The 94,001-nt window shown below is 68.9% G+C and carries 91 protein-coding genes; 20 read left to right on the top strand and 71 right to left on the bottom strand.

Annotated elements, in window-relative coordinates:
- Window positions 1–361 (top strand): hypothetical protein (locus AC1C2U_RS15955; RefSeq protein ID WP_495362738.1); only part of this gene is annotated, 361 nt, incomplete at its 5' end.
- Window positions 362–433: 72 nt separating this feature from the next.
- On the opposite strand, the gene tyrS is transcribed toward AC1C2U_RS15955, so the two are convergent.
- Window positions 434–1,735, bottom strand: coding sequence for a tyrosine--tRNA ligase (tyrS, locus tag AC1C2U_RS15950; RefSeq protein ID WP_495362737.1), 1,302 nt, complete (start codon window positions 1,733–1,735; stop codon window positions 434–436).
- Between the two features lie 234 nt (window positions 1,736–1,969).
- Between tyrS and AC1C2U_RS15945 the strand changes: the two genes are divergently transcribed.
- Window positions 1,970–2,575 (top strand): DNA-binding protein, encoded by a 606-nt coding sequence (locus AC1C2U_RS15945; RefSeq protein ID WP_495362736.1) that lies wholly within the window; start codon window positions 1,970–1,972, stop codon window positions 2,573–2,575.
- Window positions 2,572–3,177, top strand: coding sequence for a hypothetical protein (locus AC1C2U_RS15940; protein ID WP_495362735.1), 606 nt, complete (start codon window positions 2,572–2,574; stop codon window positions 3,175–3,177). Before AC1C2U_RS15945 ends, AC1C2U_RS15940 begins: the two co-directional genes overlap by 4 nt.
- A gap of 93 nt (window positions 3,178–3,270) precedes the next feature.
- On the opposite strand, the gene AC1C2U_RS15935 is transcribed toward AC1C2U_RS15940, so the two are convergent.
- From AC1C2U_RS15935 to AC1C2U_RS15895, 9 genes are all read right to left on the bottom strand, one after another.
- On the bottom strand, window positions 3,271–3,888 hold the full coding sequence (locus tag AC1C2U_RS15935) for a DNA-3-methyladenine glycosylase (RefSeq protein WP_495362762.1): 618 nt from the start codon (window positions 3,886–3,888) through the stop codon (window positions 3,271–3,273).
- Window positions 3,885–5,348: an argininosuccinate lyase gene (gene argH / locus AC1C2U_RS15930; protein ID WP_495362734.1), complete on the bottom strand. Its 1,464-nt coding sequence runs from the start codon at window positions 5,346–5,348 to the stop codon at window positions 3,885–3,887. The genes AC1C2U_RS15935 and argH overlap by 4 nt, the downstream gene beginning before the upstream one ends.
- Window positions 5,348–6,277, bottom strand: coding sequence for an ornithine carbamoyltransferase (argF, locus tag AC1C2U_RS15925; protein WP_495362733.1), 930 nt, complete (start codon window positions 6,275–6,277; stop codon window positions 5,348–5,350). The genes argH and argF overlap by 1 nt, the downstream gene beginning before the upstream one ends.
- 39 nt (window positions 6,278–6,316) lie before the next feature.
- On the bottom strand, window positions 6,317–7,516 hold the full coding sequence (locus tag AC1C2U_RS15920) for an acetylornithine transaminase (RefSeq protein ID WP_495362732.1): 1,200 nt from the start codon (window positions 7,514–7,516) through the stop codon (window positions 6,317–6,319).
- Window positions 7,513–8,415 carry an acetylglutamate kinase gene (gene argB / locus AC1C2U_RS15915; RefSeq protein ID WP_495362731.1) on the bottom strand — a complete coding sequence of 301 codons (903 nt, stop codon included), beginning with the start codon at window positions 8,413–8,415 and terminating at the stop codon, window positions 7,513–7,515. Before argB ends, AC1C2U_RS15920 begins: the two co-directional genes overlap by 4 nt.
- A gap of 2 nt (window positions 8,416–8,417) precedes the next feature.
- Complete coding sequence (gene argJ, locus AC1C2U_RS15910; RefSeq protein WP_495362730.1) at window positions 8,418–9,569, bottom strand: bifunctional glutamate N-acetyltransferase/amino-acid acetyltransferase ArgJ; 1,152 nt, start codon at window positions 9,567–9,569, stop codon at window positions 8,418–8,420.
- Window positions 9,566–10,609 carry an N-acetyl-gamma-glutamyl-phosphate reductase gene (argC, locus tag AC1C2U_RS15905; protein ID WP_495362729.1) on the bottom strand — a complete coding sequence of 348 codons (1,044 nt, stop codon included), beginning with the start codon at window positions 10,607–10,609 and terminating at the stop codon, window positions 9,566–9,568. The genes argJ and argC overlap by 4 nt, the downstream gene beginning before the upstream one ends.
- 178 nt (window positions 10,610–10,787) lie before the next feature.
- Window positions 10,788–11,483 carry a response regulator gene (locus AC1C2U_RS15900; protein ID WP_495362728.1) on the bottom strand — a complete coding sequence of 232 codons (696 nt, stop codon included), beginning with the start codon at window positions 11,481–11,483 and terminating at the stop codon, window positions 10,788–10,790.
- The gene (locus tag AC1C2U_RS15895; RefSeq protein WP_495362727.1) at window positions 11,480–12,724 is read right to left on the bottom strand and encodes a sensor histidine kinase; all 1,245 of its coding nucleotides are present in this window, start codon (window positions 12,722–12,724) and stop codon (window positions 11,480–11,482) included. The genes AC1C2U_RS15900 and AC1C2U_RS15895 overlap by 4 nt, the downstream gene beginning before the upstream one ends.
- 150 nt (window positions 12,725–12,874) lie before the next feature.
- On the opposite strand from AC1C2U_RS15895, the gene AC1C2U_RS15890 reads away from it, so the two are divergent.
- Together AC1C2U_RS15890 and AC1C2U_RS15885 are read left to right on the top strand one after the other, a co-directional pair.
- Window positions 12,875–13,534 carry a hypothetical protein gene (locus tag AC1C2U_RS15890; RefSeq protein WP_495362726.1) on the top strand — a complete coding sequence of 220 codons (660 nt, stop codon included), beginning with the start codon at window positions 12,875–12,877 and terminating at the stop codon, window positions 13,532–13,534.
- Between the two features lie 93 nt (window positions 13,535–13,627).
- Window positions 13,628–14,620: an NAD-dependent epimerase/dehydratase family protein gene (locus AC1C2U_RS15885; protein ID WP_495362725.1), complete on the top strand. Its 993-nt coding sequence runs from the start codon at window positions 13,628–13,630 to the stop codon at window positions 14,618–14,620.
- Here the strand turns inward: AC1C2U_RS15885 and AC1C2U_RS15880 are convergent.
- From AC1C2U_RS15880 to infC, 11 genes are all read right to left on the bottom strand, one after another.
- Entirely contained in the window at window positions 14,608–15,231 is a 624-nt protein-coding gene (locus AC1C2U_RS15880) for a uridine kinase family protein (RefSeq protein ID WP_495362724.1), read from the bottom strand. The genes AC1C2U_RS15885 and AC1C2U_RS15880 overlap by 13 nt on opposite strands.
- Window positions 15,228–17,753 carry a phenylalanine--tRNA ligase subunit beta gene (gene pheT, locus AC1C2U_RS15875; RefSeq protein ID WP_495362723.1) on the bottom strand — a complete coding sequence of 842 codons (2,526 nt, stop codon included), beginning with the start codon at window positions 17,751–17,753 and terminating at the stop codon, window positions 15,228–15,230. Before pheT ends, AC1C2U_RS15880 begins: the two co-directional genes overlap by 4 nt.
- A 1-nt stretch (window position 17,754) precedes the next feature.
- A complete protein-coding gene (gene pheS / locus AC1C2U_RS15870; RefSeq protein ID WP_495362722.1) occupies window positions 17,755–18,795 on the bottom strand; it encodes a phenylalanine--tRNA ligase subunit alpha in 1,041 nt (346 codons plus the stop codon).
- A gap of 61 nt (window positions 18,796–18,856) precedes the next feature.
- The gene (locus tag AC1C2U_RS15865) at window positions 18,857–19,780 is read right to left on the bottom strand and encodes an amino acid ABC transporter permease (RefSeq protein ID WP_495362721.1); all 924 of its coding nucleotides are present in this window, start codon (window positions 19,778–19,780) and stop codon (window positions 18,857–18,859) included.
- Window positions 19,777–20,424 (bottom strand): amino acid ABC transporter permease, encoded by a 648-nt coding sequence (locus AC1C2U_RS15860; RefSeq protein WP_495362720.1) that lies wholly within the window; start codon window positions 20,422–20,424, stop codon window positions 19,777–19,779. The genes AC1C2U_RS15865 and AC1C2U_RS15860 overlap by 4 nt, the downstream gene beginning before the upstream one ends.
- A gap of 68 nt (window positions 20,425–20,492) precedes the next feature.
- Window positions 20,493–21,359, bottom strand: a complete 867-nt coding sequence (locus AC1C2U_RS15855; protein WP_495362719.1) for a glutamate ABC transporter substrate-binding protein — start codon at window positions 21,357–21,359, stop codon at window positions 20,493–20,495.
- A gap of 55 nt (window positions 21,360–21,414) precedes the next feature.
- Complete coding sequence (locus tag AC1C2U_RS15850; RefSeq protein ID WP_495362718.1) at window positions 21,415–22,203, bottom strand: amino acid ABC transporter ATP-binding protein; 789 nt, start codon at window positions 22,201–22,203, stop codon at window positions 21,415–21,417.
- A gap of 67 nt (window positions 22,204–22,270) precedes the next feature.
- The gene (locus AC1C2U_RS15845; protein ID WP_495362717.1) at window positions 22,271–23,083 is read right to left on the bottom strand and encodes a TrmH family RNA methyltransferase; all 813 of its coding nucleotides are present in this window, start codon (window positions 23,081–23,083) and stop codon (window positions 22,271–22,273) included.
- A 199-nt stretch (window positions 23,084–23,282) separates the two neighbouring features.
- Window positions 23,283–23,669: a 50S ribosomal protein L20 gene (rplT, locus tag AC1C2U_RS15840; protein ID WP_495362716.1), complete on the bottom strand. Its 387-nt coding sequence runs from the start codon at window positions 23,667–23,669 to the stop codon at window positions 23,283–23,285.
- Between the two features lie 49 nt (window positions 23,670–23,718).
- Entirely contained in the window at window positions 23,719–23,913 is a 195-nt protein-coding gene (rpmI, locus tag AC1C2U_RS15835) for a 50S ribosomal protein L35 (RefSeq protein ID WP_495350512.1), read from the bottom strand.
- A 54-nt stretch (window positions 23,914–23,967) separates the two neighbouring features.
- Entirely contained in the window at window positions 23,968–24,588 is a 621-nt protein-coding gene (gene infC / locus AC1C2U_RS15830) for a translation initiation factor IF-3 (protein ID WP_495362761.1), read from the bottom strand.
- 276 nt (window positions 24,589–24,864) lie between these two features.
- Between infC and AC1C2U_RS15825 the strand changes: the two genes are divergently transcribed.
- Window positions 24,865–25,215: a DUF1844 domain-containing protein gene (locus AC1C2U_RS15825; protein ID WP_495362715.1), complete on the top strand. Its 351-nt coding sequence runs from the start codon at window positions 24,865–24,867 to the stop codon at window positions 25,213–25,215.
- An 87-nt stretch (window positions 25,216–25,302) separates the two neighbouring features.
- Here AC1C2U_RS15825 and AC1C2U_RS15820 read toward each other — a convergent pair whose 3' ends face one another.
- The 9 genes from AC1C2U_RS15820 to AC1C2U_RS15780 form a co-directional block, all read right to left on the bottom strand.
- Window positions 25,303–26,079, bottom strand: coding sequence for a DNA-formamidopyrimidine glycosylase family protein (locus tag AC1C2U_RS15820; RefSeq protein ID WP_495362714.1), 777 nt, complete (start codon window positions 26,077–26,079; stop codon window positions 25,303–25,305).
- A complete protein-coding gene (locus tag AC1C2U_RS15815; protein ID WP_495362713.1) occupies window positions 26,066–30,589 on the bottom strand; it encodes an ATP-dependent helicase in 4,524 nt (1,507 codons plus the stop codon). Before AC1C2U_RS15815 ends, AC1C2U_RS15820 begins: the two co-directional genes overlap by 14 nt.
- 101 nt (window positions 30,590–30,690) lie before the next feature.
- Complete coding sequence (locus AC1C2U_RS15810) at window positions 30,691–32,109, bottom strand: pyridoxal phosphate-dependent decarboxylase family protein (protein WP_495362760.1); 1,419 nt, start codon at window positions 32,107–32,109, stop codon at window positions 30,691–30,693.
- 136 nt (window positions 32,110–32,245) lie between these two features.
- Complete coding sequence (locus tag AC1C2U_RS15805; RefSeq protein WP_495362712.1) at window positions 32,246–33,106, bottom strand: SseB family protein; 861 nt, start codon at window positions 33,104–33,106, stop codon at window positions 32,246–32,248.
- The gene (priA, locus tag AC1C2U_RS15800; protein ID WP_495362711.1) at window positions 33,090–33,836 is read right to left on the bottom strand and encodes a bifunctional 1-(5-phosphoribosyl)-5-((5-phosphoribosylamino)methylideneamino)imidazole-4-carboxamide isomerase/phosphoribosylanthranilate isomerase PriA; all 747 of its coding nucleotides are present in this window, start codon (window positions 33,834–33,836) and stop codon (window positions 33,090–33,092) included. The genes AC1C2U_RS15805 and priA overlap by 17 nt, the downstream gene beginning before the upstream one ends.
- A 99-nt stretch (window positions 33,837–33,935) precedes the next feature.
- Window positions 33,936–34,574 (bottom strand): imidazole glycerol phosphate synthase subunit HisH, encoded by a 639-nt coding sequence (gene hisH, locus AC1C2U_RS15795; protein WP_495362710.1) that lies wholly within the window; start codon window positions 34,572–34,574, stop codon window positions 33,936–33,938.
- Window positions 34,571–35,185, bottom strand: a complete 615-nt coding sequence (hisB, locus tag AC1C2U_RS15790; protein WP_495362709.1) for an imidazoleglycerol-phosphate dehydratase HisB — start codon at window positions 35,183–35,185, stop codon at window positions 34,571–34,573. The genes hisH and hisB overlap by 4 nt, the downstream gene beginning before the upstream one ends.
- Window positions 35,182–36,273, bottom strand: a complete 1,092-nt coding sequence (locus tag AC1C2U_RS15785) for a histidinol-phosphate transaminase (protein ID WP_495362708.1) — start codon at window positions 36,271–36,273, stop codon at window positions 35,182–35,184. Before AC1C2U_RS15785 ends, hisB begins: the two co-directional genes overlap by 4 nt.
- An 85-nt stretch (window positions 36,274–36,358) precedes the next feature.
- A complete protein-coding gene (locus AC1C2U_RS15780) occupies window positions 36,359–36,760 on the bottom strand; it encodes a LysM peptidoglycan-binding domain-containing protein (protein WP_495362707.1) in 402 nt (133 codons plus the stop codon).
- A gap of 269 nt (window positions 36,761–37,029) precedes the next feature.
- Between AC1C2U_RS15780 and lexA the strand changes: the two genes are divergently transcribed.
- Window positions 37,030–37,707, top strand: a complete 678-nt coding sequence (gene lexA / locus AC1C2U_RS15775; protein ID WP_495362759.1) for a transcriptional repressor LexA — start codon at window positions 37,030–37,032, stop codon at window positions 37,705–37,707.
- Between the two features lie 47 nt (window positions 37,708–37,754).
- Here lexA and AC1C2U_RS15770 read toward each other — a convergent pair whose 3' ends face one another.
- From AC1C2U_RS15770 to hflX, 4 genes are all read right to left on the bottom strand, one after another.
- Entirely contained in the window at window positions 37,755–38,534 is a 780-nt protein-coding gene (locus tag AC1C2U_RS15770) for an alpha/beta fold hydrolase (RefSeq protein ID WP_495362706.1), read from the bottom strand.
- 139 nt (window positions 38,535–38,673) lie between these two features.
- Complete coding sequence (gene metE / locus AC1C2U_RS15765) at window positions 38,674–41,025, bottom strand: 5-methyltetrahydropteroyltriglutamate--homocysteine S-methyltransferase (protein WP_495362705.1); 2,352 nt, start codon at window positions 41,023–41,025, stop codon at window positions 38,674–38,676.
- Window positions 41,022–42,008: a methylenetetrahydrofolate reductase gene (locus tag AC1C2U_RS15760; protein ID WP_495362704.1), complete on the bottom strand. Its 987-nt coding sequence runs from the start codon at window positions 42,006–42,008 to the stop codon at window positions 41,022–41,024. Before AC1C2U_RS15760 ends, metE begins: the two co-directional genes overlap by 4 nt.
- A gap of 324 nt (window positions 42,009–42,332) precedes the next feature.
- Window positions 42,333–43,862, bottom strand: a complete 1,530-nt coding sequence (hflX, locus tag AC1C2U_RS15755) for a GTPase HflX (protein ID WP_495362703.1) — start codon at window positions 43,860–43,862, stop codon at window positions 42,333–42,335.
- A 42-nt stretch (window positions 43,863–43,904) separates the two neighbouring features.
- On the opposite strand from hflX, the gene AC1C2U_RS15750 reads away from it, so the two are divergent.
- The gene (locus AC1C2U_RS15750; protein WP_495362702.1) at window positions 43,905–44,519 is read left to right on the top strand and encodes a class I SAM-dependent methyltransferase; all 615 of its coding nucleotides are present in this window, start codon (window positions 43,905–43,907) and stop codon (window positions 44,517–44,519) included.
- An 89-nt stretch (window positions 44,520–44,608) separates the two neighbouring features.
- Here AC1C2U_RS15750 and dapF read toward each other — a convergent pair whose 3' ends face one another.
- The 18 genes from dapF to AC1C2U_RS15660 form a co-directional block, all read right to left on the bottom strand.
- A complete protein-coding gene (dapF, locus tag AC1C2U_RS15745; RefSeq protein ID WP_495362701.1) occupies window positions 44,609–45,490 on the bottom strand; it encodes a diaminopimelate epimerase in 882 nt (293 codons plus the stop codon).
- A 4-nt stretch (window positions 45,491–45,494) separates the two neighbouring features.
- Complete coding sequence (miaA, locus tag AC1C2U_RS15740; RefSeq protein WP_495362700.1) at window positions 45,495–46,415, bottom strand: tRNA (adenosine(37)-N6)-dimethylallyltransferase MiaA; 921 nt, start codon at window positions 46,413–46,415, stop codon at window positions 45,495–45,497.
- A 1-nt stretch (window position 46,416) separates the two neighbouring features.
- Window positions 46,417–48,027 carry a tRNA (N6-isopentenyl adenosine(37)-C2)-methylthiotransferase MiaB gene (gene miaB, locus AC1C2U_RS15735; RefSeq protein WP_495362699.1) on the bottom strand — a complete coding sequence of 537 codons (1,611 nt, stop codon included), beginning with the start codon at window positions 48,025–48,027 and terminating at the stop codon, window positions 46,417–46,419.
- Window positions 48,028–48,039: 12 nt separating this feature from the next.
- Window positions 48,040–48,840 (bottom strand): regulatory protein RecX, encoded by an 801-nt coding sequence (locus AC1C2U_RS15730; RefSeq protein WP_495362698.1) that lies wholly within the window; start codon window positions 48,838–48,840, stop codon window positions 48,040–48,042.
- 50 nt (window positions 48,841–48,890) lie between these two features.
- Window positions 48,891–49,955, bottom strand: a complete 1,065-nt coding sequence (gene recA, locus AC1C2U_RS15725; RefSeq protein WP_495362697.1) for a recombinase RecA — start codon at window positions 49,953–49,955, stop codon at window positions 48,891–48,893.
- 293 nt (window positions 49,956–50,248) lie between these two features.
- Entirely contained in the window at window positions 50,249–50,494 is a 246-nt protein-coding gene (locus AC1C2U_RS15720; RefSeq protein ID WP_495362696.1) for a DUF3046 domain-containing protein, read from the bottom strand.
- A 67-nt stretch (window positions 50,495–50,561) separates the two neighbouring features.
- Window positions 50,562–50,870 carry a helix-turn-helix domain-containing protein gene (locus tag AC1C2U_RS15715; RefSeq protein WP_344293510.1) on the bottom strand — a complete coding sequence of 103 codons (309 nt, stop codon included), beginning with the start codon at window positions 50,868–50,870 and terminating at the stop codon, window positions 50,562–50,564.
- A gap of 145 nt (window positions 50,871–51,015) precedes the next feature.
- Window positions 51,016–51,549: a CinA family protein gene (locus tag AC1C2U_RS15710; protein WP_495362695.1), complete on the bottom strand. Its 534-nt coding sequence runs from the start codon at window positions 51,547–51,549 to the stop codon at window positions 51,016–51,018.
- Between the two features lie 13 nt (window positions 51,550–51,562).
- The gene (gene pgsA / locus AC1C2U_RS15705; protein ID WP_495362694.1) at window positions 51,563–52,165 is read right to left on the bottom strand and encodes a CDP-diacylglycerol--glycerol-3-phosphate 3-phosphatidyltransferase; all 603 of its coding nucleotides are present in this window, start codon (window positions 52,163–52,165) and stop codon (window positions 51,563–51,565) included.
- A gap of 38 nt (window positions 52,166–52,203) precedes the next feature.
- Window positions 52,204–55,137, bottom strand: a complete 2,934-nt coding sequence (locus tag AC1C2U_RS15700; RefSeq protein WP_495362693.1) for an FtsK/SpoIIIE family DNA translocase — start codon at window positions 55,135–55,137, stop codon at window positions 52,204–52,206.
- 290 nt (window positions 55,138–55,427) lie between these two features.
- The gene (locus AC1C2U_RS15695; protein WP_495362692.1) at window positions 55,428–56,669 is read right to left on the bottom strand and encodes an ABC transporter permease; all 1,242 of its coding nucleotides are present in this window, start codon (window positions 56,667–56,669) and stop codon (window positions 55,428–55,430) included.
- On the bottom strand, window positions 56,666–57,478 hold the full coding sequence (locus tag AC1C2U_RS15690) for an ABC transporter ATP-binding protein (RefSeq protein WP_495362691.1): 813 nt from the start codon (window positions 57,476–57,478) through the stop codon (window positions 56,666–56,668). Before AC1C2U_RS15690 ends, AC1C2U_RS15695 begins: the two co-directional genes overlap by 4 nt.
- Window positions 57,475–58,593, bottom strand: coding sequence for an efflux RND transporter periplasmic adaptor subunit (locus AC1C2U_RS15685; protein ID WP_495362690.1), 1,119 nt, complete (start codon window positions 58,591–58,593; stop codon window positions 57,475–57,477). Before AC1C2U_RS15685 ends, AC1C2U_RS15690 begins: the two co-directional genes overlap by 4 nt.
- A 402-nt stretch (window positions 58,594–58,995) precedes the next feature.
- Entirely contained in the window at window positions 58,996–60,672 is a 1,677-nt protein-coding gene (locus AC1C2U_RS15680) for a ribonuclease J (protein ID WP_495362689.1), read from the bottom strand.
- 87 nt (window positions 60,673–60,759) lie between these two features.
- Complete coding sequence (gene dapA / locus AC1C2U_RS15675) at window positions 60,760–61,734, bottom strand: 4-hydroxy-tetrahydrodipicolinate synthase (RefSeq protein WP_495362688.1); 975 nt, start codon at window positions 61,732–61,734, stop codon at window positions 60,760–60,762.
- A gap of 148 nt (window positions 61,735–61,882) precedes the next feature.
- Entirely contained in the window at window positions 61,883–62,815 is a 933-nt protein-coding gene (locus AC1C2U_RS15670) for a type IV toxin-antitoxin system AbiEi family antitoxin domain-containing protein (protein WP_495362687.1), read from the bottom strand.
- A 270-nt stretch (window positions 62,816–63,085) separates the two neighbouring features.
- Window positions 63,086–63,688 carry a dihydrofolate reductase gene (locus tag AC1C2U_RS15665; RefSeq protein WP_495362686.1) on the bottom strand — a complete coding sequence of 201 codons (603 nt, stop codon included), beginning with the start codon at window positions 63,686–63,688 and terminating at the stop codon, window positions 63,086–63,088.
- The gene (locus tag AC1C2U_RS15660) at window positions 63,685–64,494 is read right to left on the bottom strand and encodes a thymidylate synthase (protein WP_495362685.1); all 810 of its coding nucleotides are present in this window, start codon (window positions 64,492–64,494) and stop codon (window positions 63,685–63,687) included. Before AC1C2U_RS15660 ends, AC1C2U_RS15665 begins: the two co-directional genes overlap by 4 nt.
- 130 nt (window positions 64,495–64,624) lie before the next feature.
- On the opposite strand from AC1C2U_RS15660, the gene AC1C2U_RS15655 reads away from it, so the two are divergent.
- From AC1C2U_RS15655 to AC1C2U_RS15640, 4 genes are read left to right on the top strand one after another with little or no spacing between them, the layout of a single operon-like run.
- Window positions 64,625–65,065, top strand: coding sequence for a thioredoxin family protein (locus tag AC1C2U_RS15655; protein WP_495362684.1), 441 nt, complete (start codon window positions 64,625–64,627; stop codon window positions 65,063–65,065).
- Window positions 65,049–65,570, top strand: coding sequence for a DUF4395 domain-containing protein (locus AC1C2U_RS15650; RefSeq protein WP_495362683.1), 522 nt, complete (start codon window positions 65,049–65,051; stop codon window positions 65,568–65,570). Before AC1C2U_RS15655 ends, AC1C2U_RS15650 begins: the two co-directional genes overlap by 17 nt.
- Before the next feature lie 54 nt (window positions 65,571–65,624).
- Window positions 65,625–66,050 (top strand): OsmC family peroxiredoxin, encoded by a 426-nt coding sequence (locus tag AC1C2U_RS15645; RefSeq protein ID WP_495362682.1) that lies wholly within the window; start codon window positions 65,625–65,627, stop codon window positions 66,048–66,050.
- A gap of 3 nt (window positions 66,051–66,053) precedes the next feature.
- Entirely contained in the window at window positions 66,054–66,959 is a 906-nt protein-coding gene (locus tag AC1C2U_RS15640; protein WP_495362681.1) for a TIGR01777 family oxidoreductase, read from the top strand.
- Window positions 66,960–67,000: 41 nt separating this feature from the next.
- On the opposite strand, the gene AC1C2U_RS15635 is transcribed toward AC1C2U_RS15640, so the two are convergent.
- Together AC1C2U_RS15635 and dapB are read right to left on the bottom strand one after the other, a co-directional pair.
- Complete coding sequence (locus AC1C2U_RS15635; RefSeq protein ID WP_495362680.1) at window positions 67,001–67,459, bottom strand: hypothetical protein; 459 nt, start codon at window positions 67,457–67,459, stop codon at window positions 67,001–67,003.
- A 90-nt stretch (window positions 67,460–67,549) separates the two neighbouring features.
- Window positions 67,550–68,302: a 4-hydroxy-tetrahydrodipicolinate reductase gene (dapB, locus tag AC1C2U_RS15630; protein WP_495362679.1), complete on the bottom strand. Its 753-nt coding sequence runs from the start codon at window positions 68,300–68,302 to the stop codon at window positions 67,550–67,552.
- A 95-nt stretch (window positions 68,303–68,397) separates the two neighbouring features.
- Between dapB and AC1C2U_RS15625 the strand changes: the two genes are divergently transcribed.
- Window positions 68,398–68,868 carry a GNAT family N-acetyltransferase gene (locus AC1C2U_RS15625; RefSeq protein WP_495362678.1) on the top strand — a complete coding sequence of 157 codons (471 nt, stop codon included), beginning with the start codon at window positions 68,398–68,400 and terminating at the stop codon, window positions 68,866–68,868.
- Window positions 68,869–68,982: 114 nt separating this feature from the next.
- Here AC1C2U_RS15625 and AC1C2U_RS15620 read toward each other — a convergent pair whose 3' ends face one another.
- The 11 genes from AC1C2U_RS15620 to AC1C2U_RS15570 form a co-directional block, all read right to left on the bottom strand.
- Entirely contained in the window at window positions 68,983–69,585 is a 603-nt protein-coding gene (locus AC1C2U_RS15620) for a histidine phosphatase family protein (protein WP_495362677.1), read from the bottom strand.
- A 37-nt stretch (window positions 69,586–69,622) separates the two neighbouring features.
- Entirely contained in the window at window positions 69,623–71,008 is a 1,386-nt protein-coding gene (locus AC1C2U_RS15615; protein ID WP_495362676.1) for a M16 family metallopeptidase, read from the bottom strand.
- A gap of 118 nt (window positions 71,009–71,126) precedes the next feature.
- Window positions 71,127–72,233 (bottom strand): aldo/keto reductase, encoded by a 1,107-nt coding sequence (locus AC1C2U_RS15610; RefSeq protein WP_495362675.1) that lies wholly within the window; start codon window positions 72,231–72,233, stop codon window positions 71,127–71,129.
- A gap of 100 nt (window positions 72,234–72,333) precedes the next feature.
- Complete coding sequence (locus AC1C2U_RS15605; RefSeq protein ID WP_495362674.1) at window positions 72,334–73,149, bottom strand: HpcH/HpaI aldolase/citrate lyase family protein; 816 nt, start codon at window positions 73,147–73,149, stop codon at window positions 72,334–72,336.
- Window positions 73,146–73,706: a MaoC family dehydratase gene (locus AC1C2U_RS15600; protein ID WP_495362673.1), complete on the bottom strand. Its 561-nt coding sequence runs from the start codon at window positions 73,704–73,706 to the stop codon at window positions 73,146–73,148. The genes AC1C2U_RS15605 and AC1C2U_RS15600 overlap by 4 nt, the downstream gene beginning before the upstream one ends.
- Window positions 73,707–73,715: 9 nt before the next feature.
- Window positions 73,716–74,876, bottom strand: a complete 1,161-nt coding sequence (locus tag AC1C2U_RS15595) for an acyl-CoA dehydrogenase family protein (protein WP_495362672.1) — start codon at window positions 74,874–74,876, stop codon at window positions 73,716–73,718.
- A gap of 8 nt (window positions 74,877–74,884) precedes the next feature.
- A complete protein-coding gene (locus AC1C2U_RS15590) occupies window positions 74,885–76,948 on the bottom strand; it encodes an acetyl/propionyl/methylcrotonyl-CoA carboxylase subunit alpha (RefSeq protein ID WP_495362671.1) in 2,064 nt (687 codons plus the stop codon).
- A 117-nt stretch (window positions 76,949–77,065) separates the two neighbouring features.
- Entirely contained in the window at window positions 77,066–78,421 is a 1,356-nt protein-coding gene (locus tag AC1C2U_RS15585; protein WP_495362670.1) for a cytochrome b/b6 domain-containing protein, read from the bottom strand.
- A 342-nt stretch (window positions 78,422–78,763) separates the two neighbouring features.
- On the bottom strand, window positions 78,764–79,750 hold the full coding sequence (locus AC1C2U_RS15580; protein WP_495362669.1) for an electron transfer flavoprotein subunit alpha/FixB family protein: 987 nt from the start codon (window positions 79,748–79,750) through the stop codon (window positions 78,764–78,766).
- A gap of 11 nt (window positions 79,751–79,761) precedes the next feature.
- A complete protein-coding gene (locus tag AC1C2U_RS15575) occupies window positions 79,762–80,538 on the bottom strand; it encodes an electron transfer flavoprotein subunit beta/FixA family protein (RefSeq protein WP_495362668.1) in 777 nt (258 codons plus the stop codon).
- 265 nt (window positions 80,539–80,803) lie between these two features.
- Window positions 80,804–81,367, bottom strand: coding sequence for a TetR/AcrR family transcriptional regulator (locus AC1C2U_RS15570; RefSeq protein WP_495362667.1), 564 nt, complete (start codon window positions 81,365–81,367; stop codon window positions 80,804–80,806).
- A gap of 102 nt (window positions 81,368–81,469) precedes the next feature.
- On the opposite strand from AC1C2U_RS15570, the gene AC1C2U_RS15565 reads away from it, so the two are divergent.
- On the top strand, window positions 81,470–82,195 hold the full coding sequence (locus tag AC1C2U_RS15565) for an MBL fold metallo-hydrolase (RefSeq protein WP_495362666.1): 726 nt from the start codon (window positions 81,470–81,472) through the stop codon (window positions 82,193–82,195).
- 136 nt (window positions 82,196–82,331) lie between these two features.
- On the opposite strand, the gene AC1C2U_RS15560 is transcribed toward AC1C2U_RS15565, so the two are convergent.
- Window positions 82,332–83,939, bottom strand: coding sequence for a carboxyl transferase domain-containing protein (locus tag AC1C2U_RS15560; protein WP_495362665.1), 1,608 nt, complete (start codon window positions 83,937–83,939; stop codon window positions 82,332–82,334).
- Between the two features lie 100 nt (window positions 83,940–84,039).
- Between AC1C2U_RS15560 and AC1C2U_RS15555 the strand changes: the two genes are divergently transcribed.
- Complete coding sequence (locus AC1C2U_RS15555) at window positions 84,040–84,717, top strand: TetR/AcrR family transcriptional regulator (protein WP_495362664.1); 678 nt, start codon at window positions 84,040–84,042, stop codon at window positions 84,715–84,717.
- The gene (locus tag AC1C2U_RS15550) at window positions 84,696–85,178 is read left to right on the top strand and encodes a GNAT family N-acetyltransferase (RefSeq protein WP_495362663.1); all 483 of its coding nucleotides are present in this window, start codon (window positions 84,696–84,698) and stop codon (window positions 85,176–85,178) included. The genes AC1C2U_RS15555 and AC1C2U_RS15550 overlap by 22 nt, the downstream gene beginning before the upstream one ends.
- Window positions 85,179–85,201: 23 nt before the next feature.
- On the opposite strand, the gene AC1C2U_RS15545 is transcribed toward AC1C2U_RS15550, so the two are convergent.
- From AC1C2U_RS15545 to pdhA, 4 genes are read right to left on the bottom strand one after another with little or no spacing between them, the layout of a single operon-like run.
- Complete coding sequence (locus AC1C2U_RS15545; RefSeq protein WP_495362662.1) at window positions 85,202–85,513, bottom strand: 4a-hydroxytetrahydrobiopterin dehydratase; 312 nt, start codon at window positions 85,511–85,513, stop codon at window positions 85,202–85,204.
- 55 nt (window positions 85,514–85,568) lie between these two features.
- Complete coding sequence (locus tag AC1C2U_RS15540) at window positions 85,569–86,972, bottom strand: dihydrolipoamide acetyltransferase family protein (protein WP_495362758.1); 1,404 nt, start codon at window positions 86,970–86,972, stop codon at window positions 85,569–85,571.
- Between the two features lie 5 nt (window positions 86,973–86,977).
- On the bottom strand, window positions 86,978–87,988 hold the full coding sequence (locus AC1C2U_RS15535; RefSeq protein ID WP_495362661.1) for an alpha-ketoacid dehydrogenase subunit beta: 1,011 nt from the start codon (window positions 87,986–87,988) through the stop codon (window positions 86,978–86,980).
- Window positions 87,985–89,169: a pyruvate dehydrogenase (acetyl-transferring) E1 component subunit alpha gene (gene pdhA / locus AC1C2U_RS15530; RefSeq protein ID WP_495362660.1), complete on the bottom strand. Its 1,185-nt coding sequence runs from the start codon at window positions 89,167–89,169 to the stop codon at window positions 87,985–87,987. The genes AC1C2U_RS15535 and pdhA overlap by 4 nt, the downstream gene beginning before the upstream one ends.
- A 166-nt stretch (window positions 89,170–89,335) precedes the next feature.
- Between pdhA and AC1C2U_RS15525 the strand changes: the two genes are divergently transcribed.
- Genes AC1C2U_RS15525 through AC1C2U_RS15515 form a run of 3 tightly spaced genes read left to right on the top strand, consistent with a single transcriptional unit; the run spans window position 89,336 to window position 90,744 of the window.
- A complete protein-coding gene (locus AC1C2U_RS15525; protein ID WP_495362659.1) occupies window positions 89,336–89,794 on the top strand; it encodes an Lrp/AsnC family transcriptional regulator in 459 nt (152 codons plus the stop codon).
- A 57-nt stretch (window positions 89,795–89,851) separates the two neighbouring features.
- Window positions 89,852–90,514: an ArsR/SmtB family transcription factor gene (locus AC1C2U_RS15520; protein ID WP_495362658.1), complete on the top strand. Its 663-nt coding sequence runs from the start codon at window positions 89,852–89,854 to the stop codon at window positions 90,512–90,514.
- Window positions 90,511–90,744: a hypothetical protein gene (locus AC1C2U_RS15515; protein WP_495362657.1), complete on the top strand. Its 234-nt coding sequence runs from the start codon at window positions 90,511–90,513 to the stop codon at window positions 90,742–90,744. The genes AC1C2U_RS15520 and AC1C2U_RS15515 overlap by 4 nt, the downstream gene beginning before the upstream one ends.
- A 245-nt stretch (window positions 90,745–90,989) precedes the next feature.
- On the opposite strand, the gene AC1C2U_RS15510 is transcribed toward AC1C2U_RS15515, so the two are convergent.
- Window positions 90,990–93,278 (bottom strand): polyribonucleotide nucleotidyltransferase, encoded by a 2,289-nt coding sequence (locus AC1C2U_RS15510; protein WP_495362656.1) that lies wholly within the window; start codon window positions 93,276–93,278, stop codon window positions 90,990–90,992.
- Window positions 93,279–93,702: 424 nt separating this feature from the next.
- Between AC1C2U_RS15510 and AC1C2U_RS15505 the strand changes: the two genes are divergently transcribed.
- Window positions 93,703–93,894: a DUF5302 domain-containing protein gene (locus AC1C2U_RS15505; RefSeq protein WP_495362655.1), complete on the top strand. Its 192-nt coding sequence runs from the start codon at window positions 93,703–93,705 to the stop codon at window positions 93,892–93,894.
- Window positions 93,895–94,001 lie beyond the last annotated feature (107 nt).

Below are 94,001 nucleotides of genomic sequence, written 5' to 3'. Positions count from 1 at the left end.
CCCACCGATCCGAAAACCGGATGGGGTTCAAAAATTGGCATTGAACATAGTGCACGCTGTTGAGTTCTCAAGGAACGGACGCACCCGGTGCTCGAACCTGATCGGATCGAACTGCCGGAGCTTTTCGTTCTCATTCGGGCATCCTGAAAAGGACGGAACCGAACGCTTCAAACACACGAAGAAGAAGTCTTCATGGTTTGGGATCTTCGTGCCACTTGAGGAGGATGAGCTGGACGTTTCTCAGCACTTGGCTGATCGACTCTGCCGCTCTTCCGCTCCTGTGGGGCAACGAGTGATTACATTACGTGGATTCCGGGGGGCGTGCAACTTCTGGGCGCATCCCGGGCGTGTCGCGTGTTGAGCCGCGGAAACAGAAGGGCTCCGGGCACTCACCGAAGTGAGCGACCGGAGCCCTGGACGTCGTCGTGAACGACTACTCGACGAAGATTCCCGCGAGCGTCTTCTTGCCACGGCGGAGGACCGCCATGCCGCCGGCAGCGACGCGACCATCGAGGGTTGCCGCCTCGTCGTCGATGCGCACATTGTCGAGCGACACTCCCCCCTGTGCGATCGCGCGCCGGCCCTCACTCTGGCTCGAGACCAGGCCGGTGTCGACGAGGAGCTGCACGATCGGGGCATCCGCTGCACTCGTGGTGTTCGGCAGCTCGCGCAAGGCGGCCTCGAGTGTCGCGGGATCGAGAGTGGCGAGGTCGCCTTGACCGAACAAGGCACGCGACGCAGCGATGACGGCCGCCGTGGCATCCGTACCGTGCACCAGTGTGGTCACCTCGGTGGCGAGCACCCGTTGCGCCTCTCGCCTGAACGGCTCGGTTTCAACGAGCTGCTCGAGCTCATCGATGCGCTCCCGGCTGAGGAACGTGAATATCTTCAGCCGTGAGATGACATCGGCATCGTCGGTATTGAGCCAGAACTGGTAGAACGCGTACGGGCTGCACATCGCGGCATCCAGCCAGATCGCGTTGCCTTCGCTCTTGCCGAACTTCGTGCCGTCGCTATTGGTGACCAGCGGCGTGCCGATCGCATGCGTGCTCGCGCCCTCGACCCGGTGAATGAGATCGGTGCCGCTCGTGAGGTTGCCCCACTGGTCGCTGCCGCCCGTCTGCAGCACACACCCGTACTGGCGGTAGAGCTCAAGGTAGTCGAACCCTTGCAGGATCTGGTAACTGAACTCGGTGTAGCTGATGCCGGCATCGGAGTTGAGCCGCGAGGCGACGGCGTCTTTCTTCAACATCGTTCCGACTCGGTAGTGCTTGCCGATGTCACGGAGGAAGTCGATTGCGGAGAGACCGCCGGTCCAGTCGAGGTTGTTCACGAGCCGAACAGGGTTCTCGCCCTCGGCGGAGAGGAACCTCGAAACCTGGCCCTGCAGGTATCCGACCCACTCGGCGACGGTCTCCTTCGTGTTCAGCGTGCGCTCGGCCGAGGGCCTCGGATCGCCGATCAGGCCCGTCGAACCGCCGACGAGGCCGAGCGGCTTGTGGCCGGCCAGCTGGAGGCGTCGCATCACGAGGAGCTGCACGAGGTTGCCCAGGTGCAGGCTCGGCGCAGTGGGATCGAACCCGCAGTAATACGTGATCGGCTCGCCCGCGAGGAGGTCTTTCAGCGCAGCCTGATCGGTCGAGACGTGCACGAGGCCACGCCAGACGAGCTCCTCCCAGACGTCTGCGAAGGAGGCGTCGTTCTGCTGGGTACTGAGGATCACGGGGTCTGACACTCCGTCAGGGTATCAGCGGGGCGATTAGGTTCGACCTCTAACCGTCGATCGATTAAGGCTTTATGCTTACATCAACCTCAATGAAGGAACCAAGGTGAAGGCAGGTCGCCTCCCGTCTCACGTTGGGGTTCTGACCTTCCCATCCGAACACGCCGCGGCCGCAGCCATGCGCTGACTATTAACGTTGTACGCTTATGCAGACATCGATGAAGGATTCAAGGTGAAGGAGATACCATGATCGTCGTCACCGCCGACCAGGTCGCCAGTCGTACGAACGCCGATCTGGCGGGTGTGGAACGCGACAGAATCCAGCGCGATCATGGCGATCGGCTCCGGCTCCCCGTCGCTCGCAACGCGGGAGACGAGATACAGCTGCTCACGAGTGACGCTCGGACCGTGGTCGACGTCGTCTTCGAACTCACCCGGAACGCCGCCTGGAGCGTCGGCGTGGGATGCGGTGCTGTGCGCGAGCCACTGCCCGCCGATATCCGGGAAGCGAGCGGCGAGGCCTTCTTCGCCGCGAGAGACGCAGTCGAGCGGGCCAAGAAGAGCTCGCCCCGGCTCGCGATCGAGGCGGCCCACGATGATGCCGCGCACGTCGAGGCGATCTTCAAGCTCGCACTCATCCTGCGCGAACGGCGTTCCGATCAGGGCTGGGAGGTCTACGACCGCATCGTCGCCGGCGCTCTCCAATCCGACATCGCCGAAGAGCTCGGGGTGAGTGCGCCGGCGATCAGCTCACGCGTGAAGTCGGCGAATATTCGAGCCGAGCTCGATGCCGTGCCGGCGCTCGCTAGGCTGCTTGAGAATCTGGATGCCGCGACGGGAGCCCGCACATGAATCACCTCGTCGTCATCGCCGACGCCATCACCTGGTCCGCCCTGCTGATCGCCATGGTCGCGGCCGCCGCGCTGTCGGTGCTGGCATACCTTCGACCGCGCCGTGCCTACATCTGGTTCGCCGCGGGCACGCTCGCGGTCGCGCTGCTCGCCGCAGCCTCTGCGACCGGCCCAGCGCAATTCGGGCTCTCGCCGCTGATCACCGTGCTCGGACTCACCATCGCGGTCTTCGGCGGCAGCCCGGCCGCTGCCACGGCGCTCGACCTCGCCATGGGCGGCACCGTCGCACCCGGCCTGCACGGCGGCATCATCGTCGCCGACAAGCGATCAGCCGACGAAGAGCACCGCGGCGTGCAGTCCAGCAGCCGACGCGAGGTGCTGCGCGGAGGACTCACCATCGGTGTGCTCGAGCGCGTCGCCTCGGCGGGAGCGATCATCGCCGGTTTCCCCGAGGCGCTCGCCATCGTCGTCGCGGTCAAAGGCGTCGGCCGTTTCACCGAGCTCGAGGCACCCGAGGCGCGCGAGCGATTCATCATCGGTACCTTCGCGAGCCTCATCTGGGCATGCGCGGCGGCCTTCGTCGTGCACCTCGCCGTGCGCTGACGAGCATGACGAGATGCGGATGCCGCAACTCGGTCGTTCGGCCAGCGAGAACGTACCTGCTTCCGGCGACGAGTGACCGCTCCCCGTCGAACGTCACTCCGCGGCGAGCTTGTGACGCCGATACGGCGAGACACCCTCGTCACCAGGCAGCCAGAATCGCCACGGATACTCCGATCCGCCGCCCGCGCCGCCGACTCCCGTGCGCGGGCCGCTCGCGTGATGGAGCGGAACGCTCGGCACTCGCAGTGTGAACGGCGCCGCGAGCAGGTCGCTGCCGCCGGCGTCGAGCGGAACTCCCAGTGCCTTCGAGAGCCGGCCAGGACCCCTTGCGAGGTCGCGATCACTCACGCCTGGGCGACGGCGTCTGGCGATCTCGAGACCTTCGACCACCGTCGCGCCGCGCATGAGCACACCCGATGAGCTGCCCACGGGTCGGGCCACGACGTTCAGACAGACGTGCATGCCGTAGCTGAAATACGCGTAGAGGTGTGCGGGCGCACCGAACATCACCTCATTGCGCGGGGTTCGGCTCCGGAACGCGTGCGAGCCCGGGTCTTCACCGACACCTCGGTACGCCTCGAGTTCGGAGAGCCGGATCGCGACCCGACCGTCGGGCGCGTCGTACGCCAAGACCGCGCCGAGGAGGAGCGGCGCGAGTGCCACGGGATCCTGTTCGAAGAACTCCCGTGCCTGTGTGACGAGCTCGCTCAGCTCCGCGCCTCCGGAAGACCCGCTACGAGATGGCGCACGCGGTCGGCGAGCCGCGCGAACTGCTCGGCGACGCGCACAGGGGCGGTGCCGCCGATGCCGTCACGACTCGCGACCGAGCCCTCGACTGTGAGCACCTCCCGCACATCGGGAGTCAGGTGCGGCGAGATCGCCGCAAGGGCGTCGTCGTCGACCGCGTCGAGCTCGAGGGCGTGCTCCTCTGCGTAGCGTACGAGCGCACCGGTGATCTCGTGCGCATCGCGGAACGGCACCCGCCGCTTCACGAGCCACTCCGCGACATCCGTTGCCAGTGAGAAGCCAACCGGCGCCTGCTCTGCCATGCGCTCGACATGGAAGGTGAGCGTCGCGACCATGCCGGTGAATGCCGGCAGCAGCACCTCGAGCGTCTCGACCGAGTCGAAGACCGGCTCCTTGTCCTCCTGCAGGTCGCGGTTGTAGGCGAGCGGCAGCGCCTTCAGCGTCGCGAGGAGGCCGGTGAGGTTGCCGATGAGGCGGCCCGACTTGCCGCGCGCGAGCTCGGCGATGTCGGGGTTCTTCTTCTGCGGCATGATCGACGAGCCCGTCGAGTAGCCGTCGTCGAGGGTGACGAAGCCGAACTCGCGCGTGTTCCAGAGGATGATCTCTTCGGCGAAGCGCGAGAGGTCGATGCCGATCATCGCCGTGATGAAGGCGAACTCGGCGACGACGTCGCGGCTCGCGGTGCCGTCGATCGAGTTCTCAGCAGGGGCGGCGAGTCCCAGGTCACGGGCGACGGATGCCGCGTCGAGACCGAGTGTCGAACCGGCGAGCGCTCCCCCGCCGTACGGCGAGACATCCACTCGCTTCGTCCAGTCGACGAGTCGATCGAGATCGCGCGAGAGCGCCCAGGCGTGCGCGAGCAGGTGGTGCGCGAGCAGCACAGGTTGCGCATGCTGCAGGTGCGTGCGCCCCGGCATGATCGCGGTGCGGTGCGTGTCGGCCTGGGCCGCCAGCGCGTCGATCAGGTGCACGAGGTCGCGCCCGATCGTTGCGGCGTGGTCTTTCAGGTAGAGGCGCACGAGCGTCGCGATCTGGTCGTTGCGGCTGCGACCGGCGCGGAGCTTGCCGCCGAGTTCGGGGCCGACGATGTCGATCAGTGCGGTCTCGAGCGCGCCGTGCACGTCTTCATCGGCGTCACCGGCGACGATCTCACCCGAGACGACCCGGGCCTCGAGCGTGTCGAGCCCAGCGAGCATCGCGTCGAGCTCATCGGGCGAGAGGTATCCCGCAGCGGCGAGAGCCCGGGCGTGCGCTCGGGAGCCGGCGATGTCGTAGCCGGCAAGCTGCCAATCGAAATGCGTCGACTTCGAGAGGCGCGCGAGCTCGGGCGACGGCCCGGTGGCGAATCGTGCGCCCCAAAGCGAACCCTCGTTCGTGCCGTGGGCGTCGTCGTTCGCGCCCGGTGCGTCGTTCGTGTTGGTCATCATGCACCCTTCCTCGCGAGCAGCCAGACGAGCAACGCCTTCTGCGCATGCAGCCGGTTCTCCGCTTCGTCCCAGATGATCGATTGCGGGCCGTCGATGACGTCGGCGGTCACTTCGTACCCTCGGTCGGCGGGCAGGCAGTGCAGGAAGACGGCGTCGGATGCCGCGGTCGACATGAGTTCGTCGTCGACCTGGTACTCCCCGAACGTCGCGACGCGATGCGCCTTCTCTTCCTCTTTGCCCATCGACACCCAGGTGTCGGTGACGACGACGTCGGCGCCGGTCACGGACTCCCGCGCGTCGGTGAGCACCGCGACCGATCCACCGGTGGTCGCGGCGATGCGTTCGGCGTCTGCGACGACGGATGCCTCGGGGGCGAACTCTGCGGGCGCGGCGACGCGCACGTGCATGCCGGCCGTCGCACCCGCGAGCAGGTAGGACTGCGCCATGTTGCTGCGACCGTCACCGAGGAACGTCACCGTGAGTCCGGCGAGCCTGCCCTTGTGCTCACGGATCGTGAGCAGATCGGCGAGCAGCTGACACGGGTGGAAGTCGTCCGACAGGGCATTGACGACCGGAACGGTCGTGCCGGCCGCCATCTCTTCGAGGCCCGCCTGCGCATAGGTGCGCCAGACGATGGCCGACACCATGCGCTCGAGCACTCGCGCGGTGTCCGACGGAGTCTCCTTGCCGCCGAGCTGGCTGTTGGCGGTGGAGATGATGAGCGGCGAACCGCCGAGATCGGCGATGCCGACCGCGAACGAGACGCGGGTGCGCGTCGACGACTTGTCGAAGATCACCGCGACCGTCTGGGGCCCGGCGAGCGGTGTCTGCGACCAGCGGTCGGCTTTCAACTGCTCGGCGAGGTCGAGGATCTCGGTCTGCTCGGCGTGAGTGAGGTCGTCGTCGCGGAGGAAGTGGCGGGTCATGGTGAGGTGTCGTCCGTTTCGTGAGTGGAGTCGGTGAGGTCAGTGCGCATGAGCTTCGCCGAGTGCGCTGGTGAGGGCGCGCGTGAATCGCACCTCGAACTCGGCGATCTCGGCGTCGCCGATGATGAGCGGCGGCGTGATGCGGATGGTGTGGTCATTGGCGGCGTTCACGATGAGACCTTCGCGCATCGCCTCGGCGACCACGTGGCCGGCGAGCGGTTCGGTGAGGGCGACGCCGATCAGGAGGCCGCGCCCACGCGTGCCGGCGACGAGCGGCGAACCGATCGCCTCGATGCGCTTGCGCAGCTGCGGGCCGCGCACGGCGGCGTTCTCGACGAGACCCGCGCGCTCGATCTCGCCGAGCACGGCGTTGGAGACCGCGGTTGCGAGCGGGTTGCCGCCGAACGTCGACCCGTGCTGGCCCTTCTGGTACAGCGCGGATGCGCTGCCGAAGGTCACGAGCCCGCCGATCGGCATGCCGCCGCCGATGCCCTTCGCGACGGTGATCGCGTCGGGCGTGATGCCGGAGTGCTGGAAGCCGAACCATTCGCCCGTGCGCCCGGCCCCCGTCTGGATCTCGTCGACGATGAGCAGCGCTCCGTGCCGATGAGTCAGCTCGCGAGCGGCCTGCAAGAAGCCCTCGGGCAGCTCGACGACCCCGGCTTCGCCCTGGATGGGCTCGACGAAGACGGCGGCGACCACGTCGTCGACGGATGCCTCGAGCGCCTCGAGCGTCGCTGGGATGTGTTCCACTCCCCCGACCATCGGCTCGAACGGCGCCCGCATGTGCGGCTTACCGGTGAGTGCGAGCGAGCCCATCGTGCGGCCGTGGAAGGCGTCGACGAGGGCCAGGATGCGCGTGCGCGCCCCGCCCGAGTTGTTGAGCCTCGCGAGCTTGAACGCCGCCTCGTTGGCCTCCGCGCCCGAGTTGCCGAACCAGGCGCGCCCCTGGGGCTCTGCGCCGGCCAGCCGCACGAGCCGTTCGGCGAGCTCGAGGGCCGGTTCGGTCGTGAAGTAGTTCGACACGTGTGCGAGCTTCGACGCCTGCGCGGTCACGGCCTCGATGAACACGGGATGCGCGTGCCCGAGCGAGTTCACGGCGATGCCGGCGAGGAAGTCGAGGTACGTCGTGCCCGCGGCATCCGTCACCCAAGCGCCCATGCCGTGCTCGAGCTTCGCGAGGGGCATGCCGATCGAGCCCATCATGCGCTGGTCGAAGCGCTGCTGCCAGTCGCTCATGCCGCGACCACCTCTGTGCCGATGCCCGACTGCGTGAAGACCTCGAGCAGGATCGAGTGCGGTACCCGGCCGTCGATGATGGCCGCCTTCGGCACACCGCCCTCGACGGCTTCAAGGCACGCGGACATCTTCGGGATCATTCCCGACTCGAGGTTCGGCAGCAGGTCGATGAGCGCAGGCGAGTCGATGACCGAGACGAGCGAATCGCGATTCGGCCAGTCGCGGTAGAGGCCGGCGACATCGGTGAGGATGACGAGCTTCGCGGCGCCGAGGGCGACAGCGAGCGCTGCGGCGGCCGAGTCGGCGTTCACGTTGAGCGACTGGCCGGTGACGTCGCCGTCGGGCGCGATCGAGGAGACCACCGGAATACGCTCGGCGGCGAGTTCGGCGAGCACCGCGGCGGGATCGACCGCGACGACGTCGCCGACGAGACCGAGATCGACCTCTTCGCCATCGACGAGCACACCGCGGCGACGGCCCGTGAAGAGCCCCGCGTCTTCACCCGAGAGGCCCGAGGCGAGCGGTCCGTGCTCGTTGATGAGCGAGACGAGCTCGCGGTTCACCTGGCCGGAGAGCACCATGCGAACGACGTCCATCGTCTCGGGCGTCGTGACCCGGTAGCCGCCGCGGAACTCGCTCGGGATGCCGAGGCGCTCGAGCATCGCCGAGATCTGCGGCCCGCCGCCGTGCACGACGACGGGCTTGATGCCCGCGTAGCGCAGGTAGACCATGTCTTCGGCGAACGCGCGCTGCAGTTCGGGGCTCACCATGGCGTTGCCACCGAACTTCACCACGATCGTCTCGCCATGGAACCGCTTCAGCCAGGGCAGTGAGTCGATGAGCACCTGCGCTTTCGCCGCAGCGTCGTTCGTATCGTCTGGTTCTGTGTCGTCGCTCATGCTCAACTCGCGTAGGCGCTGTTCTCATGCACATAGTCGTGCGTGAGATCGTTCGTGAAGATGGTGGCGGATGCCTCGCCGGCGTGCAGCTCGATGAGCACGTGCGTGGCCCGCGGCGTGAGGTCGACCTGGTCGCGCGGCGCGTCGGGGCGACCCGCATGGCAGACCCGGACCCCGTTCATCGAGACGTCGACGAGGTACGGATCGAACGGTGCGCTCGTGGTGCCGATCGCCGCCAGCACCCGGCCCCAGTTCGGGTCGTTGCCGAAGATCGCCGCCTTGAAGAGGTTGTTGCGGGCCACCGAACGACCGACCTCGACGGCGTCGTCTTCGGTCTCGGCGCCGACCACCTCGATCGCGATGTCATGGCTCGCGCCCTCGGCGTCGGCCAGAAGCTGCAGAGCCAGGTCGCTGCACGCCTCGGTGAGCGCCACGGTGAAGTCGGCGAGGTCGGGCGCGACGCCGGATGCCCCGGAGGCGAGCAACGACACCTGGTCGTTCGTCGACATGCATCCGTCGGAGTCGAGCCGGTCGAAGGTCACGCGAGTCGCGGCGCGGAGCGCGGAATCGAGGTCTGACGCCGGCAGCGAGGCATCCGTCGTGACGACCACCAGCATCGTCGCGAGACCGGGCGCGAGCATGCCGGCGCCCTTCGCGATGCCGCCGATCGACCAACCGTCACCCTCGACGACGACCTGCTTCGGCTTCGTGTCGGTCGTCATGATGGCTCGAGCCGCGTCGTCGCCGCCGTCGGCGGAGAGCCGGGCGATCGCCGACAGCACACCCTCTTCGAGGATCTCGCCGTCGAGCTGGTCGCCGATGAGCCCGGTGGAGCAGACGAGCACGTCACCGGCGGCGACCCCGAGCCCGGAGGCCGCAGCTTCGGCCGTGCGGTGCGTGACCTGGAACCCCTCGGGCCCGGTGAAGCAGTTCGCGCCGCCCGAGTTCAGCACGATCGCCGAGACGATGCCGTCGGCCGCGACCTGCTTCGACCAGATGATCGGGTTGGCCTGCGCGCGGTTCGCGGTGAACACGACCGCCGCCTCTTGCGCCGGGCCTCGGTTCACGACGAGCGCGAGGTCGAGCGCTCCGGTGCGCTTGATGCCGGCGGCGACGCCTGCAGCTTCGAACCCCTGGGGGTGTGTGACGGTCACGGGGCGACTCCGTTGACGGGAAGACCGCTCGACTCGGTGAGACCGAGTGCGATGTTCGCGGACTGGATGGCGGCACCCGCGGTGCCCTTCACGAGGTTGTCGACGGCGGCGATCACGACGATGCGGCCCGCGTTCTCGTCGATCTGGAGACCGAGCAGGGCGGTGTTCGCGCCCAGCACGTCGCCGGTGCGCGGAAACTGGCCCGCCGGGAGCAACTGCACGAACCGTTCGCCCGCGTAGGCGTCTTCCCACGCGGCACGCACCGTCGCAGCATCCGTGCCGGGCACGATCTTCGCCGTGGAGGTCGCGAGGATGCCCCGCGCCATCGGCACGATCACCGGAGTGAACGAGATCGTGGGATGCGCCCCACCCGCCCAGCGCAGCGCCTGCTGGATCTCGGGGATGTGACGATGCACGCCGCCGACCGAGTACGGGTTCGCCGAGCCCAGGATCTCGGCACCGAGCAGGTGCGCCTTCAAGCTCTTGCCGGCGCCCGAGGGCCCGACCGCGAGTACCGAGACGAGGTCGGCCGCCTCGACGACGCCGGCGCGGATGCCGGGTGCGAGCGACAACGCCACCGTCGCGGCGTTGCAGCCCGGCGCGGCGATGCGCTTCGTCCTCGCGAGCCGGTCACGCTGGGTACCCGACAGCCGCGGCAGCTCGGGCACCCCGTAGGTCCAGGCACCGTGGAAGTCACCGCCGTAGAACTGCGCCCAGTCCGACTTGCTCTCGAGCCGGTGATCGGCACCGCAATCGATGACGAGCGTCTCAGCCGGCAACTCGGCGGCGATCGCACCGGATGCCCCGTGCGGAAGCGCGAGGAAGACGATGTCATGACCGGCGAGCGTCTCGGCGGTCGTCTCTTTCAAGGTGAGATGCGTGTAGCTGCGCAGGTGCGGCTGCACCGCGATGAGCGGTTGGCCTGCGTTGGAGTGCGCGGTCACGGTGCGCACATCGAAGTCGGGATGATCGGCGAGGAGGCGAAGGATCTCGCCTCCGGCATAGCCGGACGCGCCGGAAACGGCGACGGAGAACGTCATGATTCCACCTTAAAGGGCGAAGCGGTCGAGGGATGGCTCCGGCGACACCTGCTGACGGCTGCGCTGCCGCGTGCGGGGTCGCCTAGAGTCGGCGCTCGCCACGACGTCGGCTGCGCACCACGACGACACGCGAAACGCGTGCGGAGGCGGCGAACCGAGCGGTGGACATGGTGCGACCCTACCGGGCGGCGCGTGGGCCGCGCAAACCGAGGGCGCGGCCCTGCTCGTGCGCGTGGCGGGCGAGCAGGGCCGCTTGCACTCGCGAGTCGAGCCCGAGCTTGCCGAGCACTCGCGACACGTGCGTCTTCGCTGTCGCCTCGGTGATCACAAGGCGATCGGCGATCTCGACGTTCGAAAGACCCAGGGCGAGCGCGTCGAACACCTCCCGCTCTCGGGCCGTGAGCTTGTCGAGCCGAGCGGATGCCTCGGGGAACGGACTCCCGAGCGAATCGGCCTCGACCCTCCGCAAGCGGTCGAGCACCATGCCCGTGACCTCGGGAGCAAGGACCGAGTCGCCGGCGGCGATGCGCCGGACGGCCGCGATGAGCTCGTCGGCGGTGGCGGTCTTCACGAGGAATCCGGCCGCCCCCGCGGCGAGCGCGGCGGTCACGATGTCGTCGAGTCCGAACGTCGTGAGCACGAGAACGCGGGCATCGTGGCGCGCGACGATCTGCCTCGTTGCAGCAACACCGTCGAGCACGGGCATCTGCACGTCCATGAGCACGACGTCGAAACTCGACTGTTCGAGTCGATGCATCGCCTCACGCCCGTTGCCCGCCTCCCCGTCGACCACAATGTCATCGGCCGTCGCGAGAAGAGCACCCAGCCCCGCGCGTACCGCTGCGTGGTCGTCGACGATGAGCACCCGGATCATCGGGCAGCTCCGGTCTGCGCGTTCTCGTCGGCCGGCTCGCCTCGACCGAGCGGAAGTTCGGCGCGGAGCCTCCACCGTCCGTCCGCGAGCCCCGCCTCAGCGTGCCCGCCGAGAAGCCGGGCGCGCTCGACGATGCCGATCAGGCCGTGGCCCCCCGCGATCGGTGGCAGCGCGTCGGAATCCGAGCCGGCGGGGTTCGAGAGCTCGATGCGCAGCAGATCGGACTCGACGACGATGACCTGTACTTCGACGGCCCGGCCGGGAGCGTGCTTGGCGGCGTTCACGAGTCCCTCGGCGACGATGCGATACCCCGCGACCGAAACGGCTGTCCGCAACTGGGCGATGGCCACGGCGTCCGACTCCACCTCGATCGTCGCGCCCGACGACCGTGCACGCGCGACGAGGTCGCCGAGCTCGGCGAGCGTCGCTGGAGCTGCGAAGGAGTCTCCGTCGCTCCGGAGCACATCGATCATCGACCGCAACTCGGCGAGCGCCTCGAGGCTCGATGCCCGGATCGCCTCGAGGCCGCTCGCCGTCGCCGAACGCTCGCGCCGCGCGGTCGCGAGTGCCGCCTCGCTCTGCATGGCGATGGCGACGACGTGGCCGGCGAGGAGGTCGTGCAACTCGAGCCCGATTCCCATGCGCTCGGCGGCGAGCGCGCCGCGGCGCTCTGATTCCGCGGCGCGTTCGACGGCCGCAGCCCGCTCGCGTTCGGACGCGGCCTCGAGCCGGGGAACGCGCACCGCGCGCCCCCACCACAGGACGAGCCCGAGGGCCATCGGCACCCAGAGCACTCTCGCGAACTCCTCGGGGGGTCCGCCCGGCAGCGCGAGCGCGAGCGCGAGCAGTGCGAACACAGCCGCCCCGTTCGCCGCGTACATCATCACGTCGACCCCGCGTGACGAGGAGGTGAGGGCGACGACGTAGAACAGGTCGACCACGATGATCAGGGCGCCGATCGGGCTGGCGCCGGTGATGACCCCGAACGCGAACAGCACCGCCGTGGAGATGAGCGCGACCGCAAGTGGAGCCCGGTACCGAACGACGTGCAGCGCGGCGATCACGAGGACGACGACGACATCGAGCACCGCATCGAGATCGGACGAGAGCTCGATGGGCGCCTCGACCCAGGAGACGCGCAAGCCCGCCGCCAGCAGCACGAGGGCGAGCGCGAGGTAGACGACCGTCATGGCGAGCGTCGAGTGGCGCGCGAGGAGCGGGCGGAGGCGTTGGGAAGCCATCCCTCCATGCAAGCAGCTTGAGAGGGCCCCCGCGACCCCACTCCGGCTGAGCCAGACGGGCCGACCGTCATTCGAAGTGTGTACACGTCGACCTCGATGACACCGATTTCGGTCGACGCGCGCCTTCGGATCACGGGCAAGGCTCGAAGCATGGATCATCTTCTCGACGACGGCCGACTCAGCCCTCTCATCTTCGCGATCCTCGGAGTGGAGGTCGTCTTCTGGCTCCTCCTCTTCGGCGGACTCGCGACTCGCTACCTTCTGCGCCGTGAGCTGGCGAGCCGCGTCATCCTCCTCTGCGTCCCGCTCGCCGATCTCCTGCTCATCGCACTCACCGCGGTCGACCTCGCCGGCGGGGGCGAACCCGGCGTCGCCCACGCGCTCGCGGCGATCTACCTCGGATTCACCGTCGGGTTCGGTCACTCGATCATCGCGGCGACCGACCGATGGTTCGCCTTCCGATTCGCCGGTGGCCCGCCCCCCGAAACCCCGGTGAAGAGCGGACCCGCGTATATCCGGCGCATGTGGCGGGAATGGCTGCGAGTGCTCGTCGCGTGGGCGATCGCGCTCCCGTGCCTGCTCCTCATGGCCGCTCTCGCGGGAGCCGGGGTTCCGACGAGTTTCGAGGACATCTGGTCTGACCAGCTCTGGGCGATGGCCGCACGACTCACCGTCATCGCGGGGCTCTGGCTCGCGTTCGGTCCCGTCTACGCAATGCTGTTCCGATGGAAGCGGCACGAACCGCACACCGTCGCGGACGAGGCCGAGAACGAATCGCACGAAGCGGTGACGGGCACTCGCCGGCCATGATCAGCATCCGCCCGCCCGATGTCAGCACGAGATCTCGCGGCCTAGGCTCGACACGACGGTGCCGCGACCACCGCGGCCGTCGAGGAGGAGACCATGGCTCTGCGCGTGCTGTTCATCGGCGGCAATGGCGTCATCAGCTCGGCGGCGAGTGCTCGCGTCGTCGATCGAGGCGACGAGCTCACGCTTCTCAACCGAGGCACGAGCCGCCAGCGTGCGCCGATCCGCGGGGCACGTCAGCTCATCGGAGACGCCGGGGACGTGGCATCCATCGCGACCGCGATCGGTGACGAGGAGTTCGACGTCGTCGCGAACTTCCGCTCCTTCTTCCCGGCGCAGCTCGCACGCGATATCGAGCTCTTCGATGGGCGGTGCGCGCAGTACGTCTACATCTCGTCGGCCTCGGCGTACCAGAAGCCCGTCGCCCGCCTACCGATCACCGAGTCCACCCCGCTGCGCAATCCGTTCTGGCAGTACTCCCGCGACAAGATCGCGAGCGAAGACCTGCTCGTCGCTGCCTACCGCGAGCGCGGGTTCCCGGCGACGATCATCCGGCCCTCGCACACCTACGATCGCACGAGCATTCCGCTCCTCGGCGGCTGGACCGCGATCGATCGGATGCGCCGAGGCGCCCCGGTCGTCGTGCACGGCGACGGCACGAGCCTCTGGACCCTCACCCACACGGAGGACTTCGCCGTCGCGTTCACCGGGCTGCTGGGCAACGATCGCGCGGTCGGTGAGGCGTTCCAGATCACCTCTGACGAGGTGCTCACCTGGAACCAGATCTTCGCGCTGCTCGCACGAGCTGCCGGCGCAGGCGCCGAGTTCAACCCGGTGCACGTCGCGAGCGACGTGCTGGCACGAGAACTGCCCGAGCACGGCCCAGGTCTTCTGGGCGACAAGTCGCACTCGGTCATCTTCGACAACGCGAAGGTGAAGGCGCTCGTGCCCGAGTACCGCGCGACCGTGCCATTCTGGCGCGGAGCTCAGGAGATCGTCGACTGGTATGACGCGGATGCCTCGCGGCGCGTGGTCGACCAACAGCTGGATGCCGCATTCGACCGCATCGCAGCGCGCTACGGCGCCTGATCGATGATCGCCGCAGCTTGCTGCTCCGGTTCGTAGCGGATGTCAGCGAGCTCGCGCGGCGCGAATGCAGCGTCGAAGTCACGCTCGTTCGGCACCCAGACATCGCGCCAGAGCGCGTCGTGATCGCTGCCGGCAGCCTGATCTCGGGCCATGCCGCGTCGAGTCGCCTCGTCGAGCCCGACATCCACCCAGACCCGCAGATCGAGACAATCGTCGAGGTCGGGATGGAACAGGCCGATGGCGTCGACGACGAGCACCTCGGCCGGCGCGAGTTCCTCCGCCGTGCCGAGCTTCCGTGCCGACCAGTCGTAGCGCCGGAAAACTGCCTGCCGACCGGACGCGTACGGCTCGAGCACCTCGGCGCGCATCCTTGCACGTTCGACGCCGTCCCAGTCGCGCGACCGCTGATGCGAGCGAACCGGGTCGAGGAAGTCGTCACCGCGCAGTCGCACCGCACCGTGGACGCGCTCGACGAGTGCCCGGGCAAGCGTCGACTTGCCCGAGCCGCCGAAACCGGAGACGCCGACGATGAACGGCCGCCCTCCGTGATCGGCCACCGCAGACCTGATGATCGTCACGACGTCGTTCACCGAATGCGCCTGGGTGGTCATTCCCGGATGGCTGCCCCGAAGCGCTCACGCGCGAGCGCTGCACCCGCGAGCTTCGCTTCGCTCGCCTCGGCGGCGGTCAGCGTGCGGTCGTCCGCGCGGAACCTGAGCGCGAAAGTCAGGCTCTTCGAGCCTGTCGGCACGCCCTGGCCGCGATAGTCGTCGATGAGCGAAAGCTGCTCGAGCAGCTCTCCCGCACCTTCGCGAACTGCCGCGGCGACCTCGGCGGCGGGCACCTCGATCGGAGCGATGAGCGAGAGATCCTGCGTCGCCGCCGGAAGCGTGCCGATCGTGTGCGCTTCCACGGTCGGCTCCGTCAGTGCGATGACGGCGTCGAGGTCGAGCTCGACGACGGCCACGACACGGGGAAGATCCGCTTCATCGGCGAGAACCGGCAGCAGCTCGCCTGCGAAGCCCACGGTCGTGCCGTTCACGCGGAGCTCGGCGGTGCGACCCGGGTGCAGCGCCCGATGCCGACCCTGCACGAACTCGATGCGAGCGCCCGTCGCAAGCTCGACCGCGCGAACGAGGTCGAGCGCGTCGGCGATGCCGGCTGGCACCGCTGGCTGGCCAGGCTGCTTCGACACGACATCGCCGATGATGAGCGCACCCAGGTGGCGGGGCTGCGGCGGGATGCCGGCGTCGAGAGCCGCGAGCACGTCGTCACTCGGTCTGGCGTTGCCGACCGGAAGTTCGGCAGAGCCGTAGACACGACCCGGCTCGGGCAGGAACACCGTGCCGATCTCGAACAGGTCGAGGTCGGTGAGTCCGCGCGAGAGGTTGCGACGGGCGGCGCCGATGAGGCCCGGCAGCACCGAACGGCGAAGGAACGGCGCGGTCTGGTCGAGCGCATTCGCGATGCGAACGGATGCCACGGGCGAGCCGTCGGCGCTGCCGAACACGGCATTGTCTTCGGCCGACACGAACGGGAACGAGAGTACCTCGGTCGAGCCTGCCGCGGCGAGCGTGTCTGCGGTGCGACGGCGGAGCCGCTGCGAACGGGTGAGGCCACGACCGGGCGGGGCGACGGGCAGCACAGACGGGATGCGGTCGTACCCGATGAGTCGGGCGACCTCTTCCGCGAGTTCTTCGCGGCCCGTGAGGTCGGGGCGCCACGCGGGAGGCACGACCGAGAAGCCGCCGTCGACGGAGGTGATGCCGCCGCCGATCTCTGCGAGCGCGTCGTGCACCTCTTCGTTGGAGTACTCGACACCGATGATCGCCGAGACGAAGCCATGCGGCAGGAAGATCGGCGTTCGCGGCGGGGTGGTCTGGATCAGGGACCCGCCGTCATCGGCGGTGCCGCCGGCGAGGTCGACCATGAGCTGGGCGACCCTCGACACTGCGGCAGCCGCGATCTCGGGGTCCACGCCGCGCTCGTAGCGTTTGGCCGCTTCACTCGGCAACTTGTGACGGCGTGCGGTGCGGGCGATCGACACCGGGTCCCAGTTCGCCGCCTCGACGAGCACATTGCGCGTCGAGTCACCCATCTCGGTCTCGGCACCGCCCATGACGCCGCCGAGCCCGATCGGGCCGCGGTCGTCGGTGACGACGAGGTCTTCGATGTGGAGTGTGCGCTCCTTGCCGTCGAGCGTCGTGAACTTCTCCCCCGCCGTCGCACGTCGCACGACGATGCCGCCGCGGAGCTGGTCGAGGTCGTAGCCGTGGATCGGCTGGCCGAGTTCGAGCATGACGTAGTTGGTGATGTCGACGAGCACCGAGATCGAGCGGATGCCGGCGAGCTTCAGCCGTGCGATCATCCATGCCGGCGTCGGGCGGCTCGGGTCGACACCGCGCACGATGCGCGTGGCGAAGACCGAGGAGCCGAGCCTGCCGCGGATCGGTGCAGCGTCGTCGATCACGACGGAGAACGCGTCGGCCGAGACATCCGTCGCCGTGACCTGCTCGACGGGGTCGCGGAACCGCGCGCCCGTCGCGTGGGCGTACTCGCGCGCGACGCCGCGGATCGAGAACGCGTAGCCGCGGTCGGGAGTGACGTTGATCTCGATGGCGGCGTCGTCGAGGCCGAGCAACGCGATCGCGTCGGTACCGACTGGCGCATCGATGCCGAGCGTCGACAAGCGCAGGATGCCGTCGTGGTCTTCGCCGAGCCCGAGCTCGCGCGCCGAGGCGATCATGCCGTCGGAGACATGTCCGTAGGTCTTGCGCGCCGCGATCGGGAACGGACCGGGCAGTACGGCACCCGGAAGCGTCACCACGACCTTGTCGCCGACGAAGAAGTTGCGGGCACCGCAGACGATGCCGTGTACGGCGTCGCCGCCGTCGGCCGCGGGCTCGCCCTCAGGGGCGACGCGCACCTGGCACCAGCGGATGGTCTTGCCGTTCGTCTGCGGTTCCTCGACGAACTCGAGCACTTCGCCGACGACGATCGGACCCTCGAGGTCGAACGTGTGCACGTCCTCCTCTTCGAGGCCGACCTTCACGAGGGCGGCATGCACGTCTTCGGGCGTCGTGCCCGGTACGAGTTCGACGTACTCGGCGAGCCAACTGAGCGGCACCCTCATTTCAGACCACCATTCCGAACTGCTTGGAGAAACGGATGTCTCCCTCGACCATTTCACGCATGTCCTGCACGTCGTTGCGAAGCATGAGCCCGCGCTCGATGCCCATGCCGAACGCGAACCCGGTGTACACCTCAGGGTCGATGCCGGCGGCCTTCAGCACGTTGGGGTGCATCATGCCGCAGCCGCCCCACTCGATCCAGCGCGGCCCGTCTTTGAAGGTCGGGTGCCAGAAGTCGAGCTCGGCGGAGGGCTCGGTGAACGGGAAGTAGCTCGGGCGCAGGCGGATCTTCGCCTCGTCGCCGAAGATCGACTTCACGAAGTGGTCGAGGGTGCCCTTGAGGTGCGCCATCGTGAGGCCCTTGTCGACGGCGACGCCCTCGAACTGCATGAAGACCGGCAGGTGGGTCGCGTCGAACTCATCGGTGCGGTAGACGCGACCCGGGGCGAGCACGTAGAGCGGCAGATCGCGATCGAGCATCGATCGGATCTGCACCGGGCTCGTGTGCGTGCGCAGCACGAGGTGCGCCTCGGGCGGGTCGACGAAGAAGGTGTCCTGCATCGCGCGCGCCGGGTGATCGGCGTCGAAGTTCAGCGCGTCGAAGTTGAACCACTCGCTCTCGACCTCGGGGCCTTCGGCGATCTCCCAGCCCATGCCGGTGAACACGTCGCAGACGCGGTCTTGCAGCAGGGTCAGCGGATGCCGCGCGCCCGGCCGGTATCGTGACGCGAGCGCCGTGACATCCACCGTCTCGGCCTCGAGTTGCGCGACAGCTTCGGCCTCGAGGATCTCGGCCTCACGTGCAGCGAACGCCTGACTCACCCGGCCGCGGGCGCCGCCGACGAGCTTGCCCAGCGCGGCCTTCTGATCGTTCGGCACGTTGCGCAGCTGCGCGTTGAGCAGTGCGAGGGCGGACTTCTCCCCGGTGTGCTCGGTGCGGACCTGCTTCAGCGCGGCGGAGTCGCCGGCCGATGCGATCGCCGCGAGGGCTGCATCGACCGCCGTCTGGACGGCGTTCTCGGTGATTTCACGGGGCTCGGACACGAGAAACGAGTCTAGTCGTCCTCGGTCGCTAGCTCAGTTGCTCGGATGGACGCGAACCGGTTCAGAAATTGCCGGGCGTGTACGACTGCTTCGCCGCGGCCGTCGCCTGCGCGACGAGCATCGCCTGGTTCGGGTCATCGGGGTTCAGCCGCTTGCCGCTCGACTTCGACGCCGTACGCCGCGACAGCCAGCGTGCGAACCACGAGAGTGAGAGGTTCATGATCAGGTAGAGCACGAGCGTCACGACGAAGAGCGAGAACAGGTAACGGTTGCCGTAGAAGCTGCCGAGGTTGTTCATGTTCACACGCAGCAGCTCGCTGTAGCCGACGATGAATCCGAGCGAGGTGTCTTTCAGGAGCACGACGAGCTGGGCGACGATGATCGGGAGCATCTGTCGGAACGCCTGCGGGAATTCCACGAGCATCTTCGACTGCAGCGGCCGCATGCCGAGGCTGAGCCCGGCTTCGCGCTGTCCGCGCGGAAGTGCGACCAGGCCCGCGCGCAGCGCTTCACCGATGATCGCGCCGTTGTAGAGGCTGAGCGCCGCCACCACTGCCCAGAACGAACCGGTGTTCAGCACGAGCAGGATGAACAGCATCATGAGCAGCACCGGCATGCCGCGGAGGAACTCGAGCACGACCGTGGTCGGAACGCGGATCCAAGCGTGCTCCGAGCTGCGCAGCAGCGAGAACAAGACGCCGATCGTGACCGCGAAGACCGCCGCGGTGAGTGCGGCGCGCAAGGTACCGGCCACACCCTCGAAGATGATGAACTGCCAGACCTCCGGGTCGGCGAAGATGTTCCAGCGACTCGCGTCGAAGAAGCCTGGAAGCGTGATGCCCCCGCTGTCGCGCGGCTGGGCGAGCGTCCATACGATCCAGCCGATTCCGGCGAGGATCAGAATGCCGGCGATGATCGAGGAGATCAACGACAGACGGCGCGCCTTGGGCCCCGGAGCGTCGAAGAGAACCGATGAGTTGCTCATCGCTGCACCACCCACTTGCGTTCGAGTCGAGCCGCGAGCACGCCGAGCGGGATCGTGATCACGAGGTACAGCGTCGCAGCCCCGAGCAGAATGGCGATGACGGCATTGCCGTTCGCATTCGCGATATCACGGGTCGCGGCGAAGAGTTCGAAGACGAAGAAGCCGCCGGCGACCGAAGTGTTCTTCGTCAGAGCGATGAAGACGTTGATGAGCGGCGGAATCGTCATGCGGAACGCCTGTGGCATGATCACGAGGCTGACCGTCTGACCGAACCCGAGCCCCACGCTGCGTGCGGCCTCGGCTTGGCCGAGCGGCACGCCGTTGATGCCCGAGCGGAGGGCTTCGGCCACGAACGGCGAGGTGTAGACGGCGAGGCCGATCATCGCGGCAGTGACGTAGTCGAGCCGCGAGCCGAGGTAGGGCAGGATGATCGCGCAGAAGAAGAGCACGAGCGTGAGCGGCGTGTTGCGCACGAGCTCGGTGTAGACGGTTGCGAAGCCGCGCAGCGACCCGACGGGCGAGATGCGCATCGCCGCGATGATCGTGCCGAGGATGAGCGCCGAGATACCGCTCACCACGAGGAGCAACAGGGTCATCCTGAAGCCCTCGAAGTAGGTCGGCAGGTTCTCGATGACGGCGTCCACGAGTCTCCGTTCCGGTCAGTAGGGATGGGACGCGTCCCGGGCGATGCTCGCCCGGGACGCGTGTCGAATCAGTAGCGGTCGACAGCCGGCGGCTCGACGAACGGCAGCACGGTTCCGGCGGTGGAGTTCCACGCCTCCTCGTAACGGCCGTCTTCGTAGGCCTCTTCGAGCACGTCGTTGATCCAGTCGCGGAACTCGGTGTCGTCGAGGGCGAGGCCGATGCCGTAGGGCTCGTCGGTGAACGGCGTGCCGACGACCTTGAACTCGCCCTCGTTCTGGGCGGCGAGGCCCGCGAGGATCACGTTGTCGGTCGACACTGCGACGACCTGGCCGCTGCGGAGCGGCTCGAGGCAGTTGCTGTAGGTGTCGGTCTCGATGACCTCGGCGCCGAGCTCCTTCAGGTTCGCTGCCGGCGTCGAGCCGGTGACGGAGCAGACGGGCTGGCCGACGAGGTCTTCTTCGCTCTCGATGTCGTCGTTGTCGGCGAGCACGAGGATCGACTGACCTGCCGTGTAGTACGGGCCCGCGAAGGAGACGACCTCTTTGCGCTTGTCGTTGATCGTGTACGTCGCCACGACGATGTCGACCTGACCGTTCTCGATGAACGGCTCACGGTTAGCGGAGACCGTTTCGACCCACTCGATGTTCTCTTCATCGATGCCGAGTTCGCTCGCGATGATCTTGCCGATCTCGACATCGAAGCCCTCGGGATCGCCCGACGGCCCCTTGAGCCCGAAGAGCGGCTGGTCGAATTTGGTGCCGATCGTGATCTTGCCCGCCTCGGAGAGTTCCGCCATCGTCGTGCCGGCCTCGAACGTGGGCGCAGGCTCTGCCGACGTCTCCTCAGCCGTGTCGCCTCCGCTGCCGGCGCAGCCGGCGAGCGCGAGCGCCGACACCGCGGCTGCCGCGACGAGTGCCATTCTCATGCGTTTCATGTCTCTGCCTCTTCTCCTGTGTTTGGTTCCTCGCCGCTCGTGGCAGCGCGGGTCTCTAGTGCTCGAGGATCTTCGAGAGGAAGTCCTTCGCACGGTCGGACTTCGGGTGGTCGAAGAACTCGGCCGGCGTCGCCTCTTCGACGATCTTGCCGTCGGCCATGAAGAGCACACGGTCGGCAGCCTTGCGAGCGAAGCCCATCTCGTGCGTGACGACGATCATGGTCATGCCGTCTTTGGCGAGACCGACCATGACGTCGAGCACCTCATTGATCATCTCGGGATCGAGCGCGCTCGTCGGCTCGTCGAGGAGGATCAGCTTGGGGTTCATCGCAAGCGACCGAGCGATCGCGACGCGCTGCTGCTGACCGCCCGAGAGCTGAGCCGGCATCTTCTTCGCCTGGTTCGCCACGCCGACGCGCTCGAGCAGCTGCATCGCCTTCGCTTCGGCGTCTTTGCGCGACATCCGCTTCACCTTGATCGGCGCGAGCGTGACGTTCTCGAGCACCGTCTTGTGGGCGAACAGGTTGAACGACTGGAACACCATGCCGACATCGGCACGGAGCTTCGCGAGCTCGGCGCCCTCTTCGGGCAGCTTCTGGCCGTCGATCGAGATCGTGCCGGAGTCGATGGTCTCGAGCCGGTTGATCGCCCGGCACAGCGTGGACTTGCCCGACCCGCTGGGCCCGATGACCACGACCACCTCACCGCGATTCACAACGGTGTTGATGTCGTTCAGCACGTGGAGATCACCGAAGTGCTTCTCGACGTGGTCGATGACGACGAGGGGTTCACCGCGACGCACCGAGATGTTGGAGGTCGGCGGGGCGGGCTGGGTTGGCTCCATACTCCCAAAACTAGGGCAAAACTCTGGCGCGCGGTGCCGGGGCGCCGAGCCGCGGCGCGGTGGTTATCTAACCGTGATGCGCACTGCGCTGCGCGAAGGCACTCTCGTACAGGCACACGGATGCAGCGGTGGCGAGGTTCATCGACTCGGCGTGCCCGTAGATGGGTACCGTCACGACACGGTCGGCGAGTTCGAGCTGCTCGTCGAGGAGGCCGCGCGCCTCGTTGCCGAACAGCCACGCGGTCGGCTTGGCGAGCACGCCGTCGTTGCGGGCGGAGAGCAGGTCGTCGCCCTTCACATCGGCGGCGAGCACCGTCAGACCTGCTGCACGAGCACGCACGAGCACGTCTTCGAGTTCAGCCCCGACGGCGACCGGCAAGTGGAAGATCGAACCAGTCGAGGATCGCACGACCTTCGGGTTGTACAGGTCGACCGTGCGACCGGTGAAGATCACGGCGTCGGCGCCTGCTGCATCGGCAGCACGCACGATGGTGCCGGCGTTGCCCGGATCGCGCACCTCTTCGAGAATCGCGACGAGCTTCGGGCCGGCACCGAAGACGTCTTTCACCGCCGTCGGGAACTGGCGGCACACGGCGACGAAGCCCTGCGGCGTCACCGTGTCGGCCATCGAATCGAGCACCTCTTCAGTGACGAACTCGACCTCGACGCCGGCTGCGAGGGCAGCCTCGCCGATCTCGGCATGCCGGTCGAGTGCACTCGGCGTTGCGAAGAGTTCGACGACGAGTTGCGGCCGGAAGGTCAGCGCCTCGGCGACCGCCTGCGGGCCTTCGAGCAGGAACAGGCCGCTCTCGGCACGGGCGGCCTTCTTGGCGAGCTTTGCGACGGAGCGCACGCGCGGCGATCGGGGATTCTCGAGCATGACCCCAGTCTATTCGCCTCTCCTGACGACGCTTTGCGGCCCAGAGGACGTTCGCGCGGCGTCCTCCGGGCCGCAAGACGTCGTCGGAACGCACCTGTGCGACGCACGCGTGCCGGTGCGACACAGGATGCAGAACGGCCCGGCGCGCACCGCTCATTCGAGCAGGGCGTGCCGGGCCGTTCCGTGGAGAAGTTCGCGCTTACGCCGCGGTCTTCGGCGCCGACGTGTCGGCGGGGAGGGCCTTCTTGGCCGACTCGACGAGCGCCGCGAACGTCGCGGCCTCGTTGACCGCGAGGTCGGCGAGGATGCGACGGTCGACCTCGATGCCTGCAAGGCCGAGGCCCTGGATCAGGCGGTTGTAGGTGAGGCCGTTCGCACGCGACGCGGCGTTGATGCGCTGGATCCAGAGGCGACGGAAGTCGCCCTTCTTCTGACGACGGTCGCGGTACGCGTAGACGAGGGAGTGGGTGACCTGCTCCTTCGCCTTGCGGTACAGACGTGAACGCTGGCCGCGGTAACCCTCGGCGCGCTCAAGGATGACCCGGCGCTTCTTGTGGGCGTTGACCGCCCTCTTCACTCTTGCCATGACTCTGTTTCTTCCTTAACGGGCCTGATTGCCTATGTACGCTGTCGGCTCAGCGGCCGAGAAGCTTCTTGATGACCTTGGCGTCGGGGGCCGACACGACCTTGTCCTGATTCAGGCGGGCCTTGCGCTTCGAGGACTTGACCTCGAGATTGTGGCGCATCCCGGCCTGCTGCTTCTTGATCTTGCCGCTGCCGGTGATCTTGAAGCGCTTCTTGGACCCGGAGTGGGTCTTCTGCTTCGGCATCTCGTCTTTCTCCTTGGTTCTGCCGCCACGCGAGTGGCGGACGGGGTGTCTGGCCTAGCCCTCGGCGGACTCGGCCGTCTGCGACGGGGCGTCGTCGGGGGCATCCGCCGCCGGTCGCGCCTTCGCCGCAGCACGCTGTGCATTCGCCTCGGCCTTGGCCTCGGACTTGTTCTTGAGAGGCCCGATGACCATGACCATGTTGCGGCCGTCGATCGTGGGGTTGTGCTCGACCGTGCCGTACTCGGCGACGTCTTCGGCGAAGCGCTGCAGGAGGCGGACACCCATCTCGGGGCGCGACTGCTCACGACCGCGGAAGAGGATCATCGCCTTGACCTTGTCGCCGGCCTTCAGGAAGCCGACGGCGCGCTTCATCTTCGTCTCGTAGTCGTGTTTGTCGATCTTGAGACGGAAGCGAACCTCTTTGAGGATCGTGTTCGCCTGGTTGCGCCGGGCCTCTTTCGCCTTCTGCGCAGCCTCGTACTTGAACTTGCCGTAGTCCATGATCTTCGCGACCGGCGGTTTCGAGTTCGGAGCGACCTCGACGAGATCGAGATCGGCCTCCTGCGCGAGCCGCAGGGCCACCTCGATCTTCACGACGCCGACCTGCTCTCCGGCAGGCCCTACGAGTCGGACCTCGGGGACGCGGATACGGTCGTTTGTACGGGGATCGCTGATGCGTGTTCTCCTCTACTCAAGCTGATTCGCTCGGTCGGGAGGCGTTTGCCGCCCGACGACGAAAGGAGAAATCCACGTAATCGCGCACGGAATCCCACCGTGCAATTCATACGGCACCCTGTCTACTCCCCGTACTGTGCTGGTTGGCGCAGTGCGTGGGAGCGGAGTGCAATCGACCCGGTAACCTTGATGAAGCGGTATGCGCGGGTGGGAGAATCTCCACTTTCGTACCGGGGTGAAGCCCCGGAGCCCGAAGCAGTCTAACAGAGGATGTCCGTGAACAGTAGTTCAGACGAGACCACCGTCGAGGGCGCCACCCGCGACATCGCCGAGGTCGCCGCAGTCGAGATCATCACAACCGCCGCCGTGCACCTCATGAGCGCCGCCGCAGTGAAGGTCGGACTCGCCGAAGACCCCGACGAGCAGATCGACCTCGACGAGGCGCGCAAGCTCATCAACGCGCTCGCGGGTCTCATCACCGCCGGTGCACCCGAGATCAGCGACATGCACGCGCGAAGCCTTCGCGACGGGCTGCGGTCGCTGCAGCTCGCGTTCCGCGAGGCGTCGGTCATTCCCGACCCGATCGGGCAGGGCCCGGGCGAGAAGTGGACCGGGCCGGTCAGCTGAGCGGGCTGGGCCGCATCGACTGAACTCGCGCGGTCTCGTGCGCGTCGCCGCGCCTGCGGCGTCGGTGGGCGATCGAGCCGACGCCCGTCAGCGCTGGCAGTTCGGGCACCACCACGTCTCACGCAGCTCGAGATCGTTGCGCCCGAGTCGGCCGTGCTCGATTCGCGTGCCGCAGCGCCGACAGGCTTCACCGCCACGGCCGTACACCCAGAGTTGCCGGCCGCGATGGGTATCACCGGTCGTCGTGCGCACCGCACGCTCGCGATTCGCGCGGATGACCCTGCTGGCCAGCGCCACCAGCGGTTCGAGGTCGACCTCGGCGACCGGCCGCGTCGGCAGGATGCCGCGGAGGAAGCAGAGCTCGTTCACGTAGACGTTGCCGAGGCCGGCGAGGTTGCGCTGCTCGCCGAGCGCGACCGCGATCGGCGTCTCAGGCGCGCTCGCAAGGCGACGCACCGCCTCATCGGCGTTCCAGTCGTCGCCGAGCAGGTCGGGGCCGAGATACGCGAGCCGCTGCTCTTCTTCGCCTGCCGGGAAGACCTCGAGGGTGCCGAGGTCGAAACCGACTGCCGAGGCATCCGTCACCTCGATGATCGCGCGCGCCTGCCAGGCCGGCCGACGCCAGTGCTCGCCTGGGCGGAACACCCGCCACTCCCCCTCCATCTTGAGGTGCGAGTGCACCACCTGATGACCGATGCGCATCAGCAGGTGCTTGCCGCGGCTGGCGACCGACTGCACGAGTTCTCCGGCCAGGTCGACGGTGGCGAACGCCGGCACGCGGAAGTCGGAGCGCGTCACCACGTGCCCGGCGAGCACGGCGTCGAGCTGGCGTGCAGCGCGGAAGACGGTGTCACCCTCGGGCATCGAACCGGAGCCCTCGGGGAGTCTCGCGGAAGCCCGCGGCGCGCAGCGGCCGGTCGAGCACCGAACCGAACACCGGAGCGCCGTTCACCGTCTCGACACGGAGGCGCTCTGAGCGCCCGCGGGTGAGAGCGGCGGCGAGTGCCGCGGATGCCGCAGACAGTGCGTCGGTGTCGTCGGTGAACACGAGCGCCGTGCGCCCGCCGCGCTCGAGGTAGAACACCGCCTCGCCGTCGACGATCGCGACGAATGCACCCGACTTGCGGGAGGGGCGATGTGCGCCCTCGCCGGCGGTCTCGGGCCAGTCGAGTGCCGCACCGAACGGGTTCGCGGGGTCGGTCGCGGCGAGCGCGACGGCCTCGCCCTTCGGGGCGGCGCGAAGCCGATCGACGGCGGCGCCCGTGGCGAACTGCGCGCCGCCCTGCCCGTCGATGAAGTACCCGCGACGCACTCGGCCGGAGTCCTCGAAGCCCGACAACGTGCGGTACGCGAGTGCGAAGCCGCCCAGATGGCCTTCGGCGACGACCGAGCCGCGGGTGACGATGCCGTACCGCTCGAGGAGGGCTTCGCCGAGGGCATGCGCACGCGGCGTCGCCGCGGCGCTCACGAACGGCAGCACCGACCATCGACCCGCTGCCCGTGGCGGGTTCGCGCGCGCCGCTGCCGTGCGCCCGGCCTGCACGCTCGCCGCCAGCGAACGCCGGGAGAGCGATCCGGCACGCAGCCTCGCCCGAGGCGTCGGCGCCGCGGTCTTGTGCGCTCCGCCGCCGGTGAGCATGCCGCGCACCGGCGCGAAGGTGTCGTTCGTCACGAGTCCGGCCCAGACGAGCCGCCAGAGCGCGTCGACGAGGGCGCGGTCGTCTTCGGACCCGACCGCCTCGGCCAATTGCCGGAAGAAGAAACCACCGCCCCCGCCGAGCACCGCGATGAGTTCGGACTCGAGCGGGTCGAGCGGTGCTGATGCCGGGGCCGGCAGGGTGAGCTCGGCCGCCTCGGCGAGGTGGAGGCTGATCCATCCGTCGTCGCCGGCGAGCGACCCGGCTCCTGCCCAGAGCACTTCGCCTGCCGCGGTCAGCTCGTCGAGCATGCCGGGCCGGTAGTCGGCGACCCGCGCGGGCAGCACATACGCCTCCCACGCCGAGGCGGGAATGCGAGCCCCCTCGAGCTGCTCGATGACCGCGGCGACGCCGTCGACTCCGGTGAGCCGACCGCCGACGTGATGCCACGCCGGCAGGAAGCGCGCGAACTCACGCGGTTCGACGGGTTCGACCTCGTTGCGAAGCACCGCGAGCGATCGGCGTCGGATGCGGCGGAGCACGCCGCTGTCGCACCACTCCAGGCCGGACCCGTGCGGCAGGAATTCGCCCTCGACCACCCGCCGTTCACCGCCCAATCGAGCGAGGGCGGCGGATGCCACGACCTGGCCGATGCCGAACCGTGCTGCCACCGCGTGAACGGTGAACGGCCCGTGTGTGCGGGCGAACCGGGCGACGAGGTCGCCGAGCGGGTCGCGTACAGGCTCGCCGAACACCTCTGGCAGTCCGGGCGGGATCGGCACACCGAGGGCGTCCCGCAGCCGGCTCACGTCTTCGACCGCGACGAACCACGACTCCCCGGCGAAGCGCACTGGCGCTGCACGGCGCGTCTCGACGAGCGAAGTGAGGGCCGCGACGGCATCCGTCTCGTCGTCGACTCGCGCGGCCACCTCGTCGGCCGTGAGCGGTCCGAGGTCGCTGAGCAGGTCTGCGACGCCCTCTTCGCCGCGTGCGACGCGTTCGGGGTGAAGGCGCTGCAGCATGCGCTCGACCTCGTCGACCACCTCTGGGTCGAGCAGTTCGCGCAGCTCGACGGTGCCGAGCAGCTCGGCGAGGAGCGCCGGATCGAGCGAGAGCGCTGCGGCCCGCCGCTCTGCGAGCGGGGCATCCCCCTCGTACATGAACGCGCCGACGTACCCGAAGAGGAGGCTCGAGGCGAACGGGCTCGGCGACTCGGTGGTGACGTCGACGAAGCGCAGCTCTCGCCGCTCGATGCGCTCGGCGAGTCGGGTGAGGGCCGGCAGGTCGTAGACGTCTTGCAGGCACTCGCGCACCGCCTCGAGCACGATCGGGAACTCGGGGAAGTCGCGAGCGACTTCGAGCAGTTGCGAGGCGCGCTGCCGCTGCTGCCAGAGCGGCGACCGCTTGCCCGGGTGGCTGCGGGGCAGGATGAGCGCTCTGGCCGCGCACTCGCGGAATCGAGCCGCGAACAACGCCGAACCACCGACATTCGCCGTGACCAACTCAGTGAGCTCCGCCGGCTCGAACGCGAAGAGTTCGGCCCCTGGCGGATCGTCGCCGGTGTCGGGCATGCGCAGCACGATGCCGTCGTCGCTCGCGACCGCGTTCGAGTCGACGCCGCTCTGCTCGCGCACGCGCGCCCCGATGGCGAGCGCCCACGGCGCATGCACGCGCATGCCGTACGGCGAGTGCAGCACGATACGCCAGTCGCCGAGCTCGTCGCGGAACCGCTCGACCACGAGGTTCGTCGCGTCGGGCACTACTCTGGTCGCCGCGCGCTGGTCGTCGATGAACTTCACCAGGTTGATCGCTGCGCGCTCGTCGAGCCCGGCGACACGACTGCGCACGAGGGCATCGGATGTCGGTGCACCCGCGAGTTCGGCGATGAACTCGCCGATCGCGGCTCCGAGCTCGGCAGGGCGCCCGATGCCGTCGCCCCTCCAGAACGGAAGCCGACCCGGCTCGCCGAAAGCCGGCGCCACGAGCACCCGGTCGTGCGTGATCTCTTGGATGCGCCAGCTCGTCGCACCGAGCGCGAAGACATCGCCGACCCGCGACTCGTACACCATCTCCTCATCGAGCTCGCCGACCCGGCGGCCGGGGCCGGCCTCGCCGACCATGAACACGCCGAAGAGGCCACGATCGGGAATCGTTCCGCCGCTCGTGACCGCGAGGCGCTGGGCCCCGCGGCGGCCGACGATCGTGCCGGCATCGCGATCCCAGACGATGCGGGCGCGGAGCTCGCCGAAGCGGTCGGACGGATAGCGGCCCGCAAGCAGGTCGAGGGTCGCGTCGAACGCCGACCGCGGCAATGCCGCGTACGGTGCCGCGCGGCGCACGAGTTCGAACCACGCCTCGACGTCCCACTCGTCGAGCGCGGTCGCGGCGATCGTCTGCTGCGCGAGCACGTCGAGCGGGTTGGCGGGAATGCGCAGTGCTTCGATCGCGCCACCGATCATGCGTTCGGCGACGACCGCCGAATGCAGCACGTCGGCACGGTGCTTCGGGAAGATGAGCCCCTTCGACACCTCCCCGACCTGGTGACCGGCACGACCGAGGCGCTGCAGGCCGCTCGCGACCGACGGGGGCGACTCGACCTGCATCACGAGGTCGACGGCGCCCATGTCGATGCCGAGTTCGAGGCTCGACGTCGCCACGACGCAGCGGAGCCGGCCCGACTTCAGGTCGTCTTCGACGAAGGCGCGCTCTTCTTTGCTGACCGAGCCGTGGTGCGAGCGGGCGATGACCGGCGGGGCACCACCCGTGATGCCCGAGGCGCCGACCGCTTCGGCGGGGGTGCGGCGAGTGGCCGCCGACTCGACGAGAGCGTCGACGGGCTCTGCCGTGCGCTCTGCCCATAGCTCGTTGAGCCTCGCGGTCAAGCGTTCGGCGAGACGACGCGAGTTCGCGAAGACGATCGTGGAGCGATGGGCGAGCACCTCGTCGAGGATCGCCTCTTCGACGTGCGGCCAGACCGAACCGGCACTCGTCTCGCCTGCGAGGTCCGACAGGTCGTCGACCGGCACCGTGACCTTGAGATCGAACCGCTTGCCCGAGGCTGGGGCGACGATCGTGACCTTCCGCGTGCCGCCGAGGAACCGGGCGACCTCTTCGTGCGGACGCACCGTCGCCGACAGCCCGATGCGTTGCACCGGCTGCGCCGTGAGCTCGTCGAGCCGTTCGAGCGAGAGCGCGAGATGCGAGCCGCGCTTGGTGCCTGCGAGCGCGTGGATCTCGTCGACGATGACCGTCTGCACACCGCGGAGCGTCCCGCGTGCAGCCGAAGTGAGCATGAGGAAGAGCGACTCGGGGGTCGTGATGAGTATCTCGGGCGGATGCGCGACGAGCGAGCGTCGCTCGGCCTGTGGCGTGTCACCCGAGCGAACCCCGACCGACACCTCGGGCACCTCGAGACCATGGGCGGCAGCCGTACGTGCAATGCCCACGAGCGGTGCCCGCAGGTTGCGTTCGACGTCGACGCCGAGGGCCTTCAGCGGCGAGAGGTAGATGACCCGGGTGCCCGTGGTGCTCGCGTCGGCCCCCTCGTGGTGGAGTCGGTCGATCGCCCAGAGGAACGCGGCGAGCGTCTTACCTGAACCGGTCGGTGCGACGACCAGCGAGTGGTCGCCACGGGAGATCGACTTCCAGGCGCCGCGCTGTACCGCGGTGGGCGCGCTGAAGGACTCGGTGAACCACGCCCGCGTCGCAGGCGAGAACGCTTCGAGCGCCTCCGTCATGACTCCATTCAAGCGGATGCCACCGACTGCGAGCTGAGCGTTGTGGGGGTCTCGATACGCGTCCTCCTTCGTCGGGCGCTACTCGACCAGCGGGGAGGGCACTACTCGACCGACGGAGTCTCCGCGCGGATCGCGGCGAGGGCACGGGAGACGGCTTCGACCGTGCGCGCGACCTGCGCGGCATCCGTGCGCCAATTGCTCACCGAGAACCGCACGACCGTGCGACCCCGCCAGCGCGAGGTCATCGCGAGCACCTCGCCGTCGTTCCACAGCCGCTCGCTGAGCGCGGCTGTGGCCGTGTCCTCATCGAGCGCGATGCACACCTGTGTGAACACGACGTCGTTCAGCACCTCGACGCCCTGAAGTCGGACGAGGCCGTCGGCGATGGCACGGGCCGATTCGGCCAGACCCTCGACGAGGCCCGCGACCCCCGTGCGGCCGAGGGAGCGCAGCACCGCCCACGTCGGCACCCCGCGTGCGCGGCGCGACAGCTCGGGCACCTTCTCATGCGGGTCCGCGCCGACGTCCGTCGCCTGCAGGTAACTCGCGTGCATGCCGAGCGCGCGGCGCATCGCCGCAGGATCGCGCACGATGGCGATGCCGCAGTCATAGGGCACATTGAGGGTCTTGTGGGCATCGGTCGACCAGGAGTCCGCCCCTTCGAATCCCGCCACGAGGTGACGGAGCGCCGGGGACGCCGCCGCCCACAGCCCGAATGCGCCGTCGACGTGCACCCATGCGCCAGCGGCATGGGCGATCTCGATCGCGGCGGCGAAGTCGTCGAACGCCCCCGAGTGGATGTTGCCGGCCTGGAGGGCGACGATCGCCGGGCCCGTGCCCGTTGCGAGCGCCGCACTCAGCTCGTCGACGCGGATGCGGCCCTGCCCGTCGGCCGGTACCGTCGTCGGCGCCCCGAGGCCGAGATAACGCGCCGCCAGGTCGACCGTGCCGTGCCGCTCTTCGCCGGCGATGTAGCGCACGGCGGGTGCACCGGCGAGCCCATGTGCCTCGACATCCCAGCCGATGCGGTGCAGCACCTCGTTCCGCGCAGCAGCCATGCACGAGAACTGCGCCATCGTCGCCCCGGTCGTGAATCCGACGTCACTGCCCTCCGGCAGTCCGAGGATCTCGAGGAGCCATTGCGCCGCGAGTTCCTCGACGGCGACCGCACCCGGAGTGATCGCTCGCAGTCCCGTGTTCTGATCCCACGCCGAGACGAGCCAGTCTGCAGCGAGCGCGACCGGCTGCGTGCCGCCGATCACCCAACCGTAGAAGCGCGGCGACCCGATCGCGATGAGTCCCGGCTCGGCTCCCTCTGCGAGCCGCACGAGAACCTCGAGGTCGGGCTCACCGATCACGGGCAGCTCGCGCCCCAGTCGGTCCTTGATCTCATCGAGGGTCGCGCGCGGCGGAATCCGGCGCTCGCCGACCTCCGACAGCCACTCCCGTGCGTGACGACCGGCCGCCTCGAGCACTTCGTCGTACGCGGTGTCGCCACCGGGCGGTGTCGATCCATCCATGGTCACCCCGGATTCCGTGCGCCGCACGCACAACCCGATTGTGCGCCGCCATGGTGGAAACGGTCAACGGCCCAATTCAGGCGACAGACGCGCTCCCCCGCGCGATGCCAGCGCTCACGCGATCGGCCGGCGGCGATCAGGCGAGCAGCGTGCCACCCACGAGCCTGACCGTGAGCGAGTCAACGGACGTCGCAATGACGTCGTCGGCCGCCCACCGACGTGCAAGACGCGCCGTCGTCGCGTCGAGCTCCTCCCGGCTGAGCCCACCGATGAGCTCCAGGCGCACCACGAGCTCGGGACCGGCGAGTCGCGCGTCGGGGTCGCCGGCGAGGAGGGTCACACCGAGCACCGCGAGCTCCCGGTCGATCGAACGACGGAATGCGGCCTCGACCTCTCGGGAATCGAACGGCGGATGCCAGTCCTGGGACTGCGCGACCGCCCAGAGCGCCGGCCTCCGCAGCACGAACTCGGTCGCGGAGCCCGGGTCGAGCACGACGAGATCGGTGCCGTCGTCAGCGGCGGCGAGGGCGACCCGCACTCCGTCGGCCGGCACCGGCCGCGCCATGGGGTTCCATCGCGACATCGCCTGCACCGAGGCGAACACCGGCAGCACCTTGCGCCCGTCAGGTCCCTCGACGGTGACGATCGAGAGCTCTTGGCTCTTGTCGACAGCGAGGCCGTGAGCCCCCGTCTCCGCACCGCCGGTTCCGAGTTCGGCGAGGAGCGGGATCAGGAGACGCGATCGGCCGAACTCCGCCACAACGGCGGCCTGGCCGATCGTGCCCGCGCGGAAACCGTCCAGCGCGGCGCCGAGGGCCTCCGGTGCCCGGCCGTCGTCGGCGGCATGCGCGTTCGACTGGAACGCCCGCCCCGCCCACGGCACTCCGGCGGAGTCGGTACCAGCACCGGCACCGGCAGCGGACTGCGAGTCGACGGATGCCGCGGCATCCGTCTCACCGCGACCCGGCTCGGCGCCGGGGTCACTGCGAAGCGACATCCAGCGCCTCGGCCAACGTGAAGGCACCGGCGTAGAGCGCCTTGCCCACGATCGCCCCCTCGAGGCCGAGCGGAACGAGCTCACGGAGCGCCATGATGTCGTCGAGGCTCGAGATGCCCCCCGACGCGACGACCGGGCGCGACGTACGGTCGAGAACCTGGCGCAGCAGCTCGAGGTTGGGGCCCTGCAGCGTGCCGTCTTTCGTGACATCGGTGACGACGTAGCGCGCGGCACCGGCTTCTTCGAGTCGGTCCAGGACCTGCCAGAGGTTGCCGCCGTCCTGCGTCCAACCGCGCGCGGCGAGCGTCGTGCCGCGCACGTCGAGCCCGACAGCGATCGCCTCGCCGTACTGGGCGATCACGGACGCCGCCCACTCGGGGTTCTCGAGCGCTGCCGTACCGAGATTGATGCGCTTGGCGCCGATCGCGAGGGCATGCTCGAGCGACTCGTCATCGCGGATGCCGCCGGAGAGTTCGACGTTCACGCCGCGCACCTGGCGGATGGCCTTCTTCAGCACGCCCGCGTTCGAGCCGCGACCGAAGGCCGCATCGAGGTCGACGAGGTGGATCCACTCCGCTCCCTGGTCGGCCCAATCGACCGCCGCGTCGACGGGGTCGCCGTAGCTGGTCTCGGTGCCGGCCTCACCCTGAGTCAGGCGTACTGCCTTGCCGCCGGCCACATCGACGGCCGGAAGCAATACGAGGCGGAGGGTCTTGTTGAATTCACTCATTCACTGTCCTAGAGATCGCGGTCGCGCCTGCGAATCGGCACAGTCACAGCATCCTAGTCCGACCAAGTCGAAGCGATGTGCACGTGACGGCCGAGCGGCTCAGGCGAGCGTGCCGAGCCAATTGGCGAGCAAGCGGATGCCGGCATCCGACGACTTCTCAGGATGGAATTGCGTCGCCGACAACGGGCCGTTCTCGACGGCTGCGAGGAAGCGACCTCCGTGCTCGGCCCACGTGAGCGCCGGCCGGGGAAACGGTGGCTGCACGTCGAGCAGCCACTCCTGCGCCGCGAAGGAGTGAACGAAGTAGAAGCGCTCGTCCTCGATTCCGGCGAACAGGGCTGAGCCCTCGCCGGGTTCGACCGTGTTCCAGCCCATGTGCGGCAGCACCGGGGCTGGCAGTTCGGTGACGCTGCCCGGCCACTCGCCGAGCCCCTCGGAGTCGACTCCGCGTTCGACGCCCCGCTCGAACATCACCTGCATGCCGACGCAGATGCCCAGCACCGGGCGACCGCCCGCGAGACGGCGATCGATGATCTCTTCACCCCGAACGGCGTGAAGTTGGTCGACCACGGCTTTGAACGCCCCGACGCCCGGCACCACGAGTCCGTCGGCTTCGAGCGCCGCGGCGCGGTCGGCGGTGACGGTCACCTCTGCACCGGCGCGCTCGAGCGCCTTCGCAGCGGAGTGCACGTTGCCCGAGCCGTAGTCGAGCAGGACGACGCGCCGAGTGCGGCTCACAGAGCGCCTTTCGTCGACGGAACCCCCGACACGAGCGGGTCGAACGCCTTCGCTTGACGGAATGCACGCGCGAACGCCTTGAACTCGGCCTCGGCGATGTGATGCGGGTCGCGGCCGCCGAGCACGTTGACGTGCACGGTCAGGCCCGCGTTGAACGCGATGGCCTCGAAGACGTGCCGCACCATCGACCCGGTGAAGTGCCCGCCGATGAGGTGGTACTCGAACCCGGTCGGCTCTCCGGTGTGCACGAGGAACGGGCGCCCCGAGATGTCGACGACGGCCTGTGCGAGCGCCTCATCGAGCGGCACGAGGGCGTCGCCGTACCGCGAGATGCCGCGCTTGTCGCCGAGCGCCTGCTTGATCGCCTGCCCGAGCACGATGCCGACGTCTTCGACCGTGTGGTGCACGTCGATCTCGATATCGCCGCGTGCCCGCACGGTGAGGTCTGTGAGCGAGTGCTTCGCGAACGCCGTGAGCAGGTGGTCGTAGAACGGCACGCTCGTCTCGATATCGCTCGTGCCGGTGCCGTCGAGATCGATCGAGAGGTCAATGCTCGATTCACTCGTCTCGCGCTGGACCCGGGCGGTGCGCGGCGATCTCGTTGCGGTCATGAGTCGATCCTATTCGGGGCCGAAACGGCGATCGCCTCGAGGAAGGCGGTGGTCTCGGCCTCAGTGCCGGCCGTGACGCGCAGGTGACCGGGGATACCGATCTCGCGGATCAGGATGCCGCGCGCGAGCAGTTGTTCGAAGACCGCGTGCGGGTCTTCGACCCCGCCGAAGAGCACGAAGTTCGAGCCGCTGCGATACGGGTGGAATCCGAGTCGAAGGAGCTCGATCGAGATGCGCTCGCGCTGGCTGCGAATCTCTTCGACCATCGCGAGCATCTCGGCCGCGTGCGCCAGGGCGCCGAGGGCGGCCGCCTGGGTGAGCGCGGAGAGGTGGTACGGCAGTCGCACGAGCCGGAGGGCGTCGATGGCGGCCGGATCACCGGCGAGGTAGCCGACGCGGGCACCGGCGAATGCGAACGCCTTGCTCATCGTGCGCGACACGAGCAGCCGGGACCGCCCCGGCAGGAGCGTGAGCGCACTCGGAGTTCCGGGGTCGGCGAACTCGAAGTAGGCCTCATCGACGACCACGATGCCGCGCGCCGCGTCGACGACCGCCTCGATCGTCTCGAGTGAGAGCGGCGTACCCGTCGGGTTGTTCGGCGCGCAGAGCAGCACGATGTCGGGATCGTGCTCTCGCAGCGCCGCTACGGCCGTTTCGGGGCTGAGTTCGAACTCGTCATCGCGACCGGCGGTGACCCACTCGGTGCCGGTGCCGGAGGCCAGCAGGCCGTACATCGAATAGGTCGGGGCGAAGCCCAGCACGGTGCGGCCCGGCCCGCCGTATGCCTGAAGAATGTGCTGGAGCACTTCGTTCGAACCGTTCGCGGCCCAGATCTGCGCCGGCTCGAGGCCGTGGCCCAGATAGCCGGCGAGTGCATGGCGCAACTCGGTGAACTCTCGATCGGGATAGCGATTGAGGGTGAGAATAGCGGCGGCGACGCGAGCGACCACATCGTGTGCGACGTCTTCGGGAATCGGATGCGTGTTCTCGTTGACGTTCAGCGCGACCGGAACGGACTGCTGCGGAGCCCCGTACGGGGTGCGACCACGAAGGTCATCGCGGATGGGGAGGTCTTCAAGACTCGTCACCCTTCAATGCTAACGATGCGCACCGAGGCCATTCGGCCAAGCCGTCATCGACCGACGGAAGCCCGAGGCTTCGCCTATTCGCGTGTCACGGGGCGGCGGGAAGTGCGAGGCGCTGACCGGGTTCGACCACCGCGTCATCGAGCCCGTTGAGTCGCATGATCTCAGCGATGATCTCTCGCACATCGGCCCCGGGGTCGATCGACTCGGCGATCTCCCAGAGCGAATCGCCTTGCCCGACCGTCGTGTACTCGAACGACGCAGCCTGGAACGAGACGCCCCTGGATTCGACGTCGGCCGCGGCGCCGCCCGCGCCGATCACCGCCACGAATGCCCACACCACGAGCGGAAGTGCGGCGAGCGACGTGAACACGATGCGACCCCGTCGCGTCAGCCGGAGCCTCGTGCGCGCGGAAGCCACCGACGCCGCCTCCTCTCGCGGAAGGGCCTTCGGGGGCTGGAAGCCGGTCGTAGCGATCGCTGCACTCATGTCACACCTCCTGTAGGAGTCGCATCCGACCCTCGGCCGGGAGGGCCGGATGCGAAACTCTGTTCCGAACATACATTCGAATGACGAACAACGCAAGGGCGGACGCGGGGAATTCCGACGGACGGATTCCGCGACACACTCGAACAAATGTTTGCCGCGCGCGCGTGAGGCGGATACAGTTTCGAATGTCTGGAAGGGAGTCGACCGGACATCACCGACATCCGGTCGCGAAGCGGCCGCTACGAGGGGCGAAGACGTTGAGCACCGACATCGACGACGTGCAGGCGGCCGGCAGGCCACGCCGCCGAAAGAGCTTGAGCGCCAAGCAGATCTCGATCCTCGAGATGATCCAGCGCTCGGTCTCCAGTCGCGGCTACCCGCCGAGCATGCGCGAGATCGGTGACGCCGTCGGCCTCTCCTCGCTCTCGAGCGTCACGCACCAGTTGAACCAGCTCGAGCTCGCCGGGTACCTTCGGCGCGACCCCAACCGCCCTCGTGCGCTCGAAGTGCTCATTCAATTGCCCGGTGTCACCGAGCGCGCTGTGACCTCCTCCGACCCGACCCCGGTCGGTGACGCGGCCATGGTGCCGCTGGTCGGCCGTATCGCCGCGGGCGTGCCGATCACGGCTGAACAGCAGATCGACGAGGTGTTCCCCCTCCCCCGCCAACTGGTCGGCAAAGGCGAGCTGTTCATGCTGAAGGTCGTGGGCGACTCCATGATCGACGCCGCGATCTGCGACGGCGACTGGGTCGTGGTGCGATCGCAGCGCACAGCAGAGAATGGTGAGATCGTCGCGGCGATGCTCGACGGCGAGGCGACCGTGAAGGTGTTCCGCCAGCGCGACGGTCACACCTGGCTGCTGCCGCGGAACAGCGCGTTCGAGCCCATCGTCGGCGACCATGCCGAAGTGCTCGGCAAGATCGTCGCGGTGCTCCGAGCAGTCTGACTGGGCAACCCCGCCAGTCCGTTCCGGAGCGGCGGGGAGGCACGGCTCTATGCTGCAGTCTGAACCGCGGGTCGAGCCGCGGCGAGAGCGCTCCCGACCGCGGCAGGCGTCAACGCGTTGAACCAGTCGAACACTGCATCCATGAACCCCGCGTGATCGTCACGGAACACCGTGTGGCCCGTGCCGCTCAGGGTCGCGACGGTCATGCCCTGTCCGCGCAGCTGCCGGGCGATCTTCGCCGTGATCAGCAGGCTCTTCTCCGCCAGGAGCACCAGAGTGGGGGCGACGAGGCGCACGGGCGGCACCAGCGGTCGCGTATCGGTGAAACCGAGGATGGTGCGCTTGTCCCAGTCTCGAAGCGTCGCGAGCTCGATCTCGACGTCGACCGCACTCCACTTCGGATTCATGCGCACCAGGGCCGACCGGCGCGGCCTCGGTGCTATCGCGAAGAATGCCTTGAACGCCCACCCCTTCACGCCCTTCGGGAAGGAGAAGGCCGGGTCGATGTAGATCGCCGCGCGAGGCGCGAGCCGATCGGCGACCAGGCTCGCCACCAGTCCGCCGAGCGAGTGACCCATGACGAGATCGGGCGGGCCGTCGAGCATCGGCGTGAGCGTCTCGACGACGTCGCTCGCCCACGCGGCGGGCGAGTAGTGCACAGCGCGCGGGCTGCGTCCATGACCCGTCAGGTCGACCGCGAGCACCCGGAACCCCTGCGCCTCGAGTTCGGCAGTCACTCGGTGCCACGCACGGGAATCGGACATGATGCCGTGGATGAGGACCGCGGTTCGCGAACCCCCGCCGGATTCGTGGACCGCGAGTTGCATGAGACCAAGCTACGCGCTGCGGCTGTGCGTCGCCTCGGCACCAGCCGAGCGTCGGCCGTACGCCGGCCGGGCCCCATCCGCACGCTGACCGAACGGATGCCGAACGGATGCCGCGAGCCGCGGCATCCGCTCGCCCGTGCTACCCGGTGGGTATCGAGGCGGCGCGACCGGCCCGCACCGCACGGGTCGCCTCGACGATGTGCCGCAGCGATGCGACGGTCTCGTCGTAGCCGCGCGTCTTCAGGCCGCAGTCGGGGTTGACCCAGAGCCGGGTCGCGGGGATCGCGGCGGCTGCGCGCTCGAGGAGCGCCTGCACCTCGTCGACGCTCGGCACGCGCGGCGAGTGGATGTCGTAGACGCCCGGGCCGATGCCGTGATCGAATCCGCTCGTCTCGATGTCGTCGACGACCTCCATGCGGCTGCGGGCCGCTTCGATCGAGGTGACGTCGGCGTCGAGGTTCTTGATCGCATCGATCACGACGCCGAATTCCGAATAGCAGAGGTGCGTGTGCACTTGCGTCGCGGAGTCCGCACCGCCGGTCGCGAGGCGGAAGGCACCGACCGACCAGTCGAGGTAGGCGGGCTGGTCGGCACGCTTCAGCGGCAGCAGCTCTCGGAGTGCGGGTTCGTCGACCTGAATGACCCGGATGCCGGCCGCTTCGAGATCGGAGATCTCGTCGCGCAGGGCGAGTGCAACCTGTCGCGCCGTGGCGCCGAGCGGCTGGTCATCACGCACGAACGACCAGGCGAGGATCGTGACAGGGCCGGTCAACATGCCCTTCATGGGCTGCTCGGTCAGCGACTGGGCGAACGCGGACCAATCGACCGTCATCGGCGCTGGCCGCGAGACGTCGCCCCAGAGGATCGAAGGACGCGTGCAGCGCGAGCCGTACGACTGCACCCAGCCGTGCTTGGTGACCGCGAACCCGTCGAGGAGTTCGGCGAAGTACTGCACCATGTCGTTGCGCTCGGGTTCGCCGTGCACGAGTACGTCGAGTCCGAGGTCTTCCTGCAACCGCACGACGCGTTCGATCTCCTCGCGCATGAGCGAGGTGTACTCCTCGCCCGTGAGCGTGCCGCCCACGAAGCGAGCGCGGGCACGACGGATCTCGCCGGTCTGCGGGAACGACCCGATCGTCGTCGTCGGCAACTCGGGCAAGCCGAGCGACGCCTGCGCCGCAACACGCTCGTCGTAGCTCGCGCGGGCGAAGTCGCCCTTCGTGAGCGAGGCGAGGCGGTCGCGCACGACCGGCACGCGCACACCCGGCGCACCGCCACGATCGGCGAGGGCAGCGGATGCCGCGGCGAGCTCGCCCTCGATCGAGGCGCGCCCGTTCGCAAGTCCGCGACCGAGCGCGGCGACCTGGCCCACCTTCTGGTTGGCGAACGAGAGCCAGCCGACGAGTCGGGCATCGAGCGCATCCTCGTCTTCAACGTCGTGCGGCACGTGCAGCAACGAGGTGGAGGTGGACACTGCGACCGACGCGGCGAGGTGCTGAACTGCTTCGAGCTGCTCGAAGGCGGCAACCAGGTCGCCGCGCCAGATGTTGTGTCCGTCGATGACGCCCGCGACCACGGTCTTCGCGGCGAGCGACTCGGCCGTCGCGGGGTCGAGCGACTCGGGCAGGGCACCGCGCACGAGGTCGAGGCCGATCGCCTCAACCGGGGTGGCGGCGAGGGCGGGCAACGCGTCGTCGAGCGAGCCGTATGGCGCGGCGACGAAGATCGCCGGGCGGCGCTCGAGGGAGCCCAGCGCGTCGTAGGTCGCGGCGACGGAATCGAGTACCCGGTCGCGCGCGACGTCGATGCTCTCGCTCACGAGGGCGGGCTCGTCGAGTTGCACCCATTCGGCTCCCGCTTCGGCGAGCTCTTCGAGCAGCGCTGCGTAGACGGGCACGAGGTCGGCGAGCCGGTCGATCGGCTGGAAGCTCTCTGTCGCCCCGGCGGCCGGCTTCGCGAGCAGCAGGAACGTGACGGGGCCGACGATCACGGGCCTGGTCACGAAGCCCGCGGCCTTCGCCTCAGCGAATTCGGAGAGGATCCGCTCGGCGTGCAGCGAGAATGCGGTGTCGGGGGCGATCTCGGGCACGAGGTAGTGATAGTTCGAGTCGAACCACTTGGTCATCTCGAGCGGGGCGTCGTCGCCGGCACCGCGGGCGATCGTGAAGTACCCAGCGAGGTCGACACCCCCGTGCTCATCGGCGAGCCCAGCGAAACGCAGCGGCACCGCACCGACGGCGACGGCCGCGTCGAGCACCTGGTCGTAGAACGAGAAGGTCTCGGGAATCCCGGAATCCGTGCGGCCGAGGCCGATAGAGGCGAGGCGTTCACGTGTCACGGCCCGGAGTTCGGCGGCCGACTGCTCGAGCTCGTCAGCGGAGATGGAGCCGGCCCAGAACGCCTCGACTGCTCGCTTCAGCTCGCGCCGACGCCCGATGCGCGGGTAGCCCAGGATCGTCGCGACCGGGAAGGCGGGTGCGGAGATGGTCATCGTGCGGTGTTCCTTTCGTCCGCGAGCCGGTCGGCGCGCAGCCCGAGTCGTTCGACGACGTCGAGCACGGCCTCATGGCGGTTGAAGGTGTAGAGGTGCAGGCCCGGGACGCCGCCCGCGATGACGTCGGCGGAGAGCCGGGTGGCGAATGCGATGCCGAGCTCGGCCTGCGCCGCGGCATCCGGTTCGATCTCGAGGTTGATCGCCAGCTCTGCCGGCGGCTCGACGGCGGTCAACTCGGTCAGGCGTGCCAGGCGAGCGGGCGTCGTGACGGGCATGATGCCCGGCAGGATGGGGATCGTCACGCCGCCGACGCGCGCACGCTCGACGAAGCCGAGATAGTCGTCGGCACGCCAGAACAACTGCGTGATCGCGAGATTCGCCCCGGCGATCTCCTTGGCGAGCAGCGTGTCGACGTCTTGCCCGACGCCGCGCGAACGCGGGTGTCCGTTGGGGAACGCCGCAACCGCGACACGCTCGGGGCGAGGCCGTTCCTTGATGCGAGATGCGCCCGGGGTTCCCGGTACGTCGACCTGGCCGAACGGCTCCCGTTCCTCCTGCACTCGGTGGATGAGCTGCACGAGCTCCGCGGCGCTGCCGAGGTCGCCGATGCCGGCATCGGGGTCGGCGTCGGTCGGCGGGTCGCCGCGCAGAGCCAGGAAGCTCGTGATGCCGGCGTCGAGGAACTCGCGCACGAGCCTGTTCGCCTCAGCGTGGGAGGAGCCCACGCACGTGAGGTGGGCCATCGCTTCGACATGCGTGTGCTCGAGCATGTATCGCAGCACCGTGAGGGAACGCGCGCGGGAGCTGCCTCCGGCACCGAACGTCACCGAGACGAATGCGGGATCGACCTCGGCGAGCCGATCGATGGTGCGGCCGAGGGCCAGCGCCGCGGCATCGGTGCGCGGCGGGTAGAGCTCGAAGGAGATCGGCAGGCCGGGCCGACAGTCGTCGCCCGATGCGTCGGATGCGGTCGATGCCATGGTGCTCCTGCTGGCGAGCGGCAACGGGGCGAACACGGCAGGCCGCGCTCCCCCGGCCGGAACGGCGGGTGGTTCTCGCGGGCGGGTGCCGGGCTCGGCGGTCGCTCCATGTGATCGGCTTCGGGCCGATCACAGATCGATCAAGAGCGACGATACGCCCATCCGCCGCCTGCGGACGTCTGTGACGCGAGGTGACACGAGGTCGCGGCATCCGTCGAGCTTTCGAACCACGGATGCCTCGGCGGTCGCGCCGGGTCAAATGCCGCGCTGGTCAGGCGCGCGCAGGTGCCCCGGTACTCGGTGACTGGTCGAGCGGCAGGTCGTTCACGCCCGAACGGATGCCGCCGCGAACTGCTCGAGCTGGCCAGCGAGTTCGGGCGAGGCAAGCGCACGGACACGCGTGCCGTCTTCGACATACTCGATCGACAGCACGCGCCCGGTCTCGTGGAGGGTCGAGACGACATCGCCCCGGTCGTATGGCACGAGCAGGTCGATCTCGACGGCAGGGTCGGGCAGCATGCGTGCGATCGCCTCGAGCACCTCGGGGATGCCCTCGCCCGTGCGGGCCGAGGCGAAGATCGCGCCCGGTTCGAGCCCGCGCAGCACGAGGCGGTCTTCAGGCGTCACGAGGTCGGCCTTGTTGAAGACGATGAGCTCGGGGATGTCGCGTGCCCCGACTTCACCGATGACGTCGCGCACCGTGGCGATCTGCCCGGCCGGGTCGGGGTGCGCTGCGTCGACGACGTGCACGATGAGATCGGAGTCGGCGACCTCCTCGAGGGTCGACCGGAATGCCTCCACGAGCTGGTGCGGCAGGTTGCGCACGAAGCCGACGGTGTCGGCGATCGTGTAGATGCGCCCGTCGGCCGTGGTGTTGCGACGCACGGTTGCGTCGAGGGTCGCGAACAGGGCGTTCTCGACGAGCACCCCGGCTCCGGTGATGCGGTTCAGGATGCTCGACTTGCCGGCATTCGTGTAGCCCGCGATCGCAACCGACGGCACCGCGTTGCGCTTACGGTTGGCGCGCTTGGCTTCACGCGCGGGCTTCATGCCGACGATCTGCTTGCGCAGCTTCGCCATGCGGGAGTGGATGCGACGCCGGTCGAGCTCGATCTTCGTCTCACCTGGGCCACGGGAACCCATGCCCGCGCCGGTGCCGCCGACCTGGCCACCGGCCTGTCGGGACATCGACTCACCCCATCCGCGGAGCCTGGGAAGCAGGTACTCGAGTTGGGCGAGTTCGACCTGCGCCCTGCCCTCACGGCTCTTCGCATGCTGGCTGAAGATATCGAGGATCACGGCGGTGCGGTCGATGACTTTGACCTTGACCGCGTCTTCGAGCGCACGACGCTGACTGGGCGCGAGTTCCGTGTCGGCGACGACCGTGTCGGCGCCGAGGGAGGAGACGATGTGCCGCAGCTCTTCGACCTTGCCACGGCCGAGGTAGGTGCTCGGGTCGGGATGCGGTCGGCGCTGCAGCACTCCGTCGAGCACTCGGGCGCCTGCCGTCTCAGCGAGCGCGGCCAACTCCCGCATGGAGTTCTCGGCCTCGTCTTGCGAGCCCTGCGAGTACACGCCGATGAGCACGACGTTCTCGAGGCGCAGCTGTCGGTACTCGACCTCGGTGACGTCTTCGAGCTCGGTGGAGAGCCCGCCCACCCGACGGAGGCCCGCTCGCGCCTCGCGGTCGTACTGCTCGCCGTCGGTGTCGGAACCGGCGCCGGAGGCCGCGTCAGGCGCCCTGAGCGCCGCTGCGGCATCGGATCCGAAGCGGGTCACGCCTGCCTTGGTCTCGGCGCCGCGGAGTACCCGCTCGACGGCATCGTCTGCGGAGTTCGGTTCGGCGTCATTCATCGTGTTAACCCTAGTTCCCGTCGCTGCGATAGGTTCCCCTGTATGGCCTCCGACCACTATTTCTCCTCTCGTCCGGGCGGCGAGGCCACTCTCCGCACCATCACCGTCACCCTCGCGGGTCGCGAGCTCTCGCTCTCCACCGCGGGCGGCGTCTTCAGCCCCGAACATCTCGACACCGGCACCCGCATCCTGCTCGACCGCGCCGCGGCACCTCCGGCAACGGGCGACCTGCTCGATCTCGGCTGCGGCTGGGGCGCGATCGCGATCTCACTTGCGCTGCGATCTCCGGATGCCACGGTGTGGGCCGTCGATGTGAACGAGCGTGCCCTCGACCTCGTACGTCGTAACACTGCTCGTCTCGGCATCACCAATGTCAACGCGGTATTGCCGGGGGATGTTCCCGCCGATGTTCGATTCGCCGGCATCTGGTCGAATCCGCCGATCCGGGTCGGCAAAGCCGAATTGCACGCGATCCTCATGCAGTGGCTGCCCCGCCTCCAAGACGACGCGAGTGCGTGGCTCGTCGTGGCCAAGCATCTCGGCGCCGAGTCGCTGCAGCGCTGGATCGATGACGAGCTCCCACTCGACGTCGTTCGTGCAGCTCACGACAAGGGGTTCCGCGTGCTCGAGGTGCGCCACGCGGCATCCGCTCGCTGAGCCCGTCTGCCCGCTGAGCCCGTCTGCCCGCTGAGCCCGTCGAAGCGGACTGGCCCCGTTCCCTTCGACAAGCTCAGGGATTGCTCGGGTCAGGCGAGGCTGAGCACTCCGTCGAAGACGAGCTCGGCCGGCCCCGATAGCGCGACGTGCTCGCCGTCGTCGGCCTTGAACATGCGAACGCCCAGCACGCCGCCGGGTACCTGAACCCGCCACGTGTCGGGCGCGGACTCGCCCGCCCAGTGCCGCACCGCGAGCGCGGATGCCACCGCACCCGTGCCGCACGAGAGGGTCTCACCCGAACCACGCTCGTGCACCCGCATGCGGATGCGACCGACTCCGTCTTCGACGAGCGGCTCGGCGGGCACGACGAACTCGATGTTGGCACCGGCCTCGGGCTCGGGCTCGAGCACCGGCTGGTATGCGAGATCGAGCCCCTCGAGCTCATCGTCATCGGCCAGGGCGACCACGATGTGCGGATTGCCGACGTCGATGCCGAGTCCGGGCCGGGCGACCGGGAGGCTCTTGGCGCGCACGAGCGGCTCCCCGCCGGCGAGACGCCAGCGACCGAGGTCCGCCTCGAAGCCCGACGCGGTGCGGCGAACGGTGCGCACTCCGGCGCGCGTGCCGATCGCGATCGCGGCGTCGGGGCCGAGGTCGGCGAGCCCCTGATCGAGCAGGTAGCTCGTGAACACCCGAATTCCGTTGCCGCACATCTCGGAGACGGTACCGTCGGCGTTCCAGTAGTCCATGAACCACACTGCCTGCGGGTTCTCGGCGAGAGCCGCCGCGCCGTCGTCGAGATTCGCCGAGCGAACGGCGCGGATGACGCCGTCACCGCCCACCCCGAAGTGGCGGTCGCAGACCGCGGCGATCTGGGTGGGCGTGAGTTCGGTCTCGCCCTCGGGATCGCTGAAGAGCACGAAGTCGTTGCCGGTGCCCTGCCCCTTGGTGAACCGCAGATCAAACGCCATCGGATCAGTCTATGGCCGCCTGGCGGGCGAGTTCCGTGGCCCGGGCGAGCGGGTCGTCTGCATCGATCGTGGCGGCGTCTCGATACCGCTTGAACCAGCTCACCTGGCGCCGTGCGTAGGTGCGCGTGAGCTGTTGCGTCTCGGCGATCGCATCGGCGCTCGACATGCGCCCCGTGATCTCACCGAGTGCTTGGGCGTACCCGATGGCTTTGCGAGCGGTGACTCCGCGCTCGATTCCCTGCGGGATGAGTCCGCGCACTTCCTCGACCAGACCTCCCCGCCACATCTGCTCGACGCGCGCATCCAGCCGCTCCACAAGTGGTGCTCGCTCGCTTCGGAGGTGCACCACGTGATGCGCACGCCACGGCACGGGTTGGTCGGGCAATCGCGCCGCCTTCGGTTCCCCGGTGACCTCGATGACCTCGAGCGCGCGCACGAGGCGGCGGCCGTTCTGCGCGTCGACACTCGCGGCGGTCGCGGCATCGATCGCACGGAGCCGCGCGTGCAGGAGCCCCGGGCCCTGCTCGGCGAGTTCGGCTTCGAGGCGGGCGCGCACCGCAGCATCCGTGCCGGGAAAGCGGAAGTCGTGGATGACCGACGAGACGTAGAGTCCGGATCCACCGACCAGCAATGCGACGCCGCCGCGTGAGAGCACGTCGTCGATCGCGGCACGGGCCGCCGACTGGTATTCGGCGACGGATGCCTCGGCGACGACGTCGAGCACGTCGAGCAGGTGGTGCGGCACCCCGCGTCGCTCATCGAGCGGGAGCTTCGCCGTGCCGATGTCCATTCCGCGGTAGAGCTGCATCGCATCGGCGTTCACGACCTCCGCAGTGCGGCCGTCTCGTGCGAACGCCTCGGCGAGATCGAGCGCGAACGCGGACTTGCCTGTGCCCGTCGCGCCGACGATCGCGATGAGGGTCACGTCAGCGTTGGCCGTCGGCGGGATCGTAGATCGGCATCGTGCCCACTCCGGGCGAGATGAGCGGCTCGCCGCCCCGTGCGCGCAGCGTCGGCAGGCCGAGCGAGACGCGACCGGCGACGGATGCCCCTGGCGCCGCCGGGACGCCGCAGCTCTCAGCTTGGGCGCGATCCCATGCGTCTCCGGCCTGGGTGCGACGAATGCGCAATGGCGCATCGTCGACTGAATCGGCGAGCAGGTGGAACGGTGCGGCCTGCGTGATCGTGACGGAGACGACGTCGCCCGGGCGCGGCACCTCGGAGCCCTCGGGCACCTCGAAGTGCACGAGTCGACTGTCTTCGGCGCGACCGCTCAGCCGATGGGTCGCGTCGTCCTTCTTTCCGTCGGCGTTCGAGACGAGCACTTCGACGGAGTGGCCGACGAGTCGTTGGTTCTCTTCCCAGGAGATGCGATCTTGCAGGGCGGCGAGTCGTTCGTATCGCTCCTGCACGACCGCCTTCGGTACCTGGTCCTCCATCGTGGCGGCGGGGGTGCCGGGCCGAATGGAGTACTGGAAGGTGAACGCCGAGGCGAACCGTGCTGCTTCGACGACGCGAAGGGTCTCTTGGAAGTCCTCTTCGGTCTCGCCCGGGAAGCCCACGATGATGTCGGTGGAGATCGCGGCGTTGGGAATCTTCGCGCGCACGCGATCGAGGATGCCGAGGAACTTCGAGGAACGGTAGGAGCGGCGCATCGCCTTGAGGATTCGGTCGGAACCCGACTGGAGCGGCATGTGCAGCTGCGGCATGACGCTCGGCGTCTCGGCCATCGCATCGATGACGTCATCGGTGAAGGCAGCGGGGTGCGGGCTCGTGAATCGGATGCGCTCGAGTCCGTCGATCTGGCCGGCTGCTCTGAGCAACTTGCCGAACGCCTGCCGGTCGCCGAACTCGATCCCGTAGGAGTTCACGTTCTGGCCGAGGAGTGTGATCTCGACGACGCCGTCGTCGACGAGCGCCTGGATCTCGGCGAGGATGTCGCCCGGCCGTCGGTCTTTCTCTTTTCCGCGCAGCGCAGGCACGATGCAGAAGGTGCAGGTGTTGTTGCAGCCGACCGAGATCGACACCCAACCGCTGGAGCTCGAGTCGCGCTTGCTCGGCAGCGTCGACGGGAAGACCTCGAGCGAGTCGAGGATCTCGAGTTGCGCTTCGTCATTGTGGCGGGCGCGCTCGAGCAGGCTCGGCAGGGAACCCATGTTGTGCGTGCCGAACACGACATCGACCCAAGGCGCCTTCTCGAGGATGACGTTCTTGTCTTTCTGCGCGAGACAGCCGCCGACCGCGATCTGCATGCCCGCGTGCCGTCGCTTCACCGACGCGAGGTGGCCGAGGTTGCCGTACAGCTTGTTGTCGGCGTTCTCTCGCACCGCACAGGTGTTGATCACGACGATGTCGGCTTCGGCTCCATCGGCGGGAACATAACCTGCAGCCTCGAGCGAGCCCGAGAGTCGCTCCGAATCGTGAACGTTCATCTGGCACCCGAAGGTGCGGACTTCGTAGGTACGCGGCGACGCTGCCGCTTCAGCGACCTGGTCGCGGGGTGTCTCATGAAGGGAGACGTCGTGAATGGTGCTCATGATCGCACCAGTTTACGAGCCATCCGCCGCGAGCGCCGCCGTCACCGCCTCGCGCACGATGTGGCCGGGGTACCCGCGGCGCTGGAGGAACGCCGACAGGCGCCGTTCGGCAGTCTGCCGGTCGAGGCCCCTGAGCTGACGCGCTCTGCGCTCCGCGACCGCGCGCGCGTTCTCGAGCTCGGTCTCGGGGTCGAGGTCTTCGACGGCTTCACGAGCGAGCGAAGCGTCGACACCTCGGCGCCCGAGCTCTTGCAGGATCGCTCCGCTGCCTCGGCCTCGGCGCACGCCATGGCTGTGCACCACCTGCTCGGCGAGTCGGGTGTCGTCGAGGTAGCCGAGTCGCTCGTAGCGCTCGATCCACTCCTCGACCTCGACGTCATCGAGCCCATGTTCGCGGAGCACAGCTCGCACTTCGGAAACCGAGAGCGCCGAGCGGCGCAGCCGCGAGACGACGAGCCGATCGATGCGCGCATCTCGCTCGGCGCCGCTCTCGTCGGGAGCCGACTCTTCGGCCTCTGTCGCACGCCGACGAGCGCCACGGGCGCCACGGGCGCTGGGAGGTGCGGGTTCCGTCGCCGGCGCGAGCGCCACAGGCTCTCTCGTCGGCGCAGGAGACGCAGGCTCGCTCATCGGTGCAGGAGCCGCAGACTCCGTCATCGGTGCAAGCACCACAGGCTCTCTCATCGGTGCAGGAGCCGCAGCCTCCTTCGTCGGCGTGCGCCGACGAGCACCATCGGTGGGAGGCGCCGCAGGCTCTTTCGCCCACGGCAGGTAGGTGACCGGGGCGAGCCGCTCAGATGATGCATCGTTCATTTCAGTGCCCACCCCGGTCATCTCCGCTCGTCGTCGCGGTACCCAATTGGTCAGGCGCCCTTGCGCCCGAGCTTCGGCTCGATGGACTCGACGTTCGACGGAACCGCCGCAACGGCCGGCTGGCCGACGTTGAGCTTGACGAGGATCTTCTGCTCGATGTCGGCGGCGATGTCAGGGTTCTGCAACAGGAAGTTGCGGGCGTTCTCTTTGCCCTGGCCCAGCTGATCGCCGTCGTAGGTGTACCACGCACCCGACTTCTTCACGATCGCCTGATCGACGCCGAAGTCGATGAGGCTGCCCTCGCGCGAGATGCCGGTGCCGTACAGGATGTCGAACTCCGCCTGCTTGAACGGCGGCGCCATCTTGTTCTTCACGACCTTGACCCGAGTGCGGTTACCCACCGCCTCCGTGCCGTCTTTCATCGTCTCGATACGACGGATGTCGAGTCGCACCGAGGCGTAGAACTTCAGCGCCTTGCCACCGGCGGTGGTCTCGGGGCTCCCGAAGAAGACGCCGATCTTCTCGCGCAACTGGTTGATGAAGATCATCGTCGTGTTGGTCTGGCTGAGACCGCCCGTGAGCTTGCGGAGCGCCTGCGACATGAGGCGCGCCTGGAGACCCACGTGCGAGTCGCCCATCTCGCCCTCGATCTCGGCGCGAGGCACGAGCGCCGCGACAGAGTCGATGACGATGAGGTCGATGGAGCCGGAGCGCACGAGCATGTCGGCGATCTCGAGTGCCTGCTCGCCCGTGTCGGGCTGGGAGACGAGGAGTGCATCGATGTCGACGCCGAGCTTCTTGGCGTATTCGGGATCGAGCGCGTGCTCCGCGTCGATGAACGCAGCGATGCCGCCGGCCTTCTGCGCGTTGGCGATGGCGTGCAACGTGAGCGTGGTCTTGCCCGAGGACTCGGGGCCGTAGATCTCGACGATGCGGCCGCGCGGGATGCCCCCGATGCCGAGCGCGATGTCGAGCGCGATCGAGCCGGTCGGGATGACCTCGACGGGGGCGCGATCTTCACTGCCGAGGCGCATGACCGAGCCCTTGCCGAATTGGCGGTCGATCTGTGCGAGCGCGGTCTCGAGTGCTTTCTCGCGGTCTGCTGGTGATGCCATGGGTGGGGCTCCTTCTTGCTCGATTGCTGCTGCCTGTAGGCTGTCGTTCCACGTTGCGGGCCCAGACCGGCTGGTGCTGGCCCGCGGCGTCTCGCGACAAGGCGGTTGCGGTGTGTTCCGACGCATCGACCGTATGATCAGCCACCGACATCCGACGCCGGTTCGACGAGGATGTGGACGGATGCGCTGTTGCTCCTGCTGTTGAGGAGCCTAACGCAGTCTCCGAACGCATGTTCGAAGAATCGCCCGCGTGTCGAACGCTTCTTCGGGCGTGATGTTGCAGCCGTACAGCGCTACGACTGCCGAGGCGGGTGAGATTCCCCGGGGACCGGCCTGCCGGCTCCGTGCCGGCGCGACTCGGGGACATCCGTCGCCTCGCAGAGCGCCAGCCAGACCTCCCGAGGCCGAATGCCCGCAGCGAGTGCCTCACGTGCCGTGCGGTCGCCGAGCGACGCGAGCACGAGGTCGCCGACCACCACGCTGCCGTAGCCCGCGCCGAACTCGGCGTCGACCGCGGTGTGGAACTCGCTCAGCTTCACGGGTGCCTCCCGGACAGGCGATCGGCCGGTCCGAGGACCGGCCGATCGGCGTTTCGCAAGTGGGTGGTCAGCGGACCATCATGTCGGCGTCGAACTCGGCGACGAGCTCGTCGGGCAGGCTGTCGGGCACTACCGAGAGGCCTTCGATCACGGCGATACGGTCACCGACCTCGTGCATGATCACCGAGATGGGCGTGTCGAGTGCGTCGGCGACCGACGCGAGAATCTCTGACGAGGCCTCTTTCTGGCCGCGTTCAACCTCGCTCAGGTAGCCGAGCGCGACGCTCGCCTTGGAAGCGACCTGACGAAGGGTGCGACCCTTCTGCAGGCGGAAGTCCCTCAGCACATCGCCGATCTCCTGTCGAACCAGGACCATCGGGAACCTCCTTCTCTCTGCCTGCGACTCCGCTGGAGCCGGAAACCGGAGCGTCAGTCTACCCGACTCTCCGTGCTTCCAATCTAGCGTTGCACACTGGGGCTTTCGTGTGAACCTTCCACGTGTAACAGGGTGTTCACGAAGACTATTCCGCGTGCCGCCGGTCGAGTTCCGAGAGACGGCCTTTTGCGAGCCGATCGAGCGCTGCGTCGAGCACCGCGACCACCGTCGCCGCGCGGATCTCGGCGCGACTGCCGTGCAACTCGAGGGCGATGGACTCGATCTGGTCGCCGAACGCGACGCCGAGGAAGACCGTGCCCGGCGGCTTGCCGTCTTGATCGGTGGGCCCCGCGACCCCGGTGGTCGCGATGCCGAGCTCGGCGGCACGGCCGTCGACCGCGAGGGTCGTGCGCACGCGATCGGCCATCTGCCGGGCGACCTCGGGGTGCACGGCGCCCTCGCTCGCGAGCAGCTCGGCCGAGACGCCCAGCACCGACCGCTTCACGGCGGTGTCGTACGCGACCACGCCGCCATTCACCACGACGGATGCCCCGGGGATGCTCGTGAGTTCGGCGACGACGAGACCGCCCGTCAGCGACTCGGCGACGGCGATTCGCAGGCCGCGATCGGTGAGCTCGGTGATCAGCCGGGCTGCCGGGTCGACGGTCGCGCGAGGCATCCGCTCGCCCGTCTCAGCTCGCGTCGCGCGACGCGCGTGCGAGGCGCACGGCATCGCGCACGTACAGGAGCCCGGACCACAGCGTCAGTACCACGGCCGCTGTCATGAGCACGCCGTTGACCCAGTTGATCCACTCGCCGAAGATGAGCCACAGCGGCACGAGCGCGAAGGAGATCGCGACGGACTGCACGACCGTCTTGAGCTTGCCGCCGGACGACGCAGGCACGACATTGCCGCGGCGCAGCTCGACGAGACGCCAGACGGTGATGCCGACCTCTCGCACCACGATGATCGCGGTCACCCACCACGGCAGCTCGCCGAGGATCGAGAGGCAGACGAGAGCGCCGCTCGTGAGGAGCTTGTCGGCGATGGGATCGAGGATCTTGCCGAGGTCGGTGACGAGCCCGCGTGAACGTGCGATGTGCCCGTCGATGCCGTCGGTGGCGATCGCCAGGATGAAGAGCACCGCCGCCGCCCAGCGCAGCCAGCCGTCTTCTCCTGCGTCGGCGAGCAGCATCCAGAAGAACACGGGGGCCGCCAGGATGCGCACGACGGTGATCGCGTTCGGAAGGTTCCAGTTCGCCGATCGCGCGGGGCTTCCGGCGGAGGAGGTCATGAGGCCAGACTACCGGGCGCGCCGTGCGCGGGCCGAGCTCAGTCGCGCCCGGTGAGGCCCCAAGCGTCTTCGTCGACGTCTCCGTCGACCTCTGCGCGACCTTCGCTCATGCGGGCGACGGGATCGTCATACCGGGCGTCGGGCGCGTCGTAGGCCTCGGTCGGGGCGATGCCGTCGCCGAGCGGACCAGTCTGCGCCGCTGGAGCCTGAGCCTGGGCCTGAGCCGCGATTGCGGCCGGTGCCGCGGCGCGCGGAGCCGGCGCACCGGCTGGTTCTTCGCCTCGGAGCCGCGCGAGCACGTCGGCCAGTTGCTCGACGGTCACCAGCACGTCGCGCGCCTTCGACCCCTCGGAGGGGCCGACGATCTCGCGCGACTCCAGCAGGTCCATGAGGCGGCCGGCCTTCGCGAAGCCCACGCGCAACTTGCGCTGCAGCATCGAGGTCGAACCGAACTGCGTCGACACCACGAGCTCGGCCGCCGCGAGCAGCAGCTCGAGGTCGTCGCCGATGTCGGAGTCGATCTGTTTACGCTCGACGGATGCCGCGACATCCTGCCGGTACTCCGGCCGCGCCTGCCGTGTGACGTGCTTGACGACCTTCTCGATCTCGGCCTCGGTGACCCAGGCGCCCTGCACGCGGATCGACTTCGAGGCACCCATCGGCAGGAACAGCGCGTCGCCCTGACCGATGAGCTTGTCTGCGCCCGGCTGGTCGAGGATGACGCGGGAGTCGGTCACGCTCGTGACCGCGAACGCGAGGCGCGACGGCACGTTCGCCTTGATGAGACCCGTCACGACGTCCACAGACGGTCGCTGGGTCGCGAGCACGAGGTGAATTCCCGAAGCGCGCGCGAGCTGGGTGATTCGCACGATCGATTCCTCGACGTCTCGGGGCGCGACCATCATGAGGTCGGCGAGCTCGTCGACCACAACGAGCAGGTAGGGGTAGGGCTTGAGCTTCCGCTCGGAACCGGCGGGCAACACGATCTCTTCGTTGACGACGGCCTTGTTGAAGTCGTCGATGTGACGGAAGCCGAACGACGCGAGGTCGTCGTAGCGCATGTCCATCTCTTTCACGACCCACGACAGCGCCTCTGCAGCCTTCTTCGGATTCGTGATGATGGGCGTGATCAGGTGAGGCACGCCCGCGTACGGTGCGAGCTCGACGCGCTTCGGGTCGATCAGCACCATGCGTACATCTGAGGGCTTCGCGCGCATGAGCAGCGACGTGATCATCGAGTTGACGAAGCTCGACTTGCCCGAGCCCGTTGAGCCGGCGACGAGCAGGTGCGGCATCTTGGCGAGGTTCGCGACGACGTAGCCGCCGCCGACGTCTTTGCCGACACCGATCGTCATGGGGTGCTTCGCATTGACGGCCGCGCCGGAGCGCAGTACATCGCCGAGGGTGACGGTCTCGCGGTCTGCGTTCGGGATCTCGACGCCGATCGCACTCTTGCCTGGGATCGGCGAGAGGATGCGCACCTCGTTCGAGGCGACCGAGTAGGCGAGGTTCTTCGAGAGCGCGGTGACCCGCTCGACCTTGACGCCCGGGCCGAGCTCGATCTCGTACTGCGTGACGGTCGGCCCGCGCGAGAAGCCGGTGACCTTCGCATCGACGCCGAACTGGTCGAGCACCGCGGTGATCTGGCGCACGACGTCGTCGTTGGCCTGAGAGCGCGACTTCGGGGGCGGACCGGCAGCCAGGCTCGAGGATGCGGGCAGGTGGTACGGGCGATCCGGCTCGGCAGCCGCTTCCGGCTCGAATTGCGAGGGCTCCGCGCCTGCCGCCGCGGGAGCGACGGCGTCGCCCGCATCGACCTCGTCGAAGACCGCGAGCACGTTCGTCGCCCCTGCGTCGTCACCGCGAAGGCCGGTGCCGCCGCGCGGCACGTCGCCCGTGAAGCCCTGCAGGGCCGACTCGGCACGCTCGAGGTCGCCGAGTACTTCGGTGTCGTAGCTGCTCGGAGCGGCCACGCCCTCGAGCGGCGTCTCGAAGCTGCCGGCGGCGGAACCAGCGCCGAAGACCTCGGTGAGGCCTTCCACGCCTGGCGCTTCGAACGACGGGTCCTCTTCGCGATTCGAATCGTTGCGACGCCACCACGGTACGAGGCCGCCGCGACCCGGCTCTTCGCCGTCTGCGTCGAGCGCGTCGATGCCCGACAGTTCGGTCTGCACGGCCTTCTTGCGATCACGACGCGACGGCTTCGGGCCGACTTCGGTCACCGGTTCGTCGTGAGTCGCCCCGAAGAGCCACTCGTAGAGCTCGCGGAACCGCGCCGGAATACGATTCGGCGGCGTCTTCGTGATGATCAGCAGCGCCAGCAGGAGGAGCACGATGACGACGGCCGTGGCCCCGGCCTGCGTGATGAGCGCTGTGAGCGGAGCCGCAACCATCCAGCCGAGGATGCCGCCGGCGCGGGCGAGCACGGCCATGCCCTCACGGGGCTCGGGCAGGCCGCCGAAGAGGTGGCAGAGCGCGGAGACCGTGAGGAGCAGCAGGCCGAGGCCGATGCCGATACGGGTGTTGTCATGCACGGAGCTCGGGTGCCGGAAAAGCCACACGGCGAAGAGCAGCATGACGACGGGCAGAGCGAACGCGACGCGGCCGAACAAGCCGCCGAACGTCCACGAATCGAGCACCTGCGCGATGGGGTCGTTGATGAAGAACCACTCGACGACCGCACCGGCGATTGCGAGCACGACGATGAAGAACGGCAGACCGTCGCGCCGCTCCTCTTTCGAGAGCGTCTCGGGTCCGAGTGCGCGGGCGGCGCCGCCGGTCAGGTGAGCGAGTCCCATCCACGCGCGCACGACCACGTTCGGTCTCTCGGGCGTCTGGGGCGCCTTCTTCGACGCGGCGGCACGAGTGCTCGCCGCGGGCAGCTTCTTCGTGGGCGCCGTGCGCGAACTCGAAGCACGCGAAGACGTGCCCGAGGCACGGCCGTTCGACCTGGTGCTCGTAGCCATGCCCATAAGGCTACGGCCGCGCGCCCCCGCCGGGTGTCAGCCGGACGCGAGTGTTCGCGATCCGCGACGCGCATCCTGTGCCTGGGAAGGCGCTGCCAACCGGCGATGTACCCCGGTAGACCGGATCGGCGAGCACGGTCGTCCTCGGGTGGGTGCCTCCCGTTACGGCCGTGTTTCGCAGCCTCAACCCGGAGCCCTCGATTCCATCGACACCTTCGGAGCCCTCCGAGCCCTCAGAACCCGCAGAACCCGCAGAACCCTCAGAACCCGCAGAACCCTCAGAACCCTCCGCACCCTCAGAACCGGATCGCGTCGATGACCTTCACCCGCACCGCGCCGAGCGCCGGCAGGAGACCCGCGAGCGCGCCGACCGCGACCGCTGCACCGATGCCGATGAGTGCCGCCTCGATCGGGAATCCGGGCAGATCCTCCACCTCGGCACCACCGAGCACCATGCCCATGAGCGGGCTGCGCACGAGCGCGATGGCCACGCCGACGCCGACGACGCCCGCGACGAAGGTGCCGACCACGGTCTCCATGAGCACGGAGAAGAACACCCTCCCAGCGGTCGCACCGAAGGAGCGCCGCACGCCGATCTCTCTGATGCGGCCGCGTACGGTCACGAGCGCGATCGTCAGCAGGCCGAGCGCACCCAGCAACAGGATCACGACCGCCACCCCGGTGACGAGGAGCTTGATCGCCAGGAACGGGTCGCCCTCTTGCGCGGCGTAGTCGCTGCGCCATCCGTCGACCGTCGCGCCTTCGCCCAACTCGGAGGTGAAGGCTCGCTTCATCGACTCGGTGAGCTCGTCGGCCGAGCCGTCGGGAACCCACATCTCGTACGCCGGCATGTACTCGCCCATCATCGGATCGGGCGTCGCGGACTGCAGCGGGAGGAAGGCGTCGGTCAGGATGAACCCGTTCGGCTCCGTGTCCCACTCGTTCATAGCGGGGGTGACGCCGATGATCACGCCCGTGGTCTGGCCCTTCCCGATCAGTTCGACCGTCGGATGGGTGGCCAGCGACGGGCTCCCGAGCCGTTTCCAGAAGGCCTCGTTCACGATGACCGCCGGCGCGAGGCGATCGGCATCGCGCTCGGAGAACCAGGCGCCCTCCATCAGGCGCACGCGGTGCATGATGCCGTAGTCGGGATCGACGACCTGCATCTGCACCGGCACGGCGCCGTCGACGAACTGCACAGTGAGACCGCCCCAACCCGAGCGGCTCGCATAGTCGACCTCGTGCCGGTCGAGCGCGATCTGCCACGCGACGGCCGCCGCCTCGGTGTCGACAGCGCCGCCCGCCGAGCTGATGTTCAGGGACATGGTCGCGGGTCGACCGCCATAGCGCTCCTGCATCTCACGGCCCGCCTGCTCGGCGATCGCCGCCGCGGCGACCACGGTCGAGAGCGCGCACACGGCGACGGCGACGCCGATGAGCGAGAGCAGCACGCGGCCACGGTGGATGCGCAGTTCTTCGAGAGCCTCGACGACCGTGCTCACCACGCCCGTTGCCGTGCGCGCCAGCCAGCCGGTCATGCGACCGCCTCGGCTTCGACAGCGCCGTGATCGGCGCCGTGATCGGCGACGGGATTCGGGCGATCGGATGCCGCGACCACGGGGTGCGCCCCGCGCACCTCCCGCGCGAGGGATGCCTCAGCCGAGGCATCCGTCGTCTCAAGTCGCCCGCTGACGAGTCGGAAGTGCCGGTTGGCACGCGCGGCGATCGCGGGGTCATGCGTGATCGTCACCAGGGCTGCACCGGTCTCGGCAGCAACGGATTCGATGAGCGCCATCACCTCGGCGCCGGTCTCGAGGTCGAGGGCACCGGTCGGCTCATCGGCGAGGATCAGCCGCGGTCGGCGCACGAGCGCGCGGGCGATGGCCACTCGCTGCTGCTCGCCGCCCGACAGCCGCTCGGGCTTCGTCGACAACCGCTCCCCCAGTCCGACGCGCTCGAGCATGTCGCGGGCGATGCGTTCGCGATGCCAGAACTCGCGCCCGCCCGAATACAGCAGCGGCGTCTGCACATTCTCGAGAGCCGTGCGACCCGGCAGCAGATTGAACTGCTGGAACACGAAGCCGATCTCGCGCCCGCGCAACCGATCGCGCACGCCGCTGCCGATGCGCCGCACGTCGTGCCCGAGGAACGCGAGCTCGCCGTCGGTCGGCGTGTCGAGGAGGCCGAGGAGGTTCAGAAAGGTCGACTTGCCCGACCCCGAGCGACCGACGATCGAGACTCGGTCTCCTTCGGAGACAGTCAAGTCGACGCCGGAGAGGATAGTGAGCGGATGCCCGTCGGCGAGCTCCACCGTTCGGCCGACGCCGCGTGCTTCGACGAGCGTCATTTCGTGACGGTTCCGCACGTCATCATGCCGTCGGGCGTCTGCACGCAGCCCTCGCCGCCGCTCTCGCCTGGCGCACCGGGCACGAACTGCAGCACCTCATCGCCCTCGGCGACGCCTTCGACGACCTCGACCTGGCTGCCGTCGCTCAGGCCGAGGCGCACGGGCTGCTCGATGCGCTCGCCATCGGACGTCACGAGCCACACCACTCCGGTCTCGGCGCCGCCCTCGACCGCGGTGATCGGCACGACGAGCACGTCATCGGCGCTGCCTGCTGAGATCTTGACCTGGGCGGAGAGGCCGGGGAAGACACGCACGTCGCCCGGCACGGCGCAGCGCACGGCCGTGCCGCCGGATGCCTCGCCGCCGGTACCTGCACCAGCGCCACCGGACGCACCCGCGCCCGAGCCGGCCGGGCTGCTGCCGGCGCCCGACAGCGGCGTCGAGATCACGAGACCGCCGCACGTGAAGGGCGCCGGACCGCCCGCGATGGTCACGGCCGCCTCTGTCGGCGCACTCGTGAGCCGATACTGCTGTTCGGGACTCAGCGTCGCCGTCACGTTGAAGCTCGGCGGGGCGACTTGGCCCGCGACATCCCCCGTGGCGACCGGTTGGCCCGCGATGACGTCGAGGGAGGAGAGCACGCCCGCCGTCGGCGCCAGCACCTTCTCGAAGTGGAAGCTCGCACGCGGCACCGTGACCGTCGGCAGGCCGTCGGGGCCCGTCGACTCGACCGGTTCGATCGGATCCTCGACCTTGATGTCGAAGATCTCCTGTCCCGCGGCGACCTGCTGCCCCGCCGTCACGAAGACCTCGTCGACCATGCCGGTGCCCGTCGCCTTGACGGGCGCCGAGGCATCCGCGTTCACGGTGCCGGTGAGCACGACGTCGTTCGCGATGGAACCGCGTGCCACGACGGCCTGCGGCTCCGACACCGTGCCCGTGGGCGAGATCGCCTCAGCGTCGGCCTCGGCCCGATCGGGGAAGAATGCGAGCTTCGCGAGTGCAATCGCGATCACCGCCACCAGCACGACTCGAACGGTCGGGAAGATCCACTTGCGCCAGATGCCCACGGCACTCCTTCGTCGGGTGGCCCAGCCGTAGGGGCCGCCGGGCATCTCCACCACCCTAGGGAGTCGGACCGCACCGCGGAATCCCTCTCAGGGAGGAATCGGGGTCATCCCCGATGCTCAGGCCGCCGCTATCGACGACCGATGCGACGAGAGCCGAACCGAGCGGATGCCGCGGGCCGGGCCGACGCCGCCGCCGCCGCGACCGTGCGCCTCGGCCCACGAGCATCAGCGCCGCCGCCGGAAGCAGGAGCGCGCCGGGGCAGTCGTGATCGCGGCCACGAGCAGGCCGACTGCGCTGAGCGTCAGCGACGGCGTCAGCGACGGCGTCAGCGACGGCGTCAGGAGGACTCGGGGCGGGGCGACGCGGTCGCCGACGCGCCCGTCATCGGCGGCCGTCGTCGAGGCTCGCCCCGGCGACCGCCCCGATGACGAGCGTGCCTCGCAGGGCTACGCCTCGATGACGAGCGGCACGAGCATGGGCCGACGGCGAAGGCGACGGTTCACCCAGCCGCCGAGCACGCGGCGCAGGATCTGCGAGAGCGCGTGCGAGTCACGAACACCGCTCTGCGCCGCCTCGGCGAGCGCCTCGATGATCTTCGGCTTGACGTCGTCGAACACCGAAGCGTCTTCGGCGAAACCGCGCGCGTGGATCTCGGGCCCGGTGATGACCCGGCCGGTCGACGCATCGACCACGACGATGACCGAGATGAAGCCCTCCTCGGCGAGGATGCGACGGTCTTTCAGGTCGGCGTCGGTGATTTCGCCGACCGTCGAGCCGTCGACGTAGACGAAGCCGAGGTCGAGCTGACCGACGACCCGCAGTACCCCGTCGCGCAGGTCGTAGACCGAGCCGTTCTCGCCGATGAAGGTGTTCTTCGCGGGGATGCCCGTGTCTTGAGCGAGCTTCGCGTTGGCGAAGAGGTGGCGGTACTCGCCGTGGATCGGCAGCACGTTCTTCGGCTTCAGGATGTTGTAGCAGTAGAGCAGTTCGCCGGCCGCGGCGTGGCCCGAGACGTGCACCTTCGCGTTCGCCTTGTGCACGACGTTCGCACCGAGCTTCGTGAGCCCGTCGATGACGCGGTACACCGCGTTCTCGTTGCCCGGGATCAGGCTGGAAGCCAGGATGACCGTGTCGCCCTCGCCGATCTCGATCTGATGGTCGCGATTCGCCATGCGCGAGAGCACGGCCATCGGCTCGCCCTGCGACCCGGTCGACATGAAGACGATCTGATCGTCGGGGATGTTGCCGGCCTTCTTGTAGTCGATGAGCACGCCCTCGGGCACCTTCAGGTAGCCGAGCTCAGCGGCGATCGTCATGTTGCGCACCATGCTGCGGCCGAGGAAGGCCACGCGACGGTGATTGGCCCACGCGGCGTCGAGCACCTGCTGCACACGGTGCACGTGGCTCGAGAAGCTCGCGACGATGACGCGGCGAGGGGCACGATTGATGACCTCGTCGAGCACGGGGCCGATCGAGCGTTCGAGCGGCGTGAAGCCCGGGACATCCGCGTTCGTGGAATCGACCATGAAGACGTCGACGCCCTCTTCACCGAGCCGCGCGAACTCGCGCAGGTCGGTGAGCCGACCGTCGAGGGGCAGCTGGTCCATTTTGAAGTCGCCGGTGGCGAGCACCGTGCCGCCGTCGGTCTTGATCGCGACGGCGAGCGCGTCGGGGATCGAGTGGTTCACGGCGATGAACTCGAGCCGGAACGGGCCGATCTGCTCGTGGTCGCCCTCTTTCACCGTCAGTGTGTACGGCTTGATGCGGTGCTCCTTGAGCTTCGCCTCGATGAGCGCGAGCGTGAGCGTCGACCCGATCAGCGGGATGTCCCCCCGGAGCCTCAGCAGGTACGGTACAGCGCCGATGTGGTCTTCGTGACCGTGCGTCAGCACGACGCCCACGATGTCGTCGACGCGATCCTTGAGGAAGCCGAAGTCGGGCAGGATCAGGTCGACGCCCGGCTGGTGCTCTTCAGGGAACAGCACGCCGCAGTCGACGATGAGGATCTTGCCGTCGATCTCGTAGCTGGTCATGTTGCGGCCGACCTCCCCAAGGCCGCCGATGGGGATGATGCGGAGCGTTCCTGCCTCGAGCGGGGCAGGATCGATGACGACGTCGGGCATGAGCCCTCCTTCTGTTGCGGTGTTCAGTTCGGTGCGACCATTCAGGGCCGCGGATGTCTCATTGCGCGAGCGAGCTCGTGCGTGCGACTAGCGCGTGGTGCCCGCCACCTTCGGCAACGCACCGCCGGCGGCAGCGTTGCGGTCGGGGCGGAAGTTGTGGAAGTCGGCGCCGGGAATGCCCTGCACGTGGGCGATCTCGTCTTCGATGAGGGCGGCCTCCCACTCTTCGGGACCGACGAGCGGCAACCGCACACGCGGGCTGCCGATGCGGCCGAGACCGTGCAGGATGTACTTCGCGGCGACGGTGCCCGGCACGTGCGTCATAACGGCGCGCACGAGCGGTTCGAGCTGCTGGTGCGCAGCTGTCGCCAGAGCCAGGTCGCCGGCGTTCACGGCGTCGATCATCTGCCGATAGGGCGCCGGTGCGACGTTCGCCGTGATGCCGATGAGCCCGGTCGCGCCGATCGAGAGATGCGGCAGCACGTTGGCGTCGTCACCCGAGAAGTACATGAGGTCGGTCTGGTTCAGCACCCGGCTCACCTCGGAGAAGTCGCCCTTGGCGTCTTTCACGGCGAGGATGTTCGGGTGCTTGGCGAGCCGCAGGATCGTCTCGTACATGATGGGTACGCCGGTGCGAGCCGGGATGTCGTAGAGGATGACCGGCAGGTCGGTGGCATCGGCAACGAGACGGAAGTGGGTGAGGATGCCCGCCTGCGTCGGCTTGTTGTAGTACGGCGTGACGATCATGATGCCGTCGGCGCCGGCCTGCTCGCTGTGCTTGTAGAGCTCGATGGCGTGCGCGGTCTCGTTCGAGCCGCCGCCCGTGATGATCTTCGCGCGCCCCGCGGCGACATCTTTGCCGACTTCGACGAGGCGGATCTTCTCGGGGTCGGTGAGCGTGGAGGTCTCGCCCGTGGTTCCCGTGACGACGATGCCGTCGGCTCCCGCCGAGATGACGTCGTCGATGTGCTTCTCGACCCCGGGCCAATCGACCTCGCCGTCTGCCGTCATCGGCGTGACGAGCGCGACGAGCACTTGTCCGAAGGGATTCTCAGAAGTCACGCCCTCCAGCGTATCGGGTCAGCTCTGTGGCGCGGGTCACTGCCCTCCGCCCGCGCCCTCCGCCCCCGCCCTCCGCCGCCTGCCGTCCGCCCTCCGCGTGCACGGGTTGCACGAAGGATTGCGCGCCACACCGTCGAGCAGCGGCGAGTCAGGGGAATCGTCGTGCGACTCGTGAACGCAAATGCAGACCGCGGTCGACCTTGGCGAGGATCGCAGCCTCGACGATCGGCCAGTCGTGCACAATGAGCGCGTAGTCGAAGCGCAGCGTGTCGAAGCCGTGTGCCGCTGCGACCGTGTCTCGAACGAGGTCCTTGTGTCGTTTCGAGACCGCGGCTGCCCGCGCCGCAGCGTTCTCCAAGTTCTCCACCATCGCAGCCGCGTCGAAGCCATCGACGTGATTGCGTTTGCCATCGACCTCGAGGATGAGCCGATCGCCCAGCACGAAATCCACCCGGCCGACACCCGGGATCTCGACTTGAGAGACGAGGTCGATCCCATGGGCGTGGAGTCGCAGCCGGAGAACGGACTCGAGTCCGCTGTCGGCGTTCCACCGTGCGAAATCGACGAGCCAACGGTGCACGGCCGGGATCCGACTCCGGATCCGAGCGAGTGACGCGCGAGTCAGAAATCGTTTCCGCATCGCCGACTCGAGCGCGACGAAGAACTCTTCCCCGCCACGGCATCCGAGCAGCTGTACCAGCGCGTCATCGAGTCCTGTCATTCCGCCATTCACCGTCGAAGCCGCCCAGTGCGTGACGCAGACGCATCCGTCGTGCCGACGTCGTCGACCAGTGGGCGACATCGCGACGTGCGCGGCATCCGGCTCGCTCAGGATCCACAGGCCGGCCGCGCGCACTCGGCTCAGACAGCCGAGCAGGCCACCGTGGCGGATCGCCGTCTGCACGTCGTGCGGAAGATCAGGCACGGCGTACACGCCCTCGCGCAACCGAACGACCTCACCGTTTCGAACCGCCACGCCGAGCGAGTACGCATCGACGCCGAGTGCGGCGAGCTCTGATGTGCGAGCCACCCCGCCGAGATCGAAGCAGTGTCGGCGAATCGTGGCAGCGGGAATCGGCATGCGAGGAGCCTGGCGCGACCGGCGCGACCAGCACCCCGAGATTCGAGGACGGTGGACGAAGCGACCGGATCGTCGAGTGTGGAGGAGGAGTGGGTGCACGAGTCGCACGACGATTCGTTCGCCACGCCGCCGCGGCCGGGCGCGCCGGCAGATTCATCGTGCAACTCGCGAAACGCACACGGAGCGCACAAGCCCCGGGCACGCAGGGCGGGGCGGACACGCGGGTCGGGGCGGGCACGCAGGGCGGGCATGCTCGCGAACGGGCACGGGTCAGTCGCGGGTGTAGGTGAGGAAGCGGTAGGCGAGGCCGGTGCGGGAGGTGTGCGCGCCGTCGGCCGGGTCAGCGGCGAGCAACCGCCACGATCCGTCGATCGGCGGGGCGAGCGCGTCACCGGCGACGTCAGCCTCGATGCGGGTGACCTCGAGCCGGTCGGCCCGGTCGATGGTCTGCCGGTAGATCTCGGCCCCGCCGATGACCCAGATGCGTCGGTCGACATCGGCAGCGGATGCCTCGAGCTCGCGTTCGGCGAGCGCGAGCGCTTCATCGACGGACCCGGCCCGGCGGGCACCGTCTGCGACCCACACCTCGTCGCGCGTCACCACGAGGTTCGCCCGCCCGGCGAGCGGCCGGAACCTCGGCGGGAGCGAGTCCCAGGTCTTGCGGCCCATCACGACAGGGTTGCCGAGCGTCAGCGCCTTGAAATGCGCGAGGTCTTCGGGCAGGTGCCAGGGCATCACCCCGCCTGCACCGATGACTCCGCCGCGAGCTTCAGCCCAGATCAGCCCGATGCGCGTCGCGCCAAGCGCCTCGGCGCCGGCATCCGCGTTCGCGTTCGCGGCACTCGAGGCCGACGCGGCATCCGCTTCGCTCATACCGCGACAGCGGCGCGGATCGGCGGGTGGTGCTGGTAGCCCTCGACGATGAAGTCGTCGAACTCGTAGTCGAAGATCGAGTCGGGGGTGCGCGCGAACCGCAACGTCGGCGGCGCGAAGGGCTCGCGCTCGAGCTGGAGCTTCACCTGCTCGACGTGGTTGTCGTAGATGTGGCAGTCGCCGCCGGTCCAGACGAAGTCGCCGACCTCGAGGCCGGTCTGCGCAGCGACCATGTGCGTGAGCAACGCGTAGGAGGCGATATTGAAGGGCACACCGAGGAAGAGGTCGGCGCTGCGCTGGTACAGCTGGCACGAGAGCCTGCCGTCGGCGACGTAGAACTGGAACAGGGCATGGCATGGCGCGAGTGCCATGTCGGGAATGTCGGCCGGGTTCCACGCCGAGACTATGAGGCGGCGCGAGTCGGGGTTCGTGCGGATCTGCTCGATCACCTGCGAGATCTGGTCGATCGTCTCACCCGACGGCGTCGGCCACGAACGCCACTGCACGCCGTACACGGGGCCGAGTTCGCCCGCGGCATCGGCCCATTCGTCCCAGATGGTGACACCGTGATCGCGCAACCAGCCGACGTTCGATGAGCCCTGCAGGAACCACAGCAGTTCGTAGGCGATCGACTTGAAGTGCACGCGTTTGGTGGTCACGAGCGGGAAGCCCGCCGCGAGGTCGAACCGCAACTGGCGCCCGAACACGCTGCGCGTGCCGGTGCCCGTGCGGTCGGTCTTGACCGTGCCGTGCTCGAGCACGTCGCGCAGCAGGTCTTCGTACGGTGTGGGAATCGTCTCGGCCATCCCATCAAGGCTAACGCGGGCCGGCGACAACAGGGCTGAGGCGGGCCAGTAGATGAGCGGATGCCGCGAGCCGCCGTCATCCTCGGTCACACGCCCCCGGGCGCACCGGCTGCTGCGTACGCTCAACCACATGGATTGGCTCACCGCCCTCGCGACGGCCGCCGCGCTGCTCGTGGCCGCGACGACGGCCGGTCTCGCGTGGCGCTCGCGGCAGGGCGGCACCCGGCAGGGATCGGGCGACACGGTCCGACCGGGCGAGCTCGGTGTCGAGGCGTTCGGCGAACGCGCCACGCTCGTGCAGTTCTCGACCGAGTTCTGCGCTCGCTGCCCGGCGACGGGCCGTCTGCTCGGGCAGATCGCGCATGAGCACGAAGGCGCAGCCCACATCGTCGTCGATCTCACACATCGGCCCGACCTCGCCGGCCGCTTCCGGGTGACCGAAACCCCCACGACCCTCATGCTCGACGGCGAAGGCGCGATCCGCGCGCGCGTCACCGGCCTGCCGCGTGCCGCGGCGGTGCGGGAACGACTCGACGAGCTCCTGAGGAGCAGCAGTGCCATCTCACACTGACCCAACGACGGCGCCCGCCGACCAGTCGGCGTCCGCCGGAGCCGCGGCATCCGCCCGCGGCACCCAGGGCATCGACCCTCGCGGCCCGCGCTTCGGGGCTGCGATCACCGCGACCTTGCTGCTCATCACCGTGGTGCTTGCCGTCGCCGGCGCGACCGACGCGGCGTTCTGGCTGCTCGTGGCGATCACGCTGCTGTTCGCGTGGGGTGCGTTCGCCGGCATCCGGCGGCACCCGTTCGGCCTGATCTTCGCGACGCTCGTGCGTCCGCGACTCGCACCGCCGATCGAGCTCGAAGATCCGCGTCCGCCGACGTTCGCGCAGGGCATCGGCTTCGCCGTCGCGGTCGCCGGAGTCATCCTGTCCCTTCTCGGCCTGTCGAACGCGGTGCCGATCGCCGCGGCGATCGCGTTCGTCGCGGCGTTCCTCAACGCCGCGTTCGACTTCTGCTTGGGGTGCCAGATCCACCTACTCCTCGCGCGGGCGCGGATCGTCGCTCGAAGCTGACCGTCAGGCACGCGCGCCGCTAGGCTGGAAACCCGGCTCGACTAGGAGGACCACATGGCAGTCACGAGTGAAGCGACCACCGTCTGGAAGGGCACGCTCTTCGAGGGATCGGGCGACGTCGCCCTCGACTCCTCGGGTCTGGCCAGCTTCCCGGTCAACTGGAAGGCCCGCTCCGAGGGCGCAGCCGGAACGACGAACCCCGAAGAACTGCTCGCGGCGGCCCACTCCTCGTGCTTCTCGATGGCCCTCTCGCTCGGGCTCGCCCAAGGGGGCACACCGGCCGAGAGCATCCAGACCACGGCGGCAGTCACATTCGAGGCTGGCAAGGGCGTGCTCGGCAGTCACCTGCTCGTGAGCGCCCGAGTGCCCGGCCTGACCGAAGAGCAGTTCGAGGTGCTCGCCGAAGACGCGAAGAAGAACTGTCCGATCTCCCAGGCGCTCGCCGGCATCCCCATCACGATCGAAGCCGAACTCGCCTGACTGATGCGCGTACTCGTCGCCGGCGCATCCGGATTCATCGGCACCGCGCTCGTCGGCAGACTGACCGCTGACGGGCACGAGGTGGTGCGCCTCGTGCGCCGTCGCGCGCAAGGGCCCGACGAGGCGGCGTGGTCGCCCGCGGCCGGCATCATCGACTTCACCGTCATGGATCGGGTCGATGCGGTCGTGAACCTCTCGGGTGCCTCACTTGCGCGGCTTCCGTGGACGAAGTCGTACCGCGACGAGATCCTCGAGTCGCGCATCACGGCGACGCGCACGCTCGCCGACGCGATGCGCAAGGCACGGCGCCCGCCCGCCGTGTTCCTCAACGCCTCGGCGGTCGGCTACTACGGCAACCGGCCCGGCGAGCTCCTCACCGAGTATTCGAGCCCGGGCTCCGGCTTCCTCGCCGAAGTCGTCGCCCGGTGGGAGGCCGCGGCACAGCTCGCGCCGGAAGAGACCCGCACCGTCGTCTTCCGCACCGGGGTCGTCGTCGGCCATGGCGGTGCGTTGAAACGGGTCGGCATGCTGACCCGGCTCGGGGTCTCTGGGCGCCTCGGCACCGGTGGCCAGCACTGGCCCTGGGTCGCGCTCGACGACGAGGTCGGCGCACTCGTGCACCTGCTCGGCTCACCCGTCTCAGGCGCCGTCAACGTCGTCGGGCCCACACCGGCGACGGCCGATCGGGTGATGACCGCGATGGCCGAACGCATGCGGCGCCCCTATGTCTTCGGTGTGCCCGAGCGCCTGCTCGAAATCGCGCTCGGGCGCGCCGCCGACGAGCTGCTACTCGCGAGCCAGAAGGTGCGACCGCAGCGACTCATCGACGACGGCTACCGTTTTCAGCACACGACGGTCGAGTCGGCGCTCGACGCGATGCTCAGTGCGCCGCACGCCCCGGTTGGCTAACCGCGGGCAGAGACCGCACGGGTGCAGTCCATACGGGGCGCTCAGCGCTCGGAGCGCTCGGCGCGCTCGGCGCGATCCAGTTCGATGGCCTGCCGCACGGCCTGCCTTGCGTTTCGGCGGTCGCCCGCGGCGTCGTAGGCGAGGCCGAGTCGGAGCGCCGACCTCCATGACCCGGGCTCAGCGACTGCTGCGGCCCGGAACCCATCGAGTGCCGCAACGGCAGCTGCACGCTCAGGGCGGCCACTCGGCATGAGCGGCAGCTGCAGGTCGAGGCCGCCCTCGGCGTCGAGACGCTTCACGAGGGCCTGCGAGCCGATGCCGAACGAGAGCTCTCGCCAGAGCGCCCAGATGGCGATGAGCGGCAGCAGCAGGAGCGCAACACCCATGGCGATCGCGATCGGTTCGCCGGTGGCCATGAACTGCACCGCACGCCAGCCCGCGAGCACGAGGTAGACGACGAGGAGCGCGGCCATGATGAGCGCGCCGATCTTCTTGGTCATCGCTTGGTCTTCCCGGTCATCGGCTGGCGCCCGGCACGCCGATGTCGAGCAGCTTGTCGAGCCCGACCGTGACACCAGATGACTTCTCGGTCATCGGCTGGCGCCCGGCACGCCGAGGTCGAGCAGCTTGTCGAGCCCGACCGTGACACCGGATGCCGCGGGAGCACTGCGCAGGGCGAGCAGGATGCCGGCCTCGTATGAGCTCGGCGAGAGCGTCGAGTGGGTGATCGTGAGGGTCTCTCCGTCGCCTCCGAAGATGACGCGCTGCTCGGCCGAAACGCCCGACATGCGCAGGCTGTGCACGGGCACGCCGCTCACGAGCTGCCCGCGAGCGCGCTGATCGGCGTGGGGAGCCGCGACCGGCCCGCCTCGACCACGGGCATCGCCGATGAGCTCTGCCGTGCGTACGGCCGTGCCCGACGGCGAGTCGACCTTGCCGGCGTGGTGCGCCTCGACGATCTCGATCGAGTCGAAGTAGGGAGCCGCGAGGGCAGCGAAGGCGGTGCCGAGCACGCTGCCGATCGAGAAGTTCGGAATGAACAGCACCGCGCCAGCGTCGGCATGACCGCGCACGAATGCCGAGATGCCGGCGATGCGATCGCTCGACCAGCCCGAGGTGCCGACGACGATCGGAATACCGGCCCCGGCCGCGAACTCGACGATCTCGGCGCTCGCGCCGGGGTGCGTGACATCGAGGGCGACATCGGCGCCCAGCATGAGGTCGAGGCTCGAGCGGGAGTCGAGCGCTGCGTGGAGTTCGAGATCGTCGGACTCCTCGATCAGTCGAACGGCCAGTTGCCCCATCTTGCCTGTGGCCCCGGCCACGGCGACCCGTATCGTCACGGCTTCACCCTAGCAAGCGCACATGCGGGCACCGGCTGCCTCGGGGTGGCGCCTGGCCGCGGCATCCGCTGCCCTCGCTCAAATAGTGTGGGTGCATGCTGCGCTTCCGAGACGCCCTCGTCACCGACGCCGACGCGCACGCGCTGCTCGGCGCCTACTTCGCCGAACGCGCCGCCGGGTTTCCCTCTTCGCAGGGCGAGTACCGGCCGGCATGGCCTGGCGCGGCGCAGTTCACTCCTCCGATGGGCGTCTTCGTACTCGCGGTCGACGAGTCTGGTGCGGCGGTCGGATGCGGCGGTGTGCGACGCCTGCAGCAGCGCCATGGCAGCTTCGAGGTGAAGCATCTCTGGCTCGCGCCGGCAGCGCGCGGAGCGGGCGAGGGGCGGCGACTGCTCCGAGAACTCGAGCGGCGGGCGAGCACGTTCGGGGCGCACGAGCTCGTGCTCGACACGAATGCGAGCCTCGAGGCCGCGGGCGGGCTCTACCGGTCGAGCGGCTACGTCGAGATCGAGCCGTACAACGAGAACCCCAACGCGACGCACTGGTTCGGCAAGCACCTGATCTGAGGCGAGCGACTGGCATCAGCGGCGTGCCGCCGGCTCGCTTCGACGGGCTCAGCGAACCTCACAGCAGGCCCAGCGAACCTCAGAGCAGGCCCGCATCGACAGGCTCAGCGAGCCTCAGAGCGCGTAGGGCTCCGGCAACCCCGTACGAAGCTCGGGCGGCAGGTGCGCGATGTCGTTGTGCGCGACGAGACTCCACGGACGGCCGGGCCTCTGCGTGAGCACGGTCAACGCGCAGTTCGCCTGGTTGAGCGAGACCCATCGCCAGTCGGGGGCACCCAGCACCTCGCGCACGAACCACCCGATCACGAAGTTGTGGGTGATCAGCAGCTCGTGCCGGTCTTCACGATGCGAACGGAGGAACTCCGCGGCCGCATCGGCCATCTGCGCACTGCCGGCCTCGATCTCGGCCTCGGTGACCGAACCGAAGAACGGATCGTACGCCTTCGGCGTCTCGGGAGCGGGCCCAGACGGAACGCAGTCGAAGAGCAGCGCCGACGGTTCAGGGTTCAGGGCCGGCATCTTCGCCGCGATGATCGCTGCCGTCTCGGTCGCCCGCTGCAGCGGCGAGTGCCAGGCGTCGTCGAACGGCACCCCGCCGAGTCGCTCCGCGAGGAGTTCGGCCTGACGACGACCGCGCGGCGAGAGGGGCCCGTCGGGCAGGCCGTGCTCGGCGTCGAGCTGCTCGCCATGCCGGACGAGATAGAGATGGTTGGCCACAGGTATCGGTTCCTCTGTTGCAGGTCGGGTGTCGCGCTCAGGCGACGTCGGAGCTCGAGGCGACCGCATCGGTCGCACCGGTGAATGCCGATTCGTCGATCGCGCCGACGGCAACGAGCGAGAACGGGCGGGCGATGAGGTCTGCGGCGAGACGTTGCACGTCGTCAACGGTGACGAGTGCGATGCGCCGCAGTGCCTCATCGAGGTCGGCGAACTCGCCGAGGGTCAATTCGGCCCGGCCGAGCCGGGACATCCGCGTGTCCGAGTCTTCGAGTGCGAGCGCCGAGGCACCCGCGAGTTGACCGGATGCGCGGCGGAGTTCATCGGCGGTCACTCCGTGCTCGGCGAGGCGTTCGAGCTCGGCGCGCATGAGCTCGGCGACGACGCCCGCCTTCGCGGGTGCGCAGCCGGCGTACATGCCGAAGAGCCCTGCGTCGGAGTAGCCGGGAGCGAAGGAGTAGACGGAGTACGCGAGGCCGCGGCGTTCGCGCACCTGCTGGAAGAGCCGGGACGACATGCCGGATCCGAAGATCGCGTTCAGCACGCTCATCGTGGGGCGTCGATCGTCGGTTGCGACGAGGCCCGGCACCCCGAGCAGGAGGTTCACCTGCTCGGTGGGGCGTGCCACGACCGTGAGTGCCGAGCCGGCCTCGAGTACGACGGGCTCGACCGGCCGACGGTCGACCGGTGATGCCGTCACCGACAGGTCCCATCCGGCCGTGGCGAGTGCCCGGTCGAGCTCGGCGAGGAGCAAGTCGTGGTCAACAGCGCCGGCGACGGTGACGACGAGGTCTTGCGGCCTGTAGTTCGCCCGGTAGTGCTCCCACACTCCGTCGCGGGTGGCTCCGCGGATAGTCTCGGGGTGGCCGCCAATGGGTCGGCCGAGGGGATGGCGGCCGAGCACCGATTCGAAGAAGCGCTCGTTCGCGACATCGCCGGGGTCGTCGCCTGCCATCGACAACTCTTCGAGGATGACGCCGCGCTCGCTCTCAAACTCGACCGGGTCGAGGAGAGAGGAGGTGAACATGTCGGCGAGCACGGCGACGGCCATCGGCAAGTCGCGGTCTTGCACCTTCGCGTAGTAGCACGTGTACTCCTTCGCGGTGAGCGCATTGTGCTCGCCGCCGACGGCGTCGAAGGAGATGGCGATGTCGAGAGCCGACCGCGTCGTCGTGCCCTTGAAGAGGAGGTGTTCGAGGAAGTGCGTGGATCCGTACGTCCCGGGGTGCGCGGCATCCGATCGCTGCTCGTCTCGAGAGCCGACCGCGACCCAGAACCCGATCGTGACGCTGCGGCTGCCCGGCACCTGTTCGCTGAGCACCCGAACCCCCGAGGGGAGCACACTGCGCCGAATTCGCGCGTCTCCTGCTGCCGTGAAAGAGAGTTCGGCCTGGCCGAGTGGGAGGTCAACGGCGCCGTTCATCCCGCTCAGCCTATGCCACGCTCGGCGGAAGTGCTCGGGCGACATCCACTCGGTCGTCGGGCGACGTCGCACTTCGCCCCGATCGACGTCATCGACGTCATCGACGTCGTCTGCGTCGTCAGGCCGAGGCGCGGTCGAGCTCGACGATCTCCGAACGCGCCAGTTCGACGGATGCCGCGGCCACGAGCGCATCTACCTGCTCTGGCCTGCTCGCACTGACGACCGGGGCGGCCACGGTGGGCTTGGCGAGCAGCCAGGCGAGGGCGATCGCCGCGGGCTGCACTCCGTGTGCGAACGCGACCTCGTCGACGGCGGCGAGCACCCGGTGCCCGCGTCGCCCGAGGTGGCGCGCCTGGCGTTCGCCGCGGGCGTCGTGGCGAACATCGGCACGACGGCGCAACTGGCCGCCGAGGAATCCGTTGGCAAGACCGAAGTAGGGCATCACCGCGAGCCCTTGCGCGTGCGCAACGAGCTCGGGAGCGCCCTCGAAGGGGCGGCGATCCATCAGGTTGTACTTCGTCGTGTACGCCTGGAACCGGGGCAGGCCGTTGGCGGCGAGCACTCTCGCCTCGATGAGGCGTTCCGGTGTGAAGTCGGCCGCGCCGATCGCGCCGACCTTGCCGGCCGAGATGAGGGCGTCGACGGCGCCAAGGCTCTCTTCGAGCGGCACGTCGCGGTCATCGCCGTGGAAGTAGAGCAGGTCGATGCGGTCGATGCCGAGGCGCAGGAGCGAGTCGTCGACGGCCGCGACGAGTTCGGCCGGCGCGAGCCCGCGGTGGTCGGGGTGATGGCCGACCTTCGTCATGACTGCCATGCGGTCGCGCGTGCCGCGGGCGGCCATCCACTTGCCGATGATCGACTCGCTGCGGCCCGCGGCGTAACTGTCGGCCGTGTCGAGGAGCGCGCCGCCGACCCCTGCGAAGCGATCGAGCACCTCGAAGGCCTGCTCGGTGCTGAGGGTCCAGCCGAAGGTGCTGCCGCCGAGCGCCAGCGGGTGAACATTCAGCCCCGTATCGCCGATCGTGGCGCGCCGCGCCACCATGATGGGACCGGAGAGCGAGTTCGTCGCGACCGCCTCGACGTGGAGCCCCTCGAACGTCGTCGTGAACTCGTCGTGCGGCATCGTCTCAGCCGGCATCGTCTCAGCCGGCATCGTCTCGGCCAACGCGAGCGTTGCCCCTCCGGCGCTCGTCGCGTGCGCCCGGTATAGGTGTCGTCGTGCCACGCTCCCCTCCTCCCCAGGATTGACTCCGAGAATACGGGTGGATACGTGCTCGGGGTTTGCGATCCGTGGAACGGCGGGTGAACTGTTACCGAATTGTTCTTCACGCTCCTGCGCGGCGCACGAGCGCCTCGGCCTGCCGCAGCAGCGGCGCATCGACCATTCCGCCCCTGAAAGCGAACACCCCGGGCTCGTTCTCGGCTGCGGCGAGCACCGCGCGCGCCCACTCGAGTCGATCGGCGTCTGGCCGGAACGCCTCGCGCACGACGTCGACCTGCGAGGGGTGGATGCACGCCGTGGCGGCGAAGCCGACGGCAGCGGCATCCTCGGCCTCGGCCCGCAGCCCATCGAGGTCGGCGATCTCGAGGTGCACCGTATCGATCGCGGCGATGCCGTGCGCGGCCGCGGCGAGGCACACCTGGGACCTGGCATGCCTCGCCACGTCGCGGTAGCGGCCGTCGGCGAACCGGCTCGACGATCCGCCGAGCGAGGCGACGAGGTCTTCGGCGCCCCACATGAGCGCCGAGACGTTCGGGATCGCCGCGATGTCGTTCGCCGCGAGTACGCCCTTCGCCGTCTCGCACAGGGCGATGACCTCGAAGTCGGCGAGGTCGACGAGATCGGCAGTACCCTCGCACTTCGCGAGCATCACGGTGCGGTATCCGGTCTCGGCGAGGGCCGCGAGATCGTCGGCGAAGTGCGGGCCGGATGCGGGGTTCAGGCGCAGGATCACCCGCTCGGGATCGAGTGGTGTGCCCAGGAGCGCGAGCCGCGCGCTGTGCTTCGCCTCATCGGCGACGGCATCTTCGAGGTCGAGGATCACGGCGTCGGCGCGTCCGAGCGCCTTCACGTAGCGGTCGGGGCGGTCGGCCGGGCAGAAGAGCAGGGCCGGGCCGAAGCGGAACGGCGGATGCGTCATCCGCTCGTCTCCTCGTCGGCGGCATCGGCCACTCCGGCCGCCATCCGCCCGCCGGCGATCGCCGCCTGACGCTCCCCCGAATCTCGGAACCACACGAGCGTCGAACGGGTCGCGTGTGCGACCTCGACGCCGTGCTGGTTGCGTCCGATGTGGCGCAGCGTCACGATGCCCTGCCCCGGCCGCGACGTCGACGGCCGCGTCGCGACGATGACGGTCTCGCTGTAGAGCGTGTCGCCGTGGAACAGCGGCGCAGGGAACGCGACCTCGGCGAAGCCCAGGTTCGCGACGATCGTGCCCTGCGTGAGCTGGGCGACGGATGCCCCGACGATCGTCGCGAGCGTGAACATCGAGTTGACGAGCCGCTGACCGAACGGCTGGGTCTCGGCCCACGCCGCATCGAGGTGGAGCGCCTGCGTGTTCATGGTGAGCGTCGTGAACAGCACGTTGTCGGCCTCGGTGACCGTGCGGCCCGGGCGGTGCAGGTAGCGGGTGCCCGGTTCGAACTCCTCGAACCAGAGCCCGCGCTCCACGACCTCACGCATCGGAACATCCGTCATGGTGACCTCCTAGTCGAGGCCCAGCTCACGCGCGATGACCATGAGCTGCACCTCGTTCGTGCCCTCGCCGATCTCGAGGATCTTCGAGTCACGGTAGTGCCTTGCTACGAGGCTCTCGTTCATGAAACCCATGCCGCCGAAGATCTGGGTGGCATCGCGTGAGTTGAGCATGGCGGCGTCGCTCGAGACGAGCTTCGCCATCGCGGCCTCCTTCTTGAACGGGAGACCCGCGTCGACACGCCGAGCGGCGTCGTGCCAGGCGAGGCGGGACGTGTACACGCGCGCCTGCATCTGAGCGATCATGAAGGCGATGTACTGATGCGAGGCGATGGGCACGCCGAAGACGTTGCGCGTCTTCGCGTACGCGAGCGCCTCGTCGAGGCAGCCCTGTGCGACGCCCGTCGAAAGGGCGGCGATCGCGACGCGGCCCTCGTCGAGCGTGCGCAGGAAGTTGGCGAAGCCGCGGCCCCGATCGCCGAGCAGGTTGGCGGAGGGCACCCGCACGTCGTCGAACGTCAGCGGGTGGGTGTCGGAGGCGCGCCAACCCGACTTGTCGTATCCCGGCCCTACGGTGAATCCGGGCGTGCCGTTCGGGACGATGATCGTCGACAGCTCTTTCGAGATCGAGCCGTCGGGCCGCGACCGCTCACCCGTCACGGCGGTGACGGTGACGAACTTGGTGATCGGCGTGCCCGAGTTGGTGATGAACTGCTTCGAGCCGTTGATGACCCATTCGTCTCCGTCGAGCACCGCCGTCGTGCGCGTGGCGCCGGCATCGGAACCGGCCTCGGATTCCGTGAGGCCGAACCCGGCGAGCGAGCGTCCGGCCACGAGGTCGGGCAGGTATTCGGCCTTCTGCTCATCGGTTCCGTGACGGAAGATCGGCATGGCCCCTAGCCCGACGGCGGCCTCGAGGGTGATCGCAATGGACTGGTCGACACGGGCGAGGGCCTCGATCGCGAGCCCCAGCGCCATGTAGTCGCCGCCCTGGCCACCATGCTCCTCGGGGAACGGCAGGCCGAAGAGGCCGAGTTCGCCCATCTGTGCGACAACGTCCATCGACAGCGTGTGCGTGCGGTCGGCCTCGTACGACTGGGGTGCGACCACAGTGTCGGCGAACTCGCAGACCATGTCGTACAGCTGCTGTTCCTCGGGGCTCAGGTCGTGCATGGTGCTCCTCATTCCTGGTGGGATGTGTGTGCGACGGCGCCCTCGTGAGGGCCGTCGGTCGACTCGGCGGATGCCATCGGGTGCGGCTCGATGCGTGCGACCGCTTGGTCACGACCCACGAGGTCGCCCACGGCGACGTTGAGTCGCACGGTGCCGCCGAGTGCGGCGACGACGCGGTGCTCCATCTTCATCGCCTCGATGGCGACGATGGCGTCGCCGGTCTCGACGGTGTCGCCATCCATGGCGAGCACCGCGGTGACCGTTCCCGGCATCGGTGCGCGCAGCTCGGGGTCGGCGGCGAGACTGCCTCCGCGTTCGATCCCGGCGCGGCGTTGTTCGGCGTGGGCACGACGATCGATGCGCACGAAGGCAGCCGACTCTCCATCGCGGTGCACCCAGACGGCACCATCGTCGTCGACCCGGACCACCGTTTCGCTGGGGCGGGCGGGGTCGGCGCCGTCGGGCTGCACCACGACCGGGCGCACGTCGTGCGGATGATCCCGCGGGGCGAGCAGCACCTCGGTTGGGCGCACGGATCCCGGACGCCAGCCCGTGGCTGACTGCCAGGCCCTCGGCCCTGCGGCGGTCGACGCGAACCGGTCGGCGCCCTCGTCACGCGCGAACGCACGCGCAGCCGCGTCGACGAGTGCGGGCGACAGGTCGGCGTGGTCGAGCTCGGGCAGCCGGTCGATGAGTCCGGTGTCGAGGTCGCCCGAGCGCACCGCGGTGTCTGCGAGCAGGCGCCGGAGGAAGGCGATGTTCGTGTCGACGCCGAGCAGGACGGTGTCGGCGAGTGCGCAGTCGAGTCGGTCGAGGGCCTGTGCGCGATCGGCGCCGTATGCGATCACCTTGGCGATCATCGGGTCGTAGTGGGCGGTGATCTCGAGGCCTTCGTCGATGCCCGCGTCGACTCGCACGCCCTCGCCCGCCGGGGCTCGCCATGCGAGCACCGTGCCTGTGGACGGGAGAAAGCCGCGGTGCGGGGTCTCCGCATAGACGCGCGCCTCGATTGCGTGCCCGTGCAGCTGGATCTCCTCCTGCGTGAAGGCGAGCGGCTCGCCCGAGGCGATGCGAAGCTGCTGCTCCACGAGGTCGATACCGGTCACGAGCTCCGTGACGGGATGCTCGACTTGGAGCCGGGTGTTCATCTCGATGAAGAAGAACTCGTCGGGCGCGACATCCGACACCAGGAACTCGACCGTGCCCGCACCCAGGTAGTCGACGCTGCGGGCCGCATCGCACGCGGCCCGTCCGATACGTGACCGCGCCGCGGTGTCGAGCAGCGGCGAGGGCGACTCCTCGATGACCTTCTGGTGCCGGCGCTGCAGGGAGCATTCGCGCTCGCCGAGGTGCACCACGGTGCCGTGCGCGTCGGCGAGCACCTGAACCTCGATATGCCGGGGTCGCTCGATGAGCCGCTCGATGAGCAGCGTGTCGTCTCCGAAGGCGGCGAGTGCGATGCGGCGAGCCGCGGGCAGTGCGGCGGCGAGTTCCTCGGCATCGCGGGCGACCTGCATGCCCTTGCCGCCGCCGCCAGCCGACGGCTTCACGAGCACCGGGAATCCGACGGGCCCGGCAGCAGCGAGCAACGCAGCGTCGTCGAGGGTCGGGTCGGCGACGCCCGGCACCGTCGGTACCCCCGACTCCTCGACGTGCTGCTTCGCACGGATCTTGTCGCCCATGACGTCGAGCGCCTCGATGCCCGGCCCCACGAATACCAACCCGGCGTCACGGCATGCCCGGGCGAAGCCGGCATGCTCTGAGAGGAACCCGTAACCCGGGTGCACCGCCTCGGCGCCGGTCTCGAGGGCGGCGGCGATGATGCGCTCGGGGTCGAGATAACTCTCGGTCGCAGGCGCCGGACCGATGCGCACGGCCTCGTCGGCGAGCCGCACGTGCGGCGCGTCGGCATCGGCATCGGAGTAGACGGCGATCGAGCGGATGCCGAGGCGGCGCAGCGTGCGGATGACGCGAACGGCGATCTCGCCGCGGTTTGCGACGAGCACTCGGGCGAAGGGGCGCGGCGCCGAGGAGTGCAGCTTCGGCTCCGATGCTGGATCGGGCGAGCTCATGAGCGTGACCATCCGCGCCTCTCTGCGACGTTGCCTGCGCGCTCATCCAGTTAGCGCGCACTAACTGGAATTGATGTTAGCGGTCGCTAACTGAAATGACAAGCGCCCAGCGCCGACTCAGCCCCGACCGACCTTGCCGAACATCCCCGCGATCGGGGCGAGCACCGTCGGTCGAGCCGCGACCCACGCCGCTGCGATCACCACGAGAGAGGCGACGAAGATCCAGAAGCCCAGCCAGTTGTCGGCATCCTGAGCCGCGTACATGTGGTTCAGGTTGCGCAGCGCCCCGGTCGTGAAGACCAAGACGACGTGCACCGCGATGAAGGCGACGAAGTACAGCATCACCGGGAAGTGCACGGCGCGCGCCCACTCGACGGGATAGACCCGGCCCAGCGTTGTCGCGTTCTTCGGCCACAGCCCCGACATGCGCACGCCGGTCAGCGCGGCGAGCGGTGCCGCGATGAAGATCGTCGCGAAGTAGGCGAGCACCTGGAGGCTGTTGTAGTTGACCCACCCGTGCTCGAGCGGCCAGTTCAGCGACAGATACTGCAGGCCGGCCGAGATCGCATTCGGAATGACCTCCCAACTCGTCGGCACGACGCGCATCCACTGACCGGTCGCGAACAGGAGCACGACGAAGACGATGCCGTTGACCAGCCACAGGACGTCGAGCGCCTGGTGGAACCACAGGTTCAGGCTGATCTTGCCCTGCCCGGCCTTCGACCATCGCGGCGTCCAATAGGCGGCCGGTCGCTTCTCGGTGCGCACCTGGAGACCCGAGCGAATGATGAGCACGATGAGGAAGACGTTGAAGAAGTGCTGCCAGCCGAGCCACGCCGGCAGACCCACCGGCGCCCCGTCGGGCAGGTGCGTCTCGCCGGGGTAGGTCACGAGGAAGTCCTGCATGAAGTCCAGCCCGATGAACCACCGCGTGAGCTGCACGACGACGGTCGCGGCGCCGATGATCGCGAGAATGCCGACAACGGATGCCCCGACCCACTGCTTTCGCGTGAGTGGGCCGTATCGATTCGGACCGGATGCCGCGGGGGTGCTCTCCTGCGTCGCGGGCTCGGTCGTGCGCGGCACGGCGGATCCCGGGGGCGCCGAAGCCGCTTCGGCAGCAGCAATTTCGGGAACGGTCGCGGCAACGGCAACGTCGGGCGCGGGTGCTGCTGCGGGAAGTGCTGGTTCTGGGGCGAGGGCAGCCGCGGGAAGCGGAGCGGCTGGTACCGAAGCCGCGACTGGCGCCGGGGCGGCAGTGGCTGCTGCGGCCGGCGCGAACGTCGACGACGACGGCCACGGGTCTCCCCCGGCGACCCGCGGCAGCCCGCGCCGGACTGCACGGGCGGACGCCGCCTCGGGCGCGGCGGCCGGGGCCGCCTCTCGTGTGGCTGGCTTCGGAACGGCGGGCGAATCCGTCGGCTCGCCGACACCCGTGGGCGGTGCGACGGCTGCGGCCCCAGCATCGGTCACTTCGGAGGTCGCTGCGTTGGGAGCCTGGCGGGCCTCCGGCCACGGCCGGCCACCCGCCACGCGCGGAAGCCCGCTTCGAAGGCGAAGATCCGATCCCGATCCCTGTCCCTGTCCCGATCCCTGTCCCTGTCCCGGTGCCGGTGCCGGTCCCGGTGCGAGGGCTGCAGGAGCTCCCGGCATCGACGCAACAGTTGCCGCTGCAACCGGCACCGCAGCAGCCGCGTGGGTGTCAGTCGGCGCAGGGACGAGGTCGCCGGGCGCGTCGCCGGGCGGAGGCCAAGCGTCACCGCCGCGCTGGCGGGGCAGTCCGCGGCGCAGATTCCGCGCGTGGGAGGCCACTGGTCACCGCTTCCGCTCGGCAAGTGCGCTCATGAGCTGCGGCACGATGGTGAAGACATCGCCGACGACGCCGAAATCGGCGACCTCGAAGATCGGCGCGTCGGGGTCTTTGTTCACGGCGACGATGTGCTTGGCGGTCTGCATGCCGGCGCGGTGCTGGATCGCACCCGAGATGCCGAGCGCGATGTACAGCTGCGGTGACACCGAGACTCCGGTCTGCCCCACCTGGTGGCTCACCGGGATGTAGCCGGCGTCGACAGCGGCGCGCGATGCGCCGATGGCGGCGCCGAGCGCGTCGGCGAGCTCCTCGACGAGCGCGAACTTCTCGGCCGAGCCGAGGCCGCGACCGCCCGAGACGACCCTCGTCGCTCCCCGCAGTTCGGGCCGGCTCGACGCCTCGGTCACGGCCTCGACCGACTCGATGACCGCGAACGCTGCGCCCGAGGCCGGCACGTCGAGCGGCTCGAGCGCAACGGGCCGTGCCTCGGCACGCACGTCGATGGCGCCCTGGCGCACGGTGACGACGAGCGGTCCGAACGTCACCGCCGAGCCGACGCTGTACGCACCGCCGTAGACGGAGTGGCGAGCGACGATGCCCTCGTCGTCGCGCGAGACACCGATCGCGTCGACGGCGATCGGGGCTCTCGTGCGGGCGGCGAAGCGGCCCGCGATATCCCGGCCGTCGATCGAGTTCGAGATCAACACAGCGTCGGGCGCGACGGCCGCCGTGGCGGCCTCGAGCGCATCGACATACGGGATCGTGAGCTGAGACTGCGTCGAGGTCTGCTCGACGACGAGCACCCGCTCGGCCCCGGCAGCAGCAGCCTGCTCGGCGAGCGCCTGCGCCTGACCGGGCGCGATGACCGCGAGCGCAACGGGCGTGCCGACGAGCGAGGCGGCGCCGAGAAGGCCGGCCGCACTGGTCGCGAGCTCACCGTTCGGCGAGGTCCCGAGGAGGACGAGGATCGAGTCTGCGGGGTAGTCGGGCATGGATTCCTCTCTCAGACGAGCCGGTTCTCGATCAGGTACTCGGCGATCTTCGTGCCGCCATCGCCCTCATCGATGACCTTGACCCCCGCCGTACGCGGTGGCTTCTCGGCGATGGCGGTCATGATCGATACTGCGACCGAGAGATCGTGCAGCTCGATGCCGAGATCCGCCGCGCTCAGTGTCTCGAACGGCTTCTTCTTGGCCGCCATGATGCCCTTGAAGTTCGGGAAACGGGCGTTGGGGAGCGCCTCCGTGATCGAGACGACAGCGGGCAGCGTGGCGCTGACGCGCATGGCGGCATCATCGGTGGTGCGCGTACCCGACACCGAGTCGGCCGCGATCTCGATCGATGAGAGAGCGGTCGCGTTCGGCACGTCGAGCAGTTCGGCGAGCATCGCGGGAAGTACGCCGCCGCTGCCGTCGGTCGAGAGGTTGCCGGTGATGACGAGGTCGAACCCCGTTCGGCGGATCGCGGCGGCGAGTACGCGGGCGGTCAGTCCGAGATCCGCTCCGGCGAAGGCGGGGTCCGCGACGTGCACTGCGGATGCCGCTCCCATCGCGAGACCCTTGCGGATCGTCGCGGCGGCACTCTCGGGAGCCATCGATATGACGACGACATCGGCGTCGTCGTGAGAGTCGGCGAACGACAGCGCCACCTCGAGGGCCCGCTCGCTGATCTCGTCGAGCACGGCTTCGCTCGCGGCACGGTCGGCGAGCCCCGTCTCGAGGTCGAGCTTGCGTTCCCCGTACGTGTCGGGGACCTCCTTGACGAGGACGATGATCTTCATCGGGCGCGGGTCCTTTCCTCTGCCGGTGGGCAGCGTGGCACACCGGAGCCAGTCGAGCCGACCGCGATGTTCATGATCCCGTTCGACGCAACGCCTCGCTGGAATGGAGACACGGCCGCTCTCCCGCCCGATCGGGCGTGCTCAAGAGCCTGGCCATCGGGGCCTCCCTGTGACGTTGCCTCGCACGCTCACGGTTAGCGAGCATTAACTGGATCCGATGTTAGTGCCCGCTAACTGAAATGGCAAGAGTCGGGCATGACGTGGCTCACGCGCGCAAGGCCAGAGCGTCCGTGAGGCTCGCGATGCCGAACTCGAACGCGCGATCGACCTCGCCGCCGAGGCGGAACGCGCCCGAGAGCTCCATCGCGACGAACCCGTTCAGCCAGGCGGTCACCGTTCGCGCCGCATCGAGCGCGCGATCCTCGCCCGAGAGCTCGGCCGCGACGCGGATCACGGTGGCGCTCGCCCGCACGAGCGACGCGGGATCGAGGTCGAGATCGGCGCCCGGGCTGAACACGAGCCCGAATGCGACCGGCCGCTCGCGTGCGAAAGACCTCACCGCGCGCGCCAGTGCCGCCAACGCCCGTCGCGAGTCGGGCTCGACCGCGGCGACGGCATCGAGCCGGTCTCCGAGCTCGCGGATGGTCGCCTCGGCGACGCGTGAGACGAGTTCGCTTCGATTGCGGACCCGCTTGTAGAGCGAAGGCGCGCGCACCCCGACGCGAGCGGCGACGGCTTGCATCGTGAGGCCCGAGAGACCGCCCGATTCGAGCAGGGAGCGCCCGGCGGCGACGATCTCGTCGAGCGAGGTGCGGTCGGGTGTCGGCATCGGAACTCCATCCGTCGTTCATCACGGCTATTGACCGTAGCCATCATAGCTATGTAACATAGCCATCGTCACCCAGGCACACCCTGACTGCAAGGAATCACGATGAAGCTCGGCCCCTCCCTCCACCGCATCGGCTCCGATATCGTTGCCGTCTACCTCGTCGACACGCCCGAAGGCATCACCGTCATCGACGCCGGCCTCGCCGGGCAGTGGCGAGAACTCATCGCCGAGCTCGAAACGATGGGCCGCTCCCTCGACGACATCCGAGGCGTCGTACTCACCCACGGCGACACCGACCACATCGGCTTCGCCGAGCGCCTGCGCCGCGATCATGGCGTGCCCGTCTACGTGCATGAGGCCGACGCGGCTCGCGCTCGCGGCGAGGTCTCGACCAAGCCCGAGTGGGGTCATCTGAAGGTCGGGGCGACCGCGCGATTCCTCTGGTACGCGCTCACGCACAACGGGCTTCGCACCACCCCCCTCACCGAGGTCGTCGCCGTGCATGACGGCGACGTGCTCGACCTGCCGGGCGCACCGAAAGTGATCGCGATGCCCGGGCACTCCCCCGGCAGCATCGCGATCCACGTGCCCGTCGCCGACGCGGTCTTCGTCGGCGACGCGCTCACGACCCGCCACGTGCTCACCGGCGCGGTCGGCCCGCAACCGTCCCCGTTCACCGACGACCCCGCCGAGGCGCTCGCCTCGCTCCGACGCCTCGAGGGCCTCGGCGCCACTTGGGTGCTGCCCGGCCACGGCACGCCGTGGAACCGCGGCGTCGATGAGGCCGTGCGCGAGGTCGAGCGGGCGGCCGCGGCATCCGCTTCGTGACCGAGTGCACCTGACGCGCCGAACGTGCAGGTAACGCCCCTCAAGAGGCGCCAACTGCACTCTCGGCAGGCACACTGCGACCCACGACCCACGACGCGGGAGCGGACTCCAACGCGGCCGCCGACGCGGACGCGCCCTACATGCGGAAGAGTCCGAACGCGGGCTCGGGCAGCGGAGTGCGACTCGCCAGTTCGAGAGCGAGGGAGAGCACCGTGCGCGTGTCCTCGGGTGCGATGATGCCGTCGTCCCACAGCCGAGCGGTCGAGTGGTACGGACTGCCCTGGTCATCGTACTGGGCCCGGATCGGATCCTTGAACGCCTGCTCAGCGGCATCCGGCCAGTCTTCGCCCTTCACCGCGAGCTGGTCGCGCTTGACGGTCGCGAGTACGGATGCCGCCTGCTCGCCACCCATCACGGAGATGCGTGCATTCGGCCACATCCAGAGGAACCGCGGCGAGTAGGCGCGCCCGCACATCGAGTAGTTGCCTGCGCCGAACGAACCGCCGATCACAACCGTGAACTTCGGCACCCGCGTCGTCGCGACCGCGGTGACCATCTTCGCGCCGTGCTTGGCGATACCGCCCGACTCTGCATCGCGACCGACCATGAAACCCGAGATGTTCTGCAGGAAGACGAGCGGGATGCCGCGCTGGTCGCAGAGCTCGATGAAGTGCGCACCCTTCATGGCCGACTCGCTGAAGAGCACACCATTGTTCGCGACGATGCCGATGGGGTGTCCGTCGATGTGAGCGAAACCTGTGACGAGCGTGTCGCCGTACTCGCGCTTGAACTCGGTGAACTCGCTGCCGTCGACGAGGCGGGCGATGACCTCGCGCACGTCGTAGGGCTGTTGCACGTCGAGCGGCACGGCCGCCGTGAGCGTCGATGGGTCGACAGCGGGCGGGCGAGACTCGCGCACTACCCACGCGCGAGGCGATTGCGCTGGAAGGGTCGCGACCATGTCGCGCACGAGTTCGAGGGCGTGCTCGTCGTCTTCGGCGAGATGATCGGTCACCCCTGAGACCCGCGAGTGCAGTTCGCCGCCGCCGAGCTCTTCTGGCGTCACGATCTCGCCGATCGCCGCCTTCACGAGCGGCGGGCCGCCGAGGAAGATCGTGCCCTGGTTCCGCACGATCACGGTCTCGTCGCTCATGGCCGGCACGTAGGCGCCACCGGCGGTGCATGAGCCGAGCACTGCGGCGAGTTGCGGGATGCGCATCGACGAGAGTTGCGCCTGGTTGAAGAAGATGCGACCGAAGTGCTCACGATCGGGGAAGACTTCGTCTTGCAGGGGCAGGAACGCCCCGCCCGAGTCGACCAGGTAGATGCACGGCAGCCGGTGCTCCTTCGCGACCTCCTGGGCGCGCAAATGCTTCTTCACGGTCATCGGGTAGTAGGTGCCGCCCTTGACCGTGGCATCGTTGCAGACCACGAGTACCGGACGCCCGTGCACGAGTCCGATGCCGGTGATGATGCCCGCACCGGGCGAGTCTCCCCCGTACAGCCCGTCGGCCGCGAGGGGCGAGAGCTCGAGGAACGGGCTGCCCTCATCGAGCAGGCGATCGACGCGGTCACGAGGCAGCAGCTTGCCACGCGCGACGTGACGTTCACGGGATGCCGCGGGGCCGCCGGCGGCAGCTGTCGCGACCTTCTCACGGAGTTCGCGTTCGAGCACCGTGTGCCCGGCGGCGTTCGCGCGGGCCGCCTCACTGACGGGGTCGATGCCGCTGTGGAGAGTGCCCATTCCGCTTCGCCTTCGAGCTCGGCGCGGCCCCTTGTGCGGGTGCGCAATTTCGGTTAGTGTGCACTAACTCGATTCCCGATGTTAGCGAGCATTAACCGAGATGGCAACCACTTCGAGCGCGGTCGATCAGGCCGACACCGGCTTCACCACCGACGACGACGTCGACGACGTCGATGCAGCCGCAGCCGTCGTCACGACCGAGCGCAGCCGGCAGAAGGCCGACCGCCGCCAGGCGATCCTCACCGCAGCAGCCACGCTCTTCGCCGAGCGAGGTTACGCGGGCGTCACGATCGAAGACCTCGGCGCCGCCGTGGGCGTGCGTGGCCCGGCGGTGTACCGCCACTTCCCCGGTAAGGCCGCCGTGCTCGCCGCGATCCTGCAGGGTGCGAGCCGCACACTCCTCGACGGCGCCGAGCGAGTGATCGGCGAGACGCCCGACGCAACATCCGCCCTGCACAGGCTGATCGCATTCCACGTCGATTTCGCGCTCGGCGACGCCGACGTCATCCTCGTGCAAGACCGGGAGCTCGAGCAACTCGATGTCGGCGCACGGCACGAAGTGCGACTCCTCCAGCGCCAGTACGTCGAACACTGGGTCGACACCCTCGAAAGACTCCGGCCCGATCGGGCCGAGACGGAGCTCAGGTTCCGGGCACACGCCGCCTTCGGTCTCCTGAACTCCACTCCGCACAGCGCCCGCATCCCTGGGCGCAGACCTGCCGACGGCACCGTCCGCGGCATCCTGGAGGAAATGGCATGGGCGAGCCTCATGTCGTGACCCTGCGCGCGACCCGCGTGGGCGATCTCGACGCACTGTTCCGCTTCGAACAAGATCCTGTGGCCGTGCGCATGGCCGCGTTCACCCCGACCGACTCGAGAGATCGCGCCCTGTTCGACGCCCACTGGCAGCGGTTGTTCGACGACCCCACGGTCGATGCGCGCACCGTGCGAGCCGACGGAGACATCGTGGGCAGCGTCGCCCGCTGGTTCGAAGACGGTACCGCCGAGGTCACCTGCTGGATCGACCCCGGGCACTGGAACGAAGGCATTGCGACGCGCGCGATGCGGCTCTTCCTCGACTCGTTCTCCGAGCGGCCGGTGCGGGCGCGGGTCGCAGCTGACAATGCCGCGTCCATCGCCCTGCTCGAGACGCTCGGCTTCCGCCGCACGGGCGGCGACGTCGCGTTCGCGAACGCCCGCGGCACCGAGATCGAGGAGTTCACCCACATCCTCGAATAGAGCGGGCGGATGCCGCGGCGCGCTCAGTTGGCGGTGCGCGCGCCCTGCTCGGCCGCGAGCACGCCGATGCGTTGCGCGAGTGACACGTCACGCGGGGTGACACCGCCGACATCGTGCGAGGTCAGTTCGAACTCGACACGGCCCCAGCCCAGCCGCACATCGGGGTGATGGTTCAGCTCGTCGGCGACGACCGCCACGGCATCGAGGAGCCGCACCGCGCTCGCGAAATCGTCTGTCGCATATTCGGCAACCAAATGATCCTTGACGTGGATGAAGGCCGTTCCGGCGAGCCCGTCGGCAGTGTCGGCGGGCGAGAGGATGGTGCGTTCGTCCATGTGTCCATCCTCCCGCCGCCGCGTCGATTGCGCCAGAGGGTGCCGACGCCCACTCTCAGGCCATGGTCAGCGCGCGGCCCGGCTCACGAAGGATCGTGCCGATATCGGCGAGGAACCGGGACCCCTGCGCTCCGTCGACGAGACGATGGTCGAACGAGAGACTCAGCGTCATCAACTCGCGCAACGCGATCTCGCCGCGGTGCTCCCACGGCTGGCGGCGCACCGCCCCCATCGCGAGGATGGCCGCCTCGCCCGGGTTGAGGATGGGCGTGCCCGCGTCGATACCGAACACCCCGATGTTCGTGATCGAGATCGTGCCGCCGGTGAGCTCAGCGGGGGTCGTGCGGCCCGCACGCGCGGTCTCGGCAAGCGCGGCGATCGCGTCAGCGAGCTCGATGAGCGTCATGCGCCCCGCGCCCTTGACGTTCGGCACCACGAGTCCCCGCTCGGTCGCCGCGGCGATGCCGAGGTTGACACCGTCGAAGCGAACGATCTCCTGCGCGTCCTCGTCCCATCGCGAGTTGACTTCGGGCGTGCGGCGGGTGGCGAGGCACACGGCCTTCGCGACGACCGTGAGCGGGGTCACCTTGTGCCTGGCGAGGTCGCGATCTTCACGGATGCCGCGGAGGAGCTCCATCGTCGCCGTCACATCGACGGTAAGGAACTCGGTCACGTGCGGCGCCGTGAACGCGCTTCGAACCATCGCCGCCGCGGTGTGCTTGCGCACGCCCTTGATCGGGATGCGGGTCTCCGCTGGCGCGTCGACCGAGCCCGCTGGAGTGAGCGACGAGACGTCGTCGGGCACCGGCATCGCGAGACCGGACGCCGCGCGTTCGACGTCGTCGCGCGTGATCAGTCCGCGCTCCCCGGTGCCCGTGATCGTCTCGAGGTCGATGCCGAGGTCGCGGGCGAGCTTGCGCACTGGCGGCGTCGAGCGTGGACGCTCGGCCTGACGGGCCGCACCGGCCTGCGACGCGGATGCGTCGGGGGCGGCATCAGCGGGCACCCCGGCCATCTCGGGCAGCGGCGGAACGAGATCGTCGACGAGCGCCGTGCGACGTGCGCGCCGCTTCGGTCCCGACTCCGCTGCGGCGCCGTAGCCCACGAGGTTCGGGCCGGGCGCGGGATCGGACGCAGCGCTTTCGGAGCTGGCCTCGGGCGACTTCGGCATCGACGTCTGCGTGGCGGTCGAGGCATCCGGCACCGCGGCAGCGTCGGACTCCCCCGTGTCGCACGAGAACAACGGCGCGCCCACCTCGACGGTCTCACCCTCTGCCGCGTGCAACGCCGTGACGACGCCAGCGAACGGCGACGGCAGCTCGACCACGGCCTTGGCGGTCTCGACGTCGGCGATGATCTGGTTGAGTTCGACGCGGTCGCCGACGGCGACCCGCCAGGCGACGACCTCGGACTCGGTGAGGCCCTCGCCGAGGTCGGGCAGTGCGAAGGCTCTGATCATCGTGCTCACGCCGTCGCCCCGCTCATCGAGTTCGGTCGCCCGAGGACCCGGTCGACGCCGTCGAGGATGCGATCGAGGTCGGGCAGGTGGTGGCGCTCGAGCTTCGCCGGCGGATACGGGATGTCATGGCCGGTGACCCGCACTGGCGCGGCCTCGAGGAACTCGAAGCAGCGCTCGGTGATCGAGGCCGCGAGCTCGGCGCCGACGCCGCCCTGTTGCCCCGCTTCGTGGGTGATGACGAGGCGGCCGGTGCGGCGCACCGAAGCCTCGACGGTCGCGTAGTCGACCGGCGCGAGCGAGCGCAGGTCGATGACCTCGATCGAAACGCCGTCCTCGGCGGCAGCGATCGCTGCGTCGCGCGCGGTCTGCACGAGCGCGCCGTACGTCACGAGCGTGACGTCGGCGCCCGTGGTGACGGTGGTCGCGACGCCCATGGGTCGGGCGTCGGCGAGGCTCGCCGCCTCGTCGACCTCTCCCTTCACGTGGTAGCGCCGCTTCGGTTCGAAGAAGAGCACGGGGTCGTCACTCGCGATGGCCTGACGGATCATCACGTAGGCGTCGGCCGGATTCGAGCAGGCCACGACCCGAAGCCCTGCCGTGTGCGCGAAGTACGCCTCGGGCGACTCGGAGTGGTGTTCGGCCGCGCCGATGCCGCCGCCGAACGGCACGCGGATCGTGATCGGCATGCGCACGTTGCCGCGAGAGCGGTAGTGCAGCTTCGCGACCTGGGCGACGATCTGGTCGAAGCCCGGGTAGATGAAGCCGTCGAACTGGATCTCGACGACTGGGCGGAAGCCGCGATACGCGAGCCCCACCGCCGTGCCGACGATGCCTGCCTCGGAGAGCGGCGTGTCGACGACCCGCTTCGCCCCGAACTCGGACTTCAGGCCGTCGGTGACGCGGAAGACCCCGCCGAGCGTGCCGATGTCCTCGCCCATGAGCACGACCTTGTCGTCGTCGGCGAGCGCGCGACGAAGACCTGAGTTGAGCGCCTTTGCAAGCGTGAGTGTGGTCATCGTGGGTCTCCTTCGGCGGCGACGGATGCCGCGGCATCCCCATTGCCCTCCGTCGACGCAGCGTCGAACATCGCGAGGTAGCGCGTGTAGTGCTCGCGCTGCCGCTCGAGGTGGCTGTTGGGCTCTGCGTACACGTGGTCGAAGACCGTCAACGGCTCGGGATCGGTGATCGTCGTGATGGCGGCGCGAAGCTCGGCGGCGGCGCGGTCGGCCTCGGCCGTGACGTCGCGTTCGAGGCTCGCGATGTCGACGCCGGATGCCTCGAGCAGCGCGAGCACGCGCGACAGCGGATCGCGCCCGCTCCACTCGGCGAGCTCGTCGTCAGTGCGGTACCGCTTGGGGTCGTCGGCCGTCGTGTGCGGGCCCATGCGATAGGTCACCGCCTCGATGAATGTGGGCCCTTCGCCCCGTCGCGCGCGGTCGAGGGCGATGCGGGTCGCCGCGAGCACGGCCAGCACGTCGTTGCCGTCGACGCGCACGCCCGGCATGCCGAAGCCATCGGCTCGACGCGCGAGATGCTGCTTCGACTGCAGCCCGACGGGCTCGGAGATGGCCCACTGGTTGTTCTGGCAGAAGAACACGACCGGCGCGTCGAAGCTGGCGGCGAACACAAGGGCCTCGTTGACGTCGCCCTCGCTCGTGGCGCCGTCGCCGAAGTAGGCGACGGCTGCGGTGTCGGTGCCCTCCCAAGCCGCGCCCATGGCATAGCCGGTGGCGTGCAGCGCCTGCGCGCCGATGATGATCTGAGGCACGGCCATGCCGTGCTCGTACGGGTTCCAGCCCGAGGCCGCGGTTCCTCGCCACACCGAGAGGAGCTCGGCCGGCTGCACTCCGCGGCACCAGGCGAGCGCGTGCTCGCGATAGCTGGAGAAGATGAAGTCATCGTCGCGGAGTGCACGCCCGGAGCCGATCTGCGCCGCCTCCTGGCCGGCGAGCGGCGGCCAGAGTCCGAGCTCGCCCTGCCGTTGCAGCGCGGTCGCCTCGGTGTCGATGCGCCGCACGATCGCCATGTCACGGTAGAGGCGGCCGAGGGCCTCGAGGTCGACATCGGCGACCCACGGGTCGAAGTCCGCGTTCGAACGGCGCTCGCCGGTCGGGCTGACGAGCTGCACGAAGTCGTCTGGCCGGGTGAACTCGCGCTGCGTGAGGAGCCCGGTGGCGTCTCGGTCGGATGGGGTCATCGTCGATCCTCGCTGTCGGCGGGCTCGCTTCGTGGGCTGCCCGCGCCCGGCGGCTCTGCCGGATACCCAGATCGTACGTGGATCTGGCACACAGCTCAACCAGCCTGTGACATGTTGAGCATGTTGCACGGTTCATGCGCGCATCTGAGTGCTATCGTGTGGCATTATGACCGGTTACGACGCCGTTGACAAGGCGCTGCTCATCGCCCTCGCCCCCGACCCTCGCGCGACGGTGGTCGCACTCGCCGACGGGCTCGGCCTCTCGCGCAACACGGTGCAGGCGCGCATGGCGCGGCTCGAGGCATCCGGTGCCTTCCTGTCGTTCGAGCGCAGCATGGATCCGGCGCCGCTCGGCTACCCGATCGAGGCGTTCATCGCCGTGCACGTGCGCCAGAAGCTCCTCGGCGACGTCGTCGACGAGATCGGCCGCATCCCCGAGGTGATCCAGGCGCATGGCCTCTCGGGGTCGATCGACCTGCTGGTGCGCGTCGTCTGTCGTGACGCGCACGACCTCTTCCGCATCGACGGCGAGATCCTCGCGATCGACGGCGTCGAGCGCACCGAGACCTCGCTCGCGATGGGCGAGCTCATCCCCTACCGACTTGGGCCACTGCTCGAGCGGTGATCGACATGTTGCAAAGAAACCCTTGCAAAGGTTTCTTTGCAACGCTATCTTTGCAACATGGATGACACGAACGGCGACGACCTCGAAAGACAGCCGAGCAGCACGCGGCACCCGGGCGTCGACCATATGCTCACGAGCTCGAGCCTGAAGAGCCTCGCCCACCCGCTCCGTGTGCGCATCTACGACGAGCTCTCGGCGTACGGGCCGTTCACCGCCAGTGGCCTCGCCGCGCGTCTCGACGAGTCCAGCGGCGCAACGAGCTACCACTTGCGCCAGCTCGAGCGCGCGGGTCTCGTACGCGAAGACGAGACCCGGGGCAAGGGTCGCGAGCGCTGGTGGGAGCGCCGACCGGGGGCGATCACGGTCCCGGATGCCCGGAGGCTGCCGCCAGGCAGCGCCGAACGGCTCGCGGTGCGCATGTTGGAAGACGAGTGGTACCGCACCCGCGAACGGAACTTCCACGAGTACCTCGCCGAGGGAGAACACGTCTTCGGAGCCGAGTGGCTCGACGTCGCCACCTCGGACACGATCAACGTGCGCCTGACGGCCGAGCAACTGCATGCGCTCGTCGTCGATCTCGACGTCGTTCTCAAGAGGTACCTCGACGCCTACAAGCGCACACCGACACCGGGCGCGCGCCCGGTGCAGCTCCACATCAACGCGTTCCCACTCGTGCGGGGCGAGCTCACTCCCGCACCGACCGAGAAGGAATCATCATGAACACCGCAACGTTGGGAGGCCCGACCTCCCGCCCCGTCTTCCCCACCGGGGTGCCCGGCCTCGCCGTCCGTGCTGGCCGCGCGCTCGAGAGCTGGGGCGCACGTCGCGCGTCCGCCCGCCCGACACGCGACGAACTCACGCAACTCATCGCGCTTCGAGGCGAGGCGCGCCGCGCCGTCGCCGACAACGCGGAGTCGATGCGGCGCGCCGGGCTACCCCCGGTGAGCTGACACTGAGATCGACATCGACCGGACGTTCTCCCCCGCCCTGCTGCGGGTGCGCGCAATTCAGGTCGGCCTGCGGCGTATCGGGTCCGAGCGCGGCGTCTCGCGACCGCGACACCTCCGCACCCCGGATTGTGCACATGTCGACGACTGCTGAGACGACGGATACCCCGTAAACCGACGGATGCCCCGCCCGAACGTGTCGGGCGGGGCATCCGCGTGTCGTCGCTCAGGCGACGAACCGGCGCGAACTACGCGTCGACGTCGGCACCCTCGGCCGGAGCCTCGGCGTGCGTGCCGTCGGTCTCGCGACCGCTGGTGTCGGCATCTTCGGCCATCACCGGGGCGAGTGAGAGCTTGCCGCGGTCGTCGATCTTCGTGATCTCGACGAGGATCTTCTGTCCGACGGCGAGCACGTCGTCGACGTTCTCGACGCGCTTGCCACCGGCGAGCTTGCGCACCTCGGAGATGTGCAGCAGGCCGTCTTTGCCCGGGAGCAGTGAGACGAACGCACCGAACGCGGCGATCTTGACGACGGTTCCGAGGAACTGCTCGCCGGCCTCGGGGTTCGTCGGGTTCGCGATCGCGTTGACCTGGGCGCGGGCTGCCTCGGCCGACGGACCGTCGGTCGCGCCGATGTAGACGGTGCCGTCCTCCTCGATGGAGATGTCGGCGCCGGTCTCATCCTGGATCGCGTTGATCGTCTTGCCCTTCGGGCCGATCAGCTCACCGATCTTGTCGACGGGGATCTGCACCGAGATCACGCGGGGCGCGGTCGGGGCCATCTCGTCGGGACCGTCGATCGCCGCGTTCAGCACGGCGAGGATCGTCGTGCGGGCGTCCTTCGCCTGCGTCAGCGCGCCGGCGAGCACCGAGGCGGGGATGCCGTCGAGCTTCGTGTCGAGCTGGATCGCGGTGACGAACTCCGACGTGCCGGCGACCTTGAAGTCCATGTCGCCGAGGGCGTCTTCGGCGCCGAGGATGTCGGTGAGCGCCGCGTAGCGGGTCTCACCGTTCACGGTGTCGGAGATGAGCCCCATCGCGATGCCGGCGACGGGAGCGCGCAGCGGCACACCCGCGTTCAGCAGTGCGAGGGTCGAGGCGCAGACCGAGCCCATCGATGTCGAGCCGTTGGAGCCGAGAGCCTCGGACACCTGGCGGATCGCGTAGGGGAACTCTTCACGCGTGGGCAGCACGGGCACGAGCGCGCGCTCGGCGAGTGCGCCGTGCCCGATCTCGCGACGCTTCGGCGACCCGACACGACCGGTCTCACCGGTCGAGTAGGGCGGGAAGTTGTAGTTGTGCATGTAGCGCTTCTTGGTGACCGGGCTCAGCGAGTCGATCGACTGCTCGAGCTTCAGCATGTTCAGCGTCGTGACGCCGAGGATCTGGGTCTCACCACGCTGGAAGATGGCCGAGCCGTGCACGCGAGGCACGACCTGCACCTCTGCGTCGAGCGGGCGGATGTCGGCGAGCCCGCGGCCGTCGATGCGCACACCCTCTTCGAGCACGCGCGAACGCACGACGTGCTTCGTGACCGACTTGTACGCGGCGGAAACCTCGGCGTTGGCCGACTCGGGCAGCTCGCCCGCTCCGACCTTCGCTGCGACGTGCTCCTTGGCGCGAGCCTTGAGCGCGTCGTCGGCGTCTTGACGAGCGACCTTCTCGGCGATCTTGTAGATGCCCTTGAGCTCTTCGAGTGCGAACGCCTCGACGACGCTCTTCGTCTCCGCCTGGTAGGGCGGGAACGTCGGGTAGTCGGCGGTGGGCTTCGCAGCGGTCTTCGCGACGTGCTGCTGCGCCTCGACGAGCTGCTTGATGAAGGGCTTCGACGCTTCGATGCCCTGCGCGATGACGGCCTCGTCGGGCTTGATCCCGCCTGCCTGAATGAGGTTCCACGCGTTGTCGGTGGCCTCGGCCTCGATCATCATGATCGCGACATCCTGCGAGCCGTCGGCCTCAGTGATCACGCGACCGGCGACGACCATGCTGAACACGGCGTCTTCGATCTGCGAGTACTTCGGGAAGGCGACCCACTGGCCGTCGATGAGGGCGACGCGAACGCCGCCGACCGGACCGGAGAACGGCAGGCCGGAGAGCTGGGTCGAGAGCGACGCCGCGTTGATCGCGAGCACGTCGTAGTATTCGTCGGGCTCGATGGCGAGCACGGTGATGACGACCTGCACCTCGTTGCGGAGGCCCTCGACGAACGAGGGACGCAGGGGGCGGTCGATCAGGCGGCAGGTGAGGATCGCCTCGGTCGAGGGGCGACCCTCGCGACGGAAGAACGAGCCCGGGATGCGCCCTGCGGCATACATACGCTCTTCGACGTCGATCGTGAGCGGGAAGAAGTCGAAGTGCTCCTTCGGCTGCTTGGAGACCGAGGTCGCCGAGAGCAGCATGGTCTCTTCGTCGATGTAGGCGACGGCGGAGCCCTGCGACTGCTGGGCGAGACGGCCGGTCTCGAAGCGGATGGTGCGGGTGCCGAACTTGCCATTGTCGATGACGGCTTCGGCGAACGTGATTTCTGGACCTTCCAAGAGGTCGTCTCCTTTGTTTACCGTCGCACCCCGTGTGGGCGCGACTCATACAGAGGAGCAGGAACAGGCAATACGAATCGCATCGATCGATGCGTTCACGCTGGCCACCAGTAGAAGTCCACCAAACCGGCCGGCTTGGTAATCCACCACAGGGGACCAGCTTCCTGCCGGCCTGCTCCAAGTGCTCGAGTGAGCACAGGGCCCATCGCGAACACAGTGCTCGATATTCGATTGTGCGTCTGCGCCCGTACAGGCAAGCGCCGGTTCACGGCACATCAGACGACGGCAACCCATCGAGCCACCGTTTCAATGCTAGCAGAGCGCGCGATTTCGACCGGCGAACAGCGGATGTCGCCTGCAGCGCGCCGTCGGCGCCGCGTCGCGTGGTGCGCGAGACCGCGGCATCCGTGGCAAACTCGAATGCATGAGTTCCGACGAGCAGAGCACACAGGGCCCCTCCGAGGAGACGAAGCGCAAGTTCCGCGAGGCGCTCGATCGCAAGAACAACGCGTCCAAGAAGCGTGAGGGCGAAGCGCACCTCGACGGCGGCGGCGGCGCGAACCACACGCAGGGTCCCGCCGAGCACAAGCGCGAGTTCCGACGCAAGAGCGGCTGAACGGGCCTCACTCCACCTCGGCAGCGGCATCGACGGCAGCAGAACGGCGCGGGCGCCGTCGAGCGAGTGGTCGATGGGGCTGGATCGAGGGGCGATCACGAGCGCGT

The sequence above is a fragment of the Agromyces sp. Y575 genome, from assembly GCF_059445445.1.
The sequence above is the reverse complement of the archived record's forward strand: the minus strand, read 5'-3'. Positions and strand labels throughout refer to the sequence as shown.

What these genes read in the sequence shown, in the direction of transcription:
- AC1C2U_RS15945 (WP_495362736.1), top strand. Translation starts at nt 1,970, where the DNA reads ATGATCGTCGTCACCGCCGACCAGGTCGCCAGTCGTACGAACGCCGAT.
- AC1C2U_RS15940 (WP_495362735.1), top strand. Translation starts at nt 2,572, where the DNA reads ATGAATCACCTCGTCGTCATCGCCGACGCCATCACCTGGTCCGCCCTG.
- argH (WP_495362734.1), bottom strand. Translation starts at nt 5,348, where the DNA reads ATGACCAACACGAACGACGCACCGGGCGCGAACGACGACGCCCACGGC.
- argF (WP_495362733.1), bottom strand. Translation starts at nt 6,277, where the DNA reads ATGACCCGCCACTTCCTCCGCGACGACGACCTCACTCACGCCGAGCAG.
- AC1C2U_RS15920 (WP_495362732.1), bottom strand. Translation starts at nt 7,516, where the DNA reads ATGAGCGACTGGCAGCAGCGCTTCGACCAGCGCATGATGGGCTCGATC.
- argB (WP_495362731.1), bottom strand. Translation starts at nt 8,415, where the DNA reads ATGAGCGACGACACAGAACCAGACGATACGAACGACGCTGCGGCGAAA.
- argC (WP_495362729.1), bottom strand. Translation starts at nt 10,609, where the DNA reads ATGACGTTCTCCGTCGCCGTTTCCGGCGCGTCCGGCTATGCCGGAGGC.
- AC1C2U_RS15900 (WP_495362728.1), bottom strand. Translation starts at nt 11,483, where the DNA reads ATGATCCGGGTGCTCATCGTCGACGACCACGCAGCGGTACGCGCGGGG.
- AC1C2U_RS15895 (WP_495362727.1), bottom strand. Translation starts at nt 12,724, where the DNA reads ATGGCTTCCCAACGCCTCCGCCCGCTCCTCGCGCGCCACTCGACGCTC.
- AC1C2U_RS15890 (WP_495362726.1), top strand. Translation starts at nt 12,875, where the DNA reads ATGGATCATCTTCTCGACGACGGCCGACTCAGCCCTCTCATCTTCGCG.
- AC1C2U_RS15885 (WP_495362725.1), top strand. Translation starts at nt 13,628, where the DNA reads ATGGCTCTGCGCGTGCTGTTCATCGGCGGCAATGGCGTCATCAGCTCG.
- AC1C2U_RS15880 (WP_495362724.1), bottom strand. Translation starts at nt 15,231, where the DNA reads ATGACCACCCAGGCGCATTCGGTGAACGACGTCGTGACGATCATCAGG.
- pheT (WP_495362723.1), bottom strand. Translation starts at nt 17,753, where the DNA reads ATGAGGGTGCCGCTCAGTTGGCTCGCCGAGTACGTCGAACTCGTACCG.
- AC1C2U_RS15865 (WP_495362721.1), bottom strand. Translation starts at nt 19,780, where the DNA reads ATGAGCAACTCATCGGTTCTCTTCGACGCTCCGGGGCCCAAGGCGCGC.
- AC1C2U_RS15855 (WP_495362719.1), bottom strand. Translation starts at nt 21,359, where the DNA reads ATGAAACGCATGAGAATGGCACTCGTCGCGGCAGCCGCGGTGTCGGCG.
- AC1C2U_RS15850 (WP_495362718.1), bottom strand. Translation starts at nt 22,203, where the DNA reads ATGGAGCCAACCCAGCCCGCCCCGCCGACCTCCAACATCTCGGTGCGT.
- AC1C2U_RS15845 (WP_495362717.1), bottom strand. Translation starts at nt 23,083, where the DNA reads ATGCTCGAGAATCCCCGATCGCCGCGCGTGCGCTCCGTCGCAAAGCTC.
- rplT (WP_495362716.1), bottom strand. Translation starts at nt 23,669, where the DNA reads ATGGCAAGAGTGAAGAGGGCGGTCAACGCCCACAAGAAGCGCCGGGTC.
- rpmI (WP_495350512.1), bottom strand. Translation starts at nt 23,913, where the DNA reads ATGCCGAAGCAGAAGACCCACTCCGGGTCCAAGAAGCGCTTCAAGATC.
- AC1C2U_RS15820 (WP_495362714.1), bottom strand. Translation starts at nt 26,079, where the DNA reads ATGCCCGAGGGTGACACCGTCTTCCGCGCTGCACGCCAGCTCGACGCC.
- AC1C2U_RS15815 (WP_495362713.1), bottom strand. Translation starts at nt 30,589, where the DNA reads ATGACGGAGGCGCTCGAAGCGTTCTCGCCTGCGACGCGGGCGTGGTTC.
- AC1C2U_RS15810 (WP_495362760.1), bottom strand. Translation starts at nt 32,109, where the DNA reads ATGGATGGATCGACACCGCCCGGTGGCGACACCGCGTACGACGAAGTG.
- AC1C2U_RS15805 (WP_495362712.1), bottom strand. Translation starts at nt 33,106, where the DNA reads ATGTCGCTTCGCAGTGACCCCGGCGCCGAGCCGGGTCGCGGTGAGACG.
- priA (WP_495362711.1), bottom strand. Translation starts at nt 33,836, where the DNA reads ATGAGTGAATTCAACAAGACCCTCCGCCTCGTATTGCTTCCGGCCGTC.
- hisB (WP_495362709.1), bottom strand. Translation starts at nt 35,185, where the DNA reads ATGACCGCAACGAGATCGCCGCGCACCGCCCGGGTCCAGCGCGAGACG.
- AC1C2U_RS15780 (WP_495362707.1), bottom strand. Translation starts at nt 36,760, where the DNA reads ATGAGTGCAGCGATCGCTACGACCGGCTTCCAGCCCCCGAAGGCCCTT.
- AC1C2U_RS15770 (WP_495362706.1), bottom strand. Translation starts at nt 38,534, where the DNA reads ATGCAACTCGCGGTCCACGAATCCGGCGGGGGTTCGCGAACCGCGGTC.
- metE (WP_495362705.1), bottom strand. Translation starts at nt 41,025, where the DNA reads ATGACCATCTCCGCACCCGCCTTCCCGGTCGCGACGATCCTGGGCTAC.
- AC1C2U_RS15760 (WP_495362704.1), bottom strand. Translation starts at nt 42,008, where the DNA reads ATGGCATCGACCGCATCCGACGCATCGGGCGACGACTGTCGGCCCGGC.
- hflX (WP_495362703.1), bottom strand. Translation starts at nt 43,862, where the DNA reads ATGAATGACGCCGAACCGAACTCCGCAGACGATGCCGTCGAGCGGGTA.
- AC1C2U_RS15750 (WP_495362702.1), top strand. Translation starts at nt 43,905, where the DNA reads ATGGCCTCCGACCACTATTTCTCCTCTCGTCCGGGCGGCGAGGCCACT.
- dapF (WP_495362701.1), bottom strand. Translation starts at nt 45,490, where the DNA reads ATGGCGTTTGATCTGCGGTTCACCAAGGGGCAGGGCACCGGCAACGAC.
- miaB (WP_495362699.1), bottom strand. Translation starts at nt 48,027, where the DNA reads ATGAGCACCATTCACGACGTCTCCCTTCATGAGACACCCCGCGACCAG.
- AC1C2U_RS15730 (WP_495362698.1), bottom strand. Translation starts at nt 48,840, where the DNA reads ATGAACGATGCATCATCTGAGCGGCTCGCCCCGGTCACCTACCTGCCG.
- recA (WP_495362697.1), bottom strand. Translation starts at nt 49,955, where the DNA reads ATGGCATCACCAGCAGACCGCGAGAAAGCACTCGAGACCGCGCTCGCA.
- AC1C2U_RS15715 (WP_344293510.1), bottom strand. Translation starts at nt 50,870, where the DNA reads ATGGTCCTGGTTCGACAGGAGATCGGCGATGTGCTGAGGGACTTCCGC.
- AC1C2U_RS15710 (WP_495362695.1), bottom strand. Translation starts at nt 51,549, where the DNA reads ATGCCTCGCGCGACCGTCGACCCGGCAGCCCGGCTGATCACCGAGCTC.
- pgsA (WP_495362694.1), bottom strand. Translation starts at nt 52,165, where the DNA reads ATGACCTCCTCCGCCGGAAGCCCCGCGCGATCGGCGAACTGGAACCTT.
- AC1C2U_RS15700 (WP_495362693.1), bottom strand. Translation starts at nt 55,137, where the DNA reads ATGGGCATGGCTACGAGCACCAGGTCGAACGGCCGTGCCTCGGGCACG.
- AC1C2U_RS15695 (WP_495362692.1), bottom strand. Translation starts at nt 56,669, where the DNA reads ATGACCGGCTGGCTGGCGCGCACGGCAACGGGCGTGGTGAGCACGGTC.
- AC1C2U_RS15690 (WP_495362691.1), bottom strand. Translation starts at nt 57,478, where the DNA reads ATGACGCTCGTCGAAGCACGCGGCGTCGGCCGAACGGTGGAGCTCGCC.
- AC1C2U_RS15685 (WP_495362690.1), bottom strand. Translation starts at nt 58,593, where the DNA reads ATGCCCGGCGGCCCCTACGGCTGGGCCACCCGACGAAGGAGTGCCGTG.
- AC1C2U_RS15680 (WP_495362689.1), bottom strand. Translation starts at nt 60,672, where the DNA reads ATGCCCGACGTCGTCATCGATCCTGCCCCGCTCGAGGCAGGAACGCTC.
- AC1C2U_RS15670 (WP_495362687.1), bottom strand. Translation starts at nt 62,815, where the DNA reads ATGCCGATTCCCGCTGCCACGATTCGCCGACACTGCTTCGATCTCGGC.
- AC1C2U_RS15665 (WP_495362686.1), bottom strand. Translation starts at nt 63,688, where the DNA reads ATGAGCGAAGCGGATGCCGCGTCGGCCTCGAGTGCCGCGAACGCGAAC.
- AC1C2U_RS15660 (WP_495362685.1), bottom strand. Translation starts at nt 64,494, where the DNA reads ATGGCCGAGACGATTCCCACACCGTACGAAGACCTGCTGCGCGACGTG.
- AC1C2U_RS15655 (WP_495362684.1), top strand. Translation starts at nt 64,625, where the DNA reads ATGGATTGGCTCACCGCCCTCGCGACGGCCGCCGCGCTGCTCGTGGCC.
- AC1C2U_RS15645 (WP_495362682.1), top strand. Translation starts at nt 65,625, where the DNA reads ATGGCAGTCACGAGTGAAGCGACCACCGTCTGGAAGGGCACGCTCTTC.
- AC1C2U_RS15640 (WP_495362681.1), top strand. Translation starts at nt 66,054, where the DNA reads ATGCGCGTACTCGTCGCCGGCGCATCCGGATTCATCGGCACCGCGCTC.
- AC1C2U_RS15635 (WP_495362680.1), bottom strand. Translation starts at nt 67,459, where the DNA reads ATGACCAAGAAGATCGGCGCGCTCATCATGGCCGCGCTCCTCGTCGTC.
- AC1C2U_RS15625 (WP_495362678.1), top strand. Translation starts at nt 68,398, where the DNA reads ATGCTGCGCTTCCGAGACGCCCTCGTCACCGACGCCGACGCGCACGCG.
- AC1C2U_RS15615 (WP_495362676.1), bottom strand. Translation starts at nt 71,008, where the DNA reads ATGAACGGCGCCGTTGACCTCCCACTCGGCCAGGCCGAACTCTCTTTC.
- AC1C2U_RS15605 (WP_495362674.1), bottom strand. Translation starts at nt 73,149, where the DNA reads ATGACGCATCCGCCGTTCCGCTTCGGCCCGGCCCTGCTCTTCTGCCCG.
- AC1C2U_RS15600 (WP_495362673.1), bottom strand. Translation starts at nt 73,706, where the DNA reads ATGACGGATGTTCCGATGCGTGAGGTCGTGGAGCGCGGGCTCTGGTTC.
- AC1C2U_RS15595 (WP_495362672.1), bottom strand. Translation starts at nt 74,876, where the DNA reads ATGCACGACCTGAGCCCCGAGGAACAGCAGCTGTACGACATGGTCTGC.
- AC1C2U_RS15590 (WP_495362671.1), bottom strand. Translation starts at nt 76,948, where the DNA reads ATGAGCTCGCCCGATCCAGCATCGGAGCCGAAGCTGCACTCCTCGGCG.
- AC1C2U_RS15580 (WP_495362669.1), bottom strand. Translation starts at nt 79,750, where the DNA reads ATGCCCGACTACCCCGCAGACTCGATCCTCGTCCTCCTCGGGACCTCG.
- AC1C2U_RS15575 (WP_495362668.1), bottom strand. Translation starts at nt 80,538, where the DNA reads ATGAAGATCATCGTCCTCGTCAAGGAGGTCCCCGACACGTACGGGGAA.
- AC1C2U_RS15570 (WP_495362667.1), bottom strand. Translation starts at nt 81,367, where the DNA reads ATGCCGACACCCGACCGCACCTCGCTCGACGAGATCGTCGCCGCCGGG.
- AC1C2U_RS15565 (WP_495362666.1), top strand. Translation starts at nt 81,470, where the DNA reads ATGAAGCTCGGCCCCTCCCTCCACCGCATCGGCTCCGATATCGTTGCC.
- AC1C2U_RS15560 (WP_495362665.1), bottom strand. Translation starts at nt 83,939, where the DNA reads ATGGGCACTCTCCACAGCGGCATCGACCCCGTCAGTGAGGCGGCCCGC.
- AC1C2U_RS15555 (WP_495362664.1), top strand. Translation starts at nt 84,040, where the DNA reads ATGGCAACCACTTCGAGCGCGGTCGATCAGGCCGACACCGGCTTCACC.
- AC1C2U_RS15550 (WP_495362663.1), top strand. Translation starts at nt 84,696, where the DNA reads ATGGGCGAGCCTCATGTCGTGACCCTGCGCGCGACCCGCGTGGGCGAT.
- AC1C2U_RS15545 (WP_495362662.1), bottom strand. Translation starts at nt 85,513, where the DNA reads ATGGACGAACGCACCATCCTCTCGCCCGCCGACACTGCCGACGGGCTC.
- AC1C2U_RS15540 (WP_495362758.1), bottom strand. Translation starts at nt 86,972, where the DNA reads ATGATCAGAGCCTTCGCACTGCCCGACCTCGGCGAGGGCCTCACCGAG.
- AC1C2U_RS15535 (WP_495362661.1), bottom strand. Translation starts at nt 87,988, where the DNA reads ATGACCACACTCACGCTTGCAAAGGCGCTCAACTCAGGTCTTCGTCGC.
- pdhA (WP_495362660.1), bottom strand. Translation starts at nt 89,169, where the DNA reads ATGACCCCATCCGACCGAGACGCCACCGGGCTCCTCACGCAGCGCGAG.
- AC1C2U_RS15525 (WP_495362659.1), top strand. Translation starts at nt 89,336, where the DNA reads ATGACCGGTTACGACGCCGTTGACAAGGCGCTGCTCATCGCCCTCGCC.
- AC1C2U_RS15520 (WP_495362658.1), top strand. Translation starts at nt 89,852, where the DNA reads ATGGATGACACGAACGGCGACGACCTCGAAAGACAGCCGAGCAGCACG.
- AC1C2U_RS15515 (WP_495362657.1), top strand. Translation starts at nt 90,511, where the DNA reads ATGAACACCGCAACGTTGGGAGGCCCGACCTCCCGCCCCGTCTTCCCC.
- AC1C2U_RS15505 (WP_495362655.1), top strand. Translation starts at nt 93,703, where the DNA reads ATGAGTTCCGACGAGCAGAGCACACAGGGCCCCTCCGAGGAGACGAAG.